We start from the raw sequence: 115,343 nt of genomic DNA, 5'->3' as shown, positions 1-115,343 counted from the left end.
AGGACTGCAAGAAGAATTAGCATACAAAGCAAAATTTATTGAAGATATTATAAATATGCTAGCAAATTTATAATATTAGACTTCTTACTCATCCATATAGGAGTTTAAAAAGAAGTCTAATATAAATCGTTATATGTTGAAGTTGCCTACCACTTTCGCATATACCAGCCACGTGGATAAACACGACTACAACCTAAGCCACATTGCGTTGGAACACCGGAGTAATAATTTGTGACCCATTGGGGCTGATAGCCATAAAAACCTACTGAGTAAACATAGTCTCTATTATAACGAGGATTATAAATTGATTCACTTGTTGTACAGCCTACTAAACCAAGCAATGACACAGCTAAGAGTATCATAACTTTTTTCATAGGTTTTATCCTTCCATGTTGTGTATACAAATTATACGTTAATAATTTTATATTTACAAAGTGGATTATATATCAACCATGCAATAAAAGATTTGCTAAGTTATTAACTTATAATTTATGCAATTAGAGGAATAAAACATGCTAGACTATCTGATTTTAGAATTTGTTATTAAGCTTTAAAGGAGCCCTATGTCCTTATTAGAAGAACTTAAGGCATTGAACTTTGAAAATCTCTCAATCGCTTTAATTAGCACAACTTCAAAAAAGCACGGAGAAAATCGGCTTTTACCTTTTCGTCAATTTGGCAAGGAGCGTGTTTTAAGTATTATTTTAACTGATGAAAAAATTGCCAAACAAGCACTACTTTATTTAGATCAATATATTACCACTTTTCTTGTTGACGTTGAACGCAAGCAAGCAATTCATTTATGGGATCTTGCCAAAACAACCGTAAAAGGTCAGCTCCTACCTTATAAACCTAACGATATTACGGTAGATTCAGCCTATCATTTGGTTAATCAGTATTTTAACTATCAATTAAGCAAAAAAAAAATTTTAATCTATGGCACCGGCAATATTGCAACAAAACTTGCCTTACGCTTAGCGGAACATGATTCCTGTATTACTCTTACAGGCAGAAACGAAAACAAAGCAAGACAAGTAATTACAGCCTTAAATTTAATTTTACCTAGCTATACTGAATATAAAATAAATGAATTTAATAAATCATCTTTCCATGATGTTTTAATTACAGCAATTTCTGCTGAGAATATTCTTGACGTATCCTACCTTGATTGCTTAAATCAAAACGCATTTGTAGTGGATATAGGAATCAATAATTTAACTTCTGCTTTTATAGAGAAGGCTGTACTAAAAAATATTAGTATTATGCGGCTTGATGTTAGAATTGCTACACCCTTACTAGTAGCCCATAATCAGATTGCTAATTCTTCCTTCTTTAAGTCAATTGCAGGCTATGTAATGCTACACGGAGTAAACTGTGTTGCAGGTGGCATAATTGGTAAAAAAGGAGATGTAGTACTTGACGCAGTTTGGCAACCAAAACATATTATCGGTATTGCCAATGGCACAGGTGGGTTAAAAAAGAATGAAGAATACACAGATATTGATAAAAAACATGTCAAAATCATTGCAAAGACTATATGATTATGTAAAGAGAAGTATTGACATTTTAGTCAGCTTAACAGCTATAATTTTGCTGCTGCCTATTTACCTAATGGTTGCTATTTGTATAGTCATGGATGATGGCTTTCCAGTTTTATTTCGCCAAAAGCGAGCAGGTTATTTAAATAAACCTTTCTATATATACAAGTTTCGCACCATGAAATTACAACAAACTAATCCTATGACTTATCAATGGCAAAATGGAGTACCGGATGATTTTATCTTTAAACAAGCTAGCGATAATAGTCATGCAGTAAATTTTACAGGTGTAGGTGAAATTTTAAGAAAAACGAGTCTTGATGAATTACCACAATTCTTTAATGTTTTAATGGGTAATATGAGTTTAGTTGGGCCTCGTCCTGAATTAATAGAAATTGCCAATTGCTATAACCAAAAACAATTGAGACGGCTTAAGGTTAAACCTGGTATTACAGGTTGGGCGCAAGTTAATGGTAGAAGCAATATTAATCACGGTGAAAAAATAAAACTTGATTTAGAGTATGTTGAGCAATATGGGCTATGGCTAGATATTAAAATTTTATTTTTAACATTTCTTAAGGTTTTATTTAAAAAAGGGGCTGTTTAAGGCTTATAGAATAGACTTCTTTCGAAACTGTTAGTGATGAGATAAGGTCAAATGAAAAAACGCTGAAAAAGCACAGTGTACATAAAGTACATGAGCATTTTGAAGTGCTTTTTCATTTGAGATTGGCCGTCAATGGCAGTTTCGAAAGAAGTCTAATAACTAATAATTGAATTTAAGATACTTGCATGCATATTATTCCAACAATCCTTTGTGGTGGTGCAGGCTCAAGACTTTGGCCTGTTTCCCGGGAACTACATCCCAAACCTTTTATACGTTTAGATGACGGGCAAAGTTTTTTACAAAAAGCTTTCTTAAGAGGCGCGGCTATTCCACAAGTTAAAGAAATTTTAACTGTTACAAATCGAGAATTATTTTTTAAAACTGAAGATGAATATCGTGCTATTAATCAGCAAGGTCTACTTTTATCTTATATTTTAGAGCCATTTGGCCGAAACACAGCTGCAGCGATTGCTCTCGCTGCTTTACAGATAGGAAAAAAGTACGGTGATGAAGCTATTTTATTAGTTTTGCCCGCTGATCATTTAATTAGTTTACCAGATGCTTTTCAAACCGCTGTTGATCAAGCAACTCAGCTTGCTAGAAATGGAAAGTTGGTAACTTTTGGCATTAAACCAAATGCACCTGAAAGCGGTTATGGCTATATTCATATAGATAAAAATTTCCCTTTTACCTCTTCTGATCAGTCTGAACACGCTCTTGGCTATTTAGTTAAACAATTTATTGAAAAACCTTCTATTGAAAAAGCAAAAGAATATTTAGATGCTGGATGCTACTTCTGGAATTCAGGAATGTTTTGCTTTACAGCAGGAACAGCTATTAAGCATCTACAACAATATTGTAAAGATATTTATGAAACTGTTAAACAATGCTTAGATGAAGCAATCATTGCAACAAATACTAGCGTCACTCAAATCCAATTACAACAAACACATTTCGCTAACGTACCAAGTAATTCCTTTGACTATGCTGTAATGGAGCCTGCAGCTAAAGATACAGCGTCCATCGCTGTAATTCCTTGTGATATTGGCTGGAGTGATATCGGTTCTTGGGGCGCTTTAGGTGATTTAGCGGCAGCAGATGACTTAGGCAATAGAGTCAATGGAGAAGCATTCTTATATAATACTGAAAATTGTTATATTCAAAGTGATAATCGTTTAGTTAGTACAGTTGGACTTAAAAATTTAATTATTATTGATACTTCCGATGCCGTGCTAGTTGCTGATAAGAGTCAAGCGCAAGATGTTAAACATGTATATACGGCTTTAAAAGCCCAGGATCATAAAGCTTACAAACTACATCAAACTGTCCATCGTCCTTGGGGAACCTATACTATTTTAGATGAAGGAAAAAATTTCAAAATCAAACGACTTGAAGTTAATCCAGGCGCAAAACTCAGTTTACAAATGCATCATCATCGTAGTGAGCACTGGATTGTCGTTAGCGGTATGGCTCGCGTTATTAATGATGACAAAGAACTGTTAGTTAGAATGAACGAGTCCACTTATATTCCTGCTGGTAGTCTTCATAGATTAGAAAATCCTGGTGTTTTAAGTTTAGTTATCATTGAGGTACAAAGTGGTGAATACTTAGGGGAAGACGATATAATTCGCTTTGAAGATAATTATGGCCGAACTTAACTTCTAGGCTTTTAATTTATTTATAAATAACTTTCGTCGAAGAAAAAAGAATGCTATTTTAGCTCAATTATTTACCTGTAATATAAATAAGATAGGTATTAATTTACTCATGAAAATTCTTCTTTTTGGAAAAAGTGGTCAATTAGGTTGGGAATTAAGCCGTGCTTTGGCACCACTTGGCGAGTTAATCGCACTTGATAGACACAGTGAATTCTCTGCCAATTTTGAAGACTTATCAGGGCTTGTAAGAACTATTCAGTTCTTTAAGCCTAATATTATCGTTAATGCTGCTGCTTATACTGCTGTAGATAAAGCTGAAAGTGAGCAAGCCTTAGCAACAATAATCAATACCGAAGCCCCAGCAATCTTGGCTAAGGAATGTGCTCAATTAGGCGCTTTACTAGTTCACTATTCTACCGATTATGTATTTGATGGCTCTGGCCATGCTGGTTGGCAAGAAAGTGATATACCGAGTCCGCTTAATACTTACGGTCTAAGTAAATTACGAGGCGAACAAGAAATTATAAATTCAGGTTGCCATCATCTTATTTTACGAACCAGTTGGGTTTATGGTACTTATGGTAAAAATTTTATTAAAACCATTCTTCGTTTAAGCCAAGAAAAAGAAACGATTAAAATTATTAATGATCAAATAGGAGCACCTACAGGAGCTGAACTTTTAGCGGATGTGACTGCCCACCTGTTAAAAGCTGTTACGCTAAATCCTGAACTTGCCGGATTATATCATCTATGTGCAAGTGGTGAGACATCTTGGCATGGCTTTGCCCAATATATTGTGGATGAATTAAAGAATTTAGAAAAAGCAACTACGATTAAGAACTTACTAGCGATTCCAAGCCAAGAATACCCCACTCCTGCTTTAAGACCACTGAATTCAAGATTAAATACCCAGAAATTACAACAAAGCTTTTCTATTCATCTGCCAGATTGGCGCCTCGGCGTTACCAGGACTATTAGAGAAATTTTAGGATCAACATCATGAAAAAACGTAAAGGTATTATTTTAGCTGGCGGAACAGGAACAAGGTTACATCCACTTACCTTAAGTGTTTCCAAGCAGATGCTACCTATCTATGATAAGCCTATGATTTATTATCCTCTATCGGTACTAATGCTAGCAGGTATCAGAGAAATTTTAGTTATTTCAACTCCTGAGGACTTACCTAAATTTCGTGAATTATTAGGTGATGGCCATCAGTTTGGTATTGAATTAAGTTATGCAGAACAACCTTCACCAGATGGATTAGCGCAGGCATTTATTATTGGAGAAAAATTTATCGCTAACGATAATAGTTGCTTAATTTTGGGTGATAATATTTTTTATGGCCAAAGTTTTTCAACTAACTTACAAAAAGCCTCTACTAGAGAAGTCGGTGCTACTATTTTTGGTTATCATGTTAGCGATCCCGAGCGTTTTGGTGTTGTTTCGTTTAATGAGCAAGGTCAAGCAGTCAGTATTGAGGAAAAGCCTAAGAAGCCTAAATCTAATTATGCCGTTACCGGGTTGTACTTTTACGATGATCGCGTTGTAGACATTGCTAAAAGCATAAAACCATCTGCTCGAGGAGAATTAGAAATAACTGATGTTAATCGTTTCTACCTTGACGATGAGACACTTTACGTAGAGCTTCTAGGCAGAGGCTTTGCTTGGTTAGATACGGGTACGCATGACTCTTTATTAGAAGCAAGTCATTTTGTGCATACCATTGAGCAGCGTCAAGGTTTAAAAATTGCTTGCCTTGAAGAAATTGCCTACACTTCTGGCTGGATTACTTCTGATCAACTTCTAGAACAAGCTTTTAGGTTTAAGAAAACGGCTTATGGCCAATATCTCCTGCGTCATCTTGAAGAAGAGCTAATTACACCAATTACTTGATAACTAGTTACTCCACTTCTCAAGTAAAAGGTAATAAAATAGGTAATGCTATCCACTTAAGAACTTTGTCATTTCCGCGCAGGCGGAAATCTATCTTAATACTCACTCTGAGCTTATACAAAAATAGATTCCCGCCTACGCGGGAATGACAGTGCTATTCTTTGCCATTAGGTGATCTATTATACTAAATGAAACCTTAGTTTGATAACTAGTTACTCCACTTCTCAAGTAAAGGGTAATAAAATAGGTAATGCTATCCACTTAAGAACTCTGTCATTTCCGCGCAGGCGGAAATCTATCTTAATACTCACACTGAGCTTATATAAAAATAGATTCCCGCCTACGCGAGAATGACAGCGCTGTTCTTTGCCATTAAGTGATCTATTACACTAAATAAAAACTTAGTTGCGCTGAATATGCAATAAATATAGCCTTTCGGTGCATAAGTAAAAACTATTACAAGCTAGCAGGCTTAAAAATTAAAATTACTTAATTAGCGCTAAATTATTAACATACCAAATTACAGTTTTTCGTATACCACTTTCAAACGTTTCTTTAGGCTGCCAGCCAAGTTCGTTTTCAATTTTACTAGCATTTATAGCATAACGTTTGTCATGGCCAGGTCTATCCGTGACATGTTTAATTAAATCAACATACTGCTTCACACCTTGTGGCTTGTGAGGAGCTAATTCTTCTAATAGATTACATATAGTTGTAATTACTTCGATATTTTTCTTTTCATTACAACCGCCAATATTATAAGTTTCACCTACTCTACCTTGCGTTAATGTTTGATAAAGCGCTTGCGCATGATCCTCTACATATAACCAATCTCGAATTTGTGTGCCTTGCCCATAAACTGGTATTGATTGACCTGATAAAGCATTTAGAATTACTTTAGGAATAAGCTTTTCAGGAAACTGAAAAGGGCCATAGTTATTAGAGCAATTCGTTACTAAAACGGGTAAGTTATAAGTCCGATGCCAAGCTCTAACCAGATGATCAGAGCTTGCTTTACTTGCTGAATAAGGCGAGCTAGGAGCGTAAGGTGTAGTTTCTTTAAAAGCTTCATCCTCAATTTCTAAGTCACCATAAACCTCATCCGTTGAAATATGATGAAAACGAAATTTATTTTTTCTATCATCAGCTAGCGACAACCAATATTGCTTTGCTGCTTCTAACAACGTATAGGTTCCAATGATATTAGTTGCAATAAACTCTGCTGGGCCATCAATAGAACGATCAACATGGCTTTCAGCCGCTAAATGCATAATTGCATCTGGCTGATAAGCAGCTATAACCTCACTAATTTTAGGTGCATCTGTAATATCAATCTGCTTGAAAGAATAATTTTCATTATTTTTAACAGATGCAAGTGCCTGTAAGTTAGCAGCATAAGTTAATTTATCAATGTTTAAAACACTATCTTTAGTATTTGCGATAATATAACGTATTAAAGCAGAGCCGATAAATCCAGCGCCCCCAGTTATTAAGATTTTCATAGTTATTCTCATCGAGCCAATTGATGTTGATAATAAATTGTTGCATAACAGTAGCCAGTAAACCAAATATTAATTCAATAAATAAACTTACTACAAGAATAAAAATTTATTAGGCAAGCTTGATATTTTAATAGAGCATTTCTTCATGAAAGAAACCCGACAAATTCTATCACTATTCCTAGTAATTTACTTATAAACTTTATATTTAGCTCATATACTAGAGCTTCACTAATAAGTCATAATGTATGTTTTTGAGTTAACCTTGTGTTCATTATCTATAGCTTGTTGCGTCATTTTAGATAAAGAAAGTTAAGTTACTTATAAGTTATAACGGTTATCGCTTTGAGCTATTACCTACTTTAAATTTATTCTTACTAAAATTAACTTTCTTAATAAAGGCTGAAATAGTGCTTATATTTTTTATTTGATCTATCTGTCGACTTTTATCTGAACTAGTTGTAAGTAGTTTATATTGGCTTTTTATTATTGCTTTTTTAAGATCTTTTGGTGAATTAATAGCAATTATTCTTTTCGTAGTATTAGCATAGGAGCTAGAAATAATCTTTATCCATCGAAAACCAGCAAGCTCACAGCTTAAAAAATAAAGTCTTTCAATAACATGTGCGAGTGTACCATCTTTCTGATTTGCCTCTTCAGGAAAATCGTCAAAAGATAAGTTGCAATCTAATAGTGGCATAAGCGCAGCGCATCGTGCCCAAAACATTGAGCCAGAAGGAAAATCAAGTCGGCCATCTAGAGCTAAATTTAAGCCTAATTTAGAGGAAAATCTTTGTGCAATTTCAAAATTATAACCCCACCCAATCGAGGAATGAAAGGGCCAAAAATGCTGTGGCGCAATTATCCCTATACCTGGTTCAGTCTTAAATATTTCAAAAATACTTTGCACTATTTTTTTTGATCCTAATAGATTATCAAGTAAATAAGAACGCCATTTCTCATGCACTTCATGATAAGGTGACTTTTTAGTATGAATATGAAGACAAAATTCATATTTACTATAAATTTCTTTGAAAGTAATAAGTTTTGGAGCTATATCGCGACCCCGATTAGGCGCAATTTTAACTATAACGCTGCCGCTTTCCCAACTAGATAAATTAGCTTCAATAATTCTTTTCTTATCTTCTGAGTCAGTTGTTATAAATAAGTCAAATCGATAAGGAATATTGGTTAAGTAAGCTTTAAATATTTCTAACATATCTATGTAGTACATATGACACATAACAGCAATAGTAGGTAAGGAGTTTTTAGATAGGCACTCATACTCAAAAGGAACAACTAAAGAGTAAGCTTTTGGTAAAGGTAAGTAGTGAACGTCCTCCTTCCTTGAATATTGCAATTTATAATTTTGCAGTTTACTTTTTAATTGCAGTGTTAGTGTCCACCATAAAATTTTTATAGTTCGCCTACAAAGTTTATAAAACTGATTATAAATATACCAACAAAAGCTCAATATATTTAAGAGCGGGCTACGTAGATGGCGTTTAATTAATGTATATGTAAACATTTCAAATTCTTAGAACTTAAATTAGGAAAATAGTAATCGTTTAGTGAACAAATTTCTTAGCCATTTATAAAGCGCACTAAATATAAATATTAGAACAACGGTTGTTGTGTAAAAAGGTAGTCTTGCATCTGCCGCATTGCCAAACATAATTAGGCTTATTAAATAAAACATGCCAGATAATAAGATTACTAAGTAATCAAAAGTCAATAGCCTTTGAAAAAGTCCATAGGCAAGAATAGTGAGTGCTAAACAATATAAAAACCACGGTTTTACAAAAAATAATTCAGAACTATTCATTATATAATGAACGATCTGGTCACGCATCAAAGAAGGACTTAAACTATATCCATAGTCGTTTTTTGCGATGGCGGGGAGTGTAATTATAAATGGCGCCCCGATATTAGCACTTATAAGATATTTCGTTAACTGCCATTTATGATAAAAAAAGCAAAAAGGATGCTCAATTAATGTAGTTAACCAGATCTGTTGAATTCTCTCCTCTTTCCACATCATTTGGTTCAGTGTTTTGCCTGCAAGGCTTATATGCCGTGGATCATATTCCTCTTTTATTTTACTAAGTGACCAATTAGGTTTTATATCTTCAAATAGGTTTCGCCCAACACAGATGCTAGCACCAGCAATGTCATAAGGTTGTATAGATTTAATAAATGCCGCACTACTATTAGGTAACCTCTTAAAATCGGGGAGAGAAAAATTATCTAATTGCACCTTTAGTATAAAAGTGGCTAAAATTAAAACAGAGCCTACTATAAATGTGCCTAGCCCTAAGGAAGTAAGATTTTTTAAGTATCGCCTACATAGCGTAAAAGCTAAATAAAATAACAAAGGCACTGCGCCAGCGATAGCATTATGCCTTGTACATATTCCTAAAAATAAAAGAAAAAGAGCTGCTAATAATAAAAAATTAAAAACCCATTTACTTACTATCTTAGGCAAAGAAATGCTAATAGCAAATCCAGCTAGAAAGAAAGCAGCCATTAAAACATCTTTCCAAATAGCTGCAATAGTCCCTAATATAGCTGGTATACATAGATAAACTACCATAACTATGGCTGCATATACTACTTTCTTTGTAAAGAAATAAACAATATAGAAAATTGAAGCAAGGAGTAATAATACTTGTGAAAAATGCATAGCAGATGGATTTAAAGATATTAAATCAACAAAACGCCACACATAACTAACCATTGGTGGCCATACTGAATCCGTAATGCCCTCTCTTGCACTTTTTAGAGCATGGATCGTATCATATGTCATAAAACCTGGATAAAATATTGCTACAATTCCTAATGTGGCAAATAAAGGAATCAGAATAAAAGAGCTTGCCCTTATAACACCTATAACTTTTTCTAAGCTCCATATTGATGGCACTGACTTTTGTAACACTTCTTGCATTTAAGTTAATATTCCTTATTAATAGATGTTAAATAGTAAACTTATTTTATGAATAATTACGTATACGTCGCATTAGAGCAAAAAATCCTTCATTTTTCAAAATAATCATCGCTGACTTAAGTAAATTTAATCCTGTACGACGTGAGGAAAAATTGGTAATAATTTTTTTAAATCTGTTAGACTTTGCAACAGTAACAGGTTCTAGCACATTTTTATTATTTAGATTAATTTCAGCTTTCCACCAACTTAAGTAGCATGGCTCATCAATACTAAACGGATTAGGAAATGCTTGTTGTAAATCTTGCCTAGCTCGATAAAGCTTGCGAGCTTCAGGCGGAATAGCCTCTCCATTGTCAAATTGTCCGTAAAACCAGCCCTTATAATAATCTTTTCCATGCCCTTCTGCTAGCAACTCTTTACCGTATTGCTCCCATAATTTGTGCGCTGTGACTTGCTTAGAAGCATATTTCATCAACATGGTAAAACCACTGCCATTGTCGTATCCTGTAAAATGATAAAAGCGCAATGGCGTATTGCCTGCTAAAATTATACCATCCTCATTCAGAGAAAGAGGACGTTTTGCAATATTCCACGTTGCTACATTACAGCCGTGATCTCTAACAATACCAAGGTTACTAAAAAAAGCGGGAGCAAGATCACACCAACGTTGATCTGTAAATAGCCCCGACGGAATATCATCACGACAAAAGTGAGATAATCGTTCAGCCCACCAATGAATAAAAGCAAGCCCTTGACCAGACGTTCTAGCCGCAAAAAAACCAAGGTTGTAGATACCATGCTTTAAAGCAGCCATCTCATTTTCTGGTAGGCCTTCTTCAGTTTCAAGCAAATGTGGGGTAAGTATAATCTCATGTTGGTTTAGTAAGGATTCCAAAGGAGATAAAGAATTAAATACTTTAATATCCGGGTCAAGATACATAATTTTATCAACGTCGGGACGCTGAGCAAATACTTTAGCTGCTGGCCCTTTTACTGCTGTGCAAAGCTCTACTAAAGCATGACCAAATACCCAAGCCTTGCAATTTGAAAAGCCAAGTTGCTCTACTGTTATTATTTCGTCAAATGGCTCTTTATTAAGATCAAAACCTCTAGGTAGGTCATCTGAATAAAGCAGCACAAATTGCCAATCTGGATGAAACCGCTTAACTGATTTAGCTAAAATTCTTGCCTTAGGAAGGTAACTTTTAGTTATAGAAGTATAAACAAGCATTATATTGACCCCTTTGCCAATTTTAAGACAGTTTCAGCTGCCTGAAGTATTGTTTCTGCTGAAGAACCTAGAGGGATAACCTTGCCCCACTTATAATGTTTAACGCGATTTCCTTGAGCACCTAAGTCAAACGCTACAATTGGCAGCTTCATTTTTATAGCTTCTGAAATAGTGTATCCAAAGGTTTCCGGAACTATAGAAGGTACCAGAACAACATTGATCTTGTTTTTTTCAATGATAGAGGGTAACTGATTTGGTTCATAAGGTCCATAAATAGTTATTTCTGGTAGCAGCTCTACCGATGGACCCACAACAGTTATCTTTGTTGATAAATGATTAGTGCTAATATAGTGTCCTAACTCTTGTACAATGCTAGAGCCTTTAATTGAATTTAAAGTACCTAAAATACCAATGTGCAATGGGCCCTCTAGCGCAATTGGTTTATTCCATACAAAATAATCAATTTCATGTGGGACAATACGTATTTTCTGACTTTCTATATGAAAAGCACGGCGAAAAATATCAACAGAAGCTTGATCAAAAAAAGTAAGTATAGAAGCAGCTGCTAATAAATCTAAAAAAGGTTGCCGCCAATTTATTATATCTTTAGGTTGTTCCTTTCGAGGATACCAAGCCGGATACCAGCTTAGGTTACCTTTCAAACACTGGCTACAAATTGTTGCATCCTGGGGAACTTCACAATATTGCCCACTCATATTGACTAGATGCGGTGACGGGCATAAAGTAAAATAATCATGCATTTTAATTTCAATGGGTGCATTTATTTTTTTTGTAAGCGCTATGATATTCTTTATACTTTCCGCTACTTGAGGGAAACCATATAATGAATTTACAACTATGCTGGTCGCTGGAATAAACTCTAAATTATTAAATAACTCCTCAAAGTATTTAGTATAAAAAAGCATTGCATCATTATTTGCCAGCCATTGCAGAAACCAAATTCCTTGAAAATTATAAATCCTTATAATGGAGAAATTCTTTTCAAATGCTTCTTTAATGAAAGCCCGCGTATAAATATTGGTTCCCCCGCCCAGATTATGATCGAAGAAAATAATAGCATTTTTAATTAACTTTCTTTTAAGATAAATTCTAAACAAATTAAATTGATGAGCATGAGATTCAGGTGACAAAAAAGAAGTTAGCGAGTAAGGCTTAGCTTGCATGCCGCATTGATCCGCAATAAAGGGAAATATTTCTTCGTGGGTGACTCTTGAATTACTCAATAATTCAGTAACTTCAGTTTTTTCAATTGGTAGACTTGTTTGAGAAACCTGCTCGATTAATTCACTACGAAACCAAAACATACCACCAAAAAAACTTAAGCTTTTATGAATATTATCTTTGTTTAGAATACTTGAAAATTTCTGAAGATATAAATTTTCTTTTTTCGATACATAATCCTTAATTTCTTTATAGGGTTGAGGGAAAATAACGCCAAGTTTTTCATCTTGTATAAATTGCTGTAATATCGTATTAATATATTTTTCATCACCTAATAATGACTCCATTAAATATCGCCACCAGCCATTTATTTCTAAAGTCCATAAACTACTTATAAAAGACTTGGTATGAGTTTGTAGATGTAAGATAATGTCATGTTGATTTAGCTTATCTTTAAATGCTGAAAACATGGAGAATAGTTCGCCTTCGATAGGCTGAAAAACAATTATTTCTTCTAATTTGCAGTAATCATTTATATTAGAAAAAACTTCTTTGATTAATTTTACGCTGCTATTAGAATCGGTAGTAATATAGAGAGAAAAAGGTATAGGAATATTTTTAAGATAAAGAGCCATTTCAGCAAGCTGTTCACTATTATTGTTAACATAGATATGTACACCTAAATAGTGCGGCAAAAATACTTTATCATTCTCAGTAGCATCGAGTAAAAGCAATAGGTTTGAAATTTCCTCCGACGCTATAGTTTGCGTTTCTAACTCGGGAATAATTTTATCCGCGCTTATGCTTTTAAACTGTAAAATGTACTTTAGATAAGAGTAAATAAAATTTATAAGCTGTGATTTTTTTTGCGATAGAAATCTTAATGGCTTCGTAATACGCCACGAGTTTGACAAATAAATATTTTGTATTTCTTCAGACATTTCATTAGACTGTAACTCTAACTTCTTTATTTCTTTTATATAATTTTTTATTTGCTCATCACGCTCATCCAATAATTGTTGATAATTTAATTTATTTTGAGTTAATGCAGCAGTTTTTTCAGTATTAGCTTTAATTAGATCAACTTTTTCTAAATTAAATGTATTCATAGATACCGTCTCAATTCGACATTCTTCATGACTTGAATTATTATTACTTGTTTTAATAAGTAACTGTCGAAAATTATCTAAATTGTTAATAGTAGCCGGCTGTATAGTACGAGCTTGCTTATCTTTATCTACAGAGTCCATTATATTCCCTAAGTTATTTATAGCTAACCTCTCCGCTAAAATTTCCTTCTTCTTAAAAGAGATAACTTTTAAAGACCTTCATAATGCTACTAGGTTATAACTACCTTAGTTATTTTCAGAATTATGAATTAACTTAGAACTACTTTTAAAGTTAACTCCCTTTAATCTTTTGCATAAGTAATCGTATAGGTTTAGTTAAACGCCAGCTCCTAGATTGTGCATATTGCCTAACGCTAAATTTTAAGGCATTAATTTCTTCATTTAATAATGAAATAGTCTGATTTAAGTTAACTATGTCATTATCTCGTTCAAGTAGGGTTTGATTTAAATTAGCTATGACATCATTGCTCTCTAAGAGAGCTTGCTTTAAGTTAGTGATATTATTATCTTGGCCCATGGAAATTTGCTTTAACTTAGCGATATTATTATCTTGCTCTACAAAAACCTCATTTAAATTTAAAATATTACTATTTTTCTCTAATAAAATTTGATGTAAATTAAAGACACGAAGAGGGGAACTCAGCCAATTAATATCAGAGCGTTTAATTAAATCACCTACTATTTCACTTTGAACAGCATTTTCTATTTCCCAATAATCTTTAATATCATCATTACTTATTTTAAATCCTGCTGCCTCATATGCCGCTAAAATAAAACTCTTATACGTGGGAAGAACAGGATTAGTAATACCAAAACGTGAGACAGAATGAATTAGCATTAACAAACAGCGAAATAACACGAATCCTAAAGCGATAGGCTCATTCCAAGTCCATTCTTTATCTATTGCATGTGGTTTGCCATCTTTATCAATTACTATATTTTGTGGGCTTAAATCAAAGCACTCTCCAGGTAACAATGTATCCAGTGAAAAGGTCAATTTACTCTTAGCTATATTACAATTACCCTCTGTTATAAGTGTTACTAAAATACTCCAATACCGATGTAAAAAGGTGCCTACTTGATTAATATTCCAACCGTCACGTGTAACAATCTTAATAAGCTCTCTGGCTAACAATGTACCATTTACGTAGTCAGCTCGTGGAGACAATGTAAACTGTATTAATTTCCCTTTATGCAACGCTTTAGAAGAACTGTTTTTTAATAAATTATAGTGAAGCTCAATAATATCTGTTTCATTTTTTACAAAAATTGTCTCTTTACAAAATTGACTTACGCGTTGCGTACTATAGTGGTAAGCGAGAATGTCTGGTCTAAAAACTTTCTTCTCAGTATTATGCGCCAGAATCAAAAATGAGTTTGTCATATCAAGAGCGAGATCATTTTGTATGATAGTATGCCAAGCTAATTCCGGTGAGAATGCGAGGAAAAAGGGTAGTTGTAAATCATGTCGTACAGTGCCAGAGATTAAATCAACTGAATTGAAGCTAGAGCAATTAAATCCTGCTTCAGAAACAATAGAAATAGGCAATTTATAATCTGGAAATGGAGCGAAGAAATCTGATCCTGCGAAACCGGCTTGTTGTAAAAGCCTTTTTAAAGTGCTGTAACCATATGTTTGAACCTCCCCTTTTCGATATTGGGATTCAATACCATACATTGACTTACCGATATGATCTTCCGGTGCAGCAGCAAAATATTTAAGTCCTAGCTGATTTTCGATTGCTATAATTAACTTACCATTCGGTTTTAGCATTCCTAAAGCTTGTTGTAACATCGCTAAAGCAGGGTTTTCACCAGGCATAAAAATAGTTGCGTATTCCAGCACACCAATAAGGGTTATAATATCAAATTTTTGACACCAGCCAAATTGGTCGAATTTATTTGTTACAACCTCTACGTTAGGAAGATCACGGGTACGAGAGCGTGCAATCGCAGCGCGTCTAAGTGTACCTTCAAGCGCTAAAACATTAGCGCCACACTCACCTAAGTAACGGGTTATAGCGCCACAACCTGCCCCAATTTCCAATACATCAGCATTTAATAAAAGGTCTTTAAAAGGCCGTAAAATATTAGCTCTAGAACTACTGAGATGATAAATGGATGGCCAATCTTGTTGATATTGGCGTAACTCATTTGAAAGTACTGTAATATCCTTTGCTTGCGCAATGACAGTTGCTAATCTCTGTTCAACTTCGTCACCATCACTATAATCGATACTATTATAATCAGGGAATGACCAAACCTGTGTATCAGAGTGAAGGATATAACCTGCTTGTGTAAGTAGCGATTTCATGAAATTTCCTGCGTAGTTAGCTTAAAATCTAAATTAACAAGTCCAAAAAACTTTTTACAAGGTAATACTTGTAAATGAATAGCATCGTAGCGCCTATCGTGCGGAATAATCTCTTCACCTTCTCGCGTTGCAATTCCTAAAGAAATAAAATAATCACCAGCGCCTAGTGAACAACGAAACGTAGCTTCTGAATGACTTACTTGGCCACTTTTGCCTAATTTTCTAAATTCAACTAGATCAATCATTTCAGTATTAGCGCCAAACACAGTAAGACCTTCTTTCGTTTTAATGGTGATACCCAAAATAGGACACAAAAGATTTGCTAAAAACTGATAGGAGACAACTAATTTAATTAATTGACCAGGCATTATTGAAGCAGGGTAAGGCGCTTTATCAGCTTCTAGATAGAAATCTAGAATCTTAGCTTTTCCATCGCCCCAACGATATTCATGTGGATTATAGCCAGGCCTTGTACAAAAAGTATCTGAAGAATAATTTAAGTTATATGTTGCCTGTTTAGGCAGTGCTTTATCGGCATTGCCTTCTGATAACAGGGCTGCTTCGCCCTTTTTACCAAATAATAAATCCAGGTAGCAATTGACAATATAACGTGGTTCACCAGTTTCTAAAATTACACCTTGATTTAATAAAATAGCTCGTGAGCAATGAGCTACAATCTGCTCGCTTGAGTGAGTTACTAATAAAATGCTAGTACCTTTCTCTTTTAATTGCTTTAAGCGAGCAAAGCATTTTGCCTGAAACTTAGCATCACCTACTGCTAAAGCCTCATCTACGATTAAAATATCTGGCTCTACCTGCGCTTGTACTGCAAATGCTAACTTTACGACCATACCACTAGAGTAGGTTTTCACTGGCTGCTCTAAAAATTGTCCTAAATCAGCAAAGTCAGCAATATCGTCAAAACGATTATCTATTTCAGCTTTTGATAGTCCCAACAAGGCTGCATTTAAATAAATATTTTCACGGCCAGTAAACTCCGGATTAAAACCTGTTCCAAGTTCAAGTAAAGCGGCAATACGGCCTTGGGTTTCAACATGGCCACTAGTAGGGTTAAGCGTACCACAAATAATTTGCAATAGCGTCGATTTACCACTGCCATTACTTCCAATAATACCAACTGTTTCACCTGCTTTTACTTCCAGAGATATGTCTTTGAGAGCCCAGAATTCTTTATAGAAGCTAGATAACTGATTGTTAGAAGTAAAAAATTTAAAGCCAGGAATAAGCTTGACCAATTTTGGTATTAAAAATTGCTTAAGCCTATCACTTGCAGTGTTATAAATTTGATAGCATTTATTTATATTATTAACACGGATACGCCAATCATTAGAGGACATCAGCAAACCCTTTTCTTGTTTTCTGAAACCATATAAATCCTATCCAAGAAAAAGCTAGTGATACAAGTAAATAAATTCCATATAGCTTTATATTCGGTATATTCCCCCAGAATAGCACACTTCTTACGCCCTCAATAGCGGGTGTTAATGGGTTAAATTGCAGCAAGTAACGATAGTTAACTGGTAGAGCTGATAAAGGATAAAAAATAGGTGAAAGAAACATGAGTACGGTTGTAATAATAGCTACTAGTTGGCTGACATCTCTAAGAAATACCCCAAGTGAAGCAATAAACCAGTTTAAGCCCATTGTAATAAATAAAATGGGAAGAATAATCAAAGGCAAAAAGAATATGGTAGGATTCGGTGTGCCAAAAAAGACAAGATAGAAGGCCAACCAAACTAAAAAACTAACAAATGCCTGAAATAAGGCTGCGCCCAAAGTAACCCAAGGGAGGATTTCTAAGGGAAAAACTATCTTCTTAACATAATTAGCATTTGTTAAAATAAGTGTAGAAGCCCGATTAATACAGTCAGAAAATAAATTAAAAACCATTAAGCCAGCAAAAAGAACTAAAGCAAATTCCGTTTTTGAATCGCTTCCTGTATTCCAGCGTGCTTTAAAAACGATACTAAATACAAAGGTATAAATAGCTAGCATAATGATAGGATAGAGAAAAGACCATATCATTCCTAATACTGAGCCTCGATAGCGAGTTCCTATTTCTCGTTTAATTAAAACAAGAATAAGCTCTCTATTACGATAAAGGCTGGCAAACATTTCTCGTAATGAGGTATTAAAGTTTTTCATGTAAATAACGCTGCTTGATTAAATGCTAAACCTTGCTGATCTTTAGCTGAAAGTTGGGGCAAGTTTGAAATAGGCCATTGAATAGATATATCAGGATCATTCCAAATTATACAACGCTCGTGCTGAGGCGCCCAGTAATCCGTTGTTTTATATAAAACTTCAGCTTTATCTGAAAGAACTACAAAGCCATGCGCAAAACCAATTGGAACCCAAAATTGTTTTTTGTTATCGGCACTAATTATTTCACCAACCCATTGACCAAACGTAGATGACGATTGACGAAGATCAACAGCTACATCAAAAATAACACCTGAAACAACACGCACTAGCTTTCCTTGCGGTTGTTGAATCTGATAGTGTAATCCGCGCAGTATACCTTTAGTTGAACAAGAATGATTATCTTGAACAAAATGCGTATTAATACCTGTAATTTCCTCAAAATGACGCTCATTGAAACTTTCAAAAAAAAAGCCACGATCATCACTAAAAATTTGTGGCTCTAATACCATTACATCAGGTATGCTTAAGCGGGTTGCTTTCATTAAACACCTTTAATTATTTTACTTGATCAGGTAATTAGGCTGCTTATAAAGCATTTTTTATCTAAAGTAAATATAAGCGCTTGTCGGTTGACAGCTCACTTTTATATTCTAAAGAAATTTAAACATGTTATTTATATTAGCAACCAAATTTATTTAGTTAATTATTAAATTTTTTTAAATACTTAACACAGCAATAAAATTCATAGTTAAATATAATAAACTTTTTTAAATGGAAATTAATCTAACGCTGTCTATAAAGAACTAAAGCACTCCTCTTAGATATTAGACCTTTATCATACGACCTATAGTAGCAAGTAATGAGCATATATTATTTATAATACTCAACTAATACTCCACGCCATACAGCATACTTGGGTTGGCTTTTGGTGTCAAAAGCTATCTCGATAAAAACTGTTTAAAATTTGTTTAAATAAAAGGCTGAATTTATTAGGAAAAAATAAACCATAAAATTAACTGATTAGCAGCAATATCATTAGAATCATTTTTAATATCTCAAGTATAAAAATTCTATTGAATAAAAGATAGCACTTATTATAACCTCAACGTATTTAGGGTAGCCTTAGCTACTTATGTAATTGATTACCTGTATTTAAGGTACTAATCAAAACCTAAACTTCAGGCGTGGTCATTGGGTAAGCATTAAAGTCGGATAGCAAAAACTATTTTAAACGACTTGGAAAATTAATTACAAATAACGTAAATAAACTTAATTAATTATTTATAGAGGATGTTATTATTATAATTTTAATTTATTATTTATTTTAATAAAAATAATATTAATAGTTAGGCATAAGGCATGGTTTTCTTCTTTATTTTTTATTCCCGCTATTACCTGTATTTTTCTAATTATCTATCCTTAAAACCCTTATTATTAATACTGTCTAGCTTTCTATTTTACAATTGGTTGGGAAAAATCTACGTTATTAATAGAAATAATTATACTCTCATCAATAAATTACGTGATCTTTCAGTCACGAATACTACAAAATTTTTATCTAAGCGCATGATGCGTACTATAAGGCTTGTAAACCTTTTCACTAATTTGAATTTTAATGCAGGTAAATGGCTTTAAGATGAACAAAGTAAATATAAATACGGCTATATCTTCTCTAAAAGACTATAAAACCCAACCTTCTTATCGCCCAGATATCGATGGCCTTCGGGCGTTAGCTATTCTTTCGGTTGTCTTATTTCATGCTTTTCCAACTTTTCTGCAAGGTGGATTTGTTGGTGTTGATGTTTTTTTTGTAATTTCTGGATTTTTAATATCAACCATTATTTTTAAAAATATACAGGGTAATAACTTTTGTTTCATAAAATTTTATACACATCGTATTAAACGTATTTTTCCGGCTTTAATTATTGTTTTACTGGTGTGCTATCTTTTTGGATGGTTTACTTTATTGCCTGAAGAATTTAAGCAGCTGGGAAAGCATATAGCTGCAGGAACAAGTTTTATCCAAAATTTGGTACTTTGGCGAGAAGCTGGATACTTTGATACAGCATCTGAACTTAAGCCACTAATGCACTTATGGTCTTTAGCTATCGAAGAGCAATTTTATATTATTTATCCTTTAATAATTTTCCTTGTTTGGCGATTTAGCTCAAATACACTTATAGGATTTATTATTATTGGAAGCATATTATCATTTAGCTTAAACATTATTGGAGTAGGTGAAAATACATTAAAAACTTTTTTTATTCCACAGACTAGATTTTGGGAACTCTTAATAGGTTCATTACTTGCCTACTTTCAAGTGTTTAATCCTCTATTACCTATCACTAATCAAGTACCGCAAAAAATATTGCAACTATTTTCCTATCAGCAACCCTTTGGCATGCACCAAAAGAAAATTTTGCAAAATCTTTTGTCACTTATTGGCATTTCATTAATCGTCTACGCTACTTTTAGTGTAAATAAAAGTAAGTTATTTCCTGGCTGGTGGGCCTTAATCCCTGTTATGGGCGCCTTTTTACTAATTTTAGCTGGGCCTGGGGCAGTAGTAAATCGTAAAATTTTATCAAATCAGTTGATAGTATTTATTGGCTTAATTAGCTATCCACTATACCTTTGGCATTGGCCGATACTCTCCTATTTGCGGATTGTTGAATCAGAAATTCCTTCAGTAAGTACTCGCATAGTAGCAGTCATTCTAAGTTTTATACTTGCATGGTTAACTTATCGCTTAATAGAAAAACCAATACGCTTTGGTTCTCAAAGTAGTATAAAAATAATAGCTCTTATCCTAAGCTCAGTGCTTCTTGGCTCAATAGGCTTTTATACTTATGTCAAAAGCGGCTTTCCTGCTCGAATGAACCTAGCGATGAGTGAGGAAGAGCTACTTAAGGAAAGAAATCGATATTGGAACGAGTCACAACAAATAGGAGCACCCTTCTCGCCAACTAAAACTAATATTATAGTATTTGGTGACAGTCAAGCGCACGATATCCTTCATGCGTTGAGAAATGAAAAGCGGATTGGTTTAAAGTTCTTTGCATCATCTCATGAGTGTTCAGCATTTTTTAGCGCAAATAAAGGATCTGAAACTACAGAAAAAGATTGTAATCAATTCTTTAATAATTTGATTAGTTCAGAAGAAATTAAGCAAGCAGACGTTTTGATCTATGCACATCAATGGCGCCCAGGTATGGAGGTTGAAAAAAATTACACTTTAGGAGTAAATGAGCTTCGAAAAAAGAACGAAAAAATAACTATCTATTTCTTTGGCCCAAAGCTATACCTCTCCCCTTACGGATCAATCAATACTATTGTAAAGAGCTCTCATCACTTATTAGGAATGAATGAATTCTTACTATCAAAAGTGGTAGCTGACAATGACAACGATTATGTAGAAAAATTAGCTAAGCAAAATAATGTTCAATTTGTTGATGTCAGAAATATTTTTTGTATGGAAGGCTGTGAATTTTATAAATCGAAAAAGTATTCTTATTTCGATTCTAACCATTGGTCTCAAAGTGGTGCTGATTTATTTTTCAAAAAGCTATCAACTACGACTATATTTGATTCAATAGTAAGTAAAAATGTACTAGTAGAATAGCTCTAACAAAAAATTACTATTAATAATAACTTATGGGTGATAATAAATACCTTTCTTTTTATAAACGCCTATATCCTATTGCTTTTTAAATTATTTTTTATTAATAGTTAAGTCTATATTTAACAAATTTAAGCTAAACTTGAGAAGTTAGCAAAGCCTAAACTAAATTTCGCAAATCGACACTAGAACAATACCACTTTGCCTACTAACTTAATGTTCTAACCGCCCTATAAAACACTGATTAATTAACTTTCTGCTAACTTTTTTAATTAACATTTTAAAGTAAAATACTTATAGAAAAATAGCTAGCTGTTAATAGAACTAGCAACGCAACATCATTAACGTTCTTAACGCGGTAGTAGCACACCACCTTGTTGCTTTAAATTTAAGATGAAATTACCTAATTTTCTCCCTAACTTATTTGAAGGCTTCTCAATCCAATGGAACATAAAAGCAGCAATTACAATGACTAAACTAAAATAGATAATTAAAAAACTAAATAGACTAGTTAAATTAAGAGCAATAGGGTATTTAGCTATTAGCAAGTAGAGGATTGGTAAGTGGATTAAGTAGATACTAAAAGAAATTTTACCAAGGAAACGAATGAAAGGTAGATTAAGAAAACCATGCACGTAAGAATTAGACCAAGCATTTATAAACAATAAAATAAAAGAGCATGCGAAAATCTCTGGGAACATCCATGTATGCCAATTGTTATAACCTACCCATTGGCGTGGGCCAAACCCAAACTGCGGAGAGAATTGCATTACAATAATAGCAACAATAAGCAAAAATAATGCGTGTGATCTAGAAAGTATATTAGGAGCATTAATACTTATACGCTCTACGATAAGACCTGCATGAAAAAAAACTAAATACTGTAGAAAAACGGGCTCTCGATAAAAATAGGTAAGAAGCAGTAGTGTTACAAAAAGTAAAGCATTATATAATTTACCACCAAATTGAAAAATTAAAAAAATAAATGGAAAAAAGAAACTACAACATAGCTCTACTTTTAAAGACCATAGTGGTAAGTTAAGACTAATGTCTTTTAATAAAAGATTATGATATAAAGACTTAAGTGATACTTCTCTAACAAGAGTAGTCAAAAAATAAGCCATAATAGTTGTGAACCACATTAACGGAATCAGTCTAAAAATTCGTCTAACAAGATAAGCTAAAAAATCAACTAGGCTAGTAATAGATTCTTTTCTAAGCTGTCGCCCTAAAACCAAGCCACTAATTGTAAAGAAAAGCAAAACAGCCGGCTGTGGATCGCCCAATCCACCAAGCAAAACATTAAGAAAATTAGATTTAGGCGGGTTCATTGAATAAGTAGGGAGAAAAGATGGCAAAATAATAATTAAATAAAGATGGCCAAGTAGAACGGTTATAGCTGCAATCCCTCGTAATGCTTCAATTTCAGGCGAAAAAGAAACCATTCTTTGATTTAGAGACGACTTTAATGAATGCTCCATGGACTTATTATCTCTTTAATTATTCTTTGCAGATTGCCTAAGGATCCTAATAAATTAGAGCAATTATACTCTTCAATTATTAAATTAAAAGCCAGAGTTAAGAAAATTAGAGTTATGGTAAACAAAATATCAAATAACTAGCAATTAGTTATGAGTACTTAAAAGCAAAGTATAGATTTTAATTATGAAATCTGCTCTTTACTGCTGATAATAGGACAATTTATTATATCGTCTGCTACAGTAACGCAGTATTTAATGACTACATCAAGTAGATTAATACAATGTTTATTCTTTATTTAAACAATTTTCAAAAATTTAACCTATTACCGCTTAATTAAAATGAAAGATAGCTAGCATAGGTATTTTTTGCAGATTTATTAGGAGATATAGGTGAAAGGTATCAATAACCAACAGTTTAGTAGAAATATCATACATTTATTTACTGCCTTTTACTTAACAGCTTTGATAGTAGTTTTCTTTGCAATTATTGTTTATAACCTATATAGCTTCTTTGCTTCAAATAATGGAATTCATGAAGATTTATCTACTTTACTATTAGATCAGTACGTCTCGAAAGTATATTCTAAAAATAATGAAAAATTTTCATTTAACTGTACTTTACTTTTAATGCCGCTTATTGCATATCTCAGTATTTTAATTACAAAAAATTTCACTAAAAAAATTACTTTTAAAAATATAATTATTGTGAATTACATAATTTGTATATTGATATTTGCTGCTTTAATAATATGCTTTTATAAATCAGAATATTTTATGTATCTAAGCCCTAAGAGCCTTTCTAAAAAGAAAATAATTTTTCTATTTATAGGGGGGTACGCATTAATCCTTCTATTAGCAAATAATTTCTACTTAAACTTAAAATATCGAAAATTTTTATTTTCTTTTTTCTTCCTTATTAGCTGTTTACTAGTTTTTTTTCAAACCTTCTCTTTTAGAATTGTGAACATAGATTTAGTCGATAAAACTACTGCTTGGGCAGTACACTTTTGCGCTACTTTTTATAGCTTATCACAAGTAGTAGCAGGTAAAACGCTTCTTAGCGATCTCCCTGCTCAATATGGGTTATATAGTGAAATTCTGGCGCCAATTTTTAAAATAATAGGCTTAAGTATTTTTAAATACACTTTTGTTTTGGGCATTCTGCATTTTGCTGCACTATTATCTTTATTGGTTGTCTATTGGAAAGTACAAAAAAATAAATATATTTTTTTATTTTACAGTCTAACGCTTTGTTTAACGACAGGTTTTACCTGGCATTTTATTAAAAGCGCAGTTTGGGAGCCTTATTTTCAATATGATCCAATTCGATTTTTCTTTCCGGCTATTTCTCTTCTTTTACAATATAGGTTAATACAAAAGCCAAGTGAAAAGCTTTCATTAATTATAGGCGTATTTAGTGCTGTTTCTATGCTCTGGAATTTAGAAACAGGCATTGCTATTTTTGGAGCGTTCCTATCCTACATCGGCTCTTACATTTTATTCCCGTCAGTATTAATTAATAAGAAAAGAGCTGTTTATCTAATTATGCATCTTATAGCGTCTTGGACGCTTACGCTTCTTATATTTATTAGTTATCTATATATTAAGTCAGATCATGGAATAGATTTATCTCAACTTTTTAAATATCAGAAAATTTTTTATAAAACTGGTTTTATGATGTTACCATTACCTCTTTCACCAGATCCTTGGCAAATAATTTATGGTATATATTTATTTGGTATAGTAGGCGCTTTATATAATTGGAAAAGACAAAGCCGTAGCAAATTATGGGAAATTATTTTTTTCTTAAGTATTTTAGGGCTAGGTTTATTTATCTATTATCAAGGTCGGGCCCATGTAAAAGTACTTATTTTGGTATCTTGGCCAGCTATTTTTATTGCATTTTCCCTGCTTGATTTTTTATTCAGATTAATTTATTTACAACTAATACCAAGAGTATATTTATTATTATCTATTCCCATCTTATCTTTTTCTTTCCTTACTGCAGCAGAGTTCTTTAAAGGTATACCTTTGCTCTATCAATCAGCGAAAAAAAACTTTTCCTATTATTACAGTAAGAACAATTACGATACAGAAACGAAAAGAAATTTAGAATTTATTAAAAAAAACTCTCCTAGCAAAAATATATTAATTTTAACTAGTAACCAAGCTATTTATTATGGCGAATTAGGTTTTACCTCACCTATAAATGGGCCAGGCTCAGCTGAAATAATTTTAAAGGAAGATTTAGAAAAACTTAAAAAGAATATATTGCAGCAAGAATCATTTTTCTTTCAACCTGAAATAAATAATTTAATTCCATTAAATGATATATTAGAAAACTTTTATGTTGTAACGAAAAATGATGATAATATTATACTTTATGCAAGAAAAAATACTTGATAAATCATTTTTTTTTAATGTAATTAAAATTAATCTGGTATTTATAAAGCAAACTATTTTCATTGAATTGTTTGATAGCGAATGTCTTGTTTAAATAGGTAATTGCTTAAGCAATATCTTTAAATTAAGAATATTTTTGTCAACTTCTCTCAGAAAGTCTATTTCAATGTAGCTATAGTGCCTGGATGAAAATAGATTTCTGCTTGCGAGGAAAGAGCATCTTTAAATTGATGCCCTTGTATGATCAGTTGTAATTAAAAGAATAATAGCAAAGATCGTTGTTTAACTAGATAACTATAAAGCATACTAATCTCTAAAATTCTCATACTGCAGTGGTATCTTAATATCTGATTTTTTCAGCAACGCAATTGTTTCTTGTAGATCATCGCGTTTTTTACCCGTTACCCGTATTTTCTCTCCTTGAATGGAGGTTTGTACTTTAACTTTACTATCTTTAATGAGTTTAATAATTTCTTTAGCGGTAGGTTGATCTATGCCTTGCTTAAATTTCATATTTAAAGAATAGGTTTTGCCACTATGAACAGGCTCATCTTCAATCTCTACACCCGCTGCACTAACATTACGCTTAGTGCAATGGTTGCGAAACATATCTTCTAATTGTCGAACCTGAAATTCTGACTCAGATTTTAGCGTAACCGTTAGATCATTGAGCTCAACGCTGGATTGTACACCACGAAAATCAAATCGTGTTCCCATTTCACGGCTAGTATTTTCAACCGCATGTCGTAATTCAACAGTATTTATCTCTGAAACAATATCGAAGGATGGCATAATTTTCCTAAGAAATTTTTTGCCTTATGGTATCAGGATATGCATAACTTGAAAATTATCTTAATTAGAAAGACTCTACAAAATTTAGAATCTGTTGATAATTGGTTTTATAACATAGACTAATTAAATAAACTTAACGCTTTAACTTATCTTATAATACAATACATTAAATATTTTTTTGGAGTATTGATGGTTGATATTGCTGTTATTGTGAATAGCCGAGCTAAGAATGCCAATCAACTAGATAGCTATTTAGAAGGTTTGGCTAAGCATCAACTTACCTATCAGCTCTATAGAACAAGCCCAAAAAATTTAGAACAAACTATTAAGCAGTGCCGCTTAAATTATCCTATTTTATTAGTTGGCGGTGGCGATGGTACTATTCGAACGGCAGCGCAATGGTGTGCTAACACTAAAACTATTCTTGGGGTTTTACCTTTAGGAACCTTAAATCATTTTGCAAAAGAATTAAATCTACCATCTAGCGCAGATGAATTAGCGTTGGCTATAAAAAACAAAATCACTAATTTAATTGATTGTGCTGAGATAAATGGCAATATTTTTATTAATAATTCCTCAATAGGGTTTTATCCTAAGCTTGCTGAGAGGCGAGATTATTATACGAAATTTTATAATAAGTGGTTAAGCTATATTCCAAGTTTTATCCAAGCCTTGTTTTATCATCGCACCTACTCACTTGTCATTAAATGTCCTGATTTTAAGCTTTCATTAAAATCGTCTTTTTTTATGATTAGTAATAATCTTTACTCTTATGAATTTCCACTTTCATTCACGCGTGACACTTTTAACGAGGCGATTTTAGGGATGTATTATTTTAAACATGGTAAGCTGCGCTTATTTGAAATTTTACGTGCTCTATTTACGAAAAAACATAATTTCGAAATCAAACATACCAAGGGCCCTATTGAAGTGACTATTCATCGTAAAAAAATAGTAACTATTTCTTTAGATGGTGATACCTTACAAGTCAATACTCCTTTAACGTATAAAAGTTTACCCAAATCTCTTATCTTGCTGGTAAAAAAATCATGAAAATAATTCACATCTCTGATCTGCACTTTGGTATGCATGATGAACATATTTTAGCTGCATTTATACAGGATATAATGGCACACAAGCCAGATATAATGATTATTTCAGGTGACTTAACCCAGCGTGCTAAAATTTCACAATTTAAACAATTTAAAGAATTCTTTAACCAATTACCAAAACCTGTATTTATAGTACCTGGCAATCATGATATCCCACTATATAATACTTTAGCGCGCCTACTCTACCCATTCGAAAATTATAAACGTTATGTTACACCTGATTTAACAGTAACTTTCAGCAATCAAGATATTAGAATCTTAGGCGTTAACAGCGTTCATCCTTACTATATTAAAGATGGCAGGCTCACGCACAAATTATTACTAACAATTAAGCAATACTTTGATAATGAGGATGAAAAATTAAATATCTTATTCTTTCATCACAACTTTGATTACCTTGAAGGCTTACATAAACCTTTAGAAAATGACCAAGAATTTTTGTATTACTTAAAAGATAGCGCTATTAATATTGTCTGCACCGGGCATCTACATTATGCCCACTTGGGATTAATTGAAAAAAATAATCATTATCCTTGCTTGGTTATGCATGCAGGCTCATTAATGTGCCAACGCAGTAAAGATGGCTTAAATAGTTATTATATACTGGAGAACAATAAGCAATCCTGTACCATCAATTGGCGTGTTTTTAGTGAGCAACGCTTTATGACAAAATCAGTGCATTACATCGATTTTGCAAAACAAAATGCTCTCTTAAAAAGTGTTATGCAGCCAACAGAAATATAGTTAAGTATTTAAATGAAAAAGCTGTTGAAAGTCAAAACTCAATTGACTCGAATTTCCTTTCAAGCGTAATATCAAATTATAAAAAGTTTAGTTAATTGCGTTTTGATACTTGAACTAAAAATACTCGCACCGGATAAAAGTGAGAAACGTCTTTTAACACTCTGCCAATGTCCTGCGGCTCATGCATAAAATTTAGTGATCGAGTCACCATGCTGTAGCTTGCCTGTAGACAAGCTACAGGACGTTGGCCTGGCAGAAGGTTTTTTTACAAATCTTCGCTTTTTGTCCTTTATAACGCTTAAAATAACAAAATTGGAATCGGAAATGTTCTTCTCATCAAAATTAGTAACTAATCCAAAATTACTTTCACCTAAAATTATTTTACTAATGGGCGGACCTGGTAGTGGGAAAGGCGTTTTAGCAAAAAATTTGCCAAAAATTAATCACTTTTCAATTGGTGAGTCCCTACGAGGCATCATTAATAATCCCACTCATCCAAAATCACAAGTCTTTAAGCAACAAATGGAACAAGGTAAATTATTAAACGATCAAGATATTATTGAGGTCATGCAACAAGCAGATGTATTAAAAGAAACCAAGCCTATATTATTAGACGGCTTTCCAAGGACATTAAACCAGTGGAATATTTTTAAAAAAACTTATGGCCATCCTTCTGCAGTTATTGATTTAAATGTTAGCGAAGAAGTCATGCAGAAGCGCTTAGCAGGTCGTGGCAGAAAAGATGATCAAGCAGCAGTTATTAATTATAGAATTGCAGATTATCTTAAAAATACTCGTCCCATGGCAAAACAAATTCTAGCTGAAGTAAATAATACTTTAAGTGTCAATGCCTCTAAATTAAACCCAACCGAAGTAGCAGAAATTGCTGAATCTTTTCTGCAAGCTAAAAAGTTATATTTACCAGAAGAGCCGATAGTAGCCTCTACTGTAAAACTTTAAACTTTATTAATAAAGCTCTGGGTAAATAATAGAGTTTTATGCTCTGCTTGCCAAATCCCTTCTTCATTTAGTGCCAAGGAGAATTAAAATGTTTAGTGGCTACTATTACTTACTAGACACTGAATACTTCAGCATTTGCATGCTTTTATGACCAGCTATTATAAATTACGCTTAGAAATTATTTTCTCATACGCTATTGCAAACCCACATATTTTCTGAGGCTTGCTCATGGAAATCAATTGCCTTGCCCCAAATCAATTTTACATATAAATAATTTTGATGCATTACATCAAGCTTGCTTAGCAGGTATTGGCTTGTTTTTAACAGGTAATACCTTAGTTAAGCATTGCTTGACAGTGGTGAGCTAATTTAAGTATTGCCGCAATACCAATTTAAGCGATATGAAATTTTTATCGCGCTTACAGTTACGAATTACCTAAGATCATAGTTTTGCTTAATTTTTTACTAAAAGACTCTATTTATAAGCAAAATATTAAAATAATTACTTTTAATGATAAACCCTTAAAGAATTTGTTAAGGCTCAGGGCCAAAACTAATTCTTTCTTCTGGACTATCTTTAGTATTCCTAAAAATCATATCGCTTAATGCTTTACCTAATATTTCATTTTCTGTAGAGGCTGGTGGAAAAAAACTAATACTAGTTTTGGGGTTTTGATAATTTTTATTATTAATATTTGCATCCGATACACAAAAGCGATTTATCTCACGTAGTTCCTCGGATATCAGCGCAATAGTATTATTATTTTGATTTTCAGCAAAGCATCTTTTAATTTCATCATTTAAAATTTTTGGCTCTGCCCAGGTTGCTAGTAATAGTAGTGTATTAAATGCTTCAATTCTCCTAGACCGCTCCTCTTTTTCAGGCGTTTGCTCAAAAATTTTATGAATATCCTTAATAATTTTTTCTTTTTGTTCTACATATGTCTCTACACTATTAAGCCTAGTCATTTACTACTCCTCCTGGTTTTAACTTACTTATCAACCCAAACTGCAGGAATATTTAACACACAGTTCGTAATAGACTTTATCTGTTATTATGTTTGACAGCAATACCCCGTGAATAAAAAATATTTGAGATAAAGTGTAGAGAAGTTACTTAATTTTTACAGCGTTACTTCTTAAAACTAAATGATGATGTTATCTATTAAAATTTTTCCCATTTTAATATTTTTAGGAGGAGTTGAATGTCATGCAAGATCATTTAAGGTAGGTAAATTTTTATTAAAAGAATTAATTTATTTAAAGTAGAGCCATCCCTGGGCTCGTTTTAGATTAGTCGGTAAATTTAATTTAAACTACACTTTTTATATCGTGCTTAACCGTTGCTTCATCAAGCATACTTTCTACAAGTTGATCACCACCATCATGAAGTAAGCATTGTTTTTGCACTTCCTTTAAGCTACCGTATTTTCCATACAGTAACATCATTTTAATTAATCCTGATTCACTACTGCGAGGAGAGAGTTTCTCTCTTACTTGTTCAGGATCAATAATTGTCATTTCAATGCCTTCTTGATCCGTTTTCTTAAAGATGAGGTAGGGATTTCCTTCATGATCATTTAGCACTAAGCTAAAATTATAATTTAAGACTGCAAATAGCGATTCAACTTGGAATGCCGGTTTTTGCAACTTAGAAATAAATAAGCTGCTATCATTTCTGGCACTTATATTTAACCGTTTTTTATTGAAAAAAGAGGTTAAATGTAAAAGAGCGCCTTGTTCCTCATTAATGGTTATAGTTTTTGTACCATGCGTATCTATTGTCGCTATAAGTGCCGGTACTTCATTAGGACGAATGTTCGTGTTGTAAACAGCAATCGTTGTATTTGGCGCACAATAAGCAACCAAGCCAATACTTGCCGTTTTATGCATATGTAATAAACTGGTGGTATTAACATGACGACCTTTATCAGCAGCACTAGTATCTTCACGAGTAGCTCGATTGTAAGTACGTTTGACTACTTCAGCCACATCATCTAAACAAGCCCAGACAACTACAGAATTATTATTAGTTTCTACTAAAGCACGATGTGCTGGTTTATAAGTTACGCCATCAACTATCATATTAGGTCGTTTATCTTTAAATGACTTCATACGATCTTCCACAAGTTCACTAACTAAATAAGCACTATCTTGTGTACGAATAAATATCTGCTCAGTCTCGAGTTGCTCAAAATCGTCTGTTCCAGGAAGATAGATACCACGATAATCATCTGTGGACATAGAAACATAATTCATTCTATCTTGCTCTTTTACATATTGATTAGATATGGTACTTTTACCACTTGCTGAAGGCCCAATAAAAACATAATCTTTATTATCCCCAATTGGCAACTGTGGCTTCTTTTCCAAGTTATCTTGTTGCGCAAATGAATCTAAATAATTATCAAGAAATGCTCCGACAACTTCATTAGTTAATTTCTTACGAACTTTATTCCTTTCCATTTCTAAACAAGATTTAAATTTGAAGTCGTAATCAAACGAATCTTCAACAATATCAGGATAAAGCTTTTTCATCCGTTCAGTAGCTTTTCGTACGCAATCGTCATAGAGATGTGATTCTGCTAGAGGCGCTAGACGAATTGTCATATTCTGCCAGTCAAGGCTTAGTTTATCCATAGCATTAGACATAGAAATGTCATGCCATAGTTTTTTCGCTAGTTTATTAACCTCTTCAATATCAACACGATAATCGGTAATTAATCTAGCTGCTATATTTAAGTAAAGCGCAGACGATAACCTAGGAACCAACACATCAGTTAACCATTCTTCCTGGGCCATTTTCGCATGATAAAGTTGCTCATCAATAATGCCTTCCATAAAGTTAGGTTGCAAAATACGGTTGTGTTGCTGTTGTAAACTCTTTTCTTTAGTTGTCCAAGTTTTATAACTTTTAAGCGTTAACACGTGACGCATATCATAATGCCTATAAGCTTCTTTTCGTGCCTCCTCTAAAGTGATAGTGGGTAAGTTAATAGGCTTATCAGGAAGTGTTAGCTCTTTATTTAGCGTGTAAGCCTCTGAGTGTTTAGATTGAGTTAGAGCTGCTTGTTCTTTTTGATATTCTTGTAAGGCATGCTTATGATAATATTCAGGCTCATCATTTAAATAAGCTAATAGCTTTAATTTAAGCTCTTCTCGTAAAATAACTGCAGCAGGCACAAGCTCCCCATCTTCATTGAGAAGGTAATCTCTTTCGCCATTTTCTTTATTATAAATTGGCGCAGCAAATTTATTTTTAACAATTGCAGCTACTAAAGAGCTCCAGTCTAAATACCATGTCTCTCCTTGGCTTGTGTACTCAATTTGCTCAAAATCTTGCTGATTCAAAATAAAGTTACATACAAATTCATTAAAGTTACCATCTGTTTTCGGAAAAGGCTCATTAGCAAATAATATGGGTGTTTTATCATAGAAATTTTTTAATTTCTTAAGATGAATAATTAAGGCTTGGACATAACTATTAAGTTTATTATCTTTTTCATTTTTATCTTTACCTAAAGAAGCAACGACATCCATAATCGCTTTCATTAAATCTTTTACAGCATCAATTTCATCTTTAATATCATTATTTACTTCTCTATGATTTTTTGCCTGTGCGGCTAGCCTATTTAAATTTTCTTCATAACGTTGGTGACTGTTTTCAAGTAATAATTGGGTCAAATTTGGCAGATTTCCTGCATTTAACCATTGATTTAAGATAAACTTCGCTTCTTCCCTTTGTATAAAGTTATTAGGCGGTAAATTAGTTGCCTGCGGGTCTGTATTAAATTTTGTAGTAATAAAATGAATCGCTTTATCACGTAATGAAGCAGTATTATTTACCGCCAATTGATTAGTATGTCCTCGCAAAGCTGTTACATTAAGAATATTAGGTAAGTACTGTTTTAACTCTTCTTCTGTAGTGTGTTCATAAATCAAACTATTAATGTCTGCTGAATGAATCATACCCTTAACAAGCTCACCGTTAGCTTTTAAAATTGTGTAGTTAAAAAAACTATTATCTAACTCAACATAGAGCTTACCCTTTTTATACTCCTTATTAGGAGGAATTTGGGTTGTGATGTCTGTACTAATTACTTGAAAAAATTTTATTAATGAATCACGTGTTAGCGTTTCTGGCGCAACAACTTTTTCATTGTCTGAATCTTGGTTAAATTCAGAAGCCAAGTGTATTGTAAACGCTCGGAGAAAATTTTCATATAAAGGATTAACTACTAAGCAATCAATAAGCTGTTCATAATCATCCTCATCTTTAATCTTTACTAAATTTGGTGCATATTTAGCTAACTTTTTTTGCTCATGTAGAAATTCTTTAAATACCTTTTCTAACTCTGACAAATTATTTATTTTAGCTTCTCTTAAGAGATCTAAGGTAATATGCCGCTCTTTAGAATGGCTTAACTTTAAAGCAAATTTTTCTAAAAATAAATGATAGCTTGGCCGGCTGTATAATTTGTCAATAATATGTTGCAGTATCAACTCATTATACGAAGAGTTCTCATTTGTTTTTTCGATTACTTGATCGGCAACTTTAATTTCCTTTGTTGCTAATTCTTGCAAGAGGATAATTGCAAGATCATCCCAATTAATTCCATCTTTTTTTAAAGATTGCGCATAGTTATTTATTATTAAATTTTCAAAAGAACTACTTAGATTTTGATTATTATATCGGTTGAGTTCATTATTTTTGGTAAATAATTTCATACTACACTCTAGTTATTATTAAAATTTTTTTTACTTTAACAAAGAAAAATTAAGAGAATATGAAGAATTTAAAATTAAATAAAATAATGTAAATATATTTTTATAATTAATAAGGATAAATAGGCCCTTGATTTTGAAAGATTTTTTTTTGCAAATTTTATTTTTTATTCTATTTTGCTTATTTTAGTATAAATAATTTTATTAAACGTTTAAGGAAAATTGAAAAATTACATGCTAAGTAAATATTTTTAGCAAGATAAAAAATTAAACGATGGAAATTATCATTTATTAGATTTTAAGCTCATACCTAACCTTGCTCTCGCTTCTATAAAAGAATTTTGAATTAAATCTTGGCGACTTATATTAGTAATATAACGACTTAAAGTTTGCCAATGTGTATTTAGTGAGAATCCAGTTAATTCTAAATTCAAAAATGCGACCACTATACTAATATCTGCCATGCTTAGTATATTGGCTACTAGATAATCTTTATTACTAATTTGTTGTTCTAGATAGGTAAATATTTGCGGTAATTTTTCTAGCGCTTCTTTTACTGCAGTTTTATTAGGCTCATATTTAAATTTCTCAGCTAAAATTTGATTGAAAAAAATAATTAAAATGGTGGGCATTAAGACGGTATCAGCGTATTCCTCATACCATAGACAATGAGCATAATCCTCAGGGTTAATTGGATAAATAGTATGTTCTGGGTATTTTTTTTCTAAAAACGCACAAATTACAGAAGAGTCAGCAAGAATTAAATCTTTTTCTTGATACAGTGGTATTTTACCTAAAGGACTCAACGTTAAAAGCGTTTCTTTATGTTCTTTAAGAAAAGGAATAAGCTCTTTTAACTCAAAAGCTAAATGTTTAAATTGTAAGACAGCTAAAACCTTACGCACATAAGGTGAGACAATTGAACCATATAATATTCGCTTACTCATGCTGACTCCTCTTATTAATTGTTAAACATTTAACCTTCAGTTTATTTAAGCTAATTTAATAATAAGTCATTATAGATACAAAAATACGCATTAATCTAATTATTAGCAAATTCGGTCAAATATTGTTGTTATAAAATGAATATCATTTATCAGGTAGGCAAAGTAGATGACGTAGAGATTAATATGAATTACGAACGACAGTTACAAAAAGTTATTAGCTATATTGGTAAGCACCTAGATGCTAAGCTTACATTGGAACATTTAAGTGAGATTGCTTGTTTTTCAAAATATCATTTTCATCGTTTATTTACTGCCTACACCGGGTTATCTTTACAGCAATATATACGTTGGCTACGCCTTAAGCGGGCAGCTCATCAGTTAATTGTTGAGAAAGATAAATCAATTATTGATATTGCGATTAATGCAGGCTTTGAATCTCACGAAGCCTTTACCCGCGCTTTTAAACAAGCTTGTGGCAAGTCACCTAGTATGTTTCGGCTGCAAGCAAATTGGCAAGCTTGGGAAAAATTATCGCACTTTTTGCTTAAACGAGATAAATTTATGAATATAGTTATTAAGGAAATGCCTAAACGGCGGTTAGCTGTTTTAGAGCATAGAGGTGCCCCTCAAAAAGTGGGCGAAAGTGTTAACCAATTAATTGAATGGGCAAAGGCACAGCCTATTAATTTAAAACCAAATCCAGGAGAAGCTTTTGGCTTTGCTTATGATGATCCTAAAACGACACCGCCTGATGAATTTCGCTTTGATTTAGGAATTACGGTGCCTACCCAATTAAAAATTCAAGGAGAAATAATAGAAAAATACTTACCAGCTGGCCGCTACGCTGTGGCAATGCATCGAGGGTCACGTGAGAATATTGATCAAACCATTTATTATTTATATCGTGACTGGTTACCGCAATCACAAGAAGAGCTTGCAGATCTGCCGTGTATTTTTTGCTATTACAATTTTGATCATGAAGTTGCAGAAACTGAGTTAATGACTGAGTGCTGGTTATTATTAAAATAAAATAATGATAAGTAGGTATAAAACGATGAGGCCTGCTACATAGTTGGCCTCTTTTATAGAGAATTGCCTACGACTTTATTATAATCACTTACTTTAAATGATGTTTAATCAGTTCATACAAAGAAGTATGAATACCCACCTGCAAAAAATCTGCAAAAATAGGCAAAGGAATACCCATCACTTGAGCAAAAGTATGATATACCGAATTACTATTTATCGTTCTTGCTAAAGGAAGGCAAAAACCGCCTCGGGGATAATCAAGATTTAAGCTATTAATAGCTTTTATAGCGTGAACTGCCTGCAACCAACGTGGTATTGAATCGTTTCCAGTATATATAGTTTTATAGGCATGTATTGGCAACTTATAAGAATTTAATTCTAAATTATATTGATTAGCAAAATCATTATCATAGATAAGGCAATATGCTCGTAGGCTATGCTCACGCTTATAACCAATGGGAACAATTTTGTTAGTTCGGCGAGAAGTTGCAAATCCGTGTAATTGAGCGATAACTTTATTATTTTTGATATCTCTTAAAAGCCAAAAATTATGGGTAAAACGCTTACAAAGCGGAATTGGCAATATAAAGATAGCAGCGTCAATCGTATAATCTGACATAAATTCTCATTATTTTCTGGTTAAATTTCATTTTTAATAGCTTTCTTTCATCAATTTCAAATCACTCATCTATTAATATTAGTTGACTTTATAAGACGATAACGTTTATATGCTATAGCGTCACCTACTAAAACTTACTAAGTGGCACTCTCATTAATTGCGTATAGGGAATTTACCATGAAGTTTTTAGTTTCTCTCTTAAGTTTACTCCTTTTAGGGCATTTTGTTTTTGCCAAAAAGGCTTCACTCGACCAATCTTCGCTACTACCTAAGCGTTACATAAAAAAATTAGATAGACACGTTTCTTTTCTAGGGTTAGGAACTGTTGAATTAGGTCGTGCCTGGGGTATTGCAGGTGAAGAAAGCTTACATCCGTCTGAATCATTAGCAAAAGATGTATTAGAGCAGGCACTAAAAAGTGGCTTGAATGTTATTGATACCGCTTCTTCTTATGGGCTTAGCGAAGAACGCATCGGCCGCTATATTGCGCGAGAAAATTTTGATTATCTCTTAATTACCAAACCTGGTGAACATAATATTAAAGCGACTGACTCGCGCTGCCAACAAAAAGCCTATGATGGTATTTATTGTGCTAAACCCGCAGCCGCTTACGATTTTAGCCGAGAAGCCATTTTTAATGATGTTAATGAGAGCCTTAAGAAATTAAAAACGGACAAAATTGATGTCGTTCTTTTACATTTAGATAATAAAACGGCAATCGATATTTTAAAAAAAGGGGAGGTTGTTGAAGCATTACAAGATCTAAAAAGCATGGGAAAATTAAATTTCATGGGCATTTCAGTTAATGGCGCGCCTGCACAATATGCTATAGATATGGATGTTTTTGATGTTATTGAAATGGAATACAGTTTAATTAATCAGCGTAACAAGCCTTATATTGATGCAGCATATGCTAAAGGAATGGGTATTATTATACGAGGTGGCTTAGGAACAGGTTTACTAACCTCATATGTTAAACAACATATCGATGAACCCAATTTACCCTATGGAGAAAAAATACGTGCTTTACTTAAATTAACTCAGTACGATTATGATAAGCTAACTAGCTTAGCCCTTGCCTTTCTTTATCAAGATCCTCATATCAGCTCAGTTATTATTGGTGCAGATAGGCCAAGCTATATTAAAAAAGATATTAAACTCTTGAAAGAATTTAATGATTACGCTTTATTAGAAAGAGCTAAAGAGCTGGTGCAAAATTATGAAACGCCAGACTTTTTTACCGAAAATATGGGTGAATATTACTTTAATAACCTCCTTCCAAATTGGCAGTAATGAGACAAGGTCAGTCGAAAAAAGGCTGAAAAAGCGCAGTTTACATGAAGTACATGAGCAATTTGAAGACTTTTTTCGGCTAAGATTGGCCATTAATGCTAGTTTGGAAAAAGGTCTAATGAATGATAGCGCGCTGGTAGGATACAATAAAGTATTTAAAGGCCAGGCGGCAACATCTCGGCGGAGATTGATTTGTATTTGTGAACCGCGATACCAAGCTTCTCAGAGTTCGTCAGGATTAATATTTAAACGAAATATTTTCTTTTAATTTAGTAGAAAATTGATAAATCAATTAGCTATCTTTACTTTTGTAATCAGTGAATCCTCCTCACTTCACCGTTAATTTAAGCCTGCTTAAATTATTTTTTATTTATTAATATGAACTGCTAGCATATTTTATAATTCTTGAACAATAAGCAATAAATGGTTAAACTGCTCATTTTTCCAGCACCTGTATAGATCATGACAAATTTAGATGTAAAACTTGAACAATCAAAAAGTAAATATGGCAGCTTCTATCGATTAGTAAAGCCTAAACAAAGTCTTGCTAAGCAAATCGGCCAATTTTTATTAAATACTATCAAATTACCCTATACAATTTATCAAATAGTTGTAGGCCGCCTACTTAGCTATTTAGTAATTAATCCACTTTTTCGTAAAGATGAAAAAAATGAATCTTTAATTTTACAAAATTCTAAAAATCCTGATCCATTATTTACTCCAGCGGATGAAATGGATGTAATAAATATTTTGCCTAAAAAAAATATTCTTATTAGAGAATTACTAAACTGGCAAAATTTTTTAGTAAACCATACCGTTACTCTTAAAATTGTTTATTCCCTACTTAGCTGGGTAACGCACTTATTTCCTAAACCGCGTGCCGAAAAATATATTGATAGTTATCTAGATAAACTAGTTGATTCTGTTGCTGCAAAAGTTAAAGGCGAGGATGCTAGGTTTAAGCCAGAACAAATTCATTTTCGTGGCCTTAACCAACTTAGCGAAGCACAGCAAGAGCGTTTTTACCAAAAATTAGAATCACGCTTAAATTATGACTTTCGCCAAAATAGCAATCATCTTTATTTTTATCAATTACAAACACCTGATAATGCATTACTTGATTCTGTAGAAATTCGTAATCCTAAATCAGCTAACCAAGCGATTGAAAATCGTCGATTTATTATAACAGCAATGCCTAGAAGCAATAATTTTATTGATTGGATTAAACATTATCAAATTTATGCTAGGGAATTGAACACCACCGTTATAGCTTTTAATTATCGCGGTATAGGATTAAGCAAAGGGATTATAAAAAGTGAGCAAGATCTCTATGATGATACGCTTGCCCAAGCGCAACGTTTAATAAAGTTAGGTGCAAAGCCTGCCAATATAGCTTTTATGGGGGAATGCTTAGGTGGTAATGCAGCCGCACATACAGCTGGCATTTTACAAGAGAACGATAACTTACCAGTTAAATTATATGATGCTCGTTCATTTCGCTCTTTAACAGCAATCCTTGCTGAGCGAAGTCTGCCTCCTAAAGGAAGTAACCCCTTACATCCTCGCAGCTGGTTAAATTGGCTAAAATACGGCTTTGTAAAATTTATATTTAATCCAATTATTGTTTCTAGTGGATGGTCTTTAAATGTAGACAAGCAATTTGCGGCAATTCCACCCCATGACAGGGATTATACTGTTGTGCGTTCTAAGAAAGATAAGGATGGTAAGCACTTCGCTGATGATAAGTTAGTTCCTCATAAAAAAGCATCCATTTACTCTTTAGTTAAAGAAAAAACAAAAGAGTTAGCGGCTAGAAAGCAAGCAGGAGCAAAATTAACTTCTAATGAAGAAGAGTGGCTACAGGATAACCCTAAATTACATAAATTTTATGTTTCTGAGGAAAAGATTAAAGATGCACGCAAAGCAAACGGCCATACTGTCCATCCAAGAAATTTGGTACCGACTTGTCCTATCTCATGTGATGACAAAACGCAACTTGATAGCCGTCAATATTCACTTAATTTCTTTAAACGGGTATGGCCGGTAGAGGAAGAAAAACCACAAGATTATCAATTAACTATTTAAGGATTTGGTAAGATACTTATTCTAGCGTTAATCTAACTTTAAACTTACATCTAGCTTTGTAGGATTAATCCCAACTCTAGATGTAAGCACTTACCCACTTTTAATAAATCCTAGTCTATACTTTTAAATAAGCCGATTAATTTCAGCTTATTTTTTTAAATTATTCATTAGGAATTTTATTATGAATAACAGAACTCAGCAAATGCCTCGAAAATCCAAAAAGAATATTAATCGTTTAGTTAACGAACATAAACGACATGCGTTTAATGTTCCTTCTAATACTATTAAAGATGGTGCAGATAAGTTACCCACAGTACAAGCGCCTGCCTAATAAGTGATATTATTTTCTAGTTGCGCTTAGTTACAGTTGTATATTTTTAAGGAAAATGTATGACTGTTTCACAAAAGTTATTATATCTGCTTCCAATGCAGCCTTTTATGGGTAAAAAACCTGTAAAGGCTATGCATTTTTCTCTTAGAAAACGAACTAAGGTGAGTTTCCTTGAGCTTATTCAGGCAGCAGAAAAAGGGCTTAAAATTAATTTCAATCTAAGCGAAAAATTCACAAAATTAGATAATAAAAAAATTTTTTCCTCTTTGCTTTATTTTTATTATTATTCACTATTAGAAGCTATGCAGGAGCAAAATAAAGATCAGGTTTTTAAATTATGTCGACTTTTAATGAAAATCGATATTAATAACTTTTATACAACACCTCTTTTAATAGGCTGTAATTCTCTTAACCCTATTATTAAATTTCAAAAGAATTATATTAAAGCTACTGCACAACGGATTGAAACGTTTAAGCCTCTTTCCCCTATCGAATATGATTTAGCTAGAAAATATATTGATAAAGTATTAATTATTATTAAAAAAGTTAATAGAAATTTATATGATGAGATGCATGAAATACTTTTACTATTACATCTTTCAAAAGGTACGTTTTTTGCCACAGCAGCAACAAGCTTAAGATACTTTGGCATGATTATTATGCGCTATAAGGTATTTGAATCAGCAGAGCAACAATTTTTATATTTCTTTGACAGCCTAGTACATGAAACATCCCATGTATTTTTAAATTTACTTATGACCTTAGATCCAATCATTTTAAATTCTACTGACTTATATCATTCACCTGCCAGAAATGTATTACGACCATTAAAGGGAATTTTTCATGCTCATTTTGTTTTTTTTAGATTAATTATTATGTATAAGTTAGCCGCCTCCTATTTAATTGGGGCTGAAAATCATGTCAAAAGCAGGAATTTTAATATAGCTATCCGCGATTTACCTTATAATTATCAGGAACGTTTAGCAGCCTACCAAGTAAAATTTAAGCAAGGTGAAGAAATTTTATTAAAACATGCTAAGTTAACTGATTTCGGTGTGGAATTTTTACGCTCACTTAATTTGGAGAGCCAAGATGCCTTACCCCAAATTATCTCAACTTGAAAAAAAGCTTATTGAACGAATAATAGCTTTAAAACCAAAAGCACATACTTTATTAGAAGTCGGTTGTGGCGATGGTAGAAAGTTAATTTATTTAAAAAACAAGCATAATATGAAAGTGTTTGGTATTGATATTTACAATCCTTATATAGAGAAACTGCGTCAGTTAGCGATTGATGTGGAAGTAGGTGATGCCAGACACCTACCTTATCCTGATAATAAATTTAGTTGGGTTTTAATCGCAAACTCTCTACATCATATTCCTAATCCAGAAGATGCCTTATCAGAAGCCCTACGAGTTGCTCAATATGGAGTTATTGTTGTTGATCCATGGTATGACAAAACCATCTACTCACAACAGCTTAGCGCTGAGCTAAGTGCTTGGTGTAAAAAACTTCATCAAAGCTTAGGTTACTTTCATCGCGAGGGCCTTAGTGCGGGAGAAATTATTAATGCCATTACTCAAGACATAAGTGACATAGAAATATACTATGAACTCTTTCTTAAAGAATTAGATTTAAACGCCTTTTTTAAAGTCCAACAGCAATATATAGACCAATTACATGATAATCATTATCTACTATGGGAATTAAAACAGATTAAACACAAAAACCAAGATAGTTTTATTAGTGAGCCTGGGCAAGTCATTGTTATTATTAGAAAATAGCTTCCTTAATTATGAGACCAATGCGCATGTCTACTATAGCAACCCAACAAAAGATCATAACATTTGCTATTGTAAATGGCTTAATTGCGCAATTTGCTATGGATATCTATATTCCCTCTATGCCCGCAATGGTAAAAGCTTTTAAAACAATAAATGATACTATTCAATTTAGTTATTTTTATTTTATGTTAGGGTTTGGCTTAGCTATTTTCTGTTATGGCTTTTTAAGAAAGTTAATAAATTATCGCACCATTTTTATTCTATGTAATACTATATTTTTATTGGCTACTTTGGCAATTATTTATTCTGATCAAATTACCTATTTTTTGTTTTTTCGATTTATACAAGGACTAGGAGCAGGACTTGGCTCAATGGCTATTATTATTGCACTTATTTATCTTATGTTTTCCCCAGCTAAGTTAGGAATTTATGTGTCTTATGCGGTATTTTTTCTAACAACTGCTAATATCTTAGCACCTTTATTAGGCGGCTATTTACAAGAATTTTATGATTGGCAAAGTAATTTTATCTTTTTATTTATATTAGCTTTTTTATTATTGATTTTAAGCTACTTTCTCTTACCAAATATTATTTTTGCCTCATCAGCAAAAAAAGGGTTTTCAATAACAAAAGTAAGAAGTCTATTAGCAAATAAGCAATACATTACCCATGTAATATATGCCATTATCTGTGTAAATATTATTGTATGTTATTTAATTATGAGTTCATTTATTTTACAGATGCACCTAGGTATTTCTACTAGGATTTATGGATGGATTGCGTCTTTAGTTAGTTTATTATTTAGTTTAGGATCTCTTTGTAATAGCATGCTACTTAACCGATATTTACCAAAACATTTAATTTATGTTGGTCTAATTATTAGCTTTTTTGGTATAGCATCCTTCTTTGCTGCAAGCTACTTTGCAACAACTTCTGTTACGGCTTTTATTATTCCCATGACTATTTCTGCATTAGGATTAGGTATTTTATATCCTAATTTTGTTGCTTGCGGTTTTATAAATTTTACTTCTTTTATTATCGATGCAACCTCGCTTTTAAGTATATTGAAAATTACTATTATTTGCTTATTTATGATATTTATTGCTTTATTACCTGATACTTTTTTTATCTGCGCTTTACTCACAAGCGCTATGTATAGTTTATTATTATTCTTAATTTTAATTTTTAATAGAGAATATTTAATTTAAGTCACTATAAAATAAGAATATTTGATTATTAGGCCAATTTTTTCTGAATTTAAAAACATCCTAATTAATGTTTTAACAAGCCAACAAGCAAAAAATTAATCATCAGGCTGCAAATTTGCTCTGCTTTGTTAAATTTGTTAAAATTAAGTTTTAGATTTTAAGCATAATTACAAGAAGTGTGATAAAAAACACTTATTTAATAATAGGTGACACCTTAATAAAACCCTAGAGAAACTACTAATTTAATCTTACCTCTTTAAATGATTACTAAAGTCATTCATGGTAAATGAATAGATTTTCTACTTTCAAAAGCAAAGTTGTTTCATTGCTCTATAATAATCAAGTGAAAACTGCACTAAAGGCACAGAAAAATTGAAAGATAATTACGCAAACGTAGCTAATCATTTATCTATTCGAGGTATTGTTATTTGGTTAATTTGCGCCTTCTTTTTTTTATATGAATTTTTCCTACGTACTGTCTTAGGCACGCTTCAAGTATCCATTATGCAAGACCTAAACCTATCTGCAGTACAGTTTGCAATAATTAGCTCGACAACGTACCAAGTCACTTATAGTTTGATGCAATTTCCGGTAGGTATCATTGCTAGCCGGTATGGGTTAAAGCATACTCTTTTATTCGCTGCAGGCCTTTGTGCAATTGCTAATTTTGGTTTCTCAGTAAGTTCTAGTTATGAAGTGGCCATATTTTTTAGGGCCTTAATGGGCATTGGTTCTTCATTTGGTTTTGTTTGCTTATTATTAGCCGTCTATGACTGGTTACCTAGAAAAAATATCGCTTTCTTTATTGGCTTATCTCAATTTGTAGGTACACTTGGGCCAATGCTTGCAGCCGGCCCCTTAAGCACCTTAGTAACTACAGGTGCTGCAGAGTGGCGCGTATTATTTTTTTCACTGGCACTTATTGGCGTTTTACTGGCAATATTGATTCTTATTTTTGTTGCTAAAAATCGTACTCCCATTGATGGCCGTTATATACTTACAAAATCGACTTCTCTTTTTACCAATTTACGTGAACTTCTATCACAAAAACAAATTTGGTGGATAGGATTTTATTCTTCTAGCGTTTATTTTTCCCTTGAATATTTATCTGAAAACGAAGGCCTTAGATTTCTATTTACCAAAGGCTTTTCTGCTAATTTTTCAGCTTATTTTATTACAGTTTCTTGGTTAGGTTATGCTATAGGGTGCCCGATATTAGGCTATCTTTCAGATAAACTTAACCAAAGAAAACCGATTATGATTTTTAGCGTGACTTTAGTGCTAATCAGTTTAACAGCTATTATTTATTTGCCGCTTAGTTCCTTTTTAATGCTAAGTGCTTTTTTACTACTTGGGATAGGCGCAAGTGGGCAAAGCATTGGTTTTGCCATTATTAGTGAATACTGTCAGGCTAGTTATTTAACCCTAGGACTTGCTTTTAACAATACCATGATCATGTTTTTTGGTGCGCTTAGCGCGCCCTTGATTGGTATTCTTCTAGAAAGCAAAATAAATGATTATTCGTTATTAGGTAATTATCAAGCTAATTTCTCAATTATGATTATTTTCATTTTATTTGGTTTGCTATTAAGTTTACTTCTTATAAGAGAGACGTTTTGTAAGCAAGTTAGCGAAATGACGATTTTAAATCCTAAATCAATTTCAACTTAGTTTTAGTTTGCTTGTTTTGGGCTATGAAGTGGAATGTAATCAAAGGTTTGTATAGCTGTGATGGCTCCACATTCATCATAAGTATTATCTGCACAAAGATAGAGTTCTTCTGCACCGTATTCTGTAGCCTGCATCATTGCCTCTTTAAGAGAATGAAAATGACGAATTTTTTTTCCTTTATGGATAAATGAATCGTTATTTTTACTAAGGATTTCTACAATATACTCATGTAATTCTACAGGAGAATAAATTAAAGCAATTGATTTAGATTTAGATTTAACATATGCGGTTAAATCATCACGAGTTTGATTTTCCATCATAGTTTCCTCACAAGGCTTTATTTAATTATAGCTATTTTTTACTTACCTTACCCAAACTCGTGCTTTAATCAATCTTTCGTCGTGGATAATAGATTAGCTAATCCCTCACGATAAGTGGGATACTTAAGTTTAATTTTTAATTCTTGTTTAATTTTAGAGTTATCAACACGACGATTATTCAGATAGAAGTGCTTTTCCATAGGTGAAAGTATTGCTTTTTCATAATTTATTAATGGTAAATGAGGTTTCTTAAGTAAATCACAAGCATATCTATCTACAATATGAGCAGCAGCTGGCTCATCGTCAGCTACATTATAAATAGAATAAGGTTTAGGACATTGCATAGAAGCCAGTAAAACAGTAACAATATCAAAAACGTGAATTCTTGAAAAAAATTGTTCGTCTTTATAAATACTAGCTTTTTTGCCAGCTAAAATACGCGTAAGCGCATTTCTTTGTGGCCCATAAATGCCTGCTAATCTAAAAACATGCAGCGGTAACTGATACTGCATTGCAAATGACATCCATGTCTTCTCGGCATCAAGTCTTAATTTACCTTGTATGTCATGGGCAAGGCAAGCAGAGCTTTCATCCACCCATTCACCTTGATAATCCCCGTAAACGCTCGTAGAAGATAAGTATCCTAGCCATTTAAGTTGGTGGCTATTGGCTTGAATTAATTTATTGAAATTTGAAAATACAGGATCGCCTATTCCTAACTTAGGCGGCACACTGATTAAAATATGCGTTGCCTCTTTTAAATAATGAGCTACTTCAGCATCATCATAAGAAATCAGTTGATAGCCTGAATTTATATATTCTGGATATTTAGATTTATCACGTGTAGTACCAATAACTTTAAAATTTAAGTTAAGTAACTTTTTCGTTAAATATTGTGCAGTATAACCAAAGCCAAAAATAAAACAGCAATTTTTATCATTTAATTTCTGCATAAATAAAGATAGCAATGACTTAGCTTAAACCATCAGTTTACGCAAATACATGAGTAAAAGATAGATAAAACTTAAGTTTAGTATCAAGCTTTACGCAAACTTGATACCTATTTCTTTAATTAACTGGAAAGGAATTATTTTCAGCATTTCTATAATCAGGAAAAGAAGCATGCATATGCGCTATCTTCCAATTACCCTCGTCTTGCTCTATGATTATTGTGCCACGCAAATGATCAAAGACATAATCTTGACCTGCAATTTTAAGATGGGCATTACAAATTGCTGCTGCCCATAAAGCATCGTCAGGTGAAACAATAAAGCGTACTATTTCTATTCTTGACTCGTCTGATTGGCTCCAGTCTCTTTGTAACTGCTCTTCAATTTCCTTTAACCCTACACGATACTCATCAATTCCTGAACCCCACACATTAGCATTTTTAGTAAACAGGCTAAGGGTAGAAGGTAGGTCTCGTTTTTCATATCCTGCACAAAATTGTTCAAACAGATTTTTTGCTGGTTTATTTCGTGGAATCTTCATCAGTTTTCTCCAGAATTACTTATTGCTGGCAAAGTATAATGAGTAGCAAATTAACTGTCTGTCCCTTATAAATACGGACAAAATATCATACCTTCTACTAAATTTTATATTATATAATTCGGAAGCGAGCATACTCACTTTATTTAGCTTTGGTTTTAAAAATAGTGATACATAACACTAAACAGTAATTATAAGCAGCTAAGATTAGATTTTATAAAGCAGAACATAAGTACAGCATACGCTCTATTTCAACCCAGGCAGAAAACTCTGTGCGTTGTTTAATTCGTAGTAAGTAGGTTTCAACAGTTCGCGGTGAGAGCTCAAGGCATTTTGCGATTTGTTTGTAGGTCGCTCCTTGCAGCAGTAATCTGAGGCAGGCTAACTCTTGAACTGTAATATAGGTCAGTTTATTTTTTCCTTTAACCTGTATTCTACCGTGTGTCAAACAGATAGTTTTATAATTTGTATCTCGATAAGCTTCAGGCAACTGTATAGCATCTTTATTTAAAAGGTGGATTAAATCTTTATTTTGTAATTCAAAATCAAAAATAAACTGATCAATAGCCTTAAATTTATTAAGATAAAATGCTCCCGGATTTGGATGCTCATACGGAAGGGCCACAGCAATCATATCGTAATAGTTTTTGTTGCGTCTAACTAAAGTAAGACCGTTATGCAAATTATACTTTTCTCGTGCAATTTGCACAGGGATAGAAGGTAATTCTTCATCCCAAAAAAACCAATAAGACTGAATTTGCTCATGCTGCTCGGTAAACGACGAAAAAACAACCGGCTTATTTTCAATTTGCTGCAAATATTCGAATAATCCAGTTTCATTGCTTAAGCAATTAATAGATCCATCAGCAAAACATCGTAAATATTGAAAATAGTTAAACCCAAAGGTACTTAGGAAATGATTACTTACTTCAGAAACTTTATTTTTTAATAAAAATATTGAATGATTTAAATCAATTTTTAAGGCCATTGAATAAATTAGGGTACAGCATAAGTTAATGATAACAAGCTTACATTAAGCACACAAGTTATAAAATATTTACTATGTGTTGGATAATAAAAAGGAGGAACATCCTTGTTTTATTGTTATCGAATTATATAGCCTTATTTTTCTTATTGATGATTATTTTTATTAATTAGCAGCTATATAAAATAGGTTAAAATTTTAACCTATATGAAAACTTCCTTGTTTTATTCTTATCTAGTAATTTTAATTTTTATTAACTTTTTTATTTTTATTAATTAGCTAAGCTTACTCAATAGATCTAAAATAATGCCAAGTTAAGGTAACTTTTATATTTCTTATTCTTACTGCTTTTATTATTATTTTTTACCTTATTTTTATAATTTATTACAGCTAGTTACCTTTAGCTAATGCTTTAATTATTTTTCTTATTATTAATTCTTTTTCTTATTATCGGTTGAGTAAACTTACTACATAAGCGGTCAATTACGCTTATGTAAGGTACCTCCCTGCATTATTGTTATTTTATAATTCAAATTTTACGTTATTTTCCTCAGCTTCTTGTTTATCCTTTTTAGCTTCTTTTACTACTACAAGTTGAGTAGGCTTTTTAAATAGAGTTTCAAATTGAGACTGAGTGATTGACACACCGTTCTTATTTACAGCTATAGGCTGCTTTACAGGCTCTAACAAACCATTAACCGTTACACCTCTATTATAAAGTCGTTTTATTACTTCCCATAGTTGATCATCATCAGGAAAACCTTGGCTCATGATTGATTTAATTTGGTTAAACACAGTACTATAAAAATTCTCATGAATAGTAATACCCAACTTTCTTGCTTTACTTAGCGTGGCTTCTTTCCATACTTCAAATGAGGTAACCGCTTGACCGTCTCCTAAAATTAGATCCCCATGATCATCTATTATCTTACTTACAGCCGATAATACGGCACGGCAATTACTTGCTAAATTCCCTGGCGGTAATAAAGTACCACGCATATCATTTGTACATATATACTTTTCACCTTTTAAATCGTAATAATTATAAATATCTTCAGATTTCGGTGATGTATCAACTAAGGTCACTTTATCCTTACTTATTTGGACAACATCAGACAGCTCAAATCCTTTAGCTGAATAAATTTCACTTTTTCTTACATCCCAGGTCATCATCTTATTATTTTTTATACACAATCCACGAATTAATACTCTATCCTCATCTTTTGAAGCAAAAAATTCAGCTTCTTCTAAGCGCAACACACAATCAAAATTATGCATTGGTAGCTCACGATCACCCTTTGGAATTATATGAATAACATTCGTTTTATCTTTAAAATCTCTAATTGCCCAAAAAGCACTTAATCCAGAAGCTACCATAGCCATTGGGCTTTCTGCCAACTCTTCAGCTGACTTCTTATAAGCATTACCAAAATGGTTTAATTTAATGCCTGGAATATCACATAATTTTCTTCCTGAATGGACAACATGATAATCATGATGCGGTATGATAACCTTATCCACTCCATTTATTTTAATTCTTAAACCATCTCTACATTCATTGACAGACTCGACCTCTTCTTCAATAACTTGTATACCAGCTTCTTTAAGTACTTCTCTTAATTTAACAATAACATCTTTAATCATTTTAAAAGTCAGCGGCTCTGTATCAGGGTAGTCAGGGAAAAGTCCTTCTGCAATACTTCGCATAGCTCTTGGTAAATAACGCTTTGGTTGACCCCAAGGTTGATTTGCCCAAAGTTGTTCATTAATACCCTCAACCCACATAGGAGAGCTTATTATAACTACTTGAACATCTTTCAATTTACTTGGTTGAGTCATTAAAATTTCCCAAGTTGCTGCTAAAGTTGCTGCTCCACCAACTAAGCAAAGTGATTTTACTTGTGGTTTTGCGGCCTTATGAGCAACTCCTTTCAAATTACCTTTTAAATCGTCTTTAACCGATGGTGAAATAGTCAAGCTTCCTTTTAATTTCTGCATCATTATATTAAACGAACTTATTTCACTATCTTTCTTGCTAATCACGGTCTGACTGCGTCCTATAAATACTTCCGATTTAGAACGTACTTTTAATGTCTCTTTCACCGTTGTTAGCTTAGCTACATTATTATTTCTAGAATCCTTTTTTTCTGTCTTATTTAAATTAGAAAAAGAAGAACTCCTATTTGGGCCTAAATTTCTAGCTTGTTTTTCTTTTAATTTATTTTCAGCTGATGTCAATTTTATTTTATTTTTTGACATCAGACTTAATAACGTTTTCACTATTATTCTCTGCCTTCAATTTTTATTAATTTTTTAATAAATATTGTTCTTGTTATAAGCAAAGAGTAACAATTTGTTATTAACGTAAAATTTCTTTACCTTTAATTTTATTTATATCTTTAAAAAAAAATTTATAGATAACTTAATTAAAAAATGTAAATTAAATACCATAGACCTATTGAATTTTTTACCAATTTAGTGCAAAATACTTGATCAAAATGATCAATTTTAAATAAAAATGTTTATATAAAATGGCTATACAGACACCGATCAATACAATTAATATGCTCGATTTCACTTCTTTCATAAAAAAAATTTGCCAACCATTATTTAAAATGACTGGTATAAGCCATTTTAGCTACATAGAAGCTGATGAAGAAGGAAATTATTTTTGGCTAGGAAGCCATGCTGAATTTTTACAGCATTGTATTTTACGCCAACTTGTTAAAGATATACCAATAAATATTTTAAAAACCTATCCTAAGAAAGGTTTTTATCTTGTTGATATTTATCCTAATAAACAAAATAGTGCTGTCATATTTAAGCTATTAAAGGACTTTAATTTTGGCCATCCTTTTCGAATTTTAGAGGTTTTAAATAATAAAGATAAAGCATTAAAGTTTTATGGTTTTGATGCAGATTTGAATAATAATGATATAAATCATAGTTATTTAAATAATCTTAATTTATTATCTAAATTTACTATTTATTTTGATAAACAATTAGAAATTATTCGGCCATTTATAACTAAATTAACAGTTTCAAATCGCCACGAATTTGCACAAAGGATTAGCACCGCTTTTATTAGTAAACCTATGCCTGTCTTTACCTCTCTTAATCAAGATAAAACACGACAGCATGCACATTTAACTTTTAGAGAAAAAGAGATCTTATGGTGGCATATTAGAGGAAAAACCTCACAAGAAACAGCAGCAATCCTTGGCATTTCAAAACGTACAGTAGAAAGACATTTTGAAAATCTTCGAGAAAAGTATGATTGCAAGTCAAAAAGCCAGCTAATTTTTAAACTAGCCGAAGATTATTAAAGCTTAAAAATTAGTAATTTATGTATTGTTACTAGATATGATTTATTTAGTTTCTAACTTAGGGCTCAATAGCTGATTTAAATACTCAATTTAGCTATTTAAATTACCCATATTATCATAGTTTCCATTAAGTAAACTTACTGAAATAACTTTTGATTTCTACAGCTAGAGGAAAATAGATATGCTATTTGCTCTATAATTTTACATTATAGAAAAGTTTCTGAATAATGAAGGAGCCAGTTTTGCGAATAGGTATCTTAGGGGCGATGCTTGAAGAAGTATCAGCCATCAAAGAATTAATTCAGGTCGACGGCGAAACCTTTATAGCAAGGAGAAAGTTTATTGAAGGAAAATTTAAGAGCAATGATGTGATTTTAACTTTTTCTCGTTGGGGCAAAGTGGCCGCCGCTACGACCGCAACGGTTCTTATTAATAAATATCATATAGATTCATTACTTTTTATTGGTGTTGCAGGGGCTGTACATAGTACTTTAAATATTGGTGATCTAGTTATAGGAAGTGGATTATATCAGCACGATATGGATGCCAGGCCTTTTTTTGCTCAATTTCAAATTCCTCTGACCAACAATATAATTTTTAGGACAAATACTAAGGAAATTAATAATGCAACCCTCGCTGCTAACCGATTTATCAATAAAATTAGCTCCGTAATAAGTCGTGAAACACTCACTAAGCACTGCATTCTTAACCCTCAAGTTCATATTGGGATTATTGCCTCTGGTGATAAGTTTATAAATAATCCTAAAGAGCATCAAAACCTATGTCTCTCTGATGAAGGGCAAACTACCTTAGCCGTTGAAATGGAAGGCGCTGCGGTTGCTCAGGTTTGCAATGAACATGCTATACCCTATCTTGTTGTCCGTACAATTTCTGATAAGGCAGACCATACAGCCGTAAGTGACTATCAATCTTTTATTCAAAATATAGCAAGCCCTTATTTAGCAGGATTTGTTGCAGAATATTTAGAAATAATAAAATGAAACTAATTTAAAAACTTAATGTTCAATTAATTTAATTTTAAATATACTCCACTATCTATCACTTATTTTAAAACGTTGTTTATTCTTTATGATCAAAATATCCTTTGGGCAGGCACTCTTATTATTAATTGAGCAATATCAAGATAAATCACTTTCTAATACCATTAAAGAAATCTATCTTACGGGAGTAACGTCTAAAGAAGAGTTTATAAAATTAATAACCTTATTTAAGGAATGTAAGTTAGATGAACACTACGAAATCTCGATTGACCCAAATACAATTAATGAAGACTCAACTAGACGTTATTTTGAAACTCATTTAGCCTTTGAAACCTTACAGACTACTTTAAATCTACTCAACTTAGCTGATATTACATATTATTGTGATGCATTATATGCTCTACTTCCTACTACTGAACAAGTGAAATTCGATGATTATTTAACAGCGAGAGTCCCTGCTAAAGGCAATCCTATTGCAGAAGAGTACATGGATGCTTTTTCTAAATTAGAGTCTACTAAAAGCTATAGCTATTTTTCTGATGATCAAAAATTAAAGTTAGCTTTAATCTTTAAATGTGCGTGGTTGTCTTTCTTTCTAGTAAAGTTGCCTGACATGCCACTTAATGTATATGAGGTAGGTTTTTTTGCTGAACAAAAACGTGGGCGAGTAATAAAGTATCTTAAAGCTTCTGCAAAAACACACGGGCCTCAATTTGCCTTAGGTTCTTATTCCAATCACTTTGGATTAATGAAGAGCTATATGCCTGTACCCAGCAATGATGTGATTTTTACAAAAAAAGGATTTTCTTTTATTAGACCACCAGATAGAGTTAATTTTGATTTAAAAGCAGCATGGCCCAAAAAAAATTTCTCAACACTTGTTCATCCTTTTTCTTGCTATATTTCAGGAACAATGTTATCGCAGATCCGTTGTTTAAAAAAGGCACAGGAAAAGAATCAATTGCCTTTTAATACATTAGAAAAATTTACCACCTTTTTAAAATGCTTTACTTCTAGTCTACTCTTTAATAGCGGCGGCCATAGCTACAATGAGTTTTTAGCCGTATTAAAAATTCGTAAGGTTATAAAAGGGTTTGACTTTATTAATAATTTTCACAAAATAAATGCAGCCTCTTTACTACTTAATGGTAATGAAGAGGCCTTTAATCGCGCTTTAGCTGACACAGCTATCTATGCAAAGACCATAGTAAAGAAACAGCAAGTACATGCTGACCTGCTAAACAACAGACAAAGCTTACGTCTTTAGTATACGCCTAGTAAACTTTTCATTGAAATTTTATCACCAAGCTCTTTGAAAAATTTCATGCGCTTATTTAATAAACTACCTGCTTTATACACTAAATAGACAGTATAACGAGGCGGATTTTTGGGAAAATGCATTTGGATAATCGTACCCTTTTCTAAGTATGGCTCAACATACGATTTTGGGAGACAAGCCACCCCATAGCCTCCTGCAACTAAATCAATTAATACATTAAAGTCAGTAAACGTAAGATAAGGTTCAATAAATTGAAAGGTATCAAAGGTTGCATCAATGTATTTTTTGATGAAAGGCATATCATTATTGTAAGCAAGCCAGCGTAAAGAATTAAGACTATTAATAAATGTAGCTGTACTTGTTGGATCTAAATAGTTTTTCCACCGCTCAGTACCTACAAATACGAGTTCATCATCAAATAATTTAATAAATTTCAAATTTGGATAATCAAATTTTAAGGAAGTAATGCCGAAATCTATTAAATTATCTCGTAATGAATCAATAACCTCTTGGTTATTATTTATATAATTTACTCTAAGCTTAATTTCATGCTCAAGACATACACCTATTTTAGGGGTAAGTATTTTTTGCGCAAATTCATTAATACAGCCTATTTTAATAATACCTTGCCTGGTATTGGTATATTTTGAGAAGCCATCTAAAGCACCTCGTAACTTATAAAACGGCTCAGAAATTAAAGCAGCTAATTTTTTAGCAGCAAATGTAGGCTTAACGTACTTACCTTCACGCGTAAAAAGTGGCTTACCAAGATAAATCTCTAAATTTTTTATCTGGGTTGAAACAGCAGCCTGCGTAATATTTAATTTCTTACCTGCTTTAGAGAATGAACCAAGCTCATAAGCAAATAAGAACGACTCTAGATTGTTGTAAAACTTCATCTCGGTTACCTATTAAGTCTGAAAAGATTGATTTTTTTTCAATCAAGTCGGGATTGTAATTAATTTGAACAAAAATTAATATGGGTAATTTTACCCATATTTTGAATATAAAAAATTTTATAGGAGGGAAAACTTAAATTTTAGGCTTAAAAGAAAATTCAGTATCTTCTAAGGGTAATATATTTGCCACTTTTTCAACCTTTCCTAGTTGGGTCATATCTCTATGAATATAGAAAAAAGGTAGTTTCGTATCAGTAGTAGTCGTTTTAACACATTGAATATCATCTTTTAAAATAAAATTAGCAAATCTAGCATAAAAATCTTTACTCATTTGATGAAAAAAGCTTTTTTCCTGCGTTGACAATCGTTGCAAGGTTTCTTTTGAATATAAAGGATAGGCTTCATAGAGGAGGTGCTCATCAAAGTGCATATTTAGGCCAGTTAGTGTTGTGCCTTTTTTAAGGGTGGTAATTTCTGCATTTATTTTTCTTTGTTGTAATTCTTTAAGTTGCTTTTCTAAATAAGACGGGCTATGTGGTTTATTAGTAAATGACTGGCTAAAAAACCGATTAGATGAACCTTTAGGCGCGCCTTTAAACGCAATATTACCAACTATAGGAGTCAATAGCTTAAGCATAATTCTTTCCCTTGCTAATTGATTAGAGTATTGATTTAACCAGAAGCACGTTATATACCTCTCATCATTAAATTGACTGGATTTATACATTTGTAAAAAACCAATTTTTCAAAAGTGAGAGGTATAGATAACACTATGACAAATAAATGTTCAAGTATTTTTTTAAATTTGTTTAATATGATTTATCTTTAATTAGACTTTAATTTTAAATAGCCTACAGTTATTGCAGCTTAAAAATTTTACTTAAATAAATTTCTAGCTTATCCCAACGAGGTGGAATACTGCGAAAGCCAATAAAGCGATCTGGACGAATCAAATAGAGGCACGCGCCACTTGCACCATAACGCTTATGGATTTTATTATCTTCATCAAAAATGACTTTGACATTATAAGGAAACTTAGACTTATAATTCTCTTCTTTGACAATTAAATATAAATTTATCCAAGCGCCATAACTTTGCTCAATATTTTGCATAATAACATTAATCGCTTGCGTCATTTCAGGCCACAAGGGTCTGTTAGCTAAGAATATAAATAACCCATGCTTTCCTGCCAATCCGTCTTTAAACAACCATTGTGGTGTATCAGTTTTAGTAAATTTAGCTGCAAAAACGTCAGGTGCTCTTTGACCAAGACTTAAGCCTTTACCAAAGTTAACCCAAGCTTGTAAATCAGGTTCTGCTTGCGCTTGATGTGATGTAAAAGGCCGATGAAATGGTAGGCCTATAGATTCAGCAGTAATTGAACTTTTCGTTATACGAACAGTAGATTGTGATAATAAACCACCAAAATAACGCGTTACAGGTGCTAGCCGCATCATAAGGCCAGTCACATGGTCACGGTATTCTCGTGAAATCAAACCAGTCATTGCAAATGATTTTTCATTTAAATCTGATAGCAATTTTGCTGATTTTAAAGTTTGAGTTTGTTCTACACTATAACTATCAAGTAAACTATCAGCTGCAAAGCCTTGACATTGCAGAGCTAGCTTCCAGCCTAGATTGCGAGCATCCATAAGACCTGAATTCATCCCTAGCGAGGTTAGCGGGCTAACTTGATGTGCGGCATCCCCACATAAAATAACTCGTCCTTTTCTACGATTTTTAATTACTTGCAAATAAGTATGAAAATGAGAAAGCCAACGGGGATTTGTTAGTTTTCCAGCAATAGGCGATAGTTCATCAAAATAATGTTGCAATTCTAGCAGTGTAGGTTGCTGACCTATCTCATAAGTCTTAGTTTTTGGTAGTGAAACAAGAATACCCCAACGATTATCGGGTAAGCTTCCTACAGAAGCAAAGCCATTTTTTGCCAAAAAAAGATACCAATGTTTAGGATTAAAATCGCCCTTAAGAGCTACATCTGCCACCAGATAATGAGAAGGATATTTTTTACCTTGATCAATCGCAAACTGAGCTTGTTGTTGGACTAAACTATGCGCGCCATCACAGCCAATAAGATAAGAGCAATTAATCAGTTCTGCTTGATTACTCTTTTGTATATTAGCTTGAATACTTTCACCTTGCTCTAGCAAACCTTTTAATTCAGTATTCCATTCAACCTGAGCACTTAATTGGTTTAATAATTGCTCTTGAAAACGCTCAATATAATTTTGCCCTATTAGAAAGTATCCGGGATACTTCGACTCAATCCCGCTCCAAGGCGTATGGGCAGCCATTTTACCCTCGGCATAAACTACTAACGCTTGCGTTGCATTACCAACTTTAATAAACGGTGTGGCATAATCAAAATCATCAAAACCTTCTAGAGCAATTGAGGACAGTGCTGTTGCTTTAATAACTTGCGAGGTTTGTGCTTTTTTATCGATAATCCGAAAATTAATCTTTTGCCGCGCTAACTCTAATCCCAACATTAAACCGGTTGGTCCAGCACCTACGATAAGCACATCAATTACTGATGCCATAACTTAGCCTTAGTAAAAACCTATGCTTATAATTTTAGTTCAATTAACCTATAACGTTAGCCGTGCTCGCGGTGAGAATTAAGAAATTTTCGCATAATATAAGTCGTATAACCTTTAAAATTCTTAGGAAGTGTAGCAACAACGACAAAGCCTAGTTTTTCATAAAATGGTTTTGCTTGAAATTCAGCAGTGTCTAATTGAATAAATTCACAATGATAAGTGCGCGCTACTTCTTCTAACTTCATAAATAACTTACGGCCTAAACCTTTCTTACGTTCAAGCTCCTGTACCCAAGCCATTTGCACCATGCATACCTTTTCAAAGATTTCTCCTTTAATTCCAGCAATAATATCATTTTGATCATTTGTGAGATAAATGGTAAAGGGTTTAAAGGCAAATGGTCCTATTTGTGATTCATTAAATTTCCTTAGAGAAGTGCCAATCTTTTTTGCCGTATCACTAACCTCTTCTAACGCAAACGCTACTCTTATATTCATTTAATTTATTTTGTAATAGAGTTCTTAAAAGCTAATTCTAAATGATTTCTCTTAATTTATTAATTAAAGAGCAAATGCAATTAACCCTCGTAAATATCATGTATTTTACAAGCAAATTTGCATTAATTTTGCTCATTAATTGTATCAAGGTCTATAGTTAAATAAAGACGATTTTATGAGCCTAAAAGTATGAAAGATCGTGAGCCAGTAGAACTTAGTGACCGCCAAGATATCATATTAATTAAAAAGTTAGAGGAAGCACGCCATTATTTAGAAACCCACCTTACTTTGGGGCCTGGGTACAAACCAATGCAAATTCAAGTCCTTGATTTAGCTTTAGAAGTTATGCAAGGAGAAAGCAGTGTAACAGACTTAGAGCGAATGTATAAAACACATGATTTAAGCAAGAGAAGAAATAAAGATTATCCGCAAGAAACAAACTATATTGACCTTGTGCGAAAGGCAATTAAATTTAAAAAACAAAGCGTTAACTCGCAGGAAGAAATTAAACGTTTGATCCAAGAAAAAGTTGCGTTAAGCAATGAAGTCATTCGTCAAGAATTAATTAGAAAAACTGAGACTCACTTAAACAATATTAAAGGTTCTAATAAAAAGCATGAAGATAAAAGAGAAGTATTAAAGAAAGCGCTAGAAGTCCTTGAAAGAAAGGCAACCAGCAAAGACTTAGCAGAAGCAATGAAGAAGCATCCTAGTTATGACAAAGCATTTTTTAGTAGTGATACTAAAGCCTTGGTTGATGAAATTATAATAAACAGTACAAGATTAGGATTTCACTCCCTTCCTAGCCATGAAGACCCAAGCGGGCCTTCCTTTTCTAGTGAAGGCCCACGTTAACCCTAGTTTTTTAGAAGTGATTTATAAGACAGCACTCACAATTAAAATTATTGGAAGAAATCGCTTAAGAGCATCATTTGAGAATTTTTATGAATGTTAACTGTGGCTCTTAGCTAATCTATTGTAAATTACAATGGCAAAAACTATAGGTTATCTTTATTAGGTCTCTTATAGCGTTTAATTAATTTAGCCAACCTATTTGTTAAACACAATAAGGTTGGCATACGTTATTTTTATAATAAAGTCTTTACATATGAAATGCAGATTGTTCTACTTCATCAGTGAGATAATCTTTCCTAATTTTTTCTAAATCTGCTTTAAAGAGCTCACCTTTAGTTTTAAATAAATCAAGAGGTGATTTATCTGTTAGTTTATAAACTGCACCAATAATGGCAAGGCCTGGTAGAATGCCTGTTATTAATGTTGCTGCGATAATAGCAATACCGGCAAGAAAACGTTTAGTCGATATATCCTTATTGCTTTGTATAATTTCCATATTGGTAAAGCGTTTACCGGGTTCTTTTTCATTTAAGAAATCAAAATAATTTTTTATTGTAGTTAGTTTTTGTTCTGGACTATTTAATATAGTAAGAAGCTGTTCAATAATTAAATGTATTTCTTGATTCTTTTTAGATAACTGCGTTTGATACTTTTGTGTTGCTTGCAGAAGTTTTTCAATAATTAATCTACACTCTTCTTGGTTATTAGGAGATTTATCTGTTTGTGTAGGAATATCTGTTTCTTCTTTTATTGTTTCGTGAGCTAACTCGGTAACTTCAGGAACCTCGGGCTCTACTAGTAAAGTTGTACCTTGATTTATCACTGTTGTTTGGTTATTGATATTACTTGCTTTATTATCGATTCCTACTTGATCTACTGTTTGGCTATTAGGAGATTTATCTGTTTGTGTAGGAATATCTATTTCTTCTTTTATTGTTTCGTGAGCTAACTCGGTAACTTCAGGAATCTCTGGCTCTACTATTAAAGTTGTACCTTGATTTATCACTGTTGTTTGGTTATTGATATTACTTGCTTTATTATCGATTCCTACTTGATCTACTGTCGGAACTATAGCCTTTATAAGTTCTATTTTTTTCTGGCTAGCTAATTGACTATTGTCACGCTTATAAACGTCTTGATTCTTCTCTACACTAAGCGCTTGTCCTTGATAAACCTCTTTAGTTAAAGCACATTGCTTTCTAAATTCACTACTAATATTTTGCGCAACATGTGTGGCTGCTTTAGAACCACCGTGTCCATCATACACTCCAAGCAAAAACGATGGGGTATTTTTTGTTATGGTTTGCACGGTTACACTAACATTGTCTTTAGAGCCATTAGCTAAAGCTTTTTGTACCAAAGCCTTAGCAATTTCTGCTTCAGTTTTAGCTTCTGTAATACTTTCGTTTAGAGCAGCTATTAAAAAAGCTTCATGGCCAACTTTACTTTCTTCACTAGCACCATCGGTAAAACCATCACAAGTGGTAATAATCTGTATTTTTTCAATTGCTTCAGGACTTATATTAAATGTTTCAGCGAGCGCTTTAATACTGTTAATATCAATGGTGGCTTCTGAACTAACACCGCTTTCTTTTAAATACTTATCGCCAATAGCTCTTGAAATGGCAAGGGTTCCACCTACTCTATTAAAAATTACAAATCCACCAGCCTTTTCAATACGGAGTTTTTCTTTAGGATCTGTTGGTTTATGAGTAACTGAATTTAAGCGAACAACGCCCAAAAGCTTACCGTTATCATGGTAAATCGCTGCAAACGAGGCAGCGTCTGCTAAAGTTGCTGTAATTAAATTATCTTTACCATCGTAAATAGTCGTTGATGCGGTAGTACCATCCTCAAAGTCTTCTTTTAAGACTTGCTCATCTAGCATTCGGTAAGTTGTCCATAACCGCTTACCAATCTCTTCAGGCGCTAAACCATCTAGCGTTTCATCTAATGTTTCCCAAGCTAAGGCATCTTCTTGCTGAGAGCGATATCTGCTATTTTGAGTTTCAAAATAGCCAAAAGGTTGTTCACTATCTTGATAGATTACATCTTCTTGAACTTGAAACAATTCAGGCGTTTTTGGATAAGAAATAATTTTTGGCATGAGTTATTATTCTAATAAAAAAATGAACATAACTTTACCATAAGAGTCTTTAAATTAACAAGAAATATGCCTTAAACTTTTCAGGGCACCAGCGCTTCTTAGATTATATCTGTTTAGAATTAATTTTTATCAAAAAAAATGTTTTATCTACTAATTAATATAAAATAAACGCCTATTTATTGACTTAATAAAAAACATGTCTTGTTCGGAAAATATAGTTAAGGCTTTACTTAAACGAAAGGAGATACCACAGAAGGCCGCCTCAAATAATAAATTGCTGGACTCTACTTTATTTAAAAAGATACCCAACATCCCTTTTAACTTAGTTGAATTATGTGACGCAACCGCACGTATTACCAAAATGTTATTAGGACTTGGCGCTGAAAATAATTGGGAAGACATACAAAGAAATAAAGGACGTTCTATGGCCGCTGGACTTTATAGAAGTAACTGGCTGTATTTAAGTCGAACTGATCATGGCCGCACTGAAAAGCCACCTAAATGCGAACAAAAACAAAATTGGGAGGCAGCCATTCAAGAAGGTCAACAAACCTTCTTTTATTATCCACCAAAATTGGAGTCTAAAAATAATAAAAGTATCATTGAAAGAAATGCAGCAGCAGCTGTATTAAGCTTAACAGGTTCTTGTGATCAACATGCTTATGTCTTAGCTACCTTACTAAGAGCAATTCTACCTCTAGGTACACCAATCCATCTTTGCGGCTTAAAAATGTTTGGTAAGAATATTCATCATACTTTTGTGGTAGTAGGCTTTCTTAATTCTAAAAAATACTTACCCCTAAATACGCTTCCTATACATTCTTTATTAGTTGCTGATGCTTGGCCAACTATAGGTGGCGCTGTGCCTTTAGCAGATTTTTTTATCTGTGAAGGGCAAATTAATGATGGAGTTTTACTTATTGATAAATCTTATTTAGCTGATGGCAAAGATTATTTAATTAAAAGGATACGTAAGCAAAAAATTTTACTAGATATGGCTAAGTCAGAATTTTCAAATTTATCTACAAAGCCTAGTGATTATTTATCAACTGTGACTTACAACACCCTTCAAGAACAAGCAGATTATCCAAAATTAATCAAAAGAAATAAATATCTTGCAAAGTTTTCTGACTATGATGAGCTATTTTTAGTACCCACTATTTCAGAAAAATACAAAATGCCTGTGAGAAGCCAGCAAGCTTATGACTATATTTGTGAAAACTATCCCCACAAAGACTTTAAACGCTGCCTAGAATATGTTCAAGAACAGGTAAAAAAAGTAATTGAAAACGACAAGGATATTGAAGGGGATTTTACTATGCGATTAAATGCAGGTTGGTAGGTAATTTATTTTGCAATTAAATAAGCCAGACTAATATCTATCTCATTGGAAGCTTATTCCCCTTTGTTTGAAATAGTAATGGTATTTAGCGCAACTATAAAAAATTTTTAATTTATAAACTTGCGCAAAGATATAAACAGCAAAAGTAAAAGTTTAAATAAACTATGTATTTTTAGCAGATAGATGGGGGTTTAGAATTATAAACGCTTAATATATTGCCTTTGTAAAATTATCATTTTTCACTCTATAAAATTATACGTTTTCTAGGTTGTAAGCGACTACTACTAACGCGCGGAGGCTCTGCCTGCTCTTGCTCAAACAAAGCTGCATTTTGTTCTTTAAATTGGCCATAATCGTAAGTTAAATTTCGAGATCCTTGTAGAATTTTTAAAATATTTGCATTATCGCTTAAACTAATTGTGCTGCTTTTATCTATTTTATCCTTTACTAGGCTAAGAATATGTTTTTGCACATTTGCCAATAATTTATCATCCCCTACTTGTCTAGAAAAATCTGCTAAAAAAAGCAACGCATTTGTTTCCTCAACTTTTAAAAGAAGGTGTCCTATTTTATTTTCTTTCTCAGTATCTGAGGCAACATCTTTATATATATTATAAATAGATAAAATAGCAGGACTTATCTCATCTAGCGCTTTCTTAACTTTACTAGCAAAATCTTTATGATCCTTTAAACTTAACAAAAGAAAAATACCCTGTGATATATCTTTAGGATAAGCTTGACTTCCATAGATAAGAGCCCTTGCCTTGTCATATTTAGCCTGTACATGCCCTATTTTAATTGCATGTTCAAGATTATGTTTATATTCTAGCGGGAAAGGAATTTTTGCCTCATTTGCAGCTCTATAAGATACTTCACCTGCTAAATACCCCTTACGAGCTAAATACTCTTTAGCATTTTGTAGGGAGCCGTTGGGATGATCTTTTACTTTAATAGTAGAAATATCAAGGCCTTGTGCTTCTAATAAATTTAAAAAGGTCAATAAATGCTTACGATTTGGCTTATAGTGCCCACTAAGTAGATTTATTTCAATAATCTTACCATTATTAACTTTAATAGCACCTGCGCAGGCAACTGGTCTTCCTTGGAAAAAAGAAGAATGATGAAAATTTTTATTTAATACGGTCTTAGGATCACTTGCATATAATTGTAAGTTAGCTGAGAGTACAAAGATACAATAACCATCTTTAATATTCATACCGAAAGATTTTTTTGTACTAAAAGGCTGCTCGTCTTTATCGTAAACAAGCCCATGCTTAATCTGCAGTTGGTAAGGAGCTATATTATCTAAATAGATAATCTCATCTTTTTTATTTGTTAAAATTTCTTGCAAACTTAAAACTGCATTATTATAGATAGGTTCTAAATGATTTATCCATTTAGATTTAGCAAGATTTCCCGCGTATTTAAATTCATTATAATATTCAGATCCTAATGTTTTAACTGGCGTGTTTGTAGGATTATCTTCTCCAGAAAGAAAAAATTTACTTAGTAACTTCCATTGGGCCTTAGGCATGTTTTGACCGTATTTAGACAACTCAAGGAGCTGCAAGATACTTTTCTCTAGTTGTACAATCTCATTTATATGGGGTAATTTTGTTAAAAGTTGCAAGTAACCCGTATCATTTTCATCAAGAAAATTTGAACGTTCTTCTCTTGGAACTGAGGTAATATAACTTTCGCAAATACTAATTATTCTTTCTAAAATGGCAGTATTAATAGCTTGAGCACTAGTTTGATTATATTGCGCAATAAGTTGATTTATTTGGTGGATAATTTCTGAGTCTTTCTCATCCTTAATAACTATATTGCTTAGTTTAGGCATAACTTTGACCTTCAAAGGAGGCGCATGAGTATACCAATTATAGCAAATTCAAGACTTTTTGATTAATATCAATACAAAATAATTATATATAAACTAGTTCATGTCAGGCTAACTAACCTGAAAATTACTTAAAAATTATTGCGATAAGCTGTGGTAAACATGAAGACCATGGTTAGCTACATCAATTAAATTAGCTGCGCAATAGCCATTTGAATATCAGTTAATTTTAGTTGAAAAATAGCAGTCAAATCAGAGCAAATAGTTTATACCTAAGTAAAAATAATGCACTATCCGTTGCATCAAGAAAGTAATAACCTTCTTTACAAAGTAATAGTGCAGTTGACAAATTTTTAATTAAATAGTGTATTGCAATCCAAGTGCCACCATATAATTTTTATTATCTAACCCAGCTGAGTTAGGAATATAGGCTTTTATTCCAGAAGTATTATCCCTAATTTGGGTATCTGCTTTAGTATTGCCGTAACGAGTATAAGAAGCTTCAGCAAAGAGCTTCATATTTCTAGTAAAATAATATCCCGTATTTAATGTAATGGAATGATATTTTGCACCATTCCCCCATTCTTTAAATGTTAAGTTACGGGCATAATGCTCATCATTATCCTTAGAATTTACCCAATTGCTCGCTTTTAACAATAAATTGAGCTCAAAATTATTGACAGTATACTTCCCAGCTAAACCCAGATATGGCGTACTAAAAGTCTGACGATAGCCAATGCCAGGCTCATTAGCTGCAAAACAGCCTACATCGCGGCCATTTGCATATTGATAGCAGCCGCCTTTAGCGTTAAAGCTAAATGAATTTCTTTCATAGCCACCTAAAACACCAAATTTATAATTTGCACTATGAAATATCCATGCTTGTAGATTCAAATCCATACCTTTAGCATAACTAAGATGAGTATCATCATGGTGAGACCAATGAGTCCAATGGAATTGGTTAGGGTTTAACCAGTCATAATCGTCCATTAAACCATTACCTTTGGCGAGCGTTGTAAAACCCTTACCATTTAGGGTAAGCCAAGGCTTCAGATCATAGTTTATTTCTGCCTTTGCTATTAATGCACTATTTATTTTCCAATTTAACTGGCTTATTTTATTATTAGAGTTTTCCTCGTAAACATATTCATGTGCCTCGCCTGACAATCGTCCTAATGCAGCATTCAATGATACTCCATCAAATTCATAAACCGAATTGCTATTGGCAGCAATAGCACTAACCGGCAAGACAATAGCAAATGATAGCATTTTTAAGAGACATGATTTTCTTCGCATAGTTTCCCCTAATTTTTTATTATTAATCGAACTATTAAAATCCCTGCCCTTGAGATTGGATTTAAAGAGGCTATGGTTTTGCTGGTCTACACACTAATGGAGAAACCTTAAGGTTTTATTAACAAAAGAAGCTTTATGCTTATTTTTAAATAAATTTAAAGCAGTAAGGTGGTAACATAAATTTTTAATTGACTAGTAAAATTTATAAAGTTAAACGAGCAGCACAATAACTCAACAAGAAATTATTTTAAACAAAAGTTGCAAATAAAATTCAAATTGTTATACTAAGCACAGTTATTAAACGACGACTAACCAAATGAAAATATTAGATAAATTCTAATTTTTTTAGTTTAACTTTAAATTGGGAATTAATTATAAAATTATCTCCAATTACCAACATGAAATGAATTGTTATCCTATTAAAGGATAAAAATTTTACTTCCCATTTAAAAGATGAAAAATAAAGCTTTTATGGCTTTATAGCAGTAGAGAAATGGTTGATGTATACCCATAATTTTTTTTCCATAAAGATCCGCTCTATTCAAGCAGATATTAGCAAAATTAGGCTAAAGGCAAATTGGGCTTTTAAAGACAATGAAGACACTTTATTTGCAAAGAATGCTTATAAAGGTTGGTTTAGTAAAACACGAAAAATTTTAACAAACCTTGAAAAAGCGGAAGCTGAATTAACTATTTATGAAATAATTAATTATCAATATCAAATAAAAAAGCATCTAGAAAAAATAAGTTATGAAAAAAGCAAAATGCATGCTGATAAGCGCCAATTACTTCGTACCATATTATTTAAATTAGATACTTTAGTCGCTCTTAAGAAAAAAGAATTATTCCAAACATTAACCAATCTAGAAATAATACTCGTTGCAAATAAAGATCGTTTTTCAAATGAAGAAGTGAAAAATTTCTATAAGCAAGTTAATGAATTTTCAAAGCTCTTTGATCCACAACATCCTTATACAAAGAGTTATCTAAGTAAAATCAAAATAGTTATAGAGCATTTTATTACCCTCTTTAAGGAAAAATTTTCTCCTAATCTCCCTGAATACGCTAGGACAATTGATTCCTCGCTTGAGAAGTTCACGCCTATTTTAGAGGCTAAGTTTCAAATCGATTGTACGAATTTATTAACTGTAATTAAAAATATTATTAATGAAAATCACGATAATAAGCTCTACAGTCAATTAATAAAAAATCATCGAGAACTATTGGCTATCTCGCCTGGCAATCCGGTAAAAAGTTATCAATTTTACTTATTATTAAAAGCATTTATAGAAGATGTAAAAAATCATGTTGATATTGCACCAAATTCCGAAGCCCAACAGTTTTATCAGGATTTATATGAATATCTAAGTAAACTTTTATGTAACGTACAACAAGATAATTTATATTATCTTAATTATCACTGTATTAATAAAATAGGACAAAATAACTTAACAGGACCTGAAATTAAACCAGCTCATTCACCCACTCGCTTAGGCAATCAAGTCACTCATTATTTAAATGCTTATGAAGATATATCTCTTCCGCAAGAACAACTTAAGGGAGCGTTCCCTTCTATCATCAGAAGTATTCAAAATGCAAAATACTTAATTTGTATAGAAGGTTGGGAAATTAACTTACACTTAGATTACCTTAAGCCAACACTTAAAAGTGCAAAAGAACATGAGGCCTCGCCCTATACTTTAGGAAAAATTCTTGTGCAAAAAGCGATAGATAATCCTAATTTAGTTATTGCCATTAAAGTATGGGCTCAATTTTGGGATAACAAATTAACTTATCATCATGATTCTATTACTTATTTAGATGCAATTGCTCGATCACAAGGACTTAAAAATGGCCTAGCGGATCTGCCTAATTTACAATTTCGTGCTGTTAATCATACTTATAACTTTAATACGCATCACTCAAAAGCAGTCATTACTGACGCAGAATTTTCGCTTAATGATGGCAGTAAAAAAAGAAAGCTAACCGCTTTTTATGGTGGTTTAGATCTTGCACAAGATCGCATGGATGACTGCCATCATACTACCCAGAAAACACCGAATACCTATGGGTGGCGAGATGTCCATCAACAAATTACCGGCCCTGTAGTTAGCGACCTATTAAATGACTTTGTTTCAGCATGGCAAAATGCAAATAATGGCCGCTTAAAATACTGGAATAAAAAAACAAAAGATAATTACTGTAGCCTTGAACGTTTTTGTCGCAACTTAAATAATACCAACCTCCTTAATTATACTAACCTACTTCGACCTCGCGCTTTATGGCAGTCACAACTTTTACGTTCAACTATGTCTGCCTCCCATAGCAATTTTTGGGTTGCAGCAAAACCCTATGAACGAAGTATTGCAATAGGTTATAAAAATGCTATTGCAGAAGCGCAACATTCCATTGAACTTGAAAGCCAATATTTAATAGGAGGGCCCGGAATTCACGCTAAATCAGAGCATGCAGAATCTTTTAACCCTATTCCACAAGCCTTAGTTGATAAAATCATAGAGCGCCATAAAGCAAAAGTCCCTTTTCATGTGTTTATAACCCTACCTATGTTGCCCAATACAAATAGTGAACCGGGCCAACTAGAAATGGATTCACTTCGCACATTGCAATGGTTAACTATGCAGTGGATGATGAATCAGATTGAACAGCACACCGGCAAACCTTGGTGGCAATTTATTTCTTTTAATTTCTTAGCCCAATGGTATGGCCCTACAAAAGAATATGCTGAACTTGCTGCCAAACCTGGTATTTCTAGGAAGGAGCTAATAAATGCAGCCCAACGTAGTCCAATTTACGTACACTCTAAGTTTCTCACCATTGATAATCACTTAATGATTTGTGGAAGCGCTAACGCTAATGAACGTAGTATGCGAGGAAATGGTGGAGATAGTGAGATAGCGGTTATTAACCGTCCTGAAGCCGGTTATGAGTTAGCCTGTCAAGAACAAATCATTGCGCAGCGCACTCACAATTATCGGGTAACACTTGGCGATGATTTTGTTAATAAAAATCCTCTATGCGTCATTCATCCCGAACTCTATGCTGAGCAAATAAGGCAGCAGGCTTTAGAAAACTTTAAACAATTTGCAGCTAACACAACTCAAATAGATAGCGGCTCTGCAACCAGTAAGCTAACAACCTGGCCTTTCATTTATTCTAAAAAGATTGGCTATGTAGGAGAATATCAACCTGGTTATGAATACCTAATTGATACACCTAAAGGAGAAGAAGGACAAGATTATTACCGTTGGCATCCAGAACACTTTTCTAAAGCTCTTCATACCTTAGCAAAATTTGATATAAGGCTCTCTTATTAAATTTAAGTTAAATCATTATAATAACTAGTCTTGTCCAATGATCTCTCTTCGGGCGGATGCCATTTGGACCTTACTAAAGGTCTTAACTTAATTTTTGCCAGCCCAAGCTTTTTAAGCAAGACAATATAAATCCAACCCATATCTAACTCATGAGCGTAATAAGAAAATTTAGCACAAGCTGGATGTTGGTGATGATTATTATGTAATTCTTCACCTACAACGAAAAAGCCAAAGGCGGTGATATTGCGTGAATTATCTTCTGTTTCAAAATTACGATAACCAATATAATGGCCTAAACCATTAATGACACTAGCTTGCAGTAAAATTTGAATAATCATTTGTAGTGTCCATAAAGGAATTGCCCATATACCTATTAAAATCATTTCAATAAGTAAGAAAATAATGGGCCCAAGTGTTGAATGTTTATCATAACAATACTTTTCTAAGTAATCGTCATCAGTAATAATCCCATACTTTTGGACTACTTTATCTGATTTTGCTTTGTGATAAAGTTCAAAGCCTGAAATAAACATAGTTTTTAAACCATGAATAACAGGGCTATGTGGGTCGTTTTCTGTTTCAGTGTTTTGATGATGCACCCTATGGACAGCAACCCATTCACGTCGGCTTGCCCCTGTCATTAACCAGAGCCAAAATCTAAAGATATGACGTACGATAGGATGAAACTTCACTGCCCGGTGAGTTTCACTACGATGTAAATAAATAGAAATAACTATCATTGTAAAATGGCAAGATAAAACTAAATAGATCATTGCCAACCAAACATTTACTCCCAATAAACCATGCGTTATAACAGGATAAAATAGTGCTAAACTCCAGAAGATTGTCATCAGGCCAACTGTTAGCAAGCTATATTTAAAATGGGCAAAATGGATGTTTTTTAATGCCTCTTTTAGCCGATCTAATAAGAGCATATTGGTAAGGCTTTCATAAGAATGATTTGTATTTAACCCTACTTTTAATTTTTTAATCTCTTCCTCTTCAAAAAAAGGCTTACACCTAGTTCCTAATAAATTATCCCATAAAGGCGTGACTAGGCCGTAATTTCGATTATCGTTATCTATCGTATGGTGCAGAATATGAGACTTAGGCGTTACAATAAATATGCTTAAAAAATGCTCTATTCTTTTATTACATTTAAGATTAGAGTGAGACCAAAAGACAATGATAGCCTGAATTAGATCGCAAATTAGTACCACTAAGAAATACGGGCCGAAAATGGCAATCAGACTAATTTTATAAATATTAAAAGCACAGACCTCAACAGGGTGAATGCGAAGTGCTGTTGTTGTATTTATCGATTTATCGGAGTGATGAACTTTATGAAAATACCAAAAAAAGGAATAGCTATGACTTACTCGGTGGTAGGAATAATATATAAAATCATTTATCAAGAACCATAAAAGAAACACGAGCCAAATGGGCGTATGAAATAAATGGAAGATACCAAAATTATAATGGTCACAAAACCAAGCAGTATAAAGTGTGCTTAAAGGAAGAGCGATAGTAATACTTATAATACCTAAAGACCAATTCAATAATCGGCGTTTTTGTTTTCCTTCTTTACCTAAGTTATGGAATGGATAAAACGCTTCTAATATAATAAATAACCCAATCGTCATGAAAAAAAACAACATCCTTAGTATGCTATAAAAGTCAGCATTATAAAGATCCACTATTTACCTCTTACTTCAAATACGTCAAAACATCAGTATTTTAAAGTATAGATGTGTTTAAATAATGTGCAAAAATTTAATTTTACTTAATAGAATTACTGGTCACTTGGAGAAATTATTAAGCTCTTGTTATTTCATATAAACGGGTAACTTGAATCAGTTAATATTAGCCTTATTAATAATTATTAAAATAGTTAATTTCTATTCGTAACAAAGCATTATTATAGGAATGTTAATATAATTACGTTAGCATTACTTTCTGTATTTTAATTTATGAAAAGGATATTCAGCTATGCGTAAGCATTCTCTTATCGCCCCTTTTATTTTATTTCTAACTCAAATTTCATTCGCAGCCACTATGGATAGCAATAACGCGAACTCAGGATGCAAAGCGATTGCGGCTGCTTGCAAAAGTGCAGGCTTTACTGATAAAGGCGTTAGCGCTAGATCTTTCTGGTTTGGTTGCATGAAGCCTTTACTATATGGCAATACCGTAAGCAATGTAACCGTTAACCACGACTCTGTTAAAGCTTGCCGCCAAGCAAAAATTGCCAAAATGGAAAAAGAAATAAAAGAATTACAAGCTTTGCATTAAGAGTCCATTAAAAAGCTCTTAATGGTGGTAGAAATACAATAGACCTCTTGCAACACAGCAATCGTGTAAAATAAATAGGTTATGCAAGAGGTCTAATATATTAACGTAAGTTTAATTACCTCAGCATTGGACTGAAACTTTCCGTTTCTAACTTTTCTGCCGCCTCTTTAAAACCTAAGTTTAATTGCGTAAATGCTTGATTGATAGTTTTACCTATAAACAGCTTAGAGAAGAAACCTACCGGCGATGGGATATAATCAATGATATAAGAACGGCATTTGTTGTTGGTAAGCGGTTCTAAAAACTGGTAGCGTTGCGTATAACCCAACCCCATGGGTAACGGTAATGACCAACCCAATATTTTTGCCTTCTCATTAACCACTGTGATTTTTTCATTAACAGCAGGAATTAATTTTCCTTTATTATTGTTGGGAAATAATTTTAATTTAATATCATTACCCTCAACTAAGGCACCTTGGATGTGCGCATCAATTGCAGCATGAGATAAGTCATTGTAGTGATTTACATCAGCCATTAATTTCCATATTGTGGCAGCAGAAGCATTAATATCAACAGGTTGACCATAAAAAAGATAGTTTGTGTTAGATATCGGATTAAGTTTGGCTTGTACTAAGGTTCTATTTAGTAAGGTTATTATTTTTTCAGTTGACTTAGGCACCGGATTTGCTTGTGTAATTGCCAAAGCTTTATTGCTTTTAATTGTAAATTTGATATTAGTTAACTCTTCTGAGCGCTCCCATAATTGAACCGCTAAATTTTTATTATAAGCTGCTTTTGCTGCACGTTGCTTAGTTGGATAACCTGCCATCCCAGTCCAACCATCTGGGCCATAAAATTCACCATTTTTTACGGGCTTTGCCGTTGCTGCATACAAAATTGGTAAAGCACCCTGTGCTGCTGTTTGAGCAAAGAGGCGCATACCAAAATGGATGAAAGAAGCAAATTGAGTACTTGCTCCACTTTCTTTAGCATCGCTTAAGCTTGTGGCGGCAAATCCCGGATGTGCTGCAACACTTATAACTCGACTATTGCTATCCTGTAATCGGTTTGCTAATTCAAAAATAAATAATAAATTTGCTAATTTTGATTTAGCATAGGTTTTTAACTGCTCAGCTGTATCGGAAGCCGTTAAATCAGCAAGTGTCAATTTTGCATATTTATGTGAGTAGCTACTTACGGTAACAATTCGGGCCTGATTTGCCGCTTCTAATAAGGGGAGCAATTGCACTGTTAAGGTAAATGTCCCTAAATGGTTGGTACCCATTATTAACTCAAAACCCTCTTTCGTCTTTTTGCCAGGTATAGTATTTAAAACAGCAGCATTATTAATCAAAATATCAATCTGAGAATGAGAGGCTTTAATGTTGTTACAAAAGTTAGCGATGGAAGCAAGACTAGCTAAGTCTAATTCTGCAATTTTAATATTGGCTTCAGGCACAAGTTTTTCTATACTCTTTTTTGCTATTTGTGCTTTTTCTAAATTCCGACACGCCATAATCACTTCGCAACCTCGAGCAGCCAATGCTCTTGCTGTTTCATAACCTAAACCACTATTTGCGCCCGTAATAATCGCAGTTTTTCCAGCTAAATCAGGGATATTTGCTTCGGTCCATCGCATGTTGCCTAATTCCTATAAATTTTAAATAAGAATAAAAAACTATATAGAAATTAAGGCTATAAGTAAAAATACAATTTCTAGCGACTTTATGCACTTATATACCATTTAGCTTACTTAAGGTTTTGATATGCAAAGTTTTATTGTTCATACTTTTTCTAGACGTAAAAAGATTATTGGTTATATCATAACGACAGCCAAAAACAGCAAGCCATAAGGATATAAATGTTAAAAATTAAAATTTTGAATTACGCAGTCTTAGCAACAGTTTTTAATATTTCATTCGCCGGAGCCATGGGAGAAATAAAATCTTGCGCTGATTTATCCTGTATGCCTTGGTTCTTAGAATTTGGGTCGGGCGTTAGCTGGTCTAATACCTCCAACATAAATACTAATCCAAATCATTGGAACCCCTCTCCAGATGGTTACGATAGCAAGTTAGGTACGGTAGCTATCTATACCGCAGGAATTGGTTATATGATTAATCCTCTAGTCTCTGTTGATATCAATTATACCTATCGTGGAATTTATAAATACAGAAAACATCAAAGATTTCAAGCATCAAATAATCCTAATCCCTTTGGTAACAGAACAAGATACTTTGACTTAAATAGTAACGCTATAATGTTTAATGGTACTTTTTATGGACGAGAGTGGTCTAATATACTTGCTTATGAACTAGGAAATTATGCTTTGATTCAACCTATCATTGGTGGTGGGATTGGTGTTTCATATAACTCGATAAGTAATTTTCATACGGTTTTAGATGCTAATTCAGGCGTGACCTCAGTAATGCAAGATTTAACTAAAGCATCGTTTGCTTGGCAATTAAATGCAGGCCTTGAGTTGAAAATGAATAGATTCAGCTTTGATATCGGCTACCGTTACTTCAATGCAGGGAATTTTGTATCTAATAATAATTTAATTACTCGGTTGAGTGCAGCTACCAGTGCACCGATTAGGACTGAGACTATTCCTGGTTGGTCAGGCTCTTTATCAGCTAACGAACTTTATTTGACAGCTAAAATTGCTGTTTAAGAGATAATTTAAAACTACAAAGGCCTAAATTATTCAAAGCAGGGTTTTAGAAATACTGGAGATTTAGGCTGAGCTTTAAAAAGATATAGTGTCACATTGATATTGCTTGAAAAAATTATCTATATTAATAAGTTATGGAGGCGGCGGCTATTTAATTGATTAATCAATGTGTTGTATTTAAAGGGTTATTTTCATTAGAAGTAAAAATATACCCCCAAATGTACCCCCAGAGTTATTTGTTTAAAACATAACTACTTTAATTATTACTTCTCTTTATAATGGCATAGATTCCTTGAATAGATATAGGAATCTTTCAATAATACATATTATCCAGGTAATTAAGATGCAGACTTTATTCGACATATTAGATTTTTTTTCAAGTAGCCCTTTTATAATTTATCCTGTTATCTTGCTATGCACTTTTTCAGCCTGCAGAGCAATAGGCCACTATTTCCAAAGACAGTTAAATATTACAATGAAACCCCTTGGAAAATTATTATTACTTTCTGTGGATCTATATTAGGGTATGCAATCTACCAGTCAATGCACATTATCAGTTCTAAAGAAATACAAACCCTTTTTCATATGTCTCCCAATCAACTTCCTCATACATTAAGCTTGCTAACATTAATGCTCTGCATACCTGCTTGGTTATTTGTCATTGGTATTTTTTTTAAAATAGGTTATTTATATACCGTATGGCAAGATAAAAAAGCTACTTTTTTTGGACATATGGGGCTCAATGTTGCATCTATAATCTTTATGGTATTCGCCTATAAATTTGCACTAAAATTGACCGAATCTCAAGAATTGATAAGGCAAATGGCTACTCATGTAGATTATCTCGACAAAAAATTTCTACCCTCAGCCTTTGCTCAACAAGAGGATTTTGATGGTTTTCTGATCATTGATGAACAAACTATATCTATTTATCAAAAAAATAATGACATCACTCAATTTAAAACCATAAAAAATACTGCATAAAGAAACTGTGAATTATATTTAAATAATTATTTTTCGGTCCTTACAAAAATAATTTCTTGAATTCTAGGTTTATAATATTCAGCATGCCCTGATTTAATTATCAGATGATCAGAAAGTTTTATAGTTACTGCTGTATGAGTATGACCGCATAAAACTAAAAACTGAATATCAGCATGTTTTTTAACAAAGTTCATAATCACATCCCCAGTTGCTCTTGAAGCAAAATAAGGCAGCCAATTTTCATCGCTTGGTTTATCCTTGTGCCAACTGCTTTCAGGAAATGGTGGAATATGAGTAGCAATAATCACTTCTTTAATATTGGTATCAATTGCATTAAATAATGTCTCATGGAGAGCTGACGCATCTGTGTCAGCCAATTTTTGCATTTCTCTTTTTAAAGCAGACTTATTCAATAAAAAGGCCTGGTATAACTCAGCAATCAGACGGCTATCATTTAGATTCAGTAAGCTATGATCAAAATCCCCATAACGCGCATCTGCCCATCCATCATGCCCAACTAACAAAATACCGTCAGCTAATGTTACAGTTTTAGGCTCCCCAAGCCAAATGAGGTTTTTATTCTGAATACACAAAGCGCGAACTTTTTCACGTACATTATTAACGCTGCTAAAGTAGTAGTCGTGATTACCTAATACAAAATAAATAAGCTTATTTGTATGTGTGCTAAATTCTTGAAGAATTTCACACACATCTTTTGCTTCAGCTATATCACCAGTAATCAAAATCTTATCTGCACCAGTTTCAATTACCTGTTGGTAAAATTTTTTCTTGCCTCAATCTTTAAGAAGTTGAGGTGGATATCAGTTAGCCAAGCGATATTCATTATTTCACCCCCTCAATAACTGAAATAATATCTTCCAAATCATGACTTAATAAAAAATCCTGTTTCCCACGATCCTTAAATGCCTCTAACTTGGTCGCTAGAAAATAAGGTGCTGAAATAACCTTTATATTTATATTGTCAGAAATACTATGTTTGATAGAATTTTCTTGTGCGTCTTTATACCATTTATTAGAAAACCCCAAGACACTTTTATCTATAGGCATGACATCAATTAAAATGCCATCGCAATCCCAACGGCATATAGGATGATCACCAGAAATTAGCTCCTTAAATCCTTTTTGTCGTAATTTTTCAGCAATAGCATAATAACTCGGTCTAGTAATAACGTTGACTATACAATCTACGTCCACAGTAAAACGTACATCTGGAGCTGCTTTATCTGTTATTAATAAACCTGTGATACAACCCCCAACAAAAGTTACTTCATCACATAAATCTCCAAGACGATGTGCGATTAAACTAAGAGATTCGATATTTCTTTGAGCTGAACTTCTATTCATTTGATACCAACTTTTTTGATTTTAATAATGCCAATATTTTTTGTGAAGCAATTTGCCTTTCTCTTACACGCCCAGAACGAATAGCATCAATTAGTGTCAATAAGTCATAAAATAGCGGATCTGGATGTTTTGCTACAGACTCAGGCACTGAAGAATATAAAGGCTTTAAGGCAAGGCCCCGTTCATTCCCTTCTCCATATGGCCATACAGGGATAGGATCACTCCCAGCAATAATCTGATCGCTTAGGCTAGGTGCGGCATAACTAGTTGGAATACCACGAGCCAGCTCTCCTAACTTAGCGGGGAAAACATACTTTAATCCATGAAGAAAAAATTCTTCACAGGCCTGAATAATTGGCTGTGGCTTATCTGGGGGATGGTATGGAGTAATTAACCCTACTGTAACCAATCTTTTGAATGCACTATTGATCTGTGAAGGACTTAAACACAATTCAAATGCAATACTATTCTGAGACCACCTTTGATCTGCTGGATAGGCTAAAAGTTTGGCTAGAACTACAATATCTTGCGATTTAATCATGAACATTATCCTTTATTCCATATTCTAGAATTTAGAATATGGAATGAAATTAGTCAACTAGAAAGTACTGAGTGCAATGTTATTGGAGTGTCTTGGATGGTAAATTGGTGGAGGCGGCGGGAATTGAACCCGCGTCCGCAAATCCTCTGCCTTTAGATCTACATGCTTAGCCTTGTCTTTTAGTATTCACTATGTCCTCTCCGATAGGCAGGATTTAACATAGCTAGTCTCTTAAATTTCGCCTCAAGAGCTAAGACAACTCAAGAAGCTAGCTTATCTTCTATGACCGTTGATTCGATACCGATAAGCAAGCTCGGTCAACGGGGCGCTGGTTTTATGGCAGCGCACGGTGCGGTTCTATGATTGCTTACGCAGCCATAGCACCTGCAAAGTTTTCATCGTTTGCATTTATATTTAGTGAGATTGATTTACGAGAGTTCTCTCAAGTTCTCGGCATGCACCTTAGGTTTCGCAACCCGCGTCGAAGCCAAGTCGCCCCCCAAAAGGAACACTCTAATTATATCATATTTTTTAAAAAATGCATTTTTTAAACAAGAATTTATTATAGCAATCTTATACAGATAACCTAAAATGTTACCATTCACATTATTTTAACTAGATGCTGCGAACAAGCCGCAGCACGTAGGAACCTTGGGGTTAAAATTGTAACACTGCAATAATCCCTTTAAGTTAACTAAAGAACCTGCTAGCCGTAGCTACTTAAACTAATTATATTAGCTCTTAATTACTCTCAGTCTAGTTAAATTAATTTATACCATTATGCCTAAGCAACGCATCAATTGTCGCAGGCCTACCCCTAAAACTTATAAAAGCATCACTTGCCTTTTTGGAGCCACCCACTTCTAAAATAGAGTGGAGAAAATCACGGCCCGTTTTAGCATTAAAAATGCCTTCTTCTTCAAAACGTGAAAAAGCATCACTTGAGAGCACTTCAGCCCATTTATAACTATAATAACCAGCAGCATAGCCTCCGGCAAAAATATGAGAGAAACTATGTTGAAAGCGATTATAATCAACAACTGGAACGACTGTTGTTTGGCTACGAACTTGATCTAAAATCGTTTGTACAAATTGCTTTTGCTCCGAATTAAACTCTTGATGAATACGAAAATCGAATAAAGAAAATTCTAATTGACGCATCATAGCCATTGCAGATTGAAAATTTTTAGCAGCTATAAGTTTTTGATATAAACTTTCTGGCAACGGTTCGCCTGTTTCAATATGCTCGGCCAGTAATTCAAGAGCCATTTTCTCCCAACACCAATTTTCAAAAAATTGACTTGGTAATTCAACAGCATCCCATTCTACACCATGAATACCTGACGCATCTAAATAATCAACTTGGGTTAAGACATGATGCAGGCAATGACCAAGCTCATGTAGTAAGGTAGATAATTCATCATGAGAGAGTGTGGCACTCTTGTTGGTACTTGGTTTAGCAAAATTACAAGTTAAAGTGGCAATGGGGGACTGGATTGTTTTGCCATTAACAAGGCGGCGGCTTTGCAAGGCATCCATCCAGGCTCCACCACGCTTATTTTGCCTAGCAAAAAAGTCCATATAAATAAAACCACGCTCAATATTGTTTTCATCAATTAAACGATAACAAGTCACATCTGGATGCCACGTATCAACATTTGGCACTGCTTCTAAGCGAATGCCATACAGTCGCTCAATAATCGTAAACAACCCAGGCATAACTTTGCTTAAAGGAAAATAAGACCGCAAAGCTTCCTGAGATAAATCATAATATTTATGACGCATTTTTTCAGAAAGATAAGCAATATCCCAGGGTCGAAGCTCTGTTAAATGATATTCTGTATGCGCAAATTGCTTTAAGTTTTCTATATCTTTTTGCGCTTGTGTATAAGCTCGGTTAGCGAGATCTAGTAAAAAGCGCGTAACTTCACTAGTGGAAGGCGCCATTTTAGTAGCTAATGACAATTCAGCATAATTAGTAAACCCTAATAATTGTGCCTTTTCATGACGCAGAGCAAGTATTTCATTAATAAGCGCACTGTTATCAAATTGACCCGCATTAGGGCCTTTGTCTGATGCACGCGTCACATAGGCTTCATAAAATGTTTCTCGCAAAGTGCGATCATCGGCGTACATAATTATTGCTAAATAGCTTGGAAACTCTAAATTTAAAATCCAACCCTCTAAGCCTTTTTCAAGTGCTAACTCTCTAGCTGTATTAACAGCATGTTCAGGTAAACCTTGTAGACGCTTTTCATCAGTGATATGCATGCTAAAGGCTTGCGTAGCATCAAGAACATGGTTTTCAAATTGATTTGATAGCTCTGAAAGCCGAGTCTGAATTGCTTCGAAACGCACTTTATTTTCTTCCGTTAAAGCTACCCCTGATAGTTCAAAACTTTGCAAAGTATCTGCTACTATTTTTTGCTCAATAACATTTAAGTCTTCTAAATCAATAGAACAAATTGCCTGATATAGAGCTTTGTTATGGCCTATTGCTGCCTCATAAGCTGATAACTTCGGTAAGCACGCCTGGTAACATTCACGTAAGCTTTTAGAGTTAACAACGGCATGTAAATGTGACATGGGGGACCAAAAACGCTCAAGTGCATCCTCCATATCCTCAAGTGGGCGCATTAAATTATCCCAAGTGAAAGGAGGTTTCTGTTTCAACAATTCAGTAATTTTTTGTAAATTTGCTTGTAGCAAATTATCAAGTTGTTCAACAAAGGTATCTAGTTTAAGTTGGCTAAATTTAGGCAGCATAGTCTGTGGCATGATTTTCTCGCTAAAAAGAAGAATTAAATTCTTATGAACCAGTTAATAGCAAAGGTAGCCTGGGTGAAAGCCCATCGGGCCGAAACCCGGGTTTCACTTCGTTTCACCCAGGCTACAATTACTGCCAACATCCCCACCTAGTTTGATTTTGTAAGTTGGGCCTTGGCTCAACCTATAATTAACTTTTAATGGCCCTTTTGAAAGAAATCTATTGTAGCATTAACTTAATAATCCCTCTATGCTTAAGCAAGACTTCTTAAAACTATCAGCGGCAAAAGAAATTCCTACATTGGCATCAATTCAATTTGAGGATTTAGCTCTAAATCGGTTTTATTAAATTTTTGTTCCTTTAAACTAGAAGAGAAAAAACCCAGCGCCTTTAAACCTGCCGATGAATCTAACAATTTATCAATTTTGGTTGCCGGTCTTTGCTTTTCAATAGCTTGAGAAGCCATATAACCTGCCACCGTAATGGCTACTAATAGAAATGCGCTAATAAATGGAACAACAGGAGAGGCCACAAATAATGGTATAGTTATTGAGGCTGCAAGAAATAACGCTGTTGTATTGCATATACCAAACATTAATCTTTTATATTCGTAGTCTAGCTGTGCATCTAAATATTTTTGATACTCATAAACTTCAATCAATTCTTGTGAGGAGCCTTTCTCCTTAATAGCATCAGCCAATTTACTGTATTCATCCTTTAAAGCATGTAAACGTGTTATTTCTAGAGTAGCTCTAATTGTTGCTAAAATAACATCATAGCCAAAAAGTGCTACGTTTAAATAAACACTAAAGGGTGCTAGCGGACCAAGAAGAATAAAGCAATTTAAAATACCACCTGTCATCCAAGCAACATCATTGCCAATTTCAAACCACCTACGTTGTAAGTGCGCATGTAGACGATTATTCCAACCTATTGCCTTCTCATTTTCCTCCATCCAAAATCCAGGGATTAAATGTTTAAATAATAAAAACAGATTGGTTGATAAACGTGGAATAAAAAATACCCAACCTAAGTAAGCAACAACTGGATTAGCATATTTATCTAACGCAGCAACGAAGTAGCAGAATTTTTCTAAATCCTTAGCTATGGGTACAGCAGTATTTAATACACGCTTACTCCGAATTAAAAAAAGTCGTAACCAGTTTATTTGCGCAATATTTGTACGAACTTTTTGCGTAAGATTATTAGAATATTCAGGCGAAAAAATAGTAATTGCGGGAAATTTAATCCCTACATTAGCTAATAACTGCCTATAAATTTTCTGTTCCTGTTGTAAGCGAGCCACTTCTCGTGGTACAACCAAATAATTTTGATATAAATGAGCCAATAATTCAGCCATCATTAAGGCAGTTATTAACTCCTGTTTTAATTGTTCAGGATCATAATTTTTACGCGTAAAATTATGTACCAGTTGAGTACAAAGTACGTTATATTCTAAGCTAAGTAAATTATGTTGCTTAAGTAATGGCTGAAAGAACTCTACTTTTTTAGCCTGTAATTGTTTGTTAAATTGCCACAAGTTATTTTCTTCGATTGGCGTTATGTTTATTATCTCTTGCAGGTGGCGCATTACAGCTGTCATATTTGATCCTAAATACTATCTATATTGCTATTAGTGCCAAATTATTACTAAATTTGCTAATAACATCAACAATAGATACTTATTTAGGAAATTTTGACTACTTTATAATAAATAAAATCTCTAAATATAGTTAAATAAAGTTCAAGCTAGAACTCTTTAAAAGCAGTTCGGCTATAATATTTACTATTAGATCGGCTTGCTGAATTACAACTTCTGAGCGACAATAGCCGTCTTAATGATAATCTAAGAGTGTAAATGAGTTCTACAAACGAATTAGCAAACGCAATTCGCGTTTTAAGTATTGATGCTGTTGAGCAAGCCCAATCAGGCCATCCGGGTATGCCTTTAGGTATGGCAGACATTGCCACCGTACTCTGGCAAAAATTTTTAAAACATAGCCCTAGTAATCCTCATTGGTTTAACCGCGATCGTTTTGTTTTATCCAATGGTCACGGTTCTATGCTCCTGTATTCCTTGTTACATTTAACAGGATATAAACTATCTATTGATGATTTAAAAAACTTTCGACAACTTCATTCTAAAACTCCTGGTCATCCTGAATATGAGGAAACCCCAGGTGTTGAAACCACAACTGGACCTCTAGCGCAAGGTTTAGCTAATGCCGTAGGTATGGCTATTGCTGAAAAAACTCTAGCGAGTCAATTTAATCTACCTAATTTCGAAATTGTTAATCATTTTACCTATGTTTTTGTTGGTGATGGCTGCTTAATGGAAGGCTTATCACATGAGGTTTGTTCGCTTGCTGGGACGTTAAAATTAGGTAAATTAATTGTCTTTTATGATGATAATGGAATTTCCATTGACGGCAAGGTAGATGCTTGGTTTACCGATGATACCGCTAGTCGTTTTAAGGCTTATAATTGGCATGTAATTGAAGAAGTTAATGGCCATGACCCAATAGTAATTGAAGAAGCTATTAAGCAAGCACGTGCTCAAACAGATAAACCAAGCTTAATTATCTGTAAAACAATTATTGGTTTTGGCTCACCCGTCGCCGGTAGTGAGAAATGCCATGGCTCTCCACTTGGCAATGCCAATATTGAACAAGTAAGAGTAAAATTAGGGTGGTCACATGAACCTTTTACTATTCCTGATTCTATTTATAAGCAATGGAGCCATGTTGAACAAGGTAAGCGTGACGAAACACAATGGCTAGAGTTATGTCAACAATATCAAGAAGAACATACCGATCATTACCATGAATTTTTACGTCGTATTAATAGAGATTTACCTGATAACTTTGATAATTTAGCTAAAAAATTTATTAATGAGTGCCGTTTGCAAGATAAGCCTATAGCTACTCGTAAAGGCTCTCAGGCTTGCATTGAATTTTTTGCTAAAATACTGCCTGAAATGTTAGGTGGCTCTGCTGATTTAACTAGCTCAAATAATACTAACTGGTCTGGTAGCAAAGCACTTACTGCAGAAGACTGTTCAGGTAACTATATTTTTTACGGTGTGCGTGAATTTGGTATGGCGGCTATCATGAATGGTCTAGCATTGCATGGGGGATTTATTCCTTATGGGGGAACATTTTTAGTTTTTGCAGATTATGCGCGTAATGCTATTCGCTTAAGTGCTTTAATGAGGCAACGTGTTATTTATGTCTTTACCCACGATTCAATTGGCTTAGGCGAAGACGGACCCACTCATCAACCCATTGAGCATGCAGCGATGTTGCGAATGACACCAAATATGCGAGTTTGGCGACCTGCTGACTTAACAGAGACAGCGATTGCTTGGTATCAAGCCTTAACTCGTCATACAGGGCCTTCTGCTTTATTATTATCACGTCAAAACCTACCAGCCTTAGTTCATCAAGATAAAGCTTTTGAGAGTATTGGGCGCGGTGGGTATACCATTGTTGAATGTGATGGTACACCAGAAGTCATTCTTTTAGCGACTGGTTCTGAATTACATTTAGCAGTTACGGCTGCCAAGCAATTAAACGAACAAGGAAAACAAATACGAGTCGTATCTATGCCTTGTGCTGAGCAGTTTATTGCTCAAGATAAAGCCTATCAAGAAAGTATATTACCTAAAAGTGTACGAAAACGTATTGCTATTGAAGCTGCAGCAACTAACTACTGGTATCGCTTTGTAGGCTTAGATGGTACTGTAATTGGCTTAGATCGGTTTGGTGTTTCTGCACCAGCTGAAGCAGCTTACACTTATTTAAACATCACAGTAGAACATTTAATTAGTGTTATTAATACCCTGTAATTGATTCATAATAGACTTCTTGCATCACCTGTGTATTTTGTCTAAGTACCAGGCGCAAGTGGCTTAGGGGGCTAAGTTTAATAAGAATAAATAAACCCCGGAAAGCTCGTTGCAATGCAGGTTATGCAAGAAGTCTAATGAATCTTTCATTCTGGAGAAATAAAGATGGCTCTGAGAGTTGCAATTAACGGTTACGGACGTATCGGTCGCTGTATTTTACGAGCAATTTATGAATATGGCCGCCAAGATGAAATTAATGTTGTTGCTATCAATGATTTAGCAAATATTCAAACCAATGCTCATTTAACACGCTATGATACCACCCATGGCCGCTTTAACCACGAGGTGAATGTTGAAGGCAATCAGTTCTTTATTGATGGCCATCCTGTTCGTGTTCTTGCTGAGCGTGATCCTAAAGCTTTACCATGGAAAGAACTTGATGTAGATGTTGTTCTAGAATGCACAGGTTTGTTTACAAATCGTGAAAAAGCCATGCAACATATTGATGCTGGCGCAAAAAAAGTATTAATTTCCGCTCCCGGCAAAGATGTCGACGCTACTATTGTTTATGGTGTTAATCATCAAAGCCTTCGTACAAGTGATATTATTGTCTCTAATGCTTCCTGTACGACCAATTGCCTTGCACCAGTTGTTAAGGCCCTACATGAGGCAATAGGTATTGAGCATGGTTTAGTTAATACAGTACATGCTTATACAAATGATCAAATGTTACTTGATGGCAGTCATAGCGATTTAAGGCGCGCCAGAGCTGCTGCTCATTCAATTATTCCTACAAAAACAGGAGCAGCTTCTGCAGTTGGGCTCGTATTACCTGAATTAAATGGTAAATTAGATGGTTTTGCTATGCGTATACCTACCTTAAATGTCTCGGTTATTGATTTAACATTCACGGCTAAGCAAGAAACAAACGCTGATGAAGTTAATAACATTATGCGTCGTGCTAAGAGTAATATTCTATACATTAATGAAGAGCCTTTAGTTTCTTGTGACTTTAACCATTGTCCCGCTTCAGCTATTTTCGATACTACAGAAACAAAAGTATTAGGCAACTTAGTTAAAGTAGTTGCATGGTATGACAACGAGTGGGGTTTTTCAAATCGTATGTTGGATACCGCTAGTTGTATGATGAGCCGTTAAAGGATTTAATCATGAATTTGCTTAAAATGAGTGAATTAGATTTACATAATAAACGTGTTCTAATTCGTGAAGATTTAAATGTTCCTATCAAAGATGGCATCATTACCAGCGATCAACGCTTACAAGCAGCGCTACCAACTTTGCAGCAAGCGCTTGATGCTGGTGCTGCAGTGATTGTCTTATCGCATTTAGGCCGGCCTGAAGAAGGAAGATTTGAGAGGCGATTTTCTCTTGAACCTGTTGCCACTTATCTCGCCAGTCACTTAAATTACCCTGTACGCTTTGCTGTAAATTACTTAGATGGGATACCAGCAGTTAAACCGGGTGAATTAGTTGTTTGTGAAAACGTGCGCTTTAATATTGGTGAAAAAAAGAATGATGAGCAATTAGCCAAAAAACTAGCCTCTTTATGTGATGTTTTTATTATGGATGCATTTGGTACAGCGCATCGAGCACAAGCGTCTACTTATGGCGTCGCTAAATATGCTCCTATTGCCGCAGCAGGTCCTTTACTTGTACGGGAATTAGAAGCCGTTGAAACAGTAATGAAAAATCCAGACAAACCAATTGTTGCAGTAGTAGGCGGGGCTAAAGTTTCAACCAAATTGTCCTTGCTTAATCATTTAGTAGAGATGGTTGATTACCTAGTGCCTGGTGGAGGCATTGCTAATACTTTTCTACGAGCGCAAGGCTTTGAAATAGGCTTATCTCTTAGTGAGGATGATTTACTTGATGAGGCACGTGCCATTTTAGACTTAGCAGCTAAACATCATTGTCAAATTCTTTTACCCTCTGATGTAGTAGTGGGTAAAGTATTTAACGAAAATTGTCCTGCCTTTAATAAAACACTTACTCATATTGCCAGTGATGATATGATTATGGATATTGGTCCAGATACCGTAAGTAGATATTTGGATATTATTGAAAAAGCTAAAACAATTATTTGGAATGGTCCTGTTGGTGTCTTTGAGTTTGCGCAATTTTCATATGGAACTAGAGCTATTGCTATTGCTATTGCCGATAGCAATGCCTTTTCAGTAGCTGGCGGGGGCGATACGCTAGCAGCAATTGATCAGTATAATTTAACCGAACAAATATCTTATATTTCTACAGGCGGCGGTGCATTTCTTGAATGTTTAGAGGGAAAAACATTGCCGGCTGTAGCTATCTTGGAAGAACGTGCCCATGCTACATCGACGAACTAAAATTGTTGCAACATTAGGCCCTGCTTGTAGTCAACCAGAAACTTTAAAAGCTATTTTAACTGCTGGTGTTGATGTATTAAGAGTTAATTTCTCGCATGCAGATCCCTCTGTGCTTACAACAATTACCGCAGCTAAATCAATTGCCCAAACATTAAATAAGCCACTTGCTGTAATGGCTGATTTACAGGGCCCTAAATTACGTATTGGCAAATTTAAATCAGGCCAAGTCAATCTTTCCTCTAATCAAGAATTCATCCTCGATTGTGCGACTAAAGAATTAGGGGATGAAACTTTTGTAAGCGTTACCTACACACCCTTATGTCAAGAAGTTACCTCAGGAGATACATTGTTATTAAATGATGGTCTTATTGAATTAACAGTTATAAAAGTTGAAGATTCTCGTATCTTTTGTAAGGTTATTGAAGGCGGTATTTTAAAAAACAATAAAGGTTTAAATCGCAAGGGCGGTGGTTTAGCTGCGCGCGCCTTAACAGAAAAAGATAAAGAGGACATGCGTACCGCTGTTGAAATGGGGGTTGATTACTTAACGCTTTCCTTTGTACAAGATGCAGAAGATATTAATGAAGCTCGTCAATTATTAGCTAAGTTAAACGCACCGGATATTCCAATTATTGCTAAAATAGAACGCACTGAAGCTTTAGAGAATTTAGCAGATATTATCAATTTCGCTGATGCGGTAATGGTTGCTCGTGGTGATTTAGGTGTAGAAATAGGTGAGGCAGAAGTTCCCGCTATTCAAAAGAAAATCATTGAGCAAGCTAGGCGCCTTGATAAAGTAGTTATTACTGCAACACAGATGATGGAGTCGATGATTTATCAACCACAGCCTACACGTGCTGAAGTATCGGATGTTGCTAATGCTATTTTAGATGGAACTGATGCAGTCATGCTTTCAGCTGAAACGGCGACTGGTCAATATCCGGTTAAAGTTATTGAGATGGTCAATAAAATTTGTTTAAGTGCAGAGAAACATGCTACCTTCCTTTATAACAAACCTGAAAAAGATACTTGCCACTATGATAGGGCTGATCAAGCTATTGCAATGGCAACCATGTATACGGCCAATCACTTTCCTATTAAAGCCATTGTTGCTTTAACTGAATCAGGTGCGAGTGCAATATGGATGTCTCGCCATCAAAGTAAAGTTCCTATTTATGCTATTAGTGCTAATCCTAAAACAGTTAATAAACTTAGTCTTGTAAATAATATTTTTCCAATTTTATATGATTTTCATCCGCTACAAGTTGAGCTCATAAAAAAGACATTAGTAAATCATTTAATTAATTTAGATATACTACAAATTGGTTCTTTTGTTTTATTAACTCGCGGCCAAATTATAGGTGAGCCAGGTGGAACAAATTGTATGGAGATTATTCAAGTTAAAGAATAATTTAGACTCTAATATAGACATATGGGCATAATTAATTTTTAAGCCTACATGCCGCGACTTGTTTGCGAGATCCAAGCTACTTCTCTTCTCTGGATTCTGCAGATAAACCGGCGTTGTTGCATATTTCAGGGTAATGGAAATAAATTTAGGAATAACTAAAAAAAGGTGGCGTTACGAACCTAAAAGGTATAACTTCAGCAGCTGTAGCCTGGGTGTAGGCCTGCGGGCCGAAACCCGGGTTTCACTTCGTTTCACCCAGGCTACTTGCTTTAGAGTTATGCAACAACGCCGGCTAAACTGCAGAACGTAGGCTGTAACTGGCTAGGCGTAGATTTTTAACTTTAGCAAGCTCTTACTAGACTTCTTCTTCGCTTTTGCGCGCTAAGCCTAACTTTTCTTTTAAGCGAGCTACTGCACTTGGGTCATATTGACGCTGAGGTTTATGTCTTACAATCACTTTAGGTTTAACTGACATTCCACTACCCAAAGTATTAAAAAGTGGCGGTTTTTCAACATAATAAGCATCGTAAGGCTCATTATCAGCTAAAGTCGCTCTATTATTTATCTGATAATTAGGCTTAACAGATTGCTTTAAATTATTGGAATCTTTTACAGTTACAATTTTACGTGTGTTACGGATACTTTTTTCAATACGCTTCTTAATTTTAAGCGCAGCATGCTCTGCTTCTTCTTCAGTAACAGGTTCGATTGGGTTGCCATTTAAATCAATACGCATTTCTTTAGCTTTTAAACAGATTAAATAATCTAACCGGCGTGTAAATAAAACAACCGCCTCACGAATTTTACTGCGTGAAATACCTATTTCACCTGCTTTAGCTATATGCTGTAAAATATCGGTCATGATACCAGCTTTTAAAGGTCGAATACGGGTTGTACTGTCGAAAGCTTGTGGGAAGGTCGCAGCTAACCATAATAAAGCTTCACTTTTAGCTTTCTTAGATTCTTTTTTTTGTGCTTTATTAATTGCAGCCGTATGGGGATGAAGTTCATGCCTTCTCATGCTTGATACCTTAAGAACTTAAGTACAATGTTTGAAAATATTGCGCGATATTAAGCTAAAGTAATACATAATGCAAAATTATTATTTTAGCTAAGGAAAACGAGCTAAATTCACTTAATAAATGTCCAGCTAAGGTACAATACTTACTGTTTTATTGCAATAATTTATCTTAAAAAGCCCTGTTAACCTTGGGTTTTCAATTAAAATATAAATATAATTTAAAAAGCTTAATAATTAAGCTAAAGTAGTTCCTTATTGTTTAAGGATAACTAGAAATACGTAGTTAATTAAATGGATACCTAGAAATGTTAAAAAAACTATTTTGGAGGTTTCTTGCTTTTGCTTTTCCATGGTTAGTGTTATTAATTAATGATAATCCAGGTGGAGCTATTGTAGCGCTGTTTATGCAAGCCACTTTATTTGGTTGGCCGCCGGCGACCGTATGGGCTTGGCGCACTATACGAGAAAATCAATTATCTCTTAAAAAATCAAGTAAGAGTTAATTACTATTTTCAACAATGAAGCAAAGCAATCATTAAAGCGCAAAGTCAAAATTAGCAAGGCTAATTTAAGTATTTTTATATCATTTTAACGAAGAAAGTTTTGATTTAGCAAAGACTTCAGGCGATCCACACCTATAATTCGTGTTTAAAGATTTAGGAGATTATTATGGCAACTCGCGTTATCGTTAATGGAGCACGCGGTAAAATGGGTACTCTAGCTTGCGAAACTATTACCAATCATCCTGAATTTGAATTAGTAGGTGCCCTATCGTACCATGACGATTTAAGCGCTACGATTATTAATACGCAAGCTCAGATAGTCATTGACTTAACACGTGCTGACTGTGTTTACGCGAATAGTTTAGTAATAATTAATAATGGTGCTCATCCTGTTATTGGCACCTCTGGGTTAAAGCAAGAGCAGATTCAACACCTTACATTATTATGTAATGATAAAAAATTAGGTGGAATTATTGCACCCAACTTTTCAATTAGTGCAGTTTTAATGATGCAATTTGCAGCACAAGCAGCACGTTATATTTCAGAAGTAGAAATTATAGAAGCTCATCATCCACAAAAATTTGATGCACCCTCAGGTACCGCAATAAAAACAGCAGAAATGATTGCCGCGACAAAAGCAATATCTCTAGTGAAAAAAGAGCAAGAGCATGAATTAATTGCAGGTGCGCGTGGTGGTATGCATGAAGGTATTACCATTCACTCAGTACGCCTACCTGGTATTATGGCAAGACAACAGGTAATATTTGGAAGTCCTGGAGAAACGTTAACTATTATGCATGATAGCATTGATAGAGCTTCATTTATGCCAGGTATTGTCCTTTGTTGTCAAAAAGTAAGACAACTAGAGACCCTCTATTATGGATTAGAACATCTCTTAGTCTAGCGAACTTAAGCTAATTTACACAACCAGACTAAGTTCTTATCGTTCTTATTGTCATTCTTCACATACTATCCCTAGGGCATCTAATGCGCGCTCTATTTCGTCTGGCATAGTTGGCCTAGACAATAAATATTCGCCTGTATGCTCGGTTAAACGTTCTTGCGCAAATGAAAAAGCCTCCTCCCACTCTTCAATCGTATAATCACCGCGGCCTACATACATTAAAGCAACAAGGGTTGCTTGTTGGTCAGGCTCTAAATTGTTAATAGCACCAACCACCTCTTGATAGGTCAAATCATCAGCATGATCAGCTAAAACATAAGAAGCATCCATGTCATCAGTCATTTCTGGAAAACTTACCTCTTCTTTAGCTTGAAATTCGCGCGCTCTAACCAAAATATCACAAATTATTCCAGAATTAAGATTTAACATAATAGTGCTCTCCTTAAATTTTTTTATAATCTTTAAAATTGACTTTAAATAGGTGAAAACGTTTGGTTAATCTCTTTTATATTATCTTCAAAGGATTTCGTTTTAGTTTCTTGTAGTTTTTCTAATACCGAATCAATCTGAGTATCTGGATTGGCTGACTTATACAACTCAATTATACTTTTATAAACTGCTTTTGTAGTGCCAGTTCTTAAGTCTGAATCTGCGGGCCTATTTAAGACAATATAATAAATATCAGCAAGAATGCGGGTTTTAACGTCAGAAATTTCCTTTAAATTAGTTACATCTTCAAATAATTGTTGAATCTGGGTAATGCCTTTAGGGGAAATAGTTCCTGTAAACATACGATAGTTAAGCTGTTTTTGCCAGTAACTTTTTTCGCCAATTAACAATTTAATTTTTTCTAATAGTTTTTCTTGATTTTGTTCAGATAAACGCATAGCAGCAATAACACAATGAGAATAACCAGGCTTTATGTAAGTTGCAAGCCCAGCAATACGTCTGACTTCATTGTTAGTTGCAAGTCTATCATCTATTATTAGTGCTTGATCACCTGCTTTTAATTTAATCTTTTTTATGATGGAGTAAGGTAAATAATTAGGTGGTGTCTTAAAACCTTCAGCGCCCTCTGCATTACGCCCTGCATGTACCTGTCCATGCCTAGACTCATATGCTTTCTCTACCATCTCTTCAAAGCGCTCTCTTGCTTCCTTAGTGTCAGCAAACTTTGGCCAAGTGCCATAAATCTCGCGATAAATTAACATAGCATTAGTATGAAGTATTTCTAATGCTTTTCTATCTTTGCCGCTCACACAAGAACCATAACTAAGCCCATTTGTAAACATAGTAATTAAGGTTTCAAGTGAACTTAACCATAATTCTCTGCAATGATAATCAAAAATGGTTGCTTTACCATAACCTGCATTCAGACAACTATCATAATCACGACAAAGCTCAGCTAAATCGGTTAAATTATTAGCTAAAGTAAATGCTGCAGGATGACTTTCCTTTGAAGAAATTAAATACTTTAAGCTTTTAGTTATTACCTCTTTATTAAATTTATGACCAGGCCATAAATTATCATAAAACTCTTCAGGAATTTTATGTTCACTAAATAGTTGATTGATAAAACGTTCACAACTTAACGAATTATTTTCCTTTGTTTTAGGATTTTCTACAAATTGTCTAAGCGCATTAAATGCATTAGGATAACAATAAGCTAGTGCAAGCAAGCTTATAATATTAACTGCAAACTTATCACCAACATTTAATTCTTTAGCTTTTTGCGTGATATTGCTAAGTGACAACGTTTCTTGGGCATTGTTTAAAATAGTTAAACAATCTTCGTCATAAGAGCTAGTATAAAGCCAATATTTCGCTATATTAAGCGGATGATTTGTAGTATATATCTTAATATCTTTTCGTTCTGAACGTAGTCGCTCTATAGCATGACGTCGATGCTTATCTAAAATTGGATCTGGTAAAAATTTTCCTGGTAAAGCAAGAGGGCTAATTAAAGTTTGAACAAGTAATGACTGATTTTTACCTATATACTTACAGATTTGTTTTACATTACGATTACTATGCTCTTGTCCTAAAATAGCAGGTTCATCTTCTAAATCCCTAGAGCTTAAATGACTAGAACGCAATCTAGCATGCCCTAATTCTTTTACTTGACCATCAGGATAGAGAAGAAATAATTGATGCTTACCAAAATTAGCTAAGAGTGGTAAAGAGCGTAGGCGGCTAGGTAAATAAGAGACGACATCTTCTACCTTGTTTGCTTCCAAAAGAACTTTTTTTAAAAATAACTGCTCATAGGCAGGCAATCGCAGGAACCAATAGGGAACTTTACGCATTTCTTTATCATCTGTTACATGTCCCCATAATTGATTGATTTCAGATATTTCGAAATTAGCAGAAGCTAGTCCTAATAACTGCTTGATTTGAGAGAGTTGAGCGTCAATAGAAGCCAACCCTTCACTAGCAACTTTGGAAGCTAATTCTCTAAATACCACTTGATGGCCTATAGATAGTTGATCAAACCAGCTAGGCTTAGGAAGTTTATCTTCAGCAACAATTCTTAAATCATTGAGTAAACTCTCCTGCTCCATATGTGTTTTTATATACTTCCAAACTGATTCTAGTGTACTTAAATTACTTTTTAAGGCGTCGTAGGTGAAGGCATGCACATCACTAACGTGCAGAAAAATTTGTAGAACTGGCGGAAGTTGGCGAAACCATTCAGGTGTTATCCAAAGATTACTATTTTTTATTTTTTTTAATTCAGCAAGTGTCTCGTTTGTATAAGGTGGTAATGTTTCATCCCATTGCAATATGAGCTTCGGCTCATTAAAAGTATTTTCGACACTTAAAGTAGCTAAATTAGGACGTCCATCACGCATAATAATATATTGTTCAGCTTTATTTAGCATTTCAATAGCGATACGCTTTGCCTGCGTTTCTCCTATAGTAGTAAAATCTTCCCAATTATCGAGTAAGGCATTAACTAATAATGCGGTAAATTGTGCGAGCTTATCTTGATAATCATTAAGCGATTTACAAGAAGATAAATTACAAATATGCAATCCCCAAGAAAGATAATTATTTAAATTTTCTTTATTGCTTTTAGGCGGAATAGCTTGAGTAATAAACTGAAAAGCCTGATTTAAAATTGCAATACGTTTATTATAAATAGTTTCTAAATTAGGAGTTGTAGAGTAAGTTTCTAGAACTAAATCTGAGCCTAAAATATTTTTTAAGCTGGCCAATACTGTAGAGTTAAGCTCAATTCCCTCAGCAACACGTAATATTGTTTTTCCCATAGCTAAGTTTCCTTGCCTACGTTGGTGACTTATTATTGAATATACCCAAGTTCATTAGAAATGCTAGGCTTTGACAAGTTAATTTTTTTGCTCAGAATTTTTTAAAATTGAATAATAGTAAAGCCTATTGCAAATTTTTAAAAAAATTATGAGTGAAAAAATTAATAGTCCCAAAATAGCCTTTGCAAAGAACTTGGGTATAAGTCCTTGTACTTCACAATTTCTTGTCAATAATTTATAACAAGACCTTAAAAGTTTATCGTGCTAAACTCAATTTCTCCAATTAACGAAAGGATAGTTAACGGATGATAATTTCAAAAACACGTGATTACACAGGTTTTTCTGAGGAAAGTCTTAATGAAGCTATTTCAAATGCATTAGAAAAAGCTGAAAATCATAGCCATTTTGAAGTAATAGAAGCACGTAGTTCTCAGTTTGCTGATAACAAACGTTATTATTATGTAACATTAGCAACATTTTTTGAGTAAAAATAGATGGTGGCTTCTTTCAAAACTACTTATTGCAATATTTATGAATTTAGTTTTACAGGCTAAAAACAAGTTGCCTAACTATCAAATAAACAGTTTTGAAAGACGTTTACCTAAAAAGGAGTTTAAGCAATGGTTTATACCGTGTCTCACTATATTGGTGGCCAAGTATTAGCGGATAAGGCTTTAAATCAACGTTCGCTTTATAATCCCGCTACGGGTGAAATTATAGGTGCAGTTAATTTAGCTGATAAAGTAACTTGTGATCTGGCCGTTAAAACTGCTAAGGAAGCTTGGTTTAATTGGGCAAATACGCCTCCTGTAAAGCGAGCACGCATTTTATTTAAATTTCGCGATTTATTAGAAAAAAACCAGCGTGATTTAGCTAAATTAGTTACACAAGAACATGGTAAAACTATTGATGATGCCTTAGGCTCTGTCGCTCGCGCTATTGAAGTGGTTGAACTTCATTGCGGTCTAGTAACTCAATTACAAGGTAACTTCACACCTGAAGTATCCACTGATATAGACTGTTATACGTTAAGACAGCCGTTAGGCGTGTGCGCTGGCGTTTCACCTTTTAATTTTCCAGTTATGGTACCTGTATGGATGATGATTCCAGCTATTGCTTGTGGTAATACGTTTATCCTTAAACCGTCAGAACAAGACCCATCAGCACCTATTCGCTTATTAGAATTGCTTAGTGATGCCGGATTGCCAGCTGGCGTTGCCAATTGTGTGCAAGGTGATAAAGAAGCTGTTAATTACCTCCTCGAACATCCTGATATTAGTGCATTTACAGCTGTTGCTTCAACACCCGTTGCAGAGTTTATTTATAAAACAGCGACAAGAAATGGTAAACGCGCCCATACTTTTGGTGGTGCTAAAAACCACTGCGTGGTAATGCCGGATGCTGATTTAGAACAAGCAGCTAATGCTATTGTGGGCGCTGCTTACGGCTCTGCCGGCGAACGTTGTATGGCCATTTCTGCTGTAGTTGCCGTAGGTGATGACACAGCAAATGCTTTATTAGATAAACTATTACCTTTAATACAAGCTATTAAAGTCGATGCAGGAGATATACAGGGTTGCGAGATGGGTCCTTTAGTAAGCAAAGAGCATCGTGAACGCGTCATTCAAGCTATTGATAAAGGCGTTGAAGAAGGAGCTAAATTAATTACTGATGGACGCTCTTTTAAACATCCAACGTATTCACAAGGCTTTTATCTTGGGCCAACGCTTTTTGATGAAGTTAGCGAGTCCATGTCCGTTTATCAAAACGAAATTTTTGGCCCTGTTTTAGTTATTATTCGCGTTAATAATTTAGATGAAGCTATTGCACTTGTTAATCGGCATCAATATGGTAATGGAACTGCTATCTTTACGCGTGATGGTTATTTTGCACGAGAATATAGTCAACGTATTCAAGTAGGGATGGTCGGCATTAATATCCCTATCCCTGTGCCAGTAGCTAGTCATCCTTTTGGTGGCTGGAAACATTCTTCTTTCGGGGATACCAATATGCATGGAGCTGAAAGTATCCATTTTTATACACGACTTAAAACCATTACTAGTAAATGGCCTGTTCATAAAAGTACACACAATACTTTTATCATGCCAACACATTAATTTTTTCAGCACTTGGAGAGAAAATGGCTCGCATTGGATTTGTGGGACTAGGGCATATGGGATTGCCAATGGCACTTAATTTAGTTAAAGCAGGTCATCAAGTAACAGGTTATGACTTACAACCTAATGCTTTAGATCATTTCGCGACGGCAGGTGGCATTGCTGCGTTAGAATTAAAGCAAGCAGCACAAGATCAAGATTTTATTATTACCATGCTTCAGACTGGTGAGCAGGTAAAAGCGGTTTGCCTTAACGAGGCAGGACTCTATCTTACAGCAACACCAAATACTTTACATATTGACTGTTCAACTATTGATATTGCCACTTGTAATTATCTTTATCAGCAAGCAAAGCAACATCAATTAGCAATGATAGATGCTCCTGTATCGGGCGGAGTTAAAGGTGCTACAGCAGCAAGCTTAACCTTTATGGTAGGTGGCGAAACGCCTGCTTTTGAGCGTGCTAGCCCTCTACTTTCTACTATGGGAAAAAAGATTTTCCATACAGGCCCAGTAGGAAGCGGGCAAGCTGCTAAAATTTGCAATAATATGGTTCTCGGTATTACCATGATTGGTGTTTCAGAAGCTTTTGTCTTAGCTGAAAAATTAGGCCTTGCCGCTGATAAATTATTTGAAGTTGTTAATAATTCCTCTGGACAATGCTGGGCAATTAGTCAGTATGTACCAGTTCCTAATATTCTCCCTAACGTTCCTGCTAATAACGATTATCAAGCTGGTTTTACAGCAGCGATGATGCTTAAAGATTTGCTATTAAGTCAGCAGGCTGCAACAAGTGCACAGATAGAAACACCGCTAGGCAAGCAAGCCACGACACTTTATCAGCAATTTAAAGATCAAGGCTTCGGCCAACTTGATTTTTCAGCAATTATTAAAAAAATACAAGGGTAAACTATGGCTGCTCAAAATTCTCATGACAACTTTTGGGCTAGTATCGCTAAAGAATATGTAAGCTGGATTTCACCCTGGCATACTACCTCCGCTGGTAATTTTCACACTGGTAAAATCCAATGGTTTCTTGGCGGGAAATTAAATGTTAGTGCAAATTGCCTAGATAAACATCTGCCTACAAAAAGCCAACATCCTGCGCTTATTTGGGAAGGAGACGATGAACATGAGCAAAAAACACTAACCTTTGCCGAGCTTCATTATGAAGTTTGCCTTATGGCTAATGGACTTAAAGCATTAGGTATAAAAAAAGGCGATACCGTTGCTATTTATTTACCTATGATTCCAGAAGCTATTGTGGCTATGCTTGCCTGTAGCCGTATTGGCGCTATCCATACGGTGGTTTTTGCAGGCTTTTCAGCACTTGCTTTAAGGCAACGTTTAGAAGCCTCTGAAGCGAAGCTACTAATTACCAGTGACAGTTATCAACGCGGTGGTAAGACATTTGTCTTAAAACAACAAGCAGATGAAGCAACTGAAAATTTAAATTTAAAAACTTTAATTATTAAACATAGCACTAAGCTGATACCCTTTAATCCAACAAAAGATTATTGGTGGCATGAAATAAAAAGTACCCTAAACGCTGATTGTCCACCAGAAATTATGGATGCTGAAGATCCGCTTTTTATTCTTTATACTTCCGGCAGTACAGGCAAGCCCAAAGGCTTAATCCATACAACCGGAGGTTATTTAGCTCAGGTAGCCTATAGTTTTCAGCAGGTTTTTGATTGTCAAAGTAATGATATTTTTTGGTGTACAGCAGATATAGGCTGGATAACAGGTCATAGTTATTTAGTTTATGGTCCACTTTGCAATGGTATTACAACTTTAGTTTTTGGCGGAGTTCCCACCTGGCCTGATCCTTCACGAGTTTGGAAGATAATTGATAGATATCAGGTTAATATATTTTATACAGCTCCCACGGCAATTCGGGCTTTAATTCGTGAGGGAGAACAGTGGTTAGAAACGTCAAGTCGAGATTCCTTACGTCTTTTAGGAAGCGTTGGTGAACCCATTAATCCAGATGTCTGGCTTTGGTATTATGAAAAAGTAGGTTTAAAGCGTTGCCCTATTGTTGATACATGGTGGCAAACAGAGACAGGCAGCATTATGATTAGTCCGCAGTATAAAGACTCCCAACCTTTTAAACCTGGAAGTGCCTGTAAACCATTGCCTGGTATTTCTGCAGTACTTCTTGATGAAAATTATTGTGAAATTGATGGTACAGGCGAAGGAATGTTAGCGGTTAAAGCACCCTGGCCTTCTTTAGCTAGAACAATCGCCGGTGATCATGAGCGTTACGTTAAAACTTATTTTCACAATGGCTATTATATCACCGGCGATGGAGCACGTCGTGATAATGAAGGCGACTATTGGATTAATGGCCGTCTTGATGATGTGTTAAATATCTCCGGCCACCGCCTAGGTACAGCAGAAATTGAAAGCGCCCTAGTTGCACATTCTGATGTTGCCGAAGCTGCGGTAGTTGGCATACCTCATGACATTAAAGGTCAAGGGATTTACGCCTTTGTAACTTTAAAAGAAATATGTAAACCTAATTCCAAATTGGAACAAGAACTTATTGAAAATACAAAAGCAGCTATCGGTGCAATTGCCAAACCCGATGCTATTCGCTTTGTTAACGATTTACCTAAAACTCGCTCTGGTAAAATAATGCGACGTGTACTGCGTTTAATAGCTAGTAAAGAGGTAACAGCAATTGATGAGCTTGGAGATTTATCAACACTTGCTAACCCGCAAGCAATAGATGATTTATTTAAAGATGAAACACAATAAATCAAGAGCAACCTGCATGGCGCTAATTAGCAGTAATTAATTAGCGATGCCAAATTGCGCTAGAGATTTACCTATTTAGTTAGGATAAGCCTTTATAGATAAAAGAGGCATGTCAATCTAGCCAAGAGACTTACTAAGTAAGCTTAATTATTTTTGCCTGCTATTTCCTCAATTGGCCATTGATACCAACTATTTAATACCTTAATTAACTCATCAATCCCTTCTTTTTTTAAGGAAGAAAAAAGTTGTACACTGATTAATTCAGGCAGTAGACGATAATGGTTACGTACCTTTATAGCTGTAGTTTTAGCTTCACTGCGGCTGATTTTATCTGCTTTAGTTAATAAAATATGTACAGGTATTTGCCTATTTACAGCCCACTCTATCATCATCTGATCAAGGTCTTTTAATGGATGGCGGCAGTCCATTAAAAGAATTAGGCCAGCCAAGCAGCGCCTTACCTCTAAGTAGTGTGCTAAATTTTTCTGCCACTCCTGTTTAGTGTGTAAAGACACTTTAGCATAGCCATAACCAGGTAAATCGACTAAACGGCGCTCTTCATCGAGTGCAAATAAATTAATTAATTGAGTGCGGCCAGGTGTTTTACTTGTTCGTGCTAATTGTTTGATACCGGTTAAACAATTTAACGCGCTAGATTTACCAGCATTGGAACGCCCAGCAAAAGCAACTTCATAACCTTGATCAGGCGGTAATTGCGAAACCAGTGCTGCACTTTGTAAAAAATTGGCTTTTGAATATGGATTAATTGACATTATTAAATTATCTCTTACCACTAAGTAACTTCATTTTACTATAGCTTTTATCATTAGAATCATTTTTCATTTTGGAATTTTTGCTTAAGCAGTGTACCATTAAAGGAAGGCTAATTCTGAGGTTGGTATGAAAAAAATATTGTTTGCTATTGCGCTTACAACTACTTTTGCTGTGCAAGCTGCCGATAATACTTTAGCTGTGCCTGCAAAAGCGGCAACTTGCGTGGCTTGCCATGGCCCAGAAGGCAACAGTACTAATCCATTATGGCCCAATATTGCTGGCCAACATGCCTTATATTTAGAAAAACAATTATATGATTTTAAAAAAGTTACCACCCGCAATGTTCCAGTAATGACAACGATTGCTGCAACCTTAACGGACGCTGATATTAAAGAGTTATCTGCCTATTACGCTAAATTACCACTTGCACAAAATACTACTCCGCAAAAATTTGTTAAACGTGGTGAAGCTATCTACCGTGGTGGTGACTTAAGTAAACATATTACGGCCTGTATTGCTTGTCATGGCCCTCGTGGGACGGGTAATAATCAGGCTGGTTTCCCCGTGTTATCAGGACAACATGCACAATATACTATTAGCCAGTTACAAGCATTTCAACAAAAGAAACGTAGTAACGATTTAAATGAAATCATGCGTGATATTAGTCATCGCATGAGCCCAGAAGATATGGAAGCTGTTGCTTATTATATTCAAGGATTACATTAAACTTAAGTGAGAAATAAATTATGCTAAAACGTCTGTTAGTACTCTGTTTACTATTTCCAATGCTTGCAAGCGCTGAAGATTTTGTTATTGGCAAGGATTATGACGTTATAAAACCTAGTAGCCAGCAAGCAACGTCAACTAATAAAATTCAAGTTACTGAATTTTTCAGCTTTGGTTGCCCTTGGTGTTATCGCATTGAGTCGACTTTAGATCAATGGGTCAAACAGCAAAATAACAAAATCCAATTTTCACGAGTACCTGTGGTTTTTAATAAAGATTGGTCATATTATGCTAAAGCATATTATACTGCTGAGTTATTAGATTTAAGCGACAAATTAAATCCACTTTTATTTAAAGCTATTCAAGTTGATAAAACGCCACTTAACAATAATCAAGCAATGATTAATTTTTTCAGTGAACATGGTGTCAGTAAAGAAACAGCAGAAAGTGCCTTTACTCATTCACCTACTTTAGAAATGAAAATTAATGAAGCAAATGCCAAAATGGCAAAATATCGTGTTAATGTTGTTCCTTCTTTCGTCGTTAATCATCAATTTAAAACTGATTTACAAATGGCACAAGATGAAGAGCGATTGGTTAAAATACTTAATTTTTTAGTTAATAAAGCCCAGCAAAAGTAATTGCTCACCTATAGAATCTTATATAGGCTGAGCCAAAGCCCAGCCTATATAAGGAATTAAGCTAGCGTCATTAATTCTAGATGTGAATGCTTAAACTTTTATTCTTTTACAGTAATAATGATTGCTCGCCCTGCTTTTAACGTACGTGAAATATGTCCTTGACCTGTAGTATCTGTAGCGAATAATACGTCCCCTGGTTTAAATACCTTTGTCTCTCCACCACTTGCTTCTACTTCTACTTCCCCTTCTTGATAGATAATAAATTGCTTAGTAGGAGCCGCATGCATAGGATAAATTTTTCCTGCTGGAAAAGTTCTAAAGCGCATAATATCGACTTTAATTTCTTCAGAGTATGAGCCCAAAGGCTCCTCAGTTGCTATAAATGCACTTTCTTCTTTAAAATAAGATTTGTGATCTTGGCCAGTAAACAATAAAAAATAGTTCATAAGACCTCAAGTTTAAAGAGCTCTTTATAATTAATAGCATGAAATTAAGCTAATAAATTATTAAATTGGGAAATTCTCTTAACGTTTTTATTCGCTAGTTTGTTCGCTGTTATTGTGATTTACCTCTTAAATCAATATCCCAACAATCAATAACTACATCGTTTTCACAAAGAAAAAATTTATCAAACAAATTAATAGTAGGATCACAATGAGGAACAATTAATTCAAGAATCTCACCTAATTTAGGCAAGACGCCATTAACAGATGTAACCTTACCATGCTCATCACCAAATCCACCCCAATTATAATGTAACCCTTGTGGCGTGATAATTCGAGGCTCATGTTTAAGGTCAACATAAATAGATTTAGTACCAGCATCTACTGTTACATGCTCTGTTCTATTAGCGCTAATGACTGTCGTTAATAAAGTCATAGCAGGCTTAAAGGTATTAAAATGATCAGGATTTTCTTTTGAGCCAATCATCCTATACTCAACATCCATGACAGTATAGGAGCCTGGCTGAATCTCAGTGACTTCAGAAGCCTCAATGTCAATATTATAAGTTCCCGTGCCACTACCTGTTAAAATAGAACAAGGTAAATTTGCTTGTCTGAATTGTTTTATTAAATCGCTGGCCATTTGCATAGTAGCCAAAGAACTCCTCTTGCGTTCTTCATAGCTTTTAATATGTTGTAAATTACCCGCGTAACACTGCAAACCTTGTAACGCTAACCAGGAGCAAGTTTGAATATAATGGCCTAATGTAAGCGCTTTTTCAGGCTTTATACCAGTACGACCTAGTCCTGGGTCAATATCAATTAAAACATTAATCTTGATTTGTGCAGCTTGGCCCGCTTTATTTAAAGCAGCAGCATTTTCTTCATTATCTACAACGACCATAGTCTCTGGTGCTTGTTTAAGGCAATGAAGTAGTCTCCTGATTTTTGTAGCAGCCACGATGGGTGAGGTAATTAAAATATGACGAATGCCTGCTGCAATTAATGCTTCTGCTTCAGCAACTTTAGCAGCACTAATGCCGATAGCGCCATGTTGAATTTGTAAAGCCGCTAATTTAGAGCATTTATGCGTTTTAACATGCGGCCTAATATTGACATGATAGTTTAGTGCATGCTCCTGCATGACCTGTAAATTATATAATAATTTATCTTTATCTAATATCAGGCATGGAGTATCAAGTTCAAATTTCGTTAAGCCAATATAATTATCATTATTCATCTATACCTCAAATTAAGAAGACTAATGCATAAATTCTGATGTTTCATCAGATATACCTGGATTTTCTAGACTTAAAACACCCGTGTTAAAATCATAGGCAAAGATTTCAGCATAACGTCCCCAATCAATCATGGTACGTAAAACGCGTTCCGCTTCTTTTTCACTAAAGTAATCTTCTAATTTAGTCAAAAAGCGCTCTTCTGATACGCGATGCCCAACTTTTTCGTCTAAAATATGGCGGATATAACGTGCTAAAGGTACTTTATCTAATAAGCGTTTAGTAAAAATTTGCTTACGTGTTTGTAAATCAGCATTAGCAAACTGCCTGCCTAACTCAGTTAATTGAATATCGCCATCAGATATACGTGCAAAGCCAAGGATTTCTAAAGTTTCTAATAAGGGAAATAAATCATCAATATTCATCATTAACTCATCAGCAAGCTCTGGTAAATCAATGCGCTCATTAAAAGAGGTCATTGTTTCAATGAGTCCTGATAATTCAGATAGATCAACATCGGGTAAACGATAACCTAAACCAATTTGCCGTTCACGTTGAGCACGTTTAGCTTTTTCGCGCAATCCTGTGGTCATTACTGTATATATTTTATCAACTAATTTTTGGAATTCAGGCGTCTCTGTATTACGTGGTTGAGGCAAAGTCACTTTTAATTCAGCACGAATATAACCAGGATCACTGCCAAAAATAATAATTCTGTCAGCCAAGGTGGCTGCTTCTTCAATATTGTGCGTAACCAATAAAATACCATTAGTATTTGTCTTCTTTTCTTGCCATAAGTTAAGTAAATCCGATTTTAAATTTTCAGCCGTTAAAACATCTAAAGCAGAAAAAGGCTCATCCATAAGCAAGACATCTGGGTTGATAACTAATGCTCTTGCAAAACCAACTCGCTGACGCATTCCTCCTGATAACTCTTTTGGGAAGGCTGATTCAAAGCCATCTAAGCCAATAATATCAATCGCTTCAATGGCGCGACGACGACGTTCGTCGCGACTAACACCTTGCGCTTCTAAACCTAGCTCTACATTTTCTAAAACAGTTAACCAAGGCATTAACGCAAAAGATTGAAAAACCATAGCAATACCAGCAACAGGTTTGGTAACTGGTTGATTTCGATAAGTAACCTTTCCTGCTGAAGGCGGTACTAAACCTGCAATAATACGCAGTAACGTTGATTTACCTGAACCTGATTTACCAAGTAAGGCTACAATTTCTCCCTCATGTAGTTGAAAATTAACATCTTCAAGAACTAAAAGTTCCTGCGCAGTGGCCGTTTTCTTAAAGGATTTGCAGCAATTTTCTAATTCGATAATTGTATTTGGCATAAGCCTATAAAACCTCAATTAAAATTAAAACGCTCATGGGCTAAGCGATATAGGGGGCGCCATAATAAATGATTAAACCCTAATACGTATAAACACATTATGCCAGTACCTAAAGCAATGCGCGGAAAGTCACCAGCTAAAGTACTTGCCTGAATATATTCGCCAAGGCCAGTTGCTTTTAAAGTGGTGTTGCCCCAGCTAACCCATTCAGCAACAATGCTAGCATTCCAAGCACCACCTGCTGCCGTAATTGCACCAGTAATATAAAAAGGAAAAATCCCTGGTAGGGCTAATCGCTTCCACCAAAGCCACCCTGATAAACCTAGATTATTTGCAGCCAGATAAAGATCACGAGGAATAGCAGAGGCACCAGCAATAACATTAAATAAAATATACCATTGCGTACCTAGTATCATTAAAGGTGTTACCCAAATCTCAACACTTAAATTAAACCTAACAATAGCGATAACAATTAAAGGATAGAATAAATTAGCTGGAAATGCGGCAACAAATTGAATAATAGGTTGTATTTTTTGTGCAATCCTTGGCCGCAGGCCAATCCATACGCCAACAGGAATCCAAATCAAAGAGCTAAGAACAATTAAAATGATAACTCTCGTGCCAGTAGCCGCTCCTAAAGCAAAAGCATAGAAAATATCACTAATTTTTAATTTAGTTAAAATAAATTCCAATAAAAACCAACTACCACTAATAATGCCTAGAAGTACGATACTATTCCAAATTCTGTCTATACGTTTTTGTTGACGAACATCCACTTCTTTACTTGCTGCAGGCCCATTGCTAAGCCAGCGAGCATTTATAAATTTTTCTTTTACAATGGAAGCACTATTTCGTAACCGCTTTATTAATTGACTACCTCGGATAAGATCAATTAACCATGATTGATATTCTTCTTCATCTGGCCTTTGTTCCATTTTAAACTTTTCCGACCACGCAATAAGTGGCCTAAAAAGGATTTGATCATACAGAAAAATAACAATAATCATCGTTAAAATAGCGTAACCAACCGCAGCCAAATTATGTTGCTCAATTGCTACTGCAATATAAGACCCCACGCCAGGTAGACGAATTTGCTGATGAGCAACCACAATGGCTTCTGATAATACAACAAAAAACCAGCTCGCAGACATAGATATCATCATATTCCAGAGTAAGCTAGACATCGAGAAAGGAACTTCTACTTTCCAAAAACGCTGCCATGCCGAGAGCTGGAACATCGCTGCTGCTTCTTTTAAATCCTCAGGTAGCGTTTTTAATGATTGATAAAAGCCAAAGGTTATATTCCAGACTTGTGCAGTGAAAATAGCAAAAATAGAAGCACATTCAGGCCCCAATAAGCTATTAGGAAATAAGTGAATAAAGCCTGTTACTGTAATAGATAGGAAACTTAAGACTGGAACTGCTTGCAAAATATCAATTGCCGGAATAATTATTTGCTCAGCACGTCTATTTCTACTAGCAATCGTACCTACAATAAAAGTAAACACAATAGATAAAATTAAGGCAATAAACATCCGCAGCACTGTTCGAGCTGCGTAAAATGGCAGCTTAGCTGGATTTAAAGAAATGGGAAGCGGATCACCAAGTTGATAAGGAACAGCCATCTGCTGGCCTGTCCAACCCATTAGAAATAATAAAGATAAAATTAAAATTAATAATAATAAATCCCAACGATTGAGAAAACGGCTAACATTTTCACGGTTAGCAAAATAAAAAGGACTATTATTGCGTACCAACCTTTTTCCTCCCGTTGATTATTATTAGATTTCTGCGGAAATAGAATTATCCCTAACTTATCTGCTTACTGCAAAACTAAATCAGTTTAGCTTTATTATTTACTTTAAGTTGGGGATTGTAATTTCAATTATCTTAAAAACCGGTACATGATTTGCTTCTGGCACTTTTTTCGAAGACTTCGTAAGATCTGATAAAAACGTGCCTTGCTAAGTTTAGTAGATAAACCATGTCATGTAGCAATATATTCTTCGCACATAAGCTTTAATCCATAACTTAATTTTGCTAGATATAGCAGCTAAATTAGAGTAATTTTTTAAATTAAGTTATAAAGCTCACTAATTAGCTATTATACTTTAGAATCTATCTTCAAAGTCTATTAAGATGAACGAAAGGAGTTGATTGATTTACTTGGCTTGTTACTTACATACTTCTATGTATGTTCTACTACGGCCTTTGTCAATCGCCCTTTCTATTTCACTCTAGCGACTTTAAAAACGGGTTCCAATTAAATTAAAGAATAATAATTTTACTTTCTGCCTACTTTTACGCAGAATACCACAGATAATTACTTAGCAACAAATAACTTATTTATATTGCTAAACTAATTACTATTAATGGAAAAAGGATTAGGTTATGTACCGACTATTCATTAAGCTTAATCAAATAATATTATGTTTATGTCCGCTATTAAGTTATGCAGATAATACATCACTTGCAGTGTGGGCAAACGAAGCCATTGTTGCTACCTATACCTATAGTTATAATAATTTCATTCAACGGCAGCGAGAGATTGCCCAATACTTTACCGCTGAGGGATGGACATCTTATAGTAAAGCACTTAATGCCTCTAAACTTCCAGAAACAGTACTGAAAAATAACTATTTTGTTAGCGCCGTGGCAACGCTGCCTCCTGAAGTTAAAGAACTAGGCAAACTACAGTGGCAGGCTACCATGCCTTTATTAGTGGTATATAAAAATCCGCAATATCAGCAAAAACAAAACTTACAAGTGACTATTAATTTCAGCCAAGTGCCTAGCAGCCAAGGGGTACGCGGGCTTGCCATTAATGCCTTACAAGCAAAAATTATTGAGCCGCCATGTGAGTGTCAACCACCTAAATTACAATAGCTCAGATGGGGTATCTTAAATCTTGGTGAAAGGTTGTAGGAGGGTGCTATTACCTAAATGAACCGGTGTGCAATCACCCCTAAATGCAGCACAATGAGACCAACTAATAAAAGGATAATAAAATTAAGTTTCGTTGGAATCCTTACATCCAATACAGCCTGACGTGGATCATTGGGATTATAAAAAACATCAATATCCTCATCTTTTTCAAATGCCACAGCTGCTCGGTAGGCTAATCGACGAGAATATTTGCTATTGGGATTATTATGCGAGGTATCAAGAAAGAAGTATTCACCTAAAAAGTCGTGATCATAAACTTGATAAGTATATTCAATTTTTGGCCATAAATGGTAGCCATCTTTAGTCCAAAGGAAGCGAGTAATACGTCCTTTAGTCAGAAACCAAGTATGAGCTTTTAAAAGATTTTTTCTATCTTGCCAAAAATGCTTTAATAAAAGTAATAATAATAACAACCACATAATATCAGCAATGTTTTGCCAAGAAATGAATACAGGTAACACAACTTATCCTATCTTAATGTATGTTTAAGACCAAGATCTAAGCTATTTTTTTATCTTAAACTAATTATTTGCTTTAGAACTCAGGCGCTGTATTAAAAATACAGCATTATTAGTGCCATATAAAAGTGCATATTAGAACTTATGACGCCTCAATATTAAGGCAAAATAATTTTAATGATAAATTAAGGATAGTTCGTAAGTCCTATTTGTTACTTTTATATTGAACTCACGTATAAGTATAGATCATTTAAACTACTTTTGATTAAGCCATTTCATTGGCTTACCTACTTTACTTTATACTTTATTAATGGGGTTATTATTACTTACTTTTTGCTTTTTTGCTTTCCACAATAGATAAATTACAAGAGCAATGATAATTAATAAACCAACTGCGAAAAGGGGCCTTGTTGTAAACCAAGCAAGAGCAAGAAAAATAGCCCATAAACAAAAACCAACTATAGCAGCAATTAAACCTGTACCGAATTCTACTATAGTCCCTGCAAAAGGAAGAACATCCGCTAAGATAACTAATGGTCGCATTAATAAGGCAAAGCCAACTATCATCATAATTAAGGTTACCAACCGGATAGCCCACATAGTCATGTGATTCTCATCTTGCGCTTCTCTAATCATACTTTCAGATGACACTTGTCCAGATGATACAAGCAATATACTTTCTCCAGCCTTCGCTCGATAAGGTTGTAATGTGTTATTTACTTGCTGCGCGATGACGCTGATATCTTGCGGCAATACCGCAGAAATAGAGATTTTTAAATCACCTATTTGTGGGTCTTGCATTGTTTGCCCTATAAATAATTGATTATTCATTAACTGCACTGGTTTATTAAATTGTGTTTTTAACTTGTTTAAATCCACCGCAGATAAATCAACAGGCGTATCTACAGTAATCTTTTCAATTACACTGGGGGGTAAATTAAAATCTCCTAAAGTGACATGTGATGCCATCTGGTGCATAGATTGAGCGGGCATTGAAGTAGGATTTTGATAAGTTGTTTCTTTAAATTGAGAGCTATTAATTAAACCTTCTGACCATACTTTTTTATAGGTATAAGTTTTAACGGTTCGTTCAGAGCCGCCTAGTTGTTTTTCCGTACGTGTCTGTTCTTCTTGCTGCCATTGATACATTTCCACTTTTCTAATTAAGGAAATAGCTATTAAATTGATATTTAGTAAATTGTCTTGTAACTTATCTTTAGTCGTTGCAAGGCCTGACACATAGATGACATGTAAGTTATTGTTATTGTTAATTGGACTTGGAGAAATATTAATTAATTCTTTGCTAGCCTCAGATAGTGATTGAGCCATATGTAAACTATGACTTTCATTCCAAAAAATAAGATAAACACTAAGACCAATAAGAATAAAGCCGAATAAAATACCTGCAAGCGATTCTTTAAGACGACTACCCCAAGATTTTACGGTAACTTCTTGCATAGTTGCTAAACCTCACTGAGCTATTCTTCTACTTAGAGAAAAACTTACAGCCATTTGTAAAGTATAAGCCATATTGTCTTTCATTTACGAACTTACAATCTTACTTAAGATAAATATAATGACAGTAGCATAAATTTGACTTTTAGCAATTTACAGAAAAATTAAGCCTCATGCTTCAGTAGAAATAATAGATTGACTTAAAAGTGTCTGCTGAGTAAATAGCTTTTGAAATTTAATATTGAATCTGAACTTTTAGCTCATGGCTTTGCATATAACTTTCAGGTGTTTTTTTCTCAGCATCTTGAAGCTTAGGATTAGCACCAGCTGTTACAAGTACATCATAAATAGCTTTGTGACCTTTAATAGCTGCTAAATGCAGTGCTGATTTTTGACTAGTCTCTACTGTATCTATAGCATTTATATTTTTCACAGTAAGAATGAATGATTTAACATCATCTTTTTGATTATTATATGCTGCTTTCCTTAAGCCCTTTTCAAGAGAAGCTTGAGATGTATCTGGCAGGCTATATTTTTTGACAAGTACAGCAAGTAAATTAGCGTCTTGCAAACCTTTTTCCTGAGGAGCTGATGATTTATCTGGTAAGTTAGACTGCGAAGATTGCCAAAATCCCCCTCTTAAAATAGACCCAAGCGATTTTGTATTGTCTAGTGTTTTTATATTTAGTGCCTGTTTTATCTTAGTAGGGGTATGATCGGTCACCAGTATATAGTTTTCAGCTCTACTACCTTCTTTATAAGAAACTAAATCAGTATGAATAGCCATAGCAGGATTTAAGTTTTGAATATTTTGTAATATTTTATCAGCTTCAGCGTGATTATTGTCTTTACAGGTATGAGCAACGATATTAGAGACATAAGCATATATTCTATCTACCTGTTCATCAGCTAAAAATTCTTTTATTGCACGCATTGTCTCATCATCAGCCCAGGACTGCGCAATAATAGTAGCATTGGTAATAATTTTTTTTAAATGACTAAAACCAAAAACTTGAAACATCGAATTTAAATAATCAAATTCAGCCTCTATTAAATGTTCTCGACCACATTTACTTTGTTTAACATAGTTCCTTAAGTCTTGAAGGAATGTCTCGGCTTCACTTGACTCTACTATTAATGCTTTTGTTTTCCGCCAAAAAGCTATAACTTGTCTACTATTATCAATAATGATTAGTTTAGTAAGCCCGGCACTTAATTGACAAGCAAGCTCAAGTGAACGCATTCCTGAGGTAGCTACTAACCCAACACTTATATTATCATCACAGCGATAGGGTTCTAATCCGCGGATATCTGGGTCATTACCTTCAATCATTACCGGGTAATCTTGTAATTCATTCTGCGGGAGTTCTTTAAATTCCTTAATTTTTTTACGCATAACTATACTTATTCTAACCAAATTGAACAAATTTTGATTAATATAGTTTACTATTTATAGCTTAAGGGAGCATTAATTATTATAAATTTAGAGTAAAATTATTGCCTTAATTTTTTACCCAAATCAAAAAATAAAGAAATTTAATTTATATTTCTTTAGGCTGCAAATAGATAATAAGCTTTTAACTCACAATATAAAATTTGCCCTGATGATTAATATAAGCGTTATACTGCTCTTGTCGTAAACACTTATAAAGGTATAATTATACTGAGAGTTGTATTAAATGAGGAAGCGAATGATTGCAAAGACTCCATTGTATGCTAGTCACTTAGCTATGGGTGCTAGAATGGTTAATTTTCATGGCTGGGAGATGCCCCTGCATTATGGGTCACAATTAGAAGAGCACCATACTGTTCGAACAACAGCTGGGTTATTTGATGTATCACATATGACCATTGTTGATATTTTAGGGGCTGGTGGTAGACAATTTTTACGTAAATTACTTACAAATGACGTTGATCAATTAGAGCATAGTGGCCGCGCCCTATATAGTTGTATGTGTAATGAGCATGGCGGTATTATTGATGATCTTATTACCTATCAGCGAGCTCCAGACAATTACCGTATTGTTCTTAATTCAGCTACTCGAGAACGCGATCTTGCTTGGATTCGTAAAAAAAGTGAAGGTTTTGCTGTAGGTCTACAAGAACGTACAGAACTAGCTATGATTGCAATACAAGGACCAGAAGCAATAGCTAAAACTATGCAGGTTCTTAACCCTGCTCAAAGCGATGCTATTTCAACTCTAACCCATTTTGAATGTGTCGATGTAGAGGATTATTTTTTTGCCCGTACAGGTTATACCGGTGAAGACGGTTTAGAAATAATTGCCTCAGCTAAAGAGATTGTTCAATTATGGACTAATCTTTTAGAAATAGGCGTTAAGCCTTGCGGCCTTGGTGCACGTGACACTCTACGACTTGAGGCAGGTATGCTTTTATATGGGCAAGATATGGACGAAACCACGACACCACTTGAATCAGGCTTAAGCTGGACTGTTAAATGGCAGCCAGAAGATCGAGATTTTATTGGAATGGGAGCGCTATTATTTCAGAAACAGCAAGGTGTTAAACGTAAATTTATTGGGCTATTAACTGACGAAAAAGCAATTATGCGAACAGGTCAACGCGTGATAATTCCTAATTTAGCAGATGAAGGTATTATAACCAGTGGAACCTATTCCCCTACCTTAGGAAGATCAATTGCACTAGCTCGCGTCCCTATAGAAACTCAACATGAAGTCTTCGTAGATATTCGTGGAAAACAGATTAAAGCGCACGTCACAAAACCTAGGTTTGTCCGCAATGGGAAACCTATAATATAAATTTAATGATTCTAAAACTAGATGGTATTACGGGAGCAGATTAATGTCAGATTTAAAATTTACGCACACTCATGAATGGATACAAATTGAAGGTGATGAAGCAACTGTAGGAATTACAGATCATGCACAAAAGCTCTTAGGTGACTTAGTTTTTGTCGAACTTCCTAAGGAAGGTGAAGAGGTTAACGCTGGAGATGAATTAGGTGTTGTAGAGTCAGTTAAAGCAGCTTCAGATTTTTATGCGCCTGTTACTGGAAATATTATTGAGATAAATCAAGAAGTTGTAAATGATCCTGCCTTAGTAAATACAGATCCTTATGGTGCAGGTTGGTTAGTAAAGCTTCGCTTAGATGAAACGAGTGATTTAAGTGACTTGCTTGACGCAGAGCAATATGAAAATGAGATTGCTGAGGAAAATTAGTTATGCCTTATATTCCCCATACTGAAAAAGATATTAAATTAATGCTAGAAACCATTGGAGCTACTAGCACAAATGATTTATTTGATGAAATACCAGCGCAACTTTGCTTTCAAGGATTTAAGGATATTCCTGCTGGTATTAATGAAATGCAAATGCTTAAAGAAGCTTCGCAATTAGCCAGCGTCAATCAAAATGGGTTATGTTTTTTAGGTGCCGGTTCTTATGAACATCATATTCCAGCAGCAGTATGGGACATTGCAACGCGAGGAGAATATTTAACCGCTTATACACCTTATCAAGCAGAAGCCAGCCAGGGAACATTGCAATTACTTTATGAATTTCAAACAATGATTGCCGAGCTAACAGGGATGGATGTAGCTAATGCATCCCTATATGATGGTGCAACAGCCGCAGCTGAAGCTATCTTAATGGCTATAAGACTTAATAAAAACAGCAAAACAAATCGTATCTTAGTAGCTGGTACATTACACCCTTTTTATCGTGCGACTATTGAAACTATTGCTCGTAATCAACATATCGAAATTATTAACTTGCCTTTTGATTTGCAAACGGGGACAACCAAATTAGCGGATGTTGAGAAATACACTGGCCAAGATATTACGGCTTTAGTTATTGTACAACCAAACTTCTTTGGCTGTTTAGAGCCTGTAGATGAATTAACTAACTGGGCAGAAGCTAATAAAGTTATTGCTATTGCCTGTGTTAACCCTACTTCATTAGCTTTACTAAAGCCACCTGGCCAATGGGGTTCTCACGGGGTCGATATCGTTTGTGGCGAAGGGCAGCCTCTGGGCGCTCCGATGGCCTCTGGTGGGCCCTATTTTGGTTTTTTCAGTACTCGCCTTGAACATGTAAGACAAATGCCTGGACGTTTGATTGGTAAAACAATAGATAAAGAAGGAAAAGTTGGCTTTAGCCTAACTCTACAAGCTCGAGAACAACATATTCGACGTGCTAAGGCAACTTCTAATATTTGCACCAATCAAGGCTTATTAGTAACAGCAGCAACTATTTATATGAGTTTACTTGGGCCAACTGGTTTACAGCAGGTTGCAGAGCAATGTCATAAAAATACTGTAAATTTAGTTAAGGGGCTTACGCAAATTAAAGGTATTAAGCAAGTTTTTACAGCGCCTTATTTTCATGAAGCTCTATTACAATTTGAGCGGCCAGTTGAAAATATATTAGAGGAATTAAAAAAACGTGGTATTGATGGTGGATATCCCCTACAAGCACATTATCCTGAGCTAGAGAACTCGTTACTTGTTTGTGCTACGGAAATGCGTACAGAACAAGAAATTAATTTTTATATTGCTGAATTAGCAAGCATTTTAAATTGAGGTTGTATGTTTATTATTCAATTGACTTATAAAACTACTTTGACTGAAGTAGATAAATATCTGCAGGCTCATCGAGAATTCTTAGATTATTATTACAAACAAGGTTTATTAATTGCTTCTGGGCCAATGAAACCTCGTATAGGTGGGATTATTGTTGCAGCAACTAGTAATAGAGCCCATCTTGAATCAGTTTTTCAGAAAGATCCCTATTATTTAGCTGAAATTGCCGATTATCAATTTATTGAATTTACCCCTGTTATGTATTGTGAAAGCTTAAAAGCGCTTATTCAAGAATCGGAGGACACGTTATGTTAATATTTGAACGTTCACAAGCGGGACGTCAAGCAACAGTCCAAGCTCCTAAATCTAACGCTGAGCCGCTCGCAATACCTGCTCAATTTCTACGTGAGAAACCACCTCGCCTACCTAGTTGCTCAGAATTACAGGTGGTACGTCATTATACTGGTTTATCACAGCAAAATTATGCAATTGATACGACTTTTATTCCATTAGGCTCCTGCACGATGAAATATAATCCACGTGGGGTACATAAAGCAGCCTCCATTCCAGGATTTTTAAATCGCCATCCACTCACGCCTGAAAAATACAGCCAAGGATATCTACAAGCTATTTATCAGCTACAATCCTATTTGCTTGAAATTACCGGCATGAGCGGTGTGTCATTAACCTCTATGGCAGGTTCACAAGGAGAATTTGCCGGTGTTGCGATGATTAAAGCCTATCATCAATCGCGAGGTGATACGCAGCGCAATGAAATGATCATTCCTGACGCAGCTCATGGTACTAATCCTGCTTCTGCTGTTATGTGTGGATTTAAAATCGTTGAAATTCCTACCGCAAAGGATGGTGATATTGATTTAGAACAATTAAAGCAAAAAGTTGGGCCTAAAACTGCCGGTATTATGCTAACTAATCCGTCAACTTTAGGTTTATTTATGCGTCAAATTACTGAAGTTGCAGCAATTGTTCACCAAGCTGGCGGTTTACTATATTATGACGGTGCTAATTTAAATGCTATTTTAGGACGGGTTCGCCCAGGTGATATGGGTTTTGATGTTATGCATTTAAATCTACATAAAACCTTTGCTACTCCGCATGGTAGTGGTGGGCCTGGCGCCGGACCAGTTGCTGTTAGTAAGCGCTTATTACCTTATTTACCTTTACCCATTGTTGTCTATGAGAACGATGCCTATCGCTGGGCTACTAAAGTTGACTATCCTCAAAGTATTGGCCGTTTATCTTGTTTTATGGGCAATGCAGGTATATTGCTACGTGCTTATTTTTACATCTGTCTTTTAGGAAAAGAAGGATTACTCCGTGTATCAGAGTTCTCTACTTTAAATGCTAATTATTTATTAGCAGCTCTTACTAAAGCCGGTTTCACTGCTGCTTACCCTAAAAGACGTGCCAGTCATGAATTCACTTTAACATTAAGTCAAGAGAAAAAGCTCTATAATGTTACGGCAATGGATTTAGCAAAGCGACTTTTAGATTACGGTTTTCATGCGCCAACCACTTATTTTCCCTTGCTGGTACCTGAATGCTTACTTATCGAGCCAACTGAGACTGAATCCAAAGAAGAATTAGATGGATTTATTGCAGCTATGCAAGCTATTCGTAAGGAAGCACAAGAGGAACCAGAGTTACTAAGGCAAGCACCAACTAAGCTCCCAGTTAGGCGGTTGGATGATGTGAAAGCAGCTCGAGAGCTTGATTTAAATTATTTTAGCCATGCTAAGCAGGAATAGAGTTCTTTTGCTATATTAAAATATTTATTTTAGTCTACTTAAACTCTTTTCTTAAAAAAAAAAATAAGTTATAACAGATTTACATGCGTCAAGGATTGGCGGTTAAGGATAAATTTGGGATATAGCACCATTTACTAAATTTTAACTAAGCAAGAGGATATTTTCTTTATAAATAAACTTGCAATGTTGTGGGAAGCTTAGTAGGTGGCGCTATAGGCGCTAACCAATCAATTTCAGGGAGTGAAATAATGAATACTAAAGTATTCTCGCAACGCTTTAATCGTGAATTATCCTTATTAGGTTTACCTGAGGATATAACAGAAAAAACCAAAGCAGTTGCTAAAGTATTTGGAATAACACGTCATTTAGCCAATGGCATGATCTTCGGCCAAATTGTACCTACTAGTGACCAACTGCTTAAAATTGCTGAAGTGCTTGAGGTTTGCCCACAGTGGCTAAGTGGTGTAACTGATAGAAAAAAATCTTTTTCTGTGAAAGAAGAAGAAGAAAGTGCGTAGTTAATATGAGAGCGCTTGCATACCTCTTTTGGATTAGCAGAAGGCGTAAGCGTTTCAAAGCGTATAGTTTGCATAAAACAAATGCGCAATATAGAAACATTTATAGCCTAGCAATAAAACAAATAACCTAGGTTATACAAGAGCTCTATTAAATTAGGCTATAATTTTGATAGTTAAATTACGCTTGATAAAAAAATAATTATCAGGTGTACCAAATAGGTAAGGTTTTTCCAATTATGGAGTGCTTAAGTTACTGCATTGCCAATTCTATCGATTTAAATCGACTTGATCATTATTTAAAGTCCAGTATTGGAAATTATGTCACTACAAAATCAAGAGATGTTTTAAGAATTTCACCTACTACTTTACCTAATTCTACTATTTTTGCTTTTAAAAATGGTACTGTTGTCACTTGGGGAGTCAAACGTTACCAAGTTGATCATTATCTAGATAAAATCCGTCAATTTACTATTAAACCTATTTCTGTTTTAGTACGCGATGAATTTACTTATCAAATAGGGGATAAAACCTCTATTGAGCCTCATGATTTTTTTGATGTCGATTGTATATCTCTTGATGCTGATATGGATAGCGACGATCTTAAGTTAAGTTTATCCTATGGTTTTTCACAATCAGTCAAGTTACAGTATTTTGAAACTATTATTGAAGCGCTTATAGAAAAATATACGCCTGTTATCCAAGCATTATCAACTAAAGGGCAAATGCAACTAAGTCGGAGGCAAATCCGACAAATTATTGGTGAAATTTTAGGCGCTAAAAGTGAGATGAATCTAATTAGTAATTTTCTCTACCACCCAAAGTATTTTTGGCAGCATCCTACATTAGAAGAATACTATACGATGCTTGAACGTTACCTACATATTCAACGCCGTGTAAATACTATTAACCACCGATTAGATACGCTTAATGAAATTTTTGAAATGTTTAATAGTTACTTAGAAAATCGTCATTCTCATCATTTAGAAATTATTATTATTGTCCTCATAACGATTGAAATAATTTTTGCGGTTCTTAATTTTCATTTTTAACCTTAACCTTTTTCTGGAAATTATAACTATCTTCCCCTACTCTTTGAGTAAGAAAGTAGAATAATTAAGTTATATGTTTAATAATTATCTCATACATGTTTAATTTAAAATTGCTTAAGTTTTAACAAGAGACTTAATTAGAGTTATAAATTTTATGCTTATACGTAATCGACAGCTAAGTTCAACCCAATTAAAAGATTTAAATAAACTAGCTGAGTATTGTGTAACAGAAGATAAAGGCTTGCCGACAATTTATTATGATATTCTCGTGAAAAAACGTGAAACTGAAGGCAATGTGCTTTTTTACGACAATAATCAACTAATTGGCTTTTTAGCTTTGTATTTTTTCTATGAACATGCTTGTGAAGCAAGTTTATTAATTATGCCTACGCACCGCAATCAAGGTCTGGCAAGCAAACTCTTTATTCAAGTCATATCCTTGCTTAAGCAAAAGAAAATGGCTGAAGTTATTTTGTCTTTTCCTGCTGCAGCCGC

General features: G+C 34.1%; 94 protein-coding genes and 1 other RNA gene (1 of these 95 running past the window's edge). 48 read left to right on the top strand and 47 right to left on the bottom strand.

Annotation, left to right across the window (positions count from 1 at the left end; genetic code table 11):
* Positions 1 to 146: 146 nt before the first annotated feature.
* Positions 147 to 374, bottom strand: a complete 228-nt coding sequence (locus ACNVED_RS01280; RefSeq protein ID WP_419419969.1) for a hypothetical protein — start codon at positions 372 to 374, stop codon at positions 147 to 149.
* 189 nt (positions 375 to 563) lie between these two features.
* On the opposite strand from ACNVED_RS01280, the gene ACNVED_RS01275 reads away from it, so the two are divergent.
* The 5 genes from ACNVED_RS01275 (at position 564) to rfbA (ending at position 5,699) form a co-directional block, all read left to right on the top strand.
* Positions 564 to 1,541, top strand: coding sequence for a hypothetical protein (locus ACNVED_RS01275; RefSeq protein ID WP_419419968.1), 978 nt, complete (start codon positions 564 to 566; stop codon positions 1,539 to 1,541).
* A complete protein-coding gene (locus ACNVED_RS01270; protein ID WP_419419967.1) occupies positions 1,513 to 2,145 on the top strand; it encodes a sugar transferase in 633 nt (210 codons plus the stop codon). Before ACNVED_RS01275 ends, ACNVED_RS01270 begins: the two co-directional genes overlap by 29 nt.
* 185 nt (positions 2,146 to 2,330) lie before the next feature.
* Positions 2,331 to 3,803: a mannose-1-phosphate guanylyltransferase/mannose-6-phosphate isomerase gene (locus ACNVED_RS01265; RefSeq protein WP_419419966.1), complete on the top strand. Its 1,473-nt coding sequence runs from the start codon at positions 2,331 to 2,333 to the stop codon at positions 3,801 to 3,803.
* Positions 3,804 to 3,912: 109 nt separating this feature from the next.
* Entirely contained in the window at positions 3,913 to 4,806 is an 894-nt protein-coding gene (rfbD, locus tag ACNVED_RS01260; RefSeq protein ID WP_419419965.1) for a dTDP-4-dehydrorhamnose reductase, read from the top strand.
* Positions 4,803 to 5,699 (top strand): glucose-1-phosphate thymidylyltransferase RfbA, encoded by an 897-nt coding sequence (rfbA, locus tag ACNVED_RS01255; RefSeq protein WP_419419964.1) that lies wholly within the window; start codon positions 4,803 to 4,805, stop codon positions 5,697 to 5,699. Before rfbD ends, rfbA begins: the two co-directional genes overlap by 4 nt.
* Before the next feature lie 485 nt (positions 5,700 to 6,184).
* Here rfbA and rfbB read toward each other — a convergent pair whose 3' ends face one another.
* From rfbB to rfbC, 9 genes are all read right to left on the bottom strand, one after another.
* Positions 6,185 to 7,201, bottom strand: a complete 1,017-nt coding sequence (gene rfbB / locus ACNVED_RS01250; RefSeq protein ID WP_419419963.1) for a dTDP-glucose 4,6-dehydratase — start codon at positions 7,199 to 7,201, stop codon at positions 6,185 to 6,187.
* 334 nt (positions 7,202 to 7,535) lie between these two features.
* Positions 7,536 to 8,726 carry a rhamnan synthesis F family protein gene (locus tag ACNVED_RS01245; RefSeq protein WP_419419962.1) on the bottom strand — a complete coding sequence of 397 codons (1,191 nt, stop codon included), beginning with the start codon at positions 8,724 to 8,726 and terminating at the stop codon, positions 7,536 to 7,538.
* A 21-nt stretch (positions 8,727 to 8,747) separates the two neighbouring features.
* Positions 8,748 to 10,142 carry a hypothetical protein gene (locus ACNVED_RS01240; protein WP_419419961.1) on the bottom strand — a complete coding sequence of 465 codons (1,395 nt, stop codon included), beginning with the start codon at positions 10,140 to 10,142 and terminating at the stop codon, positions 8,748 to 8,750.
* A gap of 46 nt (positions 10,143 to 10,188) precedes the next feature.
* Positions 10,189 to 11,373 carry a hypothetical protein gene (locus ACNVED_RS01235; protein ID WP_419419960.1) on the bottom strand — a complete coding sequence of 395 codons (1,185 nt, stop codon included), beginning with the start codon at positions 11,371 to 11,373 and terminating at the stop codon, positions 10,189 to 10,191.
* Positions 11,373 to 13,805 (bottom strand): rhamnan synthesis F family protein, encoded by a 2,433-nt coding sequence (locus ACNVED_RS01230; protein WP_419419959.1) that lies wholly within the window; start codon positions 13,803 to 13,805, stop codon positions 11,373 to 11,375. The genes ACNVED_RS01235 and ACNVED_RS01230 overlap by 1 nt, the downstream gene beginning before the upstream one ends.
* A gap of 151 nt (positions 13,806 to 13,956) precedes the next feature.
* Positions 13,957 to 15,999, bottom strand: coding sequence for a methyltransferase domain-containing protein (locus tag ACNVED_RS01225; protein WP_419419958.1), 2,043 nt, complete (start codon positions 15,997 to 15,999; stop codon positions 13,957 to 13,959).
* Positions 15,996 to 17,357, bottom strand: coding sequence for an ABC transporter ATP-binding protein (locus ACNVED_RS01220; RefSeq protein WP_419419957.1), 1,362 nt, complete (start codon positions 17,355 to 17,357; stop codon positions 15,996 to 15,998). The genes ACNVED_RS01225 and ACNVED_RS01220 overlap by 4 nt, the downstream gene beginning before the upstream one ends.
* The gene (locus ACNVED_RS01215; protein ID WP_419419956.1) at positions 17,347 to 18,165 is read right to left on the bottom strand and encodes an ABC transporter permease; all 819 of its coding nucleotides are present in this window, start codon (positions 18,163 to 18,165) and stop codon (positions 17,347 to 17,349) included. Before ACNVED_RS01215 ends, ACNVED_RS01220 begins: the two co-directional genes overlap by 11 nt.
* On the bottom strand, positions 18,162 to 18,707 hold the full coding sequence (gene rfbC / locus ACNVED_RS01210; protein WP_419419955.1) for a dTDP-4-dehydrorhamnose 3,5-epimerase: 546 nt from the start codon (positions 18,705 to 18,707) through the stop codon (positions 18,162 to 18,164). Before rfbC ends, ACNVED_RS01215 begins: the two co-directional genes overlap by 4 nt.
* A gap of 1,094 nt (positions 18,708 to 19,801) precedes the next feature.
* Here rfbC and ACNVED_RS01205 point away from each other — a divergent pair.
* Positions 19,802 to 21,787, top strand: coding sequence for an acyltransferase family protein (locus ACNVED_RS01205; RefSeq protein WP_419419954.1), 1,986 nt, complete (start codon positions 19,802 to 19,804; stop codon positions 21,785 to 21,787).
* Between the two features lie 347 nt (positions 21,788 to 22,134).
* Here ACNVED_RS01205 and ACNVED_RS01200 read toward each other — a convergent pair whose 3' ends face one another.
* A complete protein-coding gene (locus ACNVED_RS01200) occupies positions 22,135 to 23,265 on the bottom strand; it encodes an acyltransferase family protein (RefSeq protein ID WP_419419953.1) in 1,131 nt (376 codons plus the stop codon).
* A 960-nt stretch (positions 23,266 to 24,225) separates the two neighbouring features.
* Here ACNVED_RS01200 and ACNVED_RS01195 point away from each other — a divergent pair.
* Complete coding sequence (locus tag ACNVED_RS01195) at positions 24,226 to 25,668, top strand: hypothetical protein (protein WP_419419952.1); 1,443 nt, start codon at positions 24,226 to 24,228, stop codon at positions 25,666 to 25,668.
* A gap of 306 nt (positions 25,669 to 25,974) precedes the next feature.
* On the opposite strand, the gene ACNVED_RS01190 is transcribed toward ACNVED_RS01195, so the two are convergent.
* Entirely contained in the window at positions 25,975 to 26,460 is a 486-nt protein-coding gene (locus tag ACNVED_RS01190) for a YajQ family cyclic di-GMP-binding protein (RefSeq protein ID WP_419419951.1), read from the bottom strand.
* A 189-nt stretch (positions 26,461 to 26,649) separates the two neighbouring features.
* On the opposite strand from ACNVED_RS01190, the gene ACNVED_RS01185 reads away from it, so the two are divergent.
* The 3 genes from ACNVED_RS01185 to ACNVED_RS01175 all read left to right on the top strand — a co-directional run bounded on the left by ACNVED_RS01185 (position 26,650) and on the right by ACNVED_RS01175 (position 29,276).
* Positions 26,650 to 27,513, top strand: a complete 864-nt coding sequence (locus tag ACNVED_RS01185) for a diacylglycerol/lipid kinase family protein (RefSeq protein ID WP_419419950.1) — start codon at positions 26,650 to 26,652, stop codon at positions 27,511 to 27,513.
* Positions 27,510 to 28,316: a metallophosphoesterase family protein gene (locus ACNVED_RS01180; RefSeq protein WP_419419949.1), complete on the top strand. Its 807-nt coding sequence runs from the start codon at positions 27,510 to 27,512 to the stop codon at positions 28,314 to 28,316. The genes ACNVED_RS01185 and ACNVED_RS01180 overlap by 4 nt, the downstream gene beginning before the upstream one ends.
* Before the next feature lie 324 nt (positions 28,317 to 28,640).
* Positions 28,641 to 29,276 (top strand): nucleoside monophosphate kinase, encoded by a 636-nt coding sequence (locus ACNVED_RS01175; RefSeq protein WP_419419948.1) that lies wholly within the window; start codon positions 28,641 to 28,643, stop codon positions 29,274 to 29,276.
* Positions 29,277 to 29,810: 534 nt separating this feature from the next.
* Here ACNVED_RS01175 and ACNVED_RS01170 read toward each other — a convergent pair.
* The 3 genes from ACNVED_RS01170 to ACNVED_RS01160 all read right to left on the bottom strand — a co-directional run bounded on the left by ACNVED_RS01170 (position 29,811) and on the right by ACNVED_RS01160 (position 34,948).
* Positions 29,811 to 30,245, bottom strand: coding sequence for a hypothetical protein (locus tag ACNVED_RS01170; RefSeq protein WP_419419947.1), 435 nt, complete (start codon positions 30,243 to 30,245; stop codon positions 29,811 to 29,813).
* A gap of 342 nt (positions 30,246 to 30,587) precedes the next feature.
* Positions 30,588 to 34,004 (bottom strand): hypothetical protein, encoded by a 3,417-nt coding sequence (locus ACNVED_RS01165; RefSeq protein ID WP_419419946.1) that lies wholly within the window; start codon positions 34,002 to 34,004, stop codon positions 30,588 to 30,590.
* A gap of 281 nt (positions 34,005 to 34,285) precedes the next feature.
* Positions 34,286 to 34,948, bottom strand: coding sequence for a glutathione S-transferase family protein (locus ACNVED_RS01160; protein WP_419419945.1), 663 nt, complete (start codon positions 34,946 to 34,948; stop codon positions 34,286 to 34,288).
* Positions 34,949 to 35,131: 183 nt separating this feature from the next.
* On the opposite strand from ACNVED_RS01160, the gene ACNVED_RS01155 reads away from it, so the two are divergent.
* Entirely contained in the window at positions 35,132 to 35,977 is an 846-nt protein-coding gene (locus ACNVED_RS01155) for an AraC family transcriptional regulator (protein WP_419421126.1), read from the top strand.
* Positions 35,978 to 36,065: 88 nt separating this feature from the next.
* Here ACNVED_RS01155 and ACNVED_RS01150 read toward each other — a convergent pair whose 3' ends face one another.
* Entirely contained in the window at positions 36,066 to 36,596 is a 531-nt protein-coding gene (locus ACNVED_RS01150; RefSeq protein WP_419419944.1) for a hypothetical protein, read from the bottom strand.
* Between the two features lie 177 nt (positions 36,597 to 36,773).
* Here ACNVED_RS01150 and ACNVED_RS01145 point away from each other — a divergent pair, with 177 nt between their 5' ends.
* The 7 genes from ACNVED_RS01145 to ACNVED_RS01115 all read left to right on the top strand — a co-directional run bounded on the left by ACNVED_RS01145 (position 36,774) and on the right by ACNVED_RS01115 (position 44,969).
* On the top strand, positions 36,774 to 37,889 hold the full coding sequence (locus ACNVED_RS01145) for an aldo/keto reductase (protein WP_419419943.1): 1,116 nt from the start codon (positions 36,774 to 36,776) through the stop codon (positions 37,887 to 37,889).
* A 462-nt stretch (positions 37,890 to 38,351) separates the two neighbouring features.
* Positions 38,352 to 39,974, top strand: coding sequence for a hypothetical protein (locus ACNVED_RS01140; RefSeq protein WP_419419942.1), 1,623 nt, complete (start codon positions 38,352 to 38,354; stop codon positions 39,972 to 39,974).
* A gap of 181 nt (positions 39,975 to 40,155) precedes the next feature.
* Positions 40,156 to 40,305, top strand: a complete 150-nt coding sequence (locus ACNVED_RS01135) for a hypothetical protein (RefSeq protein WP_419419941.1) — start codon at positions 40,156 to 40,158, stop codon at positions 40,303 to 40,305.
* 59 nt (positions 40,306 to 40,364) lie between these two features.
* Positions 40,365 to 41,426 carry an aKG-HExxH-type peptide beta-hydroxylase gene (locus ACNVED_RS01130; RefSeq protein ID WP_419419940.1) on the top strand — a complete coding sequence of 354 codons (1,062 nt, stop codon included), beginning with the start codon at positions 40,365 to 40,367 and terminating at the stop codon, positions 41,424 to 41,426.
* Positions 41,398 to 42,090 (top strand): class I SAM-dependent methyltransferase, encoded by a 693-nt coding sequence (locus ACNVED_RS01125; RefSeq protein ID WP_419419939.1) that lies wholly within the window; start codon positions 41,398 to 41,400, stop codon positions 42,088 to 42,090. Before ACNVED_RS01130 ends, ACNVED_RS01125 begins: the two co-directional genes overlap by 29 nt.
* 26 nt (positions 42,091 to 42,116) lie before the next feature.
* Positions 42,117 to 43,298 carry an MFS transporter gene (locus ACNVED_RS01120; protein WP_419419938.1) on the top strand — a complete coding sequence of 394 codons (1,182 nt, stop codon included), beginning with the start codon at positions 42,117 to 42,119 and terminating at the stop codon, positions 43,296 to 43,298.
* 372 nt (positions 43,299 to 43,670) lie between these two features.
* A complete protein-coding gene (locus tag ACNVED_RS01115) occupies positions 43,671 to 44,969 on the top strand; it encodes an MFS transporter (protein WP_419419937.1) in 1,299 nt (432 codons plus the stop codon).
* A gap of 2 nt (positions 44,970 to 44,971) precedes the next feature.
* On the opposite strand, the gene ACNVED_RS01110 is transcribed toward ACNVED_RS01115, so the two are convergent.
* The 5 genes from ACNVED_RS01110 to ACNVED_RS01090 form a co-directional block, all read right to left on the bottom strand.
* Entirely contained in the window at positions 44,972 to 45,286 is a 315-nt protein-coding gene (locus ACNVED_RS01110) for a hypothetical protein (protein WP_419419936.1), read from the bottom strand.
* Between the two features lie 71 nt (positions 45,287 to 45,357).
* Positions 45,358 to 46,242 carry an SDR family oxidoreductase gene (locus ACNVED_RS01105; protein WP_419419935.1) on the bottom strand — a complete coding sequence of 295 codons (885 nt, stop codon included), beginning with the start codon at positions 46,240 to 46,242 and terminating at the stop codon, positions 45,358 to 45,360.
* A gap of 115 nt (positions 46,243 to 46,357) precedes the next feature.
* Positions 46,358 to 46,780, bottom strand: coding sequence for a nuclear transport factor 2 family protein (locus tag ACNVED_RS01100; protein WP_419419934.1), 423 nt, complete (start codon positions 46,778 to 46,780; stop codon positions 46,358 to 46,360).
* Positions 46,781 to 46,991: 211 nt separating this feature from the next.
* Positions 46,992 to 47,765 carry a helix-turn-helix domain-containing protein gene (locus ACNVED_RS01095; RefSeq protein WP_419419933.1) on the bottom strand — a complete coding sequence of 258 codons (774 nt, stop codon included), beginning with the start codon at positions 47,763 to 47,765 and terminating at the stop codon, positions 46,992 to 46,994.
* 519 nt (positions 47,766 to 48,284) lie between these two features.
* Entirely contained in the window at positions 48,285 to 50,021 is a 1,737-nt protein-coding gene (locus tag ACNVED_RS01090; RefSeq protein ID WP_419419932.1) for a hypothetical protein, read from the bottom strand.
* 272 nt (positions 50,022 to 50,293) lie between these two features.
* Here ACNVED_RS01090 and ACNVED_RS01085 point away from each other — a divergent pair, with 272 nt between their 5' ends.
* The 3 genes from ACNVED_RS01085 (at position 50,294) to ACNVED_RS01075 (ending at position 53,356) form a co-directional block, all read left to right on the top strand.
* Complete coding sequence (locus ACNVED_RS01085) at positions 50,294 to 51,088, top strand: helix-turn-helix transcriptional regulator (protein ID WP_419419931.1); 795 nt, start codon at positions 50,294 to 50,296, stop codon at positions 51,086 to 51,088.
* A gap of 242 nt (positions 51,089 to 51,330) precedes the next feature.
* Positions 51,331 to 52,089 (top strand): 5'-methylthioadenosine/adenosylhomocysteine nucleosidase, encoded by a 759-nt coding sequence (locus tag ACNVED_RS01080; RefSeq protein WP_419419930.1) that lies wholly within the window; start codon positions 51,331 to 51,333, stop codon positions 52,087 to 52,089.
* Positions 52,090 to 52,177: 88 nt separating this feature from the next.
* On the top strand, positions 52,178 to 53,356 hold the full coding sequence (locus ACNVED_RS01075; RefSeq protein WP_419419929.1) for a hypothetical protein: 1,179 nt from the start codon (positions 52,178 to 52,180) through the stop codon (positions 53,354 to 53,356).
* Here the strand turns inward: ACNVED_RS01075 and ACNVED_RS01070 are convergent.
* The 4 genes from ACNVED_RS01070 to ACNVED_RS01055 form a co-directional block, all read right to left on the bottom strand.
* On the bottom strand, positions 53,353 to 54,267 hold the full coding sequence (locus ACNVED_RS01070) for a LysR family transcriptional regulator (protein WP_419419928.1): 915 nt from the start codon (positions 54,265 to 54,267) through the stop codon (positions 53,353 to 53,355). The two genes, ACNVED_RS01075 and ACNVED_RS01070, sit on opposite strands and share 4 nt — an antisense overlap.
* A gap of 133 nt (positions 54,268 to 54,400) precedes the next feature.
* Positions 54,401 to 54,904 (bottom strand): hypothetical protein, encoded by a 504-nt coding sequence (locus tag ACNVED_RS01065; protein ID WP_419419927.1) that lies wholly within the window; start codon positions 54,902 to 54,904, stop codon positions 54,401 to 54,403.
* A 220-nt stretch (positions 54,905 to 55,124) separates the two neighbouring features.
* Positions 55,125 to 56,828: an FAD-dependent monooxygenase gene (locus ACNVED_RS01060; RefSeq protein WP_419419926.1), complete on the bottom strand. Its 1,704-nt coding sequence runs from the start codon at positions 56,826 to 56,828 to the stop codon at positions 55,125 to 55,127.
* Positions 56,829 to 56,884: 56 nt separating this feature from the next.
* Positions 56,885 to 57,325, bottom strand: a complete 441-nt coding sequence (locus tag ACNVED_RS01055) for a GNAT family N-acetyltransferase (RefSeq protein ID WP_419419925.1) — start codon at positions 57,323 to 57,325, stop codon at positions 56,885 to 56,887.
* 189 nt (positions 57,326 to 57,514) lie between these two features.
* On the opposite strand from ACNVED_RS01055, the gene ACNVED_RS01050 reads away from it, so the two are divergent.
* Positions 57,515 to 58,180 carry a hypothetical protein gene (locus tag ACNVED_RS01050; protein WP_419419924.1) on the top strand — a complete coding sequence of 222 codons (666 nt, stop codon included), beginning with the start codon at positions 57,515 to 57,517 and terminating at the stop codon, positions 58,178 to 58,180.
* 247 nt (positions 58,181 to 58,427) lie between these two features.
* Here ACNVED_RS01050 and ACNVED_RS01045 read toward each other — a convergent pair whose 3' ends face one another.
* On the bottom strand, positions 58,428 to 60,287 hold the full coding sequence (locus ACNVED_RS01045) for a PP2C family serine/threonine-protein phosphatase (protein WP_419419923.1): 1,860 nt from the start codon (positions 60,285 to 60,287) through the stop codon (positions 58,428 to 58,430).
* Between the two features lie 196 nt (positions 60,288 to 60,483).
* Here ACNVED_RS01045 and ACNVED_RS01040 point away from each other — a divergent pair, with 196 nt between their 5' ends.
* A complete protein-coding gene (locus ACNVED_RS01040) occupies positions 60,484 to 61,629 on the top strand; it encodes a hypothetical protein (protein WP_419419922.1) in 1,146 nt (381 codons plus the stop codon).
* A 244-nt stretch (positions 61,630 to 61,873) separates the two neighbouring features.
* On the opposite strand, the gene ACNVED_RS01035 is transcribed toward ACNVED_RS01040, so the two are convergent.
* Together ACNVED_RS01035 and ACNVED_RS01030 are read right to left on the bottom strand one after the other, a co-directional pair.
* Complete coding sequence (locus ACNVED_RS01035; protein WP_419419921.1) at positions 61,874 to 63,472, bottom strand: hypothetical protein; 1,599 nt, start codon at positions 63,470 to 63,472, stop codon at positions 61,874 to 61,876.
* A gap of 354 nt (positions 63,473 to 63,826) precedes the next feature.
* A complete protein-coding gene (locus ACNVED_RS01030; protein WP_419419920.1) occupies positions 63,827 to 64,765 on the bottom strand; it encodes an omptin family outer membrane protease in 939 nt (312 codons plus the stop codon).
* Positions 64,766 to 65,265: 500 nt separating this feature from the next.
* Here ACNVED_RS01030 and ACNVED_RS01025 point away from each other — a divergent pair, with 500 nt between their 5' ends.
* Positions 65,266 to 68,100 (top strand): hypothetical protein, encoded by a 2,835-nt coding sequence (locus ACNVED_RS01025; protein ID WP_419419919.1) that lies wholly within the window; start codon positions 65,266 to 65,268, stop codon positions 68,098 to 68,100.
* 2 nt (positions 68,101 to 68,102) lie between these two features.
* Here ACNVED_RS01025 and ACNVED_RS01020 read toward each other — a convergent pair whose 3' ends face one another.
* The gene (locus tag ACNVED_RS01020) at positions 68,103 to 69,743 is read right to left on the bottom strand and encodes a sterol desaturase family protein (protein ID WP_419419918.1); all 1,641 of its coding nucleotides are present in this window, start codon (positions 69,741 to 69,743) and stop codon (positions 68,103 to 68,105) included.
* Positions 69,744 to 70,089: 346 nt separating this feature from the next.
* Here ACNVED_RS01020 and ACNVED_RS01015 point away from each other — a divergent pair, with 346 nt between their 5' ends.
* Complete coding sequence (locus ACNVED_RS01015; protein WP_419419917.1) at positions 70,090 to 70,392, top strand: hypothetical protein; 303 nt, start codon at positions 70,090 to 70,092, stop codon at positions 70,390 to 70,392.
* A 115-nt stretch (positions 70,393 to 70,507) separates the two neighbouring features.
* Here ACNVED_RS01015 and ACNVED_RS01010 read toward each other — a convergent pair whose 3' ends face one another.
* Complete coding sequence (locus ACNVED_RS01010) at positions 70,508 to 72,031, bottom strand: oxidoreductase (RefSeq protein WP_419419916.1); 1,524 nt, start codon at positions 72,029 to 72,031, stop codon at positions 70,508 to 70,510.
* A 222-nt stretch (positions 72,032 to 72,253) separates the two neighbouring features.
* Between ACNVED_RS01010 and ACNVED_RS01005 the strand changes: the two genes are divergently transcribed.
* Positions 72,254 to 73,066, top strand: a complete 813-nt coding sequence (locus ACNVED_RS01005; protein ID WP_419419915.1) for a hypothetical protein — start codon at positions 72,254 to 72,256, stop codon at positions 73,064 to 73,066.
* 543 nt (positions 73,067 to 73,609) lie between these two features.
* Entirely contained in the window at positions 73,610 to 74,050 is a 441-nt protein-coding gene (locus ACNVED_RS01000; protein ID WP_419419914.1) for a hypothetical protein, read from the top strand.
* A gap of 26 nt (positions 74,051 to 74,076) precedes the next feature.
* Here the strand turns inward: ACNVED_RS01000 and ACNVED_RS00995 are convergent, their stop codons facing one another.
* The 6 genes from ACNVED_RS00995 to ACNVED_RS00970 form a co-directional block, all read right to left on the bottom strand.
* Positions 74,077 to 74,793 carry a metallophosphoesterase gene (locus tag ACNVED_RS00995; protein WP_419419913.1) on the bottom strand — a complete coding sequence of 239 codons (717 nt, stop codon included), beginning with the start codon at positions 74,791 to 74,793 and terminating at the stop codon, positions 74,077 to 74,079.
* Positions 74,794 to 74,893: 100 nt separating this feature from the next.
* Positions 74,894 to 75,415 (bottom strand): hypothetical protein, encoded by a 522-nt coding sequence (locus ACNVED_RS00990; RefSeq protein ID WP_419419912.1) that lies wholly within the window; start codon positions 75,413 to 75,415, stop codon positions 74,894 to 74,896.
* Positions 75,408 to 75,956, bottom strand: coding sequence for a hypothetical protein (locus ACNVED_RS00985; RefSeq protein ID WP_419419911.1), 549 nt, complete (start codon positions 75,954 to 75,956; stop codon positions 75,408 to 75,410). The genes ACNVED_RS00990 and ACNVED_RS00985 overlap by 8 nt, the downstream gene beginning before the upstream one ends.
* 105 nt (positions 75,957 to 76,061) lie before the next feature.
* Positions 76,062 to 76,456, bottom strand: a transfer-messenger RNA (tmRNA) gene (ssrA, locus tag ACNVED_RS00980).
* A 265-nt stretch (positions 76,457 to 76,721) separates the two neighbouring features.
* Positions 76,722 to 78,734, bottom strand: coding sequence for a M3 family metallopeptidase (locus ACNVED_RS00975; protein WP_419419910.1), 2,013 nt, complete (start codon positions 78,732 to 78,734; stop codon positions 76,722 to 76,724).
* Between the two features lie 284 nt (positions 78,735 to 79,018).
* Positions 79,019 to 80,326: a hypothetical protein gene (locus ACNVED_RS00970; protein WP_419419909.1), complete on the bottom strand. Its 1,308-nt coding sequence runs from the start codon at positions 80,324 to 80,326 to the stop codon at positions 79,019 to 79,021.
* A 255-nt stretch (positions 80,327 to 80,581) separates the two neighbouring features.
* Between ACNVED_RS00970 and tkt the strand changes: the two genes are divergently transcribed.
* The 4 genes from tkt to pyk all read left to right on the top strand — a co-directional run bounded on the left by tkt (position 80,582) and on the right by pyk (position 86,344).
* Positions 80,582 to 82,570, top strand: a complete 1,989-nt coding sequence (gene tkt / locus ACNVED_RS00965) for a transketolase (RefSeq protein WP_419419908.1) — start codon at positions 80,582 to 80,584, stop codon at positions 82,568 to 82,570.
* Between the two features lie 165 nt (positions 82,571 to 82,735).
* A complete protein-coding gene (gene gap, locus ACNVED_RS00960) occupies positions 82,736 to 83,728 on the top strand; it encodes a type I glyceraldehyde-3-phosphate dehydrogenase (RefSeq protein WP_419419907.1) in 993 nt (330 codons plus the stop codon).
* A gap of 11 nt (positions 83,729 to 83,739) precedes the next feature.
* Entirely contained in the window at positions 83,740 to 84,933 is a 1,194-nt protein-coding gene (locus ACNVED_RS00955) for a phosphoglycerate kinase (protein ID WP_419419906.1), read from the top strand.
* The gene (gene pyk / locus ACNVED_RS00950; RefSeq protein ID WP_419419905.1) at positions 84,914 to 86,344 is read left to right on the top strand and encodes a pyruvate kinase; all 1,431 of its coding nucleotides are present in this window, start codon (positions 84,914 to 84,916) and stop codon (positions 86,342 to 86,344) included. Before ACNVED_RS00955 ends, pyk begins: the two co-directional genes overlap by 20 nt.
* Before the next feature lie 355 nt (positions 86,345 to 86,699).
* Here pyk and ACNVED_RS00945 read toward each other — a convergent pair whose 3' ends face one another.
* Entirely contained in the window at positions 86,700 to 87,365 is a 666-nt protein-coding gene (locus ACNVED_RS00945) for a ProQ/FinO family protein (protein ID WP_419419904.1), read from the bottom strand.
* Positions 87,366 to 87,670: 305 nt separating this feature from the next.
* Here ACNVED_RS00945 and ACNVED_RS00940 point away from each other — a divergent pair, with 305 nt between their 5' ends.
* Both ACNVED_RS00940 and dapB read left to right on the top strand, forming a co-directional pair.
* On the top strand, positions 87,671 to 87,868 hold the full coding sequence (locus ACNVED_RS00940) for a hypothetical protein (RefSeq protein WP_419419903.1): 198 nt from the start codon (positions 87,671 to 87,673) through the stop codon (positions 87,866 to 87,868).
* Between the two features lie 166 nt (positions 87,869 to 88,034).
* Positions 88,035 to 88,772: a 4-hydroxy-tetrahydrodipicolinate reductase gene (gene dapB, locus ACNVED_RS00935; protein ID WP_419419902.1), complete on the top strand. Its 738-nt coding sequence runs from the start codon at positions 88,035 to 88,037 to the stop codon at positions 88,770 to 88,772.
* Between the two features lie 51 nt (positions 88,773 to 88,823).
* On the opposite strand, the gene ACNVED_RS00930 is transcribed toward dapB, so the two are convergent.
* Both ACNVED_RS00930 and sidP read right to left on the bottom strand, forming a co-directional pair.
* Complete coding sequence (locus tag ACNVED_RS00930; RefSeq protein ID WP_419419901.1) at positions 88,824 to 89,201, bottom strand: DUF3775 domain-containing protein; 378 nt, start codon at positions 89,199 to 89,201, stop codon at positions 88,824 to 88,826.
* 44 nt (positions 89,202 to 89,245) lie between these two features.
* Positions 89,246 to 92,044: a Dot/Icm T4SS effector PI-3-phosphatase SidP gene (gene sidP / locus ACNVED_RS00925; RefSeq protein WP_419419900.1), complete on the bottom strand. Its 2,799-nt coding sequence runs from the start codon at positions 92,042 to 92,044 to the stop codon at positions 89,246 to 89,248.
* 305 nt (positions 92,045 to 92,349) lie between these two features.
* On the opposite strand from sidP, the gene ACNVED_RS00920 reads away from it, so the two are divergent.
* The 4 genes from ACNVED_RS00920 (at position 92,350) to acs (ending at position 96,923) form a co-directional block, all read left to right on the top strand.
* Positions 92,350 to 92,532 carry a hypothetical protein gene (locus ACNVED_RS00920; RefSeq protein WP_419419899.1) on the top strand — a complete coding sequence of 61 codons (183 nt, stop codon included), beginning with the start codon at positions 92,350 to 92,352 and terminating at the stop codon, positions 92,530 to 92,532.
* Positions 92,533 to 92,664: 132 nt separating this feature from the next.
* The gene (locus tag ACNVED_RS00915) at positions 92,665 to 94,161 is read left to right on the top strand and encodes a CoA-acylating methylmalonate-semialdehyde dehydrogenase (RefSeq protein ID WP_419419898.1); all 1,497 of its coding nucleotides are present in this window, start codon (positions 92,665 to 92,667) and stop codon (positions 94,159 to 94,161) included.
* A 23-nt stretch (positions 94,162 to 94,184) separates the two neighbouring features.
* Positions 94,185 to 95,069: a 3-hydroxyisobutyrate dehydrogenase gene (gene mmsB / locus ACNVED_RS00910; RefSeq protein WP_419419897.1), complete on the top strand. Its 885-nt coding sequence runs from the start codon at positions 94,185 to 94,187 to the stop codon at positions 95,067 to 95,069.
* Between the two features lie 3 nt (positions 95,070 to 95,072).
* On the top strand, positions 95,073 to 96,923 hold the full coding sequence (acs, locus tag ACNVED_RS00905; RefSeq protein WP_419419896.1) for an acetate--CoA ligase: 1,851 nt from the start codon (positions 95,073 to 95,075) through the stop codon (positions 96,921 to 96,923).
* A 143-nt stretch (positions 96,924 to 97,066) separates the two neighbouring features.
* Here the strand turns inward: acs and yihA are convergent, their stop codons facing one another.
* Positions 97,067 to 97,696: a ribosome biogenesis GTP-binding protein YihA/YsxC gene (yihA, locus tag ACNVED_RS00900; RefSeq protein WP_419419895.1), complete on the bottom strand. Its 630-nt coding sequence runs from the start codon at positions 97,694 to 97,696 to the stop codon at positions 97,067 to 97,069.
* Positions 97,697 to 97,823: 127 nt separating this feature from the next.
* On the opposite strand from yihA, the gene ACNVED_RS00895 reads away from it, so the two are divergent.
* Both ACNVED_RS00895 and ACNVED_RS00890 read left to right on the top strand, forming a co-directional pair.
* On the top strand, positions 97,824 to 98,423 hold the full coding sequence (locus tag ACNVED_RS00895) for a c-type cytochrome (protein WP_419419894.1): 600 nt from the start codon (positions 97,824 to 97,826) through the stop codon (positions 98,421 to 98,423).
* 20 nt (positions 98,424 to 98,443) lie between these two features.
* Positions 98,444 to 99,064, top strand: coding sequence for a thiol:disulfide interchange protein DsbA/DsbL (locus ACNVED_RS00890; protein ID WP_419419893.1), 621 nt, complete (start codon positions 98,444 to 98,446; stop codon positions 99,062 to 99,064).
* A gap of 98 nt (positions 99,065 to 99,162) precedes the next feature.
* Here ACNVED_RS00890 and ACNVED_RS00885 read toward each other — a convergent pair whose 3' ends face one another.
* The 4 genes from ACNVED_RS00885 to ACNVED_RS00870 all read right to left on the bottom strand — a co-directional run bounded on the left by ACNVED_RS00885 (position 99,163) and on the right by ACNVED_RS00870 (position 103,737).
* The gene (locus tag ACNVED_RS00885; protein ID WP_419419892.1) at positions 99,163 to 99,510 is read right to left on the bottom strand and encodes a hypothetical protein; all 348 of its coding nucleotides are present in this window, start codon (positions 99,508 to 99,510) and stop codon (positions 99,163 to 99,165) included.
* A 109-nt stretch (positions 99,511 to 99,619) separates the two neighbouring features.
* The gene (locus tag ACNVED_RS00880; protein ID WP_419419891.1) at positions 99,620 to 100,747 is read right to left on the bottom strand and encodes a DSD1 family PLP-dependent enzyme; all 1,128 of its coding nucleotides are present in this window, start codon (positions 100,745 to 100,747) and stop codon (positions 99,620 to 99,622) included.
* A gap of 21 nt (positions 100,748 to 100,768) precedes the next feature.
* Positions 100,769 to 102,091: an AAA-associated domain-containing protein gene (locus tag ACNVED_RS00875; protein ID WP_419419890.1), complete on the bottom strand. Its 1,323-nt coding sequence runs from the start codon at positions 102,089 to 102,091 to the stop codon at positions 100,769 to 100,771.
* 14 nt (positions 102,092 to 102,105) lie between these two features.
* A complete protein-coding gene (locus ACNVED_RS00870) occupies positions 102,106 to 103,737 on the bottom strand; it encodes an ABC transporter permease (RefSeq protein ID WP_419421125.1) in 1,632 nt (543 codons plus the stop codon).
* Between the two features lie 745 nt (positions 103,738 to 104,482).
* Between ACNVED_RS00870 and ACNVED_RS00865 the strand changes: the two genes are divergently transcribed.
* Positions 104,483 to 104,977, top strand: coding sequence for a DotI/IcmL family type IV secretion protein (locus ACNVED_RS00865; protein WP_419419889.1), 495 nt, complete (start codon positions 104,483 to 104,485; stop codon positions 104,975 to 104,977).
* A gap of 53 nt (positions 104,978 to 105,030) precedes the next feature.
* Here ACNVED_RS00865 and ACNVED_RS00860 read toward each other — a convergent pair whose 3' ends face one another.
* The 3 genes from ACNVED_RS00860 to ACNVED_RS00850 form a co-directional block, all read right to left on the bottom strand.
* Positions 105,031 to 105,456: a DUF3592 domain-containing protein gene (locus ACNVED_RS00860; RefSeq protein ID WP_419421124.1), complete on the bottom strand. Its 426-nt coding sequence runs from the start codon at positions 105,454 to 105,456 to the stop codon at positions 105,031 to 105,033.
* 336 nt (positions 105,457 to 105,792) lie between these two features.
* On the bottom strand, positions 105,793 to 106,953 hold the full coding sequence (locus ACNVED_RS00855; RefSeq protein ID WP_419419888.1) for a TMEM43 family protein: 1,161 nt from the start codon (positions 106,951 to 106,953) through the stop codon (positions 105,793 to 105,795).
* Between the two features lie 232 nt (positions 106,954 to 107,185).
* On the bottom strand, positions 107,186 to 108,346 hold the full coding sequence (locus tag ACNVED_RS00850; protein WP_419419887.1) for a hypothetical protein: 1,161 nt from the start codon (positions 108,344 to 108,346) through the stop codon (positions 107,186 to 107,188).
* A 295-nt stretch (positions 108,347 to 108,641) separates the two neighbouring features.
* Between ACNVED_RS00850 and gcvT the strand changes: the two genes are divergently transcribed.
* From gcvT to ACNVED_RS00810, 8 genes are all read left to right on the top strand, one after another.
* Complete coding sequence (gcvT, locus tag ACNVED_RS00845; RefSeq protein ID WP_419419886.1) at positions 108,642 to 109,730, top strand: glycine cleavage system aminomethyltransferase GcvT; 1,089 nt, start codon at positions 108,642 to 108,644, stop codon at positions 109,728 to 109,730.
* Positions 109,731 to 109,773: 43 nt separating this feature from the next.
* Positions 109,774 to 110,151: a glycine cleavage system protein GcvH gene (gcvH, locus tag ACNVED_RS00840; RefSeq protein ID WP_419419885.1), complete on the top strand. Its 378-nt coding sequence runs from the start codon at positions 109,774 to 109,776 to the stop codon at positions 110,149 to 110,151.
* Between the two features lie 2 nt (positions 110,152 to 110,153).
* Positions 110,154 to 111,512: an aminomethyl-transferring glycine dehydrogenase subunit GcvPA gene (gene gcvPA, locus ACNVED_RS00835; protein ID WP_419419884.1), complete on the top strand. Its 1,359-nt coding sequence runs from the start codon at positions 110,154 to 110,156 to the stop codon at positions 111,510 to 111,512.
* Positions 111,513 to 111,518: 6 nt separating this feature from the next.
* Positions 111,519 to 111,827, top strand: a complete 309-nt coding sequence (locus ACNVED_RS00830; RefSeq protein WP_419419883.1) for a YciI family protein — start codon at positions 111,519 to 111,521, stop codon at positions 111,825 to 111,827.
* Positions 111,821 to 113,281, top strand: a complete 1,461-nt coding sequence (gcvPB, locus tag ACNVED_RS00825) for an aminomethyl-transferring glycine dehydrogenase subunit GcvPB (protein WP_419419882.1) — start codon at positions 111,821 to 111,823, stop codon at positions 113,279 to 113,281. The genes ACNVED_RS00830 and gcvPB overlap by 7 nt, the downstream gene beginning before the upstream one ends.
* Positions 113,282 to 113,529: 248 nt before the next feature.
* Complete coding sequence (locus ACNVED_RS00820; protein ID WP_419419881.1) at positions 113,530 to 113,799, top strand: hypothetical protein; 270 nt, start codon at positions 113,530 to 113,532, stop codon at positions 113,797 to 113,799.
* 236 nt (positions 113,800 to 114,035) lie between these two features.
* Positions 114,036 to 114,848 carry an RMD1 family protein gene (locus ACNVED_RS00815; RefSeq protein ID WP_419419880.1) on the top strand — a complete coding sequence of 271 codons (813 nt, stop codon included), beginning with the start codon at positions 114,036 to 114,038 and terminating at the stop codon, positions 114,846 to 114,848.
* Between the two features lie 154 nt (positions 114,849 to 115,002).
* Positions 115,003 to 115,343, top strand: the 5' end (the start) of a protein-coding gene (locus ACNVED_RS00810) for a GNAT family N-acetyltransferase (RefSeq protein WP_419419879.1). 538 nt of this gene lie beyond the right edge of the window; 341 of the gene's 879 nt are visible here — the first part of the coding sequence; it begins with the start codon at positions 115,003 to 115,005; its stop codon lies off the right edge, out of view.

It is taken from the genome of Legionella sp. D16C41 (genome assembly GCF_048541585.1).
Taxonomy (GTDB): domain Bacteria; phylum Pseudomonadota; class Gammaproteobacteria; order Legionellales; family Legionellaceae; genus Legionella_C.
This window is presented reverse-complemented; position numbering and strand designations above follow the sequence as displayed.

Coding starts and splice junctions, on each gene's coding strand:
- ACNVED_RS00875 (WP_419419890.1), bottom strand. CDS start 102,091: ATGCCAAATACAATTATCGAATTAGAAAATTGCTGCAAATCCTTTAAG.
- mmsB (WP_419419897.1), top strand. CDS start 94,185: ATGGCTCGCATTGGATTTGTGGGACTAGGGCATATGGGATTGCCAATG.
- ACNVED_RS00970 (WP_419419909.1), bottom strand. CDS start 80,326: ATGACAGCTGTAATGCGCCACCTGCAAGAGATAATAAACATAACGCCA.
- ACNVED_RS01270 (WP_419419967.1), top strand. CDS start 1,513: ATGTCAAAATCATTGCAAAGACTATATGATTATGTAAAGAGAAGTATT.
- ACNVED_RS01235 (WP_419419960.1), bottom strand. CDS start 11,373: ATGCTTGTTTATACTTCTATAACTAAAAGTTACCTTCCTAAGGCAAGA.
- ACNVED_RS01020 (WP_419419918.1), bottom strand. CDS start 69,743: ATGACGATTGGGTTATTTATTATATTAGAAGCGTTTTATCCATTCCAT.
- ACNVED_RS01010 (WP_419419916.1), bottom strand. CDS start 72,031: ATGCGATGGACCGAAGCAAATATCCCTGATTTAGCTGGAAAAACTGCG.
- ACNVED_RS01200 (WP_419419953.1), bottom strand. CDS start 23,265: ATGGAGCATTCATTAAAGTCGTCTCTAAATCAAAGAATGGTTTCTTTT.
- ACNVED_RS01125 (WP_419419939.1), top strand. CDS start 41,398: ATGCCTTACCCCAAATTATCTCAACTTGAAAAAAAGCTTATTGAACGA.
- ACNVED_RS01120 (WP_419419938.1), top strand. CDS start 42,117: ATGTCTACTATAGCAACCCAACAAAAGATCATAACATTTGCTATTGTA.
- ACNVED_RS01065 (WP_419419927.1), bottom strand. CDS start 54,904: ATGCTTAAGCTATTGACTCCTATAGTTGGTAATATTGCGTTTAAAGGC.
- ACNVED_RS00830 (WP_419419883.1), top strand. CDS start 111,519: ATGTTTATTATTCAATTGACTTATAAAACTACTTTGACTGAAGTAGAT.
- ACNVED_RS01090 (WP_419419932.1), bottom strand. CDS start 50,021: ATGTCAAAAAATAAAATAAAATTGACATCAGCTGAAAATAAATTAAAA.
- ACNVED_RS00885 (WP_419419892.1), bottom strand. CDS start 99,510: ATGAACTATTTTTTATTGTTTACTGGCCAAGATCACAAATCTTATTTT.
- ACNVED_RS00930 (WP_419419901.1), bottom strand. CDS start 89,201: ATGTTAAATCTTAATTCTGGAATAATTTGTGATATTTTGGTTAGAGCG.
- rfbD (WP_419419965.1), top strand. CDS start 3,913: ATGAAAATTCTTCTTTTTGGAAAAAGTGGTCAATTAGGTTGGGAATTA.
- ACNVED_RS01130 (WP_419419940.1), top strand. CDS start 40,365: ATGACTGTTTCACAAAAGTTATTATATCTGCTTCCAATGCAGCCTTTT.
- ACNVED_RS01070 (WP_419419928.1), bottom strand. CDS start 54,267: ATGAAGTTTTACAACAATCTAGAGTCGTTCTTATTTGCTTATGAGCTT.
- ACNVED_RS00860 (WP_419421124.1), bottom strand. CDS start 105,456: ATGTGGTTGTTATTATTATTACTTTTATTAAAGCATTTTTGGCAAGAT.
- ACNVED_RS01150 (WP_419419944.1), bottom strand. CDS start 36,596: ATGTCAGATTATACGATTGACGCTGCTATCTTTATATTGCCAATTCCG.
- ACNVED_RS01145 (WP_419419943.1), top strand. CDS start 36,774: ATGAAGTTTTTAGTTTCTCTCTTAAGTTTACTCCTTTTAGGGCATTTT.
- ACNVED_RS01265 (WP_419419966.1), top strand. CDS start 2,331: ATGCATATTATTCCAACAATCCTTTGTGGTGGTGCAGGCTCAAGACTT.
- dapB (WP_419419902.1), top strand. CDS start 88,035: ATGGCAACTCGCGTTATCGTTAATGGAGCACGCGGTAAAATGGGTACT.
- ACNVED_RS01225 (WP_419419958.1), bottom strand. CDS start 15,999: ATGAAATCGCTACTTACACAAGCAGGTTATATCCTTCACTCTGATACA.
- ACNVED_RS00880 (WP_419419891.1), bottom strand. CDS start 100,747: ATGAATAATGATAATTATATTGGCTTAACGAAATTTGAACTTGATACT.
- ACNVED_RS01280 (WP_419419969.1), bottom strand. CDS start 374: ATGAAAAAAGTTATGATACTCTTAGCTGTGTCATTGCTTGGTTTAGTA.
- gcvPA (WP_419419884.1), top strand. CDS start 110,154: ATGCCTTATATTCCCCATACTGAAAAAGATATTAAATTAATGCTAGAA.
- ACNVED_RS01040 (WP_419419922.1), top strand. CDS start 60,484: ATGTCTTGTTCGGAAAATATAGTTAAGGCTTTACTTAAACGAAAGGAG.
- ACNVED_RS01230 (WP_419419959.1), bottom strand. CDS start 13,805: ATGGACTCTGTAGATAAAGATAAGCAAGCTCGTACTATACAGCCGGCT.
- ACNVED_RS00975 (WP_419419910.1), bottom strand. CDS start 78,734: ATGCCACAGACTATGCTGCCTAAATTTAGCCAACTTAAACTAGATACC.
- sidP (WP_419419900.1), bottom strand. CDS start 92,044: ATGGGAAAAACAATATTACGTGTTGCTGAGGGAATTGAGCTTAACTCT.
- ACNVED_RS01185 (WP_419419950.1), top strand. CDS start 26,650: ATGGTTGATATTGCTGTTATTGTGAATAGCCGAGCTAAGAATGCCAAT.
- ACNVED_RS01140 (WP_419419942.1), top strand. CDS start 38,352: ATGACAAATTTAGATGTAAAACTTGAACAATCAAAAAGTAAATATGGC.
- ACNVED_RS00855 (WP_419419888.1), bottom strand. CDS start 106,953: ATGCAAGAAGTTACCGTAAAATCTTGGGGTAGTCGTCTTAAAGAATCG.
- ACNVED_RS01000 (WP_419419914.1), top strand. CDS start 73,610: ATGCACATTATCAGTTCTAAAGAAATACAAACCCTTTTTCATATGTCT.
- ACNVED_RS00955 (WP_419419906.1), top strand. CDS start 83,740: ATGAATTTGCTTAAAATGAGTGAATTAGATTTACATAATAAACGTGTT.
- ACNVED_RS00940 (WP_419419903.1), top strand. CDS start 87,671: ATGTTAAAAAAACTATTTTGGAGGTTTCTTGCTTTTGCTTTTCCATGG.
- ACNVED_RS00945 (WP_419419904.1), bottom strand. CDS start 87,365: ATGAGAAGGCATGAACTTCATCCCCATACGGCTGCAATTAATAAAGCA.
- rfbA (WP_419419964.1), top strand. CDS start 4,803: ATGAAAAAACGTAAAGGTATTATTTTAGCTGGCGGAACAGGAACAAGG.
- ACNVED_RS01060 (WP_419419926.1), bottom strand. CDS start 56,828: ATGGCATCAGTAATTGATGTGCTTATCGTAGGTGCTGGACCAACCGGT.
- ACNVED_RS01050 (WP_419419924.1), top strand. CDS start 57,515: ATGAAAGATCGTGAGCCAGTAGAACTTAGTGACCGCCAAGATATCATA.
- ACNVED_RS01085 (WP_419419931.1), top strand. CDS start 50,294: ATGGCTATACAGACACCGATCAATACAATTAATATGCTCGATTTCACT.
- ACNVED_RS01155 (WP_419421126.1), top strand. CDS start 35,132: ATGAATTACGAACGACAGTTACAAAAAGTTATTAGCTATATTGGTAAG.
- rfbC (WP_419419955.1), bottom strand. CDS start 18,707: ATGAAAGCAACCCGCTTAAGCATACCTGATGTAATGGTATTAGAGCCA.
- ACNVED_RS00865 (WP_419419889.1), top strand. CDS start 104,483: ATGTACCGACTATTCATTAAGCTTAATCAAATAATATTATGTTTATGT.
- ACNVED_RS01105 (WP_419419935.1), bottom strand. CDS start 46,242: ATGCAGAAATTAAATGATAAAAATTGCTGTTTTATTTTTGGCTTTGGT.
- ACNVED_RS01190 (WP_419419951.1), bottom strand. CDS start 26,460: ATGCCATCCTTCGATATTGTTTCAGAGATAAATACTGTTGAATTACGA.
- ACNVED_RS01245 (WP_419419962.1), bottom strand. CDS start 8,726: ATGTTTACATATACATTAATTAAACGCCATCTACGTAGCCCGCTCTTA.
- ACNVED_RS01030 (WP_419419920.1), bottom strand. CDS start 64,765: ATGCGAAGAAAATCATGTCTCTTAAAAATGCTATCATTTGCTATTGTC.
- ACNVED_RS00870 (WP_419421125.1), bottom strand. CDS start 103,737: ATGGGTTGGACAGGCCAGCAGATGGCTGTTCCTTATCAACTTGGTGAT.
- ACNVED_RS01025 (WP_419419919.1), top strand. CDS start 65,266: ATGTATACCCATAATTTTTTTTCCATAAAGATCCGCTCTATTCAAGCA.
- ACNVED_RS01095 (WP_419419933.1), bottom strand. CDS start 47,765: ATGGCCTTAAAAATTGATTTAAATCATTCAATATTTTTATTAAAAAAT.
- pyk (WP_419419905.1), top strand. CDS start 84,914: ATGCTACATCGACGAACTAAAATTGTTGCAACATTAGGCCCTGCTTGT.
- ACNVED_RS00895 (WP_419419894.1), top strand. CDS start 97,824: ATGAAAAAAATATTGTTTGCTATTGCGCTTACAACTACTTTTGCTGTG.
- gcvT (WP_419419886.1), top strand. CDS start 108,642: ATGATTGCAAAGACTCCATTGTATGCTAGTCACTTAGCTATGGGTGCT.
- ACNVED_RS00850 (WP_419419887.1), bottom strand. CDS start 108,346: ATGCGTAAAAAAATTAAGGAATTTAAAGAACTCCCGCAGAATGAATTA.
- gcvPB (WP_419419882.1), top strand. CDS start 111,821: ATGTTAATATTTGAACGTTCACAAGCGGGACGTCAAGCAACAGTCCAA.
- tkt (WP_419419908.1), top strand. CDS start 80,582: ATGAGTTCTACAAACGAATTAGCAAACGCAATTCGCGTTTTAAGTATT.
- ACNVED_RS01215 (WP_419419956.1), bottom strand. CDS start 18,165: ATGAAAAACTTTAATACCTCATTACGAGAAATGTTTGCCAGCCTTTAT.
- ACNVED_RS00990 (WP_419419912.1), bottom strand. CDS start 75,415: ATGAATAGAAGTTCAGCTCAAAGAAATATCGAATCTCTTAGTTTAATC.
- ACNVED_RS01165 (WP_419419946.1), bottom strand. CDS start 34,004: ATGAAATTATTTACCAAAAATAATGAACTCAACCGATATAATAATCAA.
- ACNVED_RS01275 (WP_419419968.1), top strand. CDS start 564: ATGTCCTTATTAGAAGAACTTAAGGCATTGAACTTTGAAAATCTCTCA.
- ACNVED_RS00820 (WP_419419881.1), top strand. CDS start 113,530: ATGAATACTAAAGTATTCTCGCAACGCTTTAATCGTGAATTATCCTTA.
- ACNVED_RS01240 (WP_419419961.1), bottom strand. CDS start 10,142: ATGCAAGAAGTGTTACAAAAGTCAGTGCCATCAATATGGAGCTTAGAA.
- rfbB (WP_419419963.1), bottom strand. CDS start 7,201: ATGAAAATCTTAATAACTGGGGGCGCTGGATTTATCGGCTCTGCTTTA.
- ACNVED_RS01220 (WP_419419957.1), bottom strand. CDS start 17,357: ATGTCCTCTAATGATTGGCGTATCCGTGTTAATAATATAAATAAATGC.
- ACNVED_RS00890 (WP_419419893.1), top strand. CDS start 98,444: ATGCTAAAACGTCTGTTAGTACTCTGTTTACTATTTCCAATGCTTGCA.
- ACNVED_RS01110 (WP_419419936.1), bottom strand. CDS start 45,286: ATGGAAAATCAAACTCGTGATGATTTAACCGCATATGTTAAATCTAAA.
- ACNVED_RS00915 (WP_419419898.1), top strand. CDS start 92,665: ATGGTTTATACCGTGTCTCACTATATTGGTGGCCAAGTATTAGCGGAT.
- ACNVED_RS00815 (WP_419419880.1), top strand. CDS start 114,036: ATGGAGTGCTTAAGTTACTGCATTGCCAATTCTATCGATTTAAATCGA.
- ACNVED_RS01175 (WP_419419948.1), top strand. CDS start 28,641: ATGTTCTTCTCATCAAAATTAGTAACTAATCCAAAATTACTTTCACCT.
- ACNVED_RS01135 (WP_419419941.1), top strand. CDS start 40,156: ATGAATAACAGAACTCAGCAAATGCCTCGAAAATCCAAAAAGAATATT.
- ACNVED_RS01055 (WP_419419925.1), bottom strand. CDS start 57,325: ATGAATATAAGAGTAGCGTTTGCGTTAGAAGAGGTTAGTGATACGGCA.
- gcvH (WP_419419885.1), top strand. CDS start 109,774: ATGTCAGATTTAAAATTTACGCACACTCATGAATGGATACAAATTGAA.
- ACNVED_RS01100 (WP_419419934.1), bottom strand. CDS start 46,780: ATGAAGATTCCACGAAATAAACCAGCAAAAAATCTGTTTGAACAATTT.
- acs (WP_419419896.1), top strand. CDS start 95,073: ATGGCTGCTCAAAATTCTCATGACAACTTTTGGGCTAGTATCGCTAAA.
- ACNVED_RS01180 (WP_419419949.1), top strand. CDS start 27,510: ATGAAAATAATTCACATCTCTGATCTGCACTTTGGTATGCATGATGAA.
- ACNVED_RS01075 (WP_419419929.1), top strand. CDS start 52,178: ATGATCAAAATATCCTTTGGGCAGGCACTCTTATTATTAATTGAGCAA.
- ACNVED_RS01035 (WP_419419921.1), bottom strand. CDS start 63,472: ATGCCTAAACTAAGCAATATAGTTATTAAGGATGAGAAAGACTCAGAA.
- yihA (WP_419419895.1), bottom strand. CDS start 97,696: ATGTCAATTAATCCATATTCAAAAGCCAATTTTTTACAAAGTGCAGCA.
- gap (WP_419419907.1), top strand. CDS start 82,736: ATGGCTCTGAGAGTTGCAATTAACGGTTACGGACGTATCGGTCGCTGT.
- ACNVED_RS00985 (WP_419419911.1), bottom strand. CDS start 75,956: ATGATTAAATCGCAAGATATTGTAGTTCTAGCCAAACTTTTAGCCTAT.
- ACNVED_RS01005 (WP_419419915.1), top strand. CDS start 72,254: ATGTTAAAAATTAAAATTTTGAATTACGCAGTCTTAGCAACAGTTTTT.
- ACNVED_RS01170 (WP_419419947.1), bottom strand. CDS start 30,245: ATGACTAGGCTTAATAGTGTAGAGACATATGTAGAACAAAAAGAAAAA.
- ACNVED_RS01160 (WP_419419945.1), bottom strand. CDS start 34,948: ATGAGTAAGCGAATATTATATGGTTCAATTGTCTCACCTTATGTGCGT.
- ACNVED_RS01015 (WP_419419917.1), top strand. CDS start 70,090: ATGCGTAAGCATTCTCTTATCGCCCCTTTTATTTTATTTCTAACTCAA.
- ACNVED_RS00920 (WP_419419899.1), top strand. CDS start 92,350: ATGATAATTTCAAAAACACGTGATTACACAGGTTTTTCTGAGGAAAGT.
- ACNVED_RS01205 (WP_419419954.1), top strand. CDS start 19,802: ATGAACAAAGTAAATATAAATACGGCTATATCTTCTCTAAAAGACTAT.
- ACNVED_RS01045 (WP_419419923.1), bottom strand. CDS start 60,287: ATGCCAAAAATTATTTCTTATCCAAAAACGCCTGAATTGTTTCAAGTT.